The sequence below is a fragment of the Klenkia taihuensis genome (genome assembly GCF_900112525.1).
In the GTDB taxonomy this organism is placed as follows: domain Bacteria; phylum Actinomycetota; class Actinomycetes; order Mycobacteriales; family Geodermatophilaceae; genus Klenkia; species Klenkia taihuensis.
In genome coordinates this window covers 1-113,620 of record NZ_FOMD01000007.1, presented here as the reverse complement: position 1 = coordinate 113,620, position 113,620 = coordinate 1, and the positions used below count along the sequence as shown (strand labels likewise).

Below are 113,620 nucleotides of genomic sequence, written 5' to 3'. Positions count from 1 at the left end.
TCCGCTGGTGGGTGATGGGCGCGGCGCTGCTGCTCACCGTGGTCACCGGCGTGGACTACGTGGTGCGGGCCCTGCGGCTGCGGCGCACCAGCGCCCGGGCGATGCGGGCCGCGGCGGCGCGCCGGGCGGCCGGGCGGGCCGGGGGTGCCGTCGACCGGCGCACCGACACCGCCGCCTGAGCGCGGGAGTGAACGGGGCGTCCCGGTCGTTGTTCTGCCCAGAGCGGACGCGGTTCGTCCGCCCGGTGCGGACCGGGCGCCGCGCGTACCGTTGCCCCACGACCACCGATCGGGACAGGAGACGGCGATGACGCTGCTGCGCACCCAGCTCGGCACCACCCTGCGCGGCCACCGGCTGCAGCAGCGACGGACGTTGCGCGACGTGTCCGGCGCGGCCCGGGTCAGCCTGGGCTACCTGTCGGAGGTCGAGCGCGGCCAGAAGGAGGCCTCCTCGGAGCTGCTGGCCTCCATCTGCGACGCCCTCGACGTCGAGCTCGCCGACCTGCTCGCCGAGGTGAGCACCGAGCTGCGCGGTGGGCGCCCCGCGGTCACCCCGCTGGTCCCGGCCGCCCCGGTCGAGCAGGGCACCGAGCAGCCGTCGGCCGAGCCCGCCCTGGCGCTCGTGGGCGGGACCCGGCGCCGCGGGCCGGTCGCCCTCGCCGCCTGAGGTCCCGCCGGGTCCCTGGGGCGGGTGGTGCGACACGACCCCCGTCCCGGACCCGATGTCCTTGACCCTGGGTGAGCGCAGTGGGACACAGTGTGGGTGAACCCGCTCCCGCTGCCCGACCGGTACTCGCCCCGCACGATCGAGGACACCGGCACCGTGCTCACGGCGCCGTCCACCGGGGAGACCGGTACCCACGCCACCGTCGTCCTCGGTGAGCTGCCGCTGCTGCGCCCGCGGGCGGGCACCGGGCCGGCCCCGCACACCCGCGCCGGCGCCACGCTGGCCAAGACCCGTCGCGGTCTGCTGGCCGGCGCCGCCGTCGCGTTCGCCGAGCACGGCCTGCGCCGGGCGACGATGCAGCACGTCGCCGCCGCGGCCGGCGTCGCCAAGGCCACGCTCTACAACCACTTCCGGACCAAGGACGACGTCGTCGCCGCCCTGCTCGAGGCCGAGCTGCAGCGGCTGACCACGCTGGCCGCGGGCCTGCCGCGGGAGCGGGCGCTGCTGGCGCTGGCCGAGGAGGTCGGCGGGCACCCGGTGCTGCGCCGGCTCGCGGTCACCGAGCCCGAGGCACTGGCCCGGCTGCTGCAGGCCGCTGACGGGGGCGCGCTGGCCGGCCGGCTGGGCTCGGCGCTGTTCCTCGACGACGACACCGCCGCCGTCGTCCTGTCCTGGCTGGTCGGCCTCGTGCTGGCCCCCGGCACGGCGCAGCAGCGGGCCCGCCAGGCGGCCACCATGGCCCGGGTGGCCGGGGGCCCGGCCCGGTAGCGTTCGTCCGTGCGCTTCCTGTTCCGCCCCCCGGCCGACGAGGCCACGGCGCTGCTCACCCTGCCGTGGGAGCAGCCGCTGGAGGAGTGGGACCCCGACCTGTTGCTGCACGTCCCCCAGCGCGGCATCTCCCGGCACGTGGTGCGCTTCGTGGCGGCCGAGGGCAGCGTGTTCGCGCTCAAGGAGATCGCCGAGCCGCTGGCCCGCAAGGAGTACGCCCTCCTCGGCGAGTTCGCCGAGGAGGGCCTGCCCGCGGTGTCGGTGCTGGGCATCTGCGTCGACCGACCGGGCGGCCAGGAGGCACTGCTGGTCACCCGGTACCTCGAGTACTCGATGTCCTACCGGCACCTGTTCTCCAGCCCGCGCAGCCAGCACTCGACCAGCCAGCTGCTGGACACGATGGTGGTGCTGCTGGTCCGGCTGCACCTGGCGGGTGTGTTCTGGGGTGACTGCTCGCTGTCCAACACCCTGTTCCGGCCCGACGCCGACGGCCTGACCGCCTACCTGGTCGACGCGGAGACCGTGGAGCGGCGTCCCGTGCTGTCCGCCGGGATGCGCCGCCACGACGTCGACCTGGCCCGCGAGCGGGTGGGCGCGGAGCTCCTGGACCTGCAGTTCGGCGAGCTGCTCAGCCCCGACGTCGACCCGATCACGGTGGCCGACGCCCTGCCCGGCCGGTACGAGGCGCTGTGGGACGCCGTCACCCGCGAGGAGGTCTTCCGCCGTGACGAGCAGCGCTACCGGGTGGCCGAGCGGCTGGCCTGGATCAACGAGCTGGGCTTCGACGCCGGCGAGGTCGAGCTGGTGCACACCCCCGAGGGCGCCCGGCTGCGGGTGCAGACCCGGGTCGCCGAGCCCGGCCAGCACCGCCGCGAGCTGTTCCGGCTGACCGGGCTGGAGGTGCAGGAGAACCAGGCCCGCCGGCTGCTCAACGACCTGCGCAGCTACCGGGCGTGGCTGGAGCAGGAGGGCGGTCGCCCGGTGCCCGAGACCGTCGCCGGGCACCGGTGGATGGCCGAGGTGTACCTGCCGGTGGTGCAGGCCGTGCCCCGGCACCTGGCCGGCCGGCTGGCCCCCGCGCAGCTGTTCCACGAGGTGCTCGAGCACCGCTGGTTCCTGTCCGAGCAGGCCGGCCGGGACGTCGGGACGACCGCGGCCCTGGAGTCCTACCTGAGCTCCGAGCTGCCCCGGCTGCCCGCCGACATGACCACCCCGGCGGTGCTCGCCGGGGGCGCGGACGGTGCCCCCGACCGGTAGGTCACGAGTCGGACACGGCCCGGTTTGCGAACTCGGGTGGTCTGGACCACAGTCGCCTCACAGCTGGTGATCATGGATCACCGGGACGTCCGCGGCCCCCGGGTCGCCCGACCATCGGAGGCGGCGTGCCGAGCGCGACGAAGCACACGGGACGGTCCAGGGCACGGCTGGTCGGGATGGCGGCCAGCGCCGTCGTCGCGGCCTCGGGCCTGGCCGCCTGCGGCAGCGGGGACAGCGGTCCACCGGTGCTCAACTGGTACATCAACCCCGACTCCGGCGGGCAGGCCGAGATCGCGTCCCGCTGCACCGACGCCGCGGAGGGGCGGTACACGATCGCCACCTCGGTCCTGCCCCGCGAGGCCTCGGCGCAGCGCGAGCAGCTGGTCCGCCGGCTGGCGGCCAACGACTCCTCCATCGACATCATGAGCCTGGACCCGCCCTTCATCCCGGAGTTCGCCCAGGCCGGTTTCCTGGCCCCGGTGCCCGAGGACGTCGCCGGCCGGGTCACCGAGGACGTCGTGGAGAGCGCCGTCGAGGGCTCGACCTGGGACGGCGAACTGGTGACGGTGCCGTTCTGGGCCAACACCCAGCTGCTCTGGTACCGCCAGTCGGTGGCCGAGGCGGCGGGGCTGGACATGTCGCAGCCGGTGACCTGGGACCAGATCATCCAGGCGGCGCAGGACCAGGACGTCCTCATCGGCGTCCAGGGGATCCGCGCCGAGGCGCTGACGGTGTGGTTCAACGCCCTCATCGAGAGCGCCGGCGGGTCGATCATCGCCGAGAACTCCACCGACCCCGAGCAGATCCAGCTCGGGCTGACCAGCGAGGCCGGTGTCCGGGCCGCCGAGGTCATGCGCGCCATCTCCGACTCCGGCCAGGTCGGCCCGGCGCTGTCCACGGCCAACGAGGACTCCACCGCCACCGGCTTCGAGAGCGACCAGGGCGGCTTCATGGTCAACTACCCGTTCGTCTACCCCCGCGGGCTGGCGGCGGTCGAGGCCGGCACGCTGGACCAGGCGACCGTCGACGACTACGCCGCGACGGTCTACCCGCAGGTCGACGAGGGGACCGAGGCGGCCCCGCCCTACGGCGGCATCAACCTCGGTGTCGGCGCCTTCAGCGACCACCCCGACCTCGCCTACGAGGCCACCGAGTGCATCACCAGCACCGAGAACCAGGCCTACTACTTCACCAGCAACGGCAACCCGGCCTCGGACTCCACCGTCTACGAGGACCCCGAGGTGCTCGAGGCGTTCCCCCAGGCGCCGGTCATCCTGCAGTCGCTGGAGCAGGCTGCCCCCCGGCCGCAGACCCCGTACTACAGCGAGGTGTCCGGCGGTCTGCAGCGCGAGTACCACCCCACTGCCGACATCGACCCCGAGCAGACGCCGCAGGACGCGACCGAGCTCATCGAGGCAGTCCTGCGGAAGGAGCAGCTGCTGTGAGCACCACGACGCTCCCGCCGACCGGGAAGAGGACCGAGCCGGTCTCCTCGCCCGAGCGGCACACCAGCGACCGGGCCAGGGCCGAGCGCAAGCTCGGCTGGCTGCTGGCCGGCCCGGCGCTGGCGGTCATGCTGCTGGTGACCGCCTACCCGATCGCGCAGGCGTTCTACGACTCGCTGTTCGACTACCGGCTCACCGACCCGCAGAACCGCTCGTTCACCGGGCTGAACAACTACGTCGTCATCCTCACCGACCCGCTGTGGTGGACCGCGATCGGCGTGACGGCCCTGATCACCGTCATCACCGTCGCGGTGGAGCTGGTCCTGGGCTTCGCGCTCGCCCTGGTGATGAACAAGGCGCTGAGGTCGATCAGGCCGGTGCTGCGGGCGGCGATCCTGATCCCCTACGCCGTCATCACCGTGGTGTCGGCATTCGCGTGGCAGTTCGCCTTCGACATCAACACCGGGTTCGTCAACAGCTGGTTCGCCTGGCTGCCGGGCGTCGACCCGACGACCGACTGGTTCGGCAGCTTCGGCAGCTCGCTGCTGGTCATCTGCCTCGCCGAGATCTGGAAGACCACGCCGTTCATCTCCCTGCTGCTGCTGGCGGGTCTGGCGCAGGTGCCCGAGGTGCTGCAGGAGGCCGCGAAGGTCGACGGAGCCACCTGGTGGCAGCGGATGCGCCGGGTGACCCTGCCGAACATGAAGGCCGCGATCATGGTCGCCCTGCTGTTCCGCACGCTGGACGCGTTCCGGGTCTTCGACTCGATCTTCATCATGACCGCCGGCGCCAACAGCACCGAGTCGGTGTCCTTCCTGGCCTACCGGCAGACCATCTCCCGGTTGGAGATCGGGTTGGGCTCGGCGGTGTCGGTGCTGCTGTTCGTGGTGGTCGTGCTGATCGCCTTCAGCTTCATCAAGGGGTTCAAGGTCGACCTGGCCCAGGCTCGAGGGGAGCGCTGATGTCCACCAAGGAGAAGACCGGCTGGATCATCGGCGGGGTCCTCATCGTCCTGTACTGCCTGGCGCCCATCGCCTGGATCGTGTCCCTGTCGTTCAAGGCGCCCAGCGACCTCGCCAACGGGTCGTTCCTGCCCACGACGCCGACGGGGGAGAACTACGGCCTGATCCTCAACGGCAGCGCCAGCGGCCTGTTCCTCCCGGCGCTGCGGAACTCGTTCGCGATCTGCCTGATCGCGACCTTCATCAGCTGCGTGCTGTCGATGTTCGCCGCGTACGCGATCGCCCGGCTGGACTTCCCCGGCAAGAAGTTCATCCTCGGCACGGCGCTGGCGGTGGCCATCTTCCCGGTCATCTCGATCGTCACGCCGCTGTTCAACCTGTGGCGCAACATCGGCCTCTACGACACCTGGCCCGGGCTGATCATCCCGTACCTGTCGCTGACCCTGCCGCTGTCGATCTGGACGATGTCGGCCTTCTTCCGGGAGATCCCCTGGGAGATGGAGCAGGCCGCCCAGGTCGACGGCGCCACCACCTGGCAGGCGTTCCGCAAGGTGATCGTGCCGCTGGCCGCCCCCGGGGTGTTCACCACGGCGATCATCGCGTTCTTCATCGCCTGGAACGACTTCGTCTACGGCATCTCGCTGACCTCGACGGAGGCGTCCCGCCCCGTGCCGGCCGCCCTGGGCCTGTTCTCCGGGGCGTCGCAGTTCGAGGACCCGACCGGGGCCATCGCCGCGGCCGCCGTCATCGTCACCATCCCCGTCGTCGTCCTGGTGCTGATCTTCCAGCGCCGCATCGTCGCCGGGCTCACCAACGGGGCCGTCAAGGGCTGACCAGCCCCCAGCCCACTCCCGAGCGAGAAGGAGAGACCGATGGCCTCCATCGAGATGAAGAACATCGTCAAGAAGTACGGCGACGGCTTCCCCGCCGTGAACGACGTCAGCCTGGACATCGCCGACGGCGAGTTCATGATCCTGGTCGGGCCGTCGGGCTGCGGGAAGTCGACGCTGCTGCGGATGATCGTCGGGCTGGAGGACATCACCTCCGGCGACATGGTCATCGGCGGCACCCGGGTGAACGACAAGGCCCCGCGGGACCGCAACCTGTCGATGGTGTTCCAGAACTACGCGCTCTACCCGCACATGAGCGTGTACGAGAACATCGCCTTCCCGCTGCGGTTGTCCAAGACGCCCGACGACCAGGTCGACCGGCTGGTCAAGGAGGCCGCCGACGTCCTGGAGCTGCACGAGCACCTGGACCGCAAGCCGGCCAACCTCTCCGGTGGCCAGCGCCAGCGGGTGGCCATGGGCCGGGCCATCGTCCGGCAGGCCGAGGCGTTCCTGTTCGACGAGCCGCTGTCCAACCTCGACGCCAAGCTGCGCGGCCAGATGCGCACCGAGATCGCCCGGCTGCAGCGCCGGCTGGGCATCACCACCGTCTACGTCACCCACGACCAGACCGAGGCGATGACCCTGGGCGACCGGGTCTGCGTGCTGCGCAAGGGCTCGATCCAGCAGGTGGCCTCCCCGCGCGAGCTCTACGAGCAGCCGGTCAACCTGTTCGTGGCCGGGTTCATCGGCTCGCCGCCGATGAACTTCCTGCCGGCCACCGTGCAGGGCTCGACGCTGCAGACCCCCTTCGGGCCGATCGAGCTCGACGAGAGGCGGGCGGCCGCCGTCGCCGGGCGCGACCTGCTGCTGGTGGGCATCCGGCCGGAGTACTTCGAGGACGCCTCGCTGGTCGACGAGGCCAAGAAGCACGTGGGGACGACGTTCACCGCCAAGGTCGACGTCACCGAGTGGCTGGGCGACCAGCAGTACGCCTACATCCCCTACGAGGCCCCCGACCAGATCCGCACCCGACTGCGCGACCTGTCCAAGGAGCTCGACAGCGAGGAGCTGCGCACCCAGGCGATCGTGTCCATCGACTCCACCAGCCGGATCCGCGAGGGCCGGGAGGCCGAGTTCTGGCTGGACACCCGCAAGGTGCACGTCTTCGACCCGGAGACCGGGGAGAACCTGACCCGCGACGCCGAGGCCGGCGCCGAGCTCACCCGGATGGCCGTCGAGGACCGGGAGGAGCAGGTCGCGGAGGCCAGCGGTGGGCTGACCGGGGACCGCAGCAGCGGCGCCGCGTGAGCGGTCCGTCGCCCCTCGCCGCATGAGCGGCCCGTCGCCCCTCGCCGCGTGAGCGGCCCGGCGCCGTGGTGGCGGCGGGCGGTGGTCTACGAGGTGTACGTGCGCAGCTTCGCCTCCGCGGGGGCGGGGCGGGCGCACGGCCTCGGTGACGTCGCGGGCATCCGCTCCCGGCTGCCCTACCTGGCCGGCCTCGGCGTCGACGCGCTGTGGATCACCCCGTGGTACCCGTCGCCGATGGCCGACGGCGGGTACGACGTGGCCGACCACTGCGACGTCGACCCGCGGTTCGGCACCCTCGACGACGTCCGGGCGCTGGTGGCCGACGCGCACGAGCGGGGCCTGCGGGTGCTGGTCGACCTGGTGCCCAACCACACCTCGGTCGAGCACCCGTGGTTCACCGAGGACCCGTCGCTGTACGTGCTGCGTCCCGGCCGGGGCGAAGGGCCGCCCAACGACTGGATCTCGGCGTTCGGCGGCCCGGCCTGGACGCGGCTGCCCGGCTCGGACCTCTGGTACCTGCACACCTTCGCCCCCGAGCAGCCCGACCTGGACTGGTCGAACGACGAGGTGCGCCGCCGGTTCGACGACGTGCTGCGCTTCTGGCTGGACCTGGGCGTGGACGGCCTGCGGGTCGACGCGGTGCCCGCGATCGGCAAGGACCTGACCCTGCCCGACGCGGGCCACGAGCCGGGGGCGCTGTTCGCGTCCTCCTCGTGGGAGGGCAGCCCGCAGTGGGACGGCGACTGGGTGCAGGACGTGGTGGCCCGCTGGCGGTCGGTGGTCGACGAGTACTTCGGCGACCGGGTGCTGGTCAGCGAGTCGGTGGTGGCCGGGCCCGAGCGGGCAGCGCGGTACGTGGCCCCGGGCCGGATGCACACCACGTTCAACTTCGACCACCTGCACGCCCCGTGGGACCCGGCGGCGCTGCGGGCGGTGGTCGACGCGACCCTGGCGGCGCTCGCCCCCACCGGCGCACCGGCGACGTGGGTGCTGTCCAACCACGACGAGACCCGGCACGTGACCCGGTTCGGCCGCCGCTCCACCGGCGTCGGTGTGATGGGGTTCGACGCCGGGGAGCCCAGCGACCTGGACCTCGGGCTGCGCCGGGCGCGGGCCGCGGCCCTGCTCATGCTGGCGCTGCCGGGCAGCGCCTACCTGTACCAGGGCGAGGAGCTCGGGCTGCCCGAGGTCACCGACCTGCCCGAGGAGCTGCTGCAGGACCCCACCTGGGAGCGGTCCGGGCGCACCTCCCGCGGCCGGGACGGCTGCCGGGTGCCGCTGCCGTGGTCGGGGACGGCGCCGCCGTTCGGCTTCGGCGCGGACCACCCGTGGTTGCCCCAGCCGCCGTCCTGGGCGGCGCTGACCGCGGAGGCCCAGGACGGCGACCCGGGCTCGGTGCTGACGCTCTACCGTGCGGCGCTGCGGCTGCGCCGGGAGCTGCTGGCCGGCGAGGAGTTCGGCTGGGACGACGCACCGGCCGAGGTGCTGTCCTTCACCCGCGGCCCGGTGCTGCGCTGCGTGGTCAACCTGGGCGCCGAGCCGCTGCCGCTGGTGGGGGAGGTCCTGCTGGCCAGCGGCCCGGTGCCCGACGGCGAGCTGCCCACCGACACCGCCGCGTGGCTGACCGTGCCCTGATCAGCGCCGCGCCGCGTCCAGGTCGGCCCGGGTGGGCGGGTCGGCGCCGACCCGGGTGCAGCACAGCGCGGCGACCAGGGCGGCGTCGGCGACCACCCGCCGCAGCAGGTCCTCGTCCACGTGGTCCAGCGCGGCGCGGGTGGTGACCCCGGCGTCCAGCAGCCCGGTGAGGAAGCCGGCGGCCAGGGAGTCCCCGGCGCCGACGGTGTCGGCGACGGTGACCGTCGGCGGGGTGTGCCGCAGCAGCGGCCGGCCCGGCCGGGCCACGCGCAGCGGCTCGCCGCCGTCGGTCAGCAGCACCACGCCGGGCCCGCGGTCGGCCCACCGCTGCACGGCCTCGTCGAGGTCGGTGGTGGCCGGCTCGAGCCAGGCGAGGTCCTCGGCGCTGACCTTGACCACGTCGGCGACGGCCAGCAGCCGGTCCAGCCGGGCCCGGACGTCGGGGCCGGTGTTGCCGAACCCCTCGGCCAGCGACACCCGGATGTTGGGGTCGACGCTGACCAGCGCCGAGCCGTCGGCGTGCAGCCGCTCGGCCAGGCCAGCGATGGCCTCGCTGCCGGGAGCGGTCCAGGAGGAGATGGAGCCGACGTGCAGGGCGGTGGCCCCGGGCGGCCAGGCGGCGGCGACCTCGTCGTCGGTCCACTGCCAGTCGGCCGCACCCAGCACGTGGAACCCGTAGTCGGCCGAGCCGTCGGGGGCCAGGCCCACCACCGCCAGGCTGACCGGGTCGTCGGAGTCCACCGAGCGGGACACGTCGACCCCGGACAGCTCGGCGTGCCGGCGCAGGTTGCCCGCCAGCGGACCGGTGCCGAAGCGGGCGAGCAGGTGCACCGGGTGGCCCAGCCGCCCGGCGGCGACCGCGACGTTGAGCGCGTTGCCGCCCGGCCGGGCGACGAACTGCGGGGCGGTGCCCTCGGCTCCGGGGTCGGCCCCGGGCACGGGGATGAGGTCGACGACCAGCTCGCCGAGGACGGTCAGCATGCGTGGGAGACTAGGTGCTGCAGGTCTCACCCAGGTGCCGAGGTGGCCCCCTGATCACGTTGCCTGGGACGATGGACGGCGACGACGTGCGCACCGCCCCCGTGGACGTGCACCCGACCAGGAGGAAGCATGCCCAACCCGTTCGTGAAGCTCTGGAAGTACCTGACGGCGTCGGCGAACGCGCAGATCGACGAGCGCGCCGACCCCAAGATCCAGATCCAGCAGGCGATCGAGGGTGAGCAGCAGCGGCACCAGTCGCTGGCCAACCAGGCCGCCGCCGTGCTGGGCAACCAGCGCCAGCTGGAGATGCGGCTCAACCGCCAGCTCGGCGAGGTCGAGCAGCTGCAGTCCTCCGCGCAGCAGGCCCTCGCGCTGGCCGACCAGACCCGGGCGTCGGACCCGGCCAAGGCCGCCGAGTACGAGCAGGCCGCGCAGGCGTTCGCCACGCAGCTCGTCAGTGCCGAGCAGTCCATGGAGGACCTCAAGCGCAGCCACGACGAGGCGCTGCAGGCGGCCGAGCAGGCCAAGGGTGCCGTCGAGCAGAGCCGCATGCGGCTGCAGACGATCCTGGCCGAGCGCACCAAGCTGCTCTCGCAGCTGGAGCAGGCCAAGATGCAGGAGCAGGTCTCGGCCTCGCTCAAGCAGGTCAACGAGCTGTCCGCGCCGGGCAACACCCCGAGCCTGGGCGAGGTCCGGGACAAGATCGAGCGTCGCTACGCCAACGCCCTCGGCCAGGCCGAGCTGGCGCAGAACTCGGTCGAGGGCCGGATGATGGAGGTGCAGAAGGCCACCCTGGACGTGGCCGGTGCCTCGCGGCTGGCGCAGATCCGGGCCGGCATGTCCGGCGGGGCGGCCGGTGGCCAGCAGGCGGTGACCGGCGGGTCGCAGCCGGCCGGGGCGATCGAGCAGGGTGCGCCCCAGGTGCAGCCCGTGCAGCAGCACACCGAGCAGCCGGCTGAGCGGCCGCACCAGCAGTAACCGCGACGCCTCGACGACGCCCCCCGCGCACCCTGCGCGGGGGGCGTCGTCGTTCAGTACCGGGCCCGCCGCGCCGGGGTGCCGGGCAGGCCGGTGCGGGCGTGCGGGTCGACCGGCACCGGGGTGGCCTGGCAGGACGGGCACCACCAGGTCACCCGCTCCTGCAGGTCCGGTCCCTGGTCGCCGAGCTGGATCGGGGTGCGGCACCGGCGACAGGGCCGGCCCTTGCGCCCGGCCACCCAGTGGTCCTGGCCGCGGCGGGTGTCGCCGGTGGTGCTCTGCTCGGGCCGCTCGCGGTTGGCCAGCATCAGCGTGCGGGCCCGCTCCACCAGCGCCGGCAGGTCGGGCACGTCGGCCACCCGCGCCCACGGGTTGACCCCGCAGAGGAACAAGGACTCCACCTTGTAGAGGTTCCCGGGACCGGCCAGGTTGCGCTGGTCGAGGATGGCGACGCCGATCTGCTCGTCCGGCCGGGCCCGCAGCCGGCGGAGCGCCTCGTCCAGGTCCCAGCCCGGGCCGAGGACGTCGGGGCCGAGGTGGCCGACGAGCTGGTCCTCCTGCGCCGTGGGCACCATCGCCATGTCGTGCAGCCGGTAGCCGACGCACTCCCACTCCTCGGTGGCGAGCACCGCGCGGATGCTGTGGCCGGGGCCGCCCCGCCACCGGCTGCCGGGGCGGTAGATGTGCCAGCTGCCGTCCATCCGGTAGTGCGTGCGCAGGGTGCGGCCGTCGGCCAGCCGGATGAGCATGTGCTTGCCGCGGGGGACCACCTCGGCGACGACGGCGCCGGCCAGGTCGACCGCGGCCAGCTGGGGCACGCGCAGCTCGCCGCGGCGCAGGGTCGCGCCGTGCAGGGCAGTGTCCATCCGCTTCGCCGCCAGCCAGACGGTGTCGCCCTCGGGCATGCCTCCATCGTCCCTGGTGGTCGGGGCCGGTGCCCGCGGTGTGAGTCCGCCGACAGCCGGAAGACATCGGGGTCTCTCAGTGCTGAGGTATCTCCGTGAGCACGAGTTTCCGCGACAACACCGTCGCCCCCCAGCCGGTCACGGTGACCGCCGCCCGGGTGGTGCGCCCCGACCGCCGCGAGGCGTTCGAGCAGTGGGCCCGCGACGTGCAGGCGCTGGCCGCCACGTTCCCGGGGCACCTGGGCTCCTCGACGCTGCGCCCGGGTGCCGGCAGCGACGAGTACCACCTGGTCTACCGCTTCGCCGACGCCGACTCCCTGGCCGGCTGGGAGCGCTCGCCCGAGCGGGCCGAGCTGGTGGCGCGGCTGGGTGACCTGGTGGAGGACGAGCGCTTCGCCGTGGTGGAGGGCCTCGAGGGGTTCTTCGGCCGGCCGGCGTCCGCCCCGCCGGTGCCCACCTGGCGGGTCGTGCTGCTGACCGTGCTCGGCGTCTTCCTGCTCACCAGCAGCTTCCACGCACTGGTGCAGCCCCTGGTGGCCGCGTGGCCGTGGCCGGCGCAGCTGCTGCTGTCGGCTGTGGTGGTGGTCAGCGGGCTGAGGTTCGTGGTGATGCCGATCCTGACCCGGGTCTTCGCCCGCTGGCTGCGTCCGGGCTCACGCCGCTGACCCCTCGCCGCCGGGCCGCCCGCGGAGCATCCTGACCGCGTGCCGCCCCGCCGCCCACCCGTCCCGGACACCGAACCGGTCACGGTGACCGCGGCCCGGCTGGTCCGGCCCGACCAGGTCGCGGCCTTCGAGGCCTGGGCGGAAGGGATCATGGCGCTGGCCGCCACCTTCCCGGGCCACCTGGGCTCCACCCTGCTGCGGCCGGGCGCCGGCAGCTCGGAGTACCACCTGGTCTACCGGTTCCACGACCGCGAGGCCCTCGCCGCCTGGGAGCGGTCGCCGCAGCGGCACGACGCGCTGGGCCGGGCCGGCGGCATGGTCGACAGCTCCCGCTACAGCCGGGTGACCGGTCTGGAGAGCTTCTTCACCGCTCCCGACCGCGCCGACGGGCCCTCGCGTGCCAGGCTGACCGTGCTGACGGTGGCGGTGGTGTTCGTGCTGCAGCTGGCGGTGCAGGCGCTGGTCGCGCCGTGGGTGTCGCACTGGCCGCTGGTTCTGCGGGCGTTGTTCTACGCGGTCACCCTGGTGCTGGTCCTGGGGTACGTCTGCATGCCGGTGCTGACCCGCCGGCTCGCCCGCTGGCTGCGCCCCCGCCGCCGCTGATCGACATGTCGACGTGTCACCCCCGCAGCCGCAGCCCCCGGGGGGTGGCGCTGAACCCGGCGGCCTGCAGCGCCGCGGACAGCGGGGTGGACTCGTGCACCGAGGCGCCGTCGGCCTTCTGCACCGTCATCCGGCCCAGCGCGCCCGCGGCTGCGGCGTTGGACAGCGCGGTGGCCGCCTCCTTGAGCGCGACCTCGTCCTCGGTCCAGGACAGCAGCGTCTTGCCGCCCCGCTCGACGTAGAGCACCAGCTCGCCGTCGACCAGCACGACCAGCGCACCGGCCTTGCGACCGGCGCGGTGCCCGGTGGCGCCGCGCTTCTTCGTCGGGCCCGCCTCCTCGCCCAGGTCGACGGCCTCCTCGGCGGGCTCGGCGCCGGGCCGCTCGGGCCAGGGCAGCGCGGCGCCGTAGACGTTGGCCGGGTCGGTGGCGGCCAGCACCACGGCCGGGGTGGGTGTGCGGTCGGGGCTGGCGAAGCTGCGCAGGCGGTCGATCGAGCCGGGCGTGCCGAACTGGGCGGCGCCGAGGGTCTCCACGAAGTAGCCGCGGCGGGCCCGGCCGTTCTCCTCGTAGGCGCGCAGGATCGGGTACACCGCGGAGAACCCGCCGAGCACCTGCTCGGCCATCACCGCGCCGCGGGTGAGCACGCCGTGCCGCTCCAGCAGGGACTCGGTGCGGGCGTTGTTCCGCTTGGTGGAGTTGGTCTCCAGCTCCGGCAGCGCGGACCACCGGCCGGCCACCATGGGCGGCCCGGTGCGGCTGGGCATCGCCGGGCGCCCCACCCGGGTGCGGCCGTAGCGGGTGCGGTCGAGGCGGGCCCGGGGCGCCGGTGCCGCCTTCTTGTGCGCGCCGCCGCCGGCCAGCCGGGCGCGCAGCGGGGCCAGGGTGTCGTTGGTCAGCCGGCCGGACCAGACCAGGTCCCAGATGGTCTCGGCGAAGGCCTGGTCGTCGGTGGACCCCACGAGGTCGGACAGGCCGCGGAAGAACAGCGCGCGGCCACCGGCGAGCTCCTCCAGGACCTGCTGGGCCACCCCGCCCTCGTCCTGGGCCCCCAGCGGCGGGTCGGGCAGGAGCAGCGGGGCGAGGTCGGCCGGGACCAGGGTGATCCAGCCGTCGCCGCCGGCCAGCCCGCCGGCGCCGGCCCACAGCACCTCGCCGGCGCTGGTCAGCTCGTCGAGCATGCCCGGCTGGTAGCCCTGCACCCGGGAGGGCAGCACCAGCGTCTCCAGCGCGGACGCGGGCACCAGGGCCCCGGCCAGCTGCTCGACCACGGCCAGCACGCCGTCCACCCCGCGCATCCGGCTGCCGACCGACTGCCAGGACGGGGTGTACCGGGCCAGCGTCGTGGTGGGGACCGGCTCGACCTCCTGCCGCAGCTTGGCCAGCGACCGGCGGCGGATGGAGCGGAGCACGTCGGCGTCGCACCACTCCTGCCCGACGCCACCGGGCCGGAACTCGCCGGTGACGACCCGGCCGGCCGCGACCAGCCGTGCGACGGTGGTGGTCACCACCGCGACGCCCAGGCCGAGCCGGTCAGCGGCCTCGCTGGGCACGAAGGGGCCGTGCGTGCGGGCGTACCGGCCGACCAGGTCACCGAGCGGGTCGGCGACCGGCTCGGTGAAGACCTCGGGCACGCCGACGGGCAGCGCGGTGCCCAGCGCGTCGCGCAGCCGGCCGGCGTCCTCGATGGCCACGTAGCGGTCCTGGCCGGCGACGCGGACCTGCAGTGCCCGCCGGGAGGCGACCAGCTCGTCGAGCCACTCCTGCGGCACGCCGCGGGCGGCGGCCTCGGCGGGGGCCAGGTCGCCGACCACCCGCAGCAGGTCGGCGGCGCCGTCGACGTCGCGGGGGTGCCGGTCGGCGGGCAGCCGCTGCAGCTCGGCCTCGATCTCGCCCAGCGCGTCGCCGTCGAGCAGCTCGCGCAGCTCGGAGCGGCCCAGCAGCTCGGCCAGCAGACCGGTGTCCAGGGCGAGGGCCTGGGCGCGGCGCTCGGCCAGCGGGGCGTCGCCCTCGTAGATGAACTGGCCGACGTAGCCGAACAGCAGCGACTGCGCGAAGGGCGAGGCGGTCGGGGTCTGCACGTCGGCCACCCGCACCCGACGGGACCGGACGTCGCTCATGAGCTCGACCAGGCCGGGCACGTCGTAGACGTCCTGCAGCACCTCCCGGACCGCCTCGAGGGTGATCGGGAAGCCGGAGAACTCGCTGGCCACGCTGAGCAGCTGCGCGGCGCGCTGGCGCTGCTGCCACAGCGGGGTGCGCCGGCGCGGGTCGCGGCGGGGGAGCAGCAGGGCGCGGGCGGCGCACTCGCGGAACCGGCTGGCGAACAGCGCGGAGTTGCCGACCTCGGCGGTGACCTCCCGCTCGACGTCGTCGGGGTCGAGGATCGCCAGGTCGGCCTCGGGCGGTTCGCCGGTGGTGTCGGGCAGCCGCAGCACGATGCCGTCGTCGGCGTGCATGGAGGCGACGTCCACGCCGTACCGCTCGCGCAGCCGGGCGGCCAGCACCAGCGCCCAGGGCGCGTTGACCTGGGCGCCGAAGGGGGAGTGCACGACCAGCCGCCAGTCGCCCAGCTCGTCGCGGAACCGCTCGACCAGCAGCGTGCGGTCGTCGGGCAGGTGGCCGGTCGCGGCCTTCTGCTCGGCGAGGTAGGCCTGCAGGTTCGCCGCGCCCCACTCGTCGAGACCGGCCGCGCGGGCGCGCTCCAGCCCGGCCTCGGACGTGGCACCGCCGACCTCCCGGAGGAAGGCGCCCAGCGCCCGGCCCAGCTCCAGTGGGCGGCCAAGGGTGTCGCCGTGCCAGAACGGCATCTTCCCGGGTTGGCCGGGGGCGGGCGTGACCAGCACGCGGTCGTGGGTGATCTCCTCGATCCGCCACGAGGAGGAACCCAGCAGGAAGACGTCGCCGACGCGGGACTCGTAGACCATCTCCTCGTCGAGCTCGCCGACCCGGCGGCCGCCGGTCTCGCCGCCGCCGGAGACGATGAAGACCCCGAACAGGCCGCGGTCGGGGATGGTGCCGCCGCTGGTGACGGCCAGGCGTTGCGCGCCCTGCCGGGCGGTGAGGGTGTCGGTGACCCGGTCCCAGGTCAGCCGGGGCCGCAACTCGGCGAAGGCGTCGGAGGGGTAGCGGCCGGCGAGCATGTCCAGCACCGCGTGCAGCGCGGAGTCCGGCAGCGAGGCGAAGGCGGCCGAGCGGCGCAGCACGCCGGCGACCTCGTCGACGGTCGTGGGCTCCTCGGCGACGATGGCCACGATCTGCTGGGCCAGCACGTCGAGCGGGTTGCGCAGGTACCGGATGGACTCGATCTGGCCGGCCTTCATCCGCTCGGCCACCACCGCGGACTGCACCAGGTCGCCGCGGAACTTCGGGAACAGCACGCCGCGGCTGACCGCGCCCACCTGGTGCCCGGCCCGGCCCACCCGCTGCAGGCCGGCCGCGACGTTGGGCGGGGACTCCACCTGCACCACGAGGTCGACCGCGCCCATGTCGATGCCCAGCTCCAGCGACGACGTGGCCACCACCGCGGGCAGCTGCCCGGACTTCAGGGCCTCCTCGACCACCGCGCGCTGCTCGCGGGACACCGACCCGTGGTGGGCGCTGGCCACCGGCTTGGCGTCGGCCGGCAGGCCCCCGCCGCCGCCGGCCTGGGCCATGAGCTGCGCGGCGTCGGCACCGGCCGGCACGGTCTCCCCGGTGGCCCGCTCGTAGGCGAGCTCGTTGAGCCGGCTGGTCAGCCGCTCGGCCAGCCGGCGGGAGTTGGCGAAGACGATGGTGGAGCGGTGCGCCTCGATGAGGTCGAGCACGCGCTCCTCGACGGCCGGCCAGATCGAGGACCGGGGCTGCGAGCCCGACGCCGACCCCTCCAGCTCGCCGGTGGGCTGGCCCAGGGTGGACATGTCCTCGACCGGGACGACGACCGAGAGGTCCCACTTCTTCTGCGACGGCGGGGCGACCACCTGCACCGGCCGGCCGCCGGCCAGGAAGGTGGACACCTCGTCGATGGGCCGGACGGTGGCCGACAGCCCGACCCGCTGCGCCGGCCGGTCCAGCAGCATGTCGAGCCGGTCGAGGGAGACCGCCAGGTGTGCCCCCCGCTTGCTGCCGCAGACGGCGTGCACCTCGTCGACGATCACCGTCTCGACGCCGCGCAGCGCCTCCCGCGCCTGGCTGGTGAGCAGCAGGAACAGCGACTCCGGTGTGGTGATGAGGATGTCGGTGGGCCGGCGGGCGAAGGCCCGCCGCTCGTCGGCGGGGGTGTCGCCGGACCGGGTGGAGACGCTGATCTCCGGGCGGGGCAGGCCCAGCCGGGCAGCCGCCTGGCCGATGCCGGCCAGCGGCGCCCGCAGGTTGCGCTCGACGTCGACGGCCAGCGCCTTGAGCGGGGACACGTAGAGCACCCGGCAGCGCTTCTGCTCGTCCTCGGGCGGGGTGCTGGCCAGCCGGTCGAGCGACCACAGGAACGCGGCCAGAGTCTTGCCCGACCCGGTGGGGGCGACGACCAGGGCGTGCTCGCCGCTGCTGATCGCCGTCCAGGCGCCCTCCTGGGCAGGCGTCGGCGCGTCGAAGGCACCGGTGAACCAGGCCCGGGTGGGCTCGGTGAACCGGTCGATCGCGGACGGGGCTGCGGGCACGGGAGCAGTGTCCCCAGGGGGTACGACATTTACGCAGGGGCTAGGAACAGTCAGTGCTGTCTGCCACAGTCGGGAGCATGCGCTCCCACCTGTACGAGGCCGACCACGAGGACTTCCGCGCCAGCGTGCGCACGTTCGTGGAGAAGGAGATCGCACCCTTCCACGCCCAGTGGGAGAAGGACTCGATCGTGCCGCGGGAGCTGTGGACCGCTGGCGGCGAGCAGGGGTTCCTCGGCATCGACCAGGACGAGCAGTACGGCGGAGGGGGAGTGCGCGACTTCCGCTACCAGGCCGTGCTGGCCGAGGAGATGGCCCGGGTGGGCGCCTCCGGCGTCGGCTTCGGCCTGCACAACGACGTCGTCAGCCCCTACCTGCGCGACCTGGCGACCGAGGAGCAGAAGCAGCGCTGGGTGCCGGGCTTCTGCAGCGGCGAGACCATCACCGCCATCGCGATGACCGAGCCGGGCACCGGCAGCGACCTGCAGGGCATCACCACGACCGCCCGCCGCGACGGCGACGGGTGGGTGCTCAACGGCTCCAAGACCTTCATCACCAACGGCATCAACGCCGACCTGGTCATCGTGGTCGCCCGCACGAACCCCGACGCACCGGCGTCCAAGGGCACCAGCCTGCTCGTCGTCGAGCGCGGCATGGCCGGGTTCGAGCGCGGCCGCAACCTGGAGAAGGTGGGCCTGAAGGCGCAGGACACCGCCGAGCTGTTCTTCACCGACGTCCGGGTCCCGGGGGAGAACCTCCTCGGCACCGTCGACCGCGGCTTCCTGCACCTGATGGAGAACCTGCCGCAGGAGCGGCTGAGCATCGCGATCGGCGCGGTCGCCGCCGTCGAGACGGTGCTGGCGCAGACCGTGGAGTACGTGACCAGCCGGACGGCGTTCGGCCGGCCGGTCGGCAGCTTCCAGAACAGCCGGTTCGTCCTCGCCGAGCTGCAGACCGAGGCCACCGTCGCGCGGGTGTTCGTCGACGAGTGCATCCGGCAGCTGGACGCCGGCACGCTCACCGCCGTCGACGCCGCGCAGGCCAAGTGGTGGTGCTCGGACCTGCAGAACCGGGTCGCCGACAGGTGCCTGCAGCTGCACGGCGGCTACGGCTACATGGACGAGTACCCGGTCTCCAAGGCCTGGCGCGACGCCCGGGTGCAGAGCATCTACGGCGGCACGAACGAGATCATGAAGGAGATCATCGGGCGGTCGATGGGGTTGTGAGCGACCGGTCCGGGGGATGCACCCGGGCATGCAGCTGACCGACGCCGAGGCGATCGAGGAGTGGACCCGGGCGCAGGCCCGGGTCATCGAGCTGGTCGAGGGCATCCCGGCCGCCGAGGCCGCGCTGCCGGTGCCGGCGTGCCCGGACTGGTCGGTCCGCGACCTGCTCGCGCACGTGGTGGGCTACTCGACCGACGCCCTGGCCGACCGCGAGGACGACGACCACGGCGCGGCGTGGACGCAGGCGCAGGTCGACGCGCGCGCGGGCCGGGGCATCGCCCCGCTGGTCGCCGAGTGGCGGGGCAACACCGGGCCGCTGCGGGCCTGGATGGCCGAGCACGGGGTCCGGCCGCTGAACGACGTCGTCATCCACGAGCAGGACCTCCGCGGCGCGCTCGGCGTGCCCGGCGCGCACGACACCCCCGCCCTGGCCGCGCTGCGTGACCGGTTCGCCGGCCGGGTCGCCGACGCCGTGGCCGAGGCGGGCTTGCCGCCGCTGCGGCTGGAGGGCGGTTCGTGGAGCCACGGGCCGGCCGACGCCGCCGTCGTCGTCCGCGCGTCGGGGTTCGACCTGGCGCGGGCGGTGACGGCCCGCCGGTCGGCCGGCCAGCTGCGGTCCTGGACCGTGCAGGGGGACGTCGAGCCCTACCTGGACTGCTTCGCCACCCTCGGGCCGTTGCCGGAGCGGGCACTCACCGACGGCGCCACATGAGCAGCAGCGAGACCGCGAGCAGGCAGGCGATCGCGACCTGGCCGATGGTGTCCCAGGTCGCCGAGCCGGTGCTGGGGATCATGGCGCCACGGTAGCCGCGGGTACCGTCGCCGGGGTGCGACTGCAGGAGTTCTGGGGCCGGGTGCGCGAGGAGTTCGGCGACGTCCGCGGCGAGGCCATCGCGCGCGACCACGTCTTCTCCGCCTTCGAGGGCCGCACCGCGGTGGGGGCGCTGGACGCCGGCGTCCCGGTGCGGACGGTGTGGCTGGCGATCTGCGAGGAGTTCGACGTCCCGGCGCAGGTCCGCTGACCCGCGCCGGGACGGTCGATCAGCTGCTGCCGAGGACCAGTGCGACGTGCTCGGCGAGGGTGCGGGTCGGCCGGCCGGTGAGGGCGGAGATGCCGCCCTGGCCCGCGTCGAGCTCGCCCGCCGCGATGTTGCCGTCGAGCGCGGCCACGAAGCCCGCCGTGCCCTCGTCCAGCCCCGCCCCGCGCAGTGCGGCGACGTGCTCGTCGGTGGACAGGTCGCGGTGGGTGACCTCGCGGCCGGCCTGCCGGCCGACCTCGGCGGCCAGGTCGGCCAGCGTGAAGGGGTCGTCGCCGCCCAGCTCGTGCACGGCCGGCTGCGGGTCGTCGGCGGTGAGGACGGCGACGGCGGCCGCGGCGAAGTCGGCGCGGGAGGCCGGCCAGGCACGCCCCTGCCCGGCGCTGCCGACGACCTCCCCGGTGGCGGCGGCCTGGCCGATCTGGGCGTCGTAGTTCTCCCAGTACCAGTTGTTGCGCAGCACGACGGCGGGCAGCCCGCTCGCGCGGATGACCTCCTCGGTGGCGGCGTGCTCGGGGGCGAGCACGAGCGTGGTCGCGTCGGCCTTCGGGGCCGAGGTGTAGACGAGCAGGCCGACGCCGGCGGCCTTCGCGGCCTCGACGACGTTGGTGTGCTGTGCGACCCGCTGGCCCACCTCGCTGCCCGAGACCAGCAGCAGCCGGTCGGTGCCGGCCAGGGCCTCCTCCAGGGAGGCGCGGTCGGTGTAGTCGGCGACGGCGACGCGGACGCCGCGGTCGGCCAGGTCACCCGCGCGGGCCGCGTCGCGGACCAGGGCGGTGACCTCGCCGGCGGGGACGCCGGAGTCGAGCAGGCCGGTGATGACGAGCCGGCCGAGCTGGCCGGTGGCTCCGGTGACGGTGATCATGCTTCCTCCTGGGATGGCACTAACTTCTGGTTAGTGCTTTCGCAGAGAACGTACACTCGGGGTGTGCACGAGCGCAGCGGGACCCCCGCCGGGGGACGGGACGACGTCGAGTCCCTGGCCGCCGACGTCTTCAGCCGGGCCTGCACCTCGCGCGAGGCCCTCGAGCACGTGACGGGGAAGTGGTCGCTGCTGGCGCTGTCGGCGCTGCAGGAGGCGCCGCACCGGTTCGGCGAGCTGCGGCGCCGGGTGGACGGCGTCAGCGAGAAGATGCTGTCGCAGAGCCTGCAGACCCTGGAGCGCGACGGCTGGGTGCACCGCGAGGTCCGGTCGACCATCCCGCCGCACGTGGAGTACCGCCTCACCCCGGCCGGGGCCGAGCTCGCCCCGAAGCTGCTGGCCCTGATCGGCTTCGTCGAGGACCGGCTGCCCGAGGTGCACGCCGCCCGCGACCGGCACGACGCCGCCCGCTGAGGCCCGTACCGAACTTCTCCGGGCGTGTTGCTGGCTTCGAACACGTGTTCGTCCTAGTGTTGCTGTCCACAGGCCCGGTCGGCATCCACAGATCCGGTCGGCCCCCCATTTCTGTCGGACCCCCGTCCTACCGTCGGCCCCGACGCAGACAGCGACGCACAGCGACGACCACAGAAGGTGGACACCATGGCAACCCTGGACCGCGACAAGGCCCTCGACATGGCCCTGGCCCAGATCGACAAGCAGTTCGGCAAGGGCTCGGTCATGCGGCTGGGCGACTCGCCGGAGGTGGCCATGAAGGTCATCCCCACCGGCTCGATCGCCCTCGACATCGCCCTCGGCGTGGGCGGGCTGCCCCGCGGCCGCATCGTCGAGGTCTACGGCCCGGAGGCCTCGGGCAAGACGACGGTCGCGCTGCACGCCGTGGCCAACGCACAGGCCGCCGGCGGCATCGTGGCCTTCATCGACGCCGAGCACGCCCTCGACCCGGAGTACGCCCGGGCCATCGGCGTCGACACCGACGCCCTGCTCATCAGCCAGCCCGACACCGGTGAGCAGGCGCTCGAGATCGCCGACATGCTGATCCGTTCCGGTGCCCTCGACCTCATCGTCATCGACTCGGTGGCCGCCCTGGTGCCCCGCGCCGAGATCGAGGGCGAGATGGGCGACAGCCACGTGGGTCTGCAGGCCCGCCTGATGAGCCAGGCGCTGCGCAAGATCACCGGTGCGCTGAGCAACTCCAACACCACCGCCATCTTCATCAACCAGCTGCGCGAGAAGGTCGGCGTGGTCTACGGCTCGCCGGAGGTCACCACCGGTGGCCGGGCGCTGAAGTTCTACTCCTCGGTCCGCCTCGACGTGCGCCGCATCGAGACCCTCAAGCAGGGCACCGACGCGGTCGGCAGCCGGGTCCGCGTGAAGATCGTGAAGAACAAGGTGGCCGCGCCGTTCAAGCAGGCCGAGCTCGACCTCATCTGGGGCACCGGGTTCAGCCGCGAGGGCGGGCTCATCGACATCGGTGTCGAGCAGGGCTTCGTCCGCAAGTCCGGCGCCTGGTACACCTACGACGGCGACCAGCTCGGCCAGGGCAAGGAGAACGCCCGCGGCTTCCTCCGTGACAACCCCGACCTCGCCGACGAGATCGAGAAGAAGATCAAGGAGAAGCTGGGCATCGGCCCGCGGCTCGACGCCCCGGTCGACGCCGTGCCGGCTGACTTCTGAGCCCAGCACCGATGACCGACATCGGTCACCCGCACGCCCCGGACGGTGACCCGGGTCCCGGCCTGGCCGCGGACCCGGGCGCCGACCCGCTGACCGGTCCCTCGGTCCCGCCGACCGCGGCCCCGGAGGTCGTCGACTTCGACCAGCTCGGCGAGCTGACCCCGGTGGGCGGCTCCGAGGTCGTCGACGTCGCCGACCTCGGCCCGGTCCCCGAGCCCGTCCACCCGCTGGACGGTCCGGCGACACGGGGAGGCGGCGGACCCGTGCCCGACCGGGACGTCGCGGCCCGCGGTCCGGCCGCGACGGACGCCATGGGCACCGAGGTGCTGGTGCCGTCCGAGGTCGACGTCGCCTCCGTGGACGACCGGGGTGCCCCGGCAGCCGGGGCCACCGAGGTGGTGGACCCGCGGTCCCTGACGGACCGGGGTTCACCGCGATCGCCCCGCGCCGCCGGCCGACGCCGGGCGACGGACGAGGCGGTCGGCGTCGACCCGGCCGACGACGGGGTGCGGCGGCGCCGGTCGTCCTTCGGCGACGACGGGTCGCGGTCCTTCGGCGGTCGTCGGCAGGGCGGGGCGAAGAAGAAGGCCCGCCGGGAGTGGGGGATCCAGCTCGACGCCGAGGTGGACGAGCCCGGGCCGGCGCCAGCGGGCGGCCCGGCCACCGGTGACGACGAGGACGGCTCGACGCCCGGGATCCGCGGCCGGCGGGCCGGGCGGCAGGGGCGCGCGGGGTCGGGCGGTCGCCGACGCGGCGCCGACGGCGAGCCGCCGCGGCAGTACGAGGACCCCGAGCGCGCCGCGAAGGACATCTGCCTGACCGCCCTCACCGGGACCGCCCGCAGCCGCAAGCAGCTGGCCGACCTGCTCGCCGCCCGGGACATCCCCGACGACGTGGCGGCCTCCGTGCTCGACCGGTTCACCGAGGTCGGCCTCGTCGACGACGCCGCGTTCGCCGACGCCTGGGTGCGCAGCCGCCAGTCCGGCCGCGGGCTCAGCCGGCGGGCCCTGGCGCACGAGCTGCGGGCCAACGGCGTGGACGCCGAGGTGGCCTCGGTGGCGCTGGAGGCGGTCGACCCGCAGGACGAGTGGGACACAGCCCGCGCGCTCGTGGCCCGCAAGGTGCCCGGGATGCGCCGGCTGGACACCGCGACCGCCACCCGGCGGCTCACCGCGATGCTCGGCCGCAAGGGTTACGGCGGCGGCCTCGCGGCGTGGGTGGTGCGCGAGGCGCTGGAGGCCGACGGCAAGGCAGAGGACGCCGCTGCCGAGGCCGACGACGCCCCGCCCGAGCTGCCCGACCCCGAACCGGCCGTGCGGCGGGGCCTGTGGTCCGGCCGCCCGCTGGACGAGCCGGAGGAGACGCCGGCGACCGAGGTGGGCGAGGGCCTCACCGCCGAGGGCTGGGCCCGCACCCGCCGCCCGGGGTCCCGCCTGCGCTGACACCCGCGTCCGTTCAGCACGGTCGTGCAGCGGTCAGGTCGACAGCCAGGCGGCGACGTCGACGGCGGTGCCGGCGGGGGAGTCCTCGTCGGGCACCAGCCACAGCGGTGACTCCGGTCGGCCCTCGGTCAGCCACTGCTGGATGGCCACGTCGAAGCCCGAGGTGCTGGTGGCCAGGGCCGCCGGGCCGGCCAGCCCGCCGCGGCGGGCGGGGCCCAGGAACGTCACGTCGGACTCCGCGCCGTCCTCCCAGCGCAGCACCACCCGGCAGCGCGAGCGCCGGTGGCGGGCCGGCGGCACCGCCTCCCGCACCACCGCGGACGTGGCGCCCGCGGCCGCGGCGAAGTGGTTCGCCGAGGACCGCAGACGGGTCACGAACAACTGCTCGGGGTCGGTGCCCACGAGGTGCAGCGCAGGGGTGCCCGGGGCGTCGTCGGGCTGGGCGGCGAAGGCGGCGGCGGTGTCCATGGTCCCGTCAGTCTCACCTGTCACAACCGACCGTGCGCGCAGCGGCACGCCGTGTTACCCGCGCGTGATCAGAGACCGGAGTTGTTGCCGGTGTTGATCGGCGCCGTCGGCAGCGCGGGTGCCGTGGCGCCCGCCGCCTTGGCCGACGACCGGGTCCGCTTCTCCACGAGCTTGGCCACCTGGGAGATCAGCACGTTGATCAGGATGTAGACGAGACCGGCGCCGACGTAGATCTGCAGCGTGTAGATGTTGCCGAAGTTGAAGTTCAGGAACTCGACCAGGCTCCGCGCCTGCCGGAGCAGCTCGAAGTAGCCGATGATGAACCCCAACGACGTGTCCTTCAGCAGGACCACGATCTGGGCGATCAGGACCGGCAGCATCCGCCGGGTGGCCTGGGGGAGCAGCACCAGCGTCATGACCTGCGACTTGCGCATGCCCAGCGCGAAGGCTGCCTCGCGCTGACCCTTGTCCACCGACAGGATCCCGGCGCGGAAGATCTCGGCCAGGACGGCCATGTTGTAGAGGGTCAGACCGAGTCCCAGCGCCGCGAACGCGCTCAGGTCGGGGCCGAAGGCCGGCAGCACGAAGTAGAGCGCGAAGATCACCACCAGCAGCGGGATCGCCCGGAAGAACTCGATGACGGTCGTGACCGGGATGCGCACCCAGCGGTGGTCGGAGAGCCGGCCGACGGCGAGCAGGACGCCCAGGACGGTCGCGGCCACCATGGCCACCGCGGCGACCTGGAGCGTGCGCACCAGCGCCTCGCCCAGTGCCTGGGGGACCCCCGAGTTCGGGTCGAAGAGGATGGCCCAGCGCGCCGGGTCGAGCTGGCCGTTGCCGTTGAGGCGCACCAGGACGAAGGCCACCAGGGCCAGCACCAGCAGCACGCCGACAGCGGTGCCGATGCGGATACGTGCCCTGGCCTTCGGGCCGGGGAGGTCGAACAGGACCGGAGCGCTCATCGCAGGATCGCCACCCGTCGCTCGAGCCGGTTGACCGCGTAGGCCATCGGCACCGTGATGATCATGTAGCCGATGACGACCGCGAGCAGCACCACCAGCAGGTCGCCGGCGTTGGCGTTCACCAGTCGAGGGAGGGTGGAGGACAGCTCGCTGACGGAGAACCCGGCCGCGATGGACGTGTTCTTCGCCATCGCGATGAACACGCTGCCCAGGGGCGGCACGACGGTGCGGAACGCCTGCGGCAGCACGACCTCCCGCAGGGACTGGCCGAAGCCCAGGCCCAACGCGCGGGCCGCCTCGGCCTGCCCGGGGCTCACGGAGTTGATGCCCGAACGGACGGCCTCCGCGACGAAGGCTGCGGTGTACATGCCGACCGCGATGACCGCCCCGGTGAAGAAGGAGACGACGGTGTCGATCTGCGGCAACCCGAAGATGACGAAGAAGAACACCACCGTGAGCGGGGTGTTGCGGAAGGTCTCCACGTAGAAGGTGGCCAGTCCGCGCAGCGGCGGGATCGGGCTGACCCGCATGGTGGCCAGGACGACGCCCAGGACGAGGGCCAGCACACCCGACAGCACGGTCAGCAGCAAGGTCTGCAGGAACGCGTCCCGGAGGATGTCGAAGTTGTCGATGAAGAACTGCACGGCGCCTCCTTCCGGGAGCGGTCAGGGCCGCACCCGCCGGCCCGGGCGGTGTGCCGGGCCGGCGGGTGCGGGACGGAGCTGGATCAGTACCGGTCGACCGACGGCGGCTCGGGGGCGGGCTCGCCGGTGATCTGGCCGGCGGTGGCGTCCCAGGCCGCGGCCCAGGACCCGTCCTCGAAGGACTCCTCGAGCACGTCGTTGACGAAGTCGCGGAACTCGGTGTCACCGAGGGTCAGCCCGATGCCGTAGGGCTCCTGGGTGAACGGGTTGCCGACCAGCTCGAAGCCGTCCGGGTTGCCCGCGACCAGACCGGTGAGGATGACGTTGTCGGTGGTGACCGCGTCGACCTGGCCGTTGGTGAGCGCGTCAGCGCACTTGGAGTAGACGTCGAAGAGCGTCAGGGTGGCCTCGGGGTAGTTGTCCCGGATGTTCTGGGCCGGCGTGGAGCCCTCGACGGAGCAGACGTTCTTGCCCGCGAGGTCGTCGGGGCCCTCGATGCCCTCGGGGTTGCCGGCGGCGACCATGATGTCCTGCCCGGCCTCGTAGTACGGACCGGCGAAGTCGACGAGCTGCTTGCGGGCGTCGTTGATCGTGTAGGTCGCGATGACCAGGTCGACCTGGCCGTTCTGGATGAAGGACTCCCGGTTGGCCGAGACGGTCTCGACGAACTCGATCTGGTCCTCCTCGATGCCCAGCTGCGCCGCGATGATCTTGCCGATCTCGACGTCGAAGCCCTCGGGCACGCCGCTGGGGTTGAGCAGGCCGAACCCGGGCTGGTCGTACTTGGTGCCGATCGTGATGGTGCCTGCCTCGGCGAGCTCGGCCATGGTCGTGCCGGCCTCGAACTCGACGTCCTGGGCGACCTCGGGCGCGTTGTCCGACTCCTGCGCGGCCTGGTTGCCCGCCTCGCTGGAGCAGCCGGCGAGCACGACGCCGAACGCAGCGGCGGCCGCTGCGTACTTGGTGAGACGCATGGGTCCTCTTCCTGTCGGTGGTGCGGTGGGTCAGTGGTTGAGGATCTTGGAGAGGAAGTCCTTGGCCCGGTCGCTGGTCGGGGCCGTGAAGAACGTCTCGGGGTCGCTGGACTCGACGATGCGGCCGGCGTCCATGAAGACGACGCGGTTGGCGGCCCGGCGGGCGAAGCCCATCTCGTGGGTGACCACGACCATCGTCATGCCGTCGCGGGCCAGCGAGGTCATCACCTCGAGGACCTCGTTGATCATCTCGGGGTCCAGCGCGGAGGTGGGCTCGTCGAAGAGCATCACCTTCGGGTCCATGGCCAGCGCGCGGGCGATGGCCACGCGCTGCTGCTGACCACCGGACAGCTGGGCGGGCACCTTGTCGGCCTGGTGCCCCACGCCGACCCGGTCCAGCAGCTCGCGGGCGCGCTTCTCCGCCTCCGCCTTGCCCTTCCCGCGGACCTTCACCGGCCCCAGCGTGACGTTCTCGAGGATCGTCTTGTGCGCGAAGAGGTTGAAGCTCTGGAACACCATGCCGACGTCGCTGCGCAGCGCGGCCAGTGCCTTGCCCTCCTCGGGCAGGGGCGTGCCGTCGATGGTGATGCGGCCCTGGTCGATGGACTCCAGCCGGTTGATCGTCCGGCACAGGGTGGACTTGCCCGACCCGGACGGCCCGATGACGACGACGACCTCGCCGCGGGCGATGGTCAGGTCGACGTCCTGCAGGACGTGCAGATCGCCGAACCACTTGTTGACACCCGACAGCTCGACGAGTGGTTCTCCGGTCGCAGCGCTGGTCACGGTCGTCGACCCTAGGGCTGTCGTGGTTCCGGAAACGCCCGCAGCCATCACGAAGCTGTAACGAAGCTGTGCGGGGGCCCGGAGTTCCCGGTGCCGGCAACGGATCGGTCACGATCCTGCCCCGCAGCGCGCCGTACCCTCGCTGACGTCATGACGAGCACAGCGACGAGCCCAGCGCACCGCACCTACCGGGTCCGCACCTACGGCTGCCAGATGAACGTGCACGACTCCGAGCGCCTGGCCGGGCTGCTGGAGGACGCCGGGTACTCCGCGGCCCCCGAGGGCACCGACGCCGACGTCGTCGTCCTCAACACCTGCGCCGTCCGGGAGAACGCCGACAACAAGCTCTACGGCAACCTCGGCCACCTGCGCCCGGTCAAGGACGCGCACCCGGGCATGCAGATCGCGGTCGGCGGCTGCCTGGCCCAGAAGGACCGCGCCTCCATCGTCGCCCGCGCGCCGTGGGTGGACGTCGTGTTCGGCACGCACAACGTCGGCTCGCTGCCGGCCCTGCTCGAGCGCGCCCGCCACAACGCCGAGGCCCAGGTCGAGATCAAGGAGGCCCTCGAGGTCTTCCCCAGCTCCCTGCCGGCCCGCCGCGACAGCGCCTACTCCGGCTGGGTCTCCATCAGCGTGGGGTGCAACAACACCTGCACGTTCTGCATCGTGCCCTCGCTGCGCGGCAAGGAGGCCGACCGCCGTCCCGGCGACGTGCTCGCCGAGGTGCAGGCCTTGGTCGAGCAGGGCGTGCTCGAGGTGACCCTGCTGGGCCAGAACGTCAACGCCTACGGCGCCGACCTCGGCGAGCGCGGCGCGTTCGCCGACCTGCTGCGCGCCACGGGCGCGGTCCAGGGCCTGGAGCGGGTGCGTTTCACCAGCCCGCACCCCCGCGACTTCACCGACGACGTCATCGCCGCGATGGGCGAGACCCCGGCGGTCTGCCACCAGCTGCACATGCCGCTGCAGAGCGGGTCGGACGACGTCCTCCGCCGGATGCGCCGCTCCTACCGGCGGGACCGCTACCTCGGCATCATCGACCGCGTCCGGGCCGCGATGCCCGACGCCGCGATCACCACGGACATCATCGTCGGGTTCCCCGGGGAGACCGAGCAGGACTTCCAGGACACCCTGGACGTCGTCGCGCAGGCCCGGTTCGCCAGCGCCTTCACCTTCCAGTACTCCAAGCGCCCCGGGACGCCGGCCGCCGAGATGGACGGTCAGCTGCCCAAGGAGGTCGTGCAGGAGCGCTACCTGCGGCTGACCGCGCTGCAGGAGGAGATCAGCTGGGCGGAGAACCGCGCACTGGTCGGCCGCACCGTCGAGCTGCTGATGGCCGCGGGGGAGGGCAGCAAGGACGCCGACCGCGGCCGGATGTCCGGCCGGGCCCGCGACGGCCGGCTGGTGCACGTGGCCGCGGTCCCCGGTGTCCGGCCCGGGGACGTCGTCGAGACGGTCGTCACCGACGCGAAACCGCACTTCCTGGTCGCCGACGGGCCGCTGCTGTCGCACCGCCGCACCCGGGCGGGGGACGCGAGCGAGGCCGGGATCCGGCCCACCACGCGCGGCGTCGGACTGGGCATGCCGGGCGTCGGCGTCCCCGCACCCCTACCACTCGCGCCCGCCTGCGGCTGACCGCCGTCCACATCCGGGGCGGCTGTCCACAGATCCCTCGGCACGCCTGTCGCGGCGCCCGCCCGCCGCGCACGCTGCCGGCATGTCGCGCCCCCGCCGTCCCCGCCGCCCAGCTGCACCGCGTCCGGTTCGTCGGCGCGAGCCGACCTCCGTCCTCCGCGCTGGCCCGGCCGAGTTCGCCGCCTCGCTCCCCGAGCTGCTCGGCTTCCCGCCGGTCGAGTCGCTGGTCCTGGTGTTCCTGGGCGGCCTCGGCCGCCCCGACCGGCGGCTGAGCCTGCATCTGCGCCTGGACCTGCTGCCCGCCGCGCACGACCTCGAGGTGGCCCGCCAGGTCGTCGCCCACCTGCAGCTGCTCCGACCGGCCGGTGCCCTGCTGTTCGTGGTCACCGAGGACCCCGACGTCCCGGTGTCGGCGATCCGTCCCGACCACCGTCGGCCGGCACGCCCCCGTGCCGACGCGGCCGTGCGGCCCACCGTGCCCGACCTCCCTCGGCGCGCCCTGGTCCACGCCCTGGTCCAGGAGTTGGAGGTCGCCGGCACCGCGACCGTCGACGCCCTCCTCGTCCGGGGCGGCAGATGGTGGAGCTACCCCGACGTCGTGCCGGCCACCGGCGCCGGGCCCGGGGTGCCGCTGGACGTCGCCGGCTCCCGCCTGACCGGCGTCGCCGCGCTGCACGGGGACGTCGTGGACGCCGACCGCGACGCCGTGGTCGCCCGTGCCTGGCCCACGACACCGGTGTCGGCCGAGCTGGAGCTGGCCTGCGCCCGGGTCGACGCGGAGTGGGACGTGCGGCGGCGCCGCGGCGGCGACGTCGGCGAGCTGGTCGAGGAGGGGTGGGCAGCCGTCCGGGCAGCGGTCGACGCCTACGTCCCCGGGAGCCGGGCGACGCCCACCGTCGAGGAGATCGCCCGGGTGGGTGTGGCGCTGGCCCTGGTGCCGGTGCGGGACCGCGCGCTGACGCTGGCGTCGGGGGAGGACAAGCACCTGGTGGCCGCCGTCGAGGCGATGGGGGCCGACCTCAACGCCCGGCTGCCCGACGACCTGGCCGCGGTGCCCGCCCTACTGCTCGGGTACACCGCCTGGCAGCGCGGGGCCGGCGTGCTGGCCGTCGCCGCGGTCGAGCGCTCGCTGTGCTGCCGGCCCACGTCGATGGGCGAGCTCCTGCTGCAGGCGATGCGGGCCGGCACCGAGCCCGCCGTCCTGCGGGCCGCGATGACCGGCCCCGAGCACGCCGACGCCGCGTGACCCGGGGAGGTCACGCGGCGTCGGGGCGGTGCCGGGTCAGCCGTGGCTCAGCGGCGGGAGCCGGCCTTCTCCGCGGCGGCGAGGAACTCCTGCCGGCTGGCCAGGTTGGCCTCGGCGTCGCTGATCCGCTTGGGGTCGCCGGCCGCCTTGGCCTTGGCCAGCTGGTCGGCGGCCTTCTCCGCCGCGGCGCGCAGCGAGGTGAGCATCGGGTTCTCGGCCACCGTCCGCGGGCGCGAGGAGTCGGCCGCGCCGCGGACCTTCTCCTCCACGGCCTGCATCCGGTCCTCCAGGGAGCGCATGACCTCGCGCGGCACGTGCCCGATGGCGTCGTAGCGCTCCTGGATCTTGCGCAGCGCGTTCTGGGCGCCGCGCAGGTCGCGGCTCGGGTCGATCTTCTCCGCCTCGGCGAGCAGGGCCTCCTTCTTCTCCTGGTTCGCCCTCTGCTCGGAGTTGCGGGCCTTGTCCGACTCCGACCGGGCGTTGAAGAAGACGTCCTGGGCGGCGCGGAACTTCTTCCACAGGTCGTCGTCGGTGTCCCGGCCGGTGCGCGGGACGGCCTTCCAGCGGTCCATCAGGCTCCGCATGGCCGCCGACGTCGGGCCCCACTCGGTGGACGTCGACAGCTTCTCGGCCTCGGCGATGAGCTCCTGCTTGGCCGCGCGGGACTCCCCGCGCTGGACGTCGAGGGCGGCGAAGTGCGAGCCCCGCCGGCGGCCGAAGGCGTCGCGGGCCGCGGCGAACCGGGTCCACAGCGCCTCGTCGGTCTTCCGGTCGATGCCCTTGATCGTCTTCCACTCCTCGACGATCGCCTTGAGCCGGTCGCCGGCGGCCTTCCACTGCGTGGACTCCGCGCCGATCGTCTCGGCCTCGGCGATGAGGGCCTCCTTGCGGGCGACCTGCTCGGCGCGCGCCTTGGCCTTCTCCGCGCGCGAGACCGCCGCAGCGGCCTCGGAGGCGTCGATGATCGTGCCCAGCCGCGAGGCCAGGGCGGGCAGGTCACCGACGACGTCGGCCGTGGGCACCTGCTCGGCCAGCGCCTGCGCCTTGGCGCGGATCTCGGCGGGGTTGCCGGTGTGCGCCCGCAGTCGGGCCTCCAGCAGCCCGACCTCGGTGGCCAGGTCGTCGTACCGGCGGCCGTAGTGGGCCAGGCCCTCGGCGGGCTCGCCGGCCTGCCAGGAGCCGACCTTGCGCTCCCCGCCGTCGGCGGTGCGCACGTAGACGGTGCCCTCCTCGTCGACCCGGCCCCACTGGGTGGGGTCGGAGGCGGGGGCAGCCGGCGCGGCCGGGGCCGCGGGGGCGGGGGCCGCCGGGGTGCTGCCGGTGGACGCCTCGGCCGGGTCGGCCCCGGCGACGGTGTCGTCGGCCCGCACCGGGGTGTCGGCGGCCTCGGCGACGGCGGCCTCGTCCGGCACGGTCACGGTGCCGGTCTCGTCGGCGGCCTCGGTGGAGCCGACGGCGCCGTCGGTCCCGGAGGCGCCCACGGCGTCGGTGGTGTCCGCCGTCTCGGACACGTCGAGCACGTCACCGGCGGCCGGCACGTCGGCCGCCGCGACCACCTCCGCGGTGGCCGGCACCTCCTCGGTGCCTCCCTCGCCCTCCGCCGGAGCGGCAGGCGGCTCGGTCGCGTCGACCGGCGCCGGGTCCGCGGCGGGCTCCGCCGGGGCGGCCTCCGCGGTGGGGTCGGCCAGGGCGGCGTCCTCGGGCTGGGGGGAGGCGGGCGTACCGGCCTCGGGGGTGACGGCGTCCGAACCGGCGACCTCGGTGGTCTCCTCCGGCTGCGGGGTCACGTCTGCGGTGTTCTCCGTGCTCGACACGCAGGAGAGTCTTCCACGGTGCGATCGGCGACACTCCCCCCGTGAGCCCGGACCCCTCCTCGACGCTGGTCGCCGTCGCGTTCTGCCCCTCCCCGCCCCTGCTGCTGCCCCCGGTGGAGGGCGCGCCGGGGCCGGAGACCGACCAGCTGCGGGTGGCCTGCGGGGAGGCGGTGCAGACCGTGCTCGGCCTGCGACCCGACGTCGTGCTGGTGGTCGGCGACGGCCCCTCCGGGGTGCGCTACGGGGCCGGCGACGCCGCGGACCTCGCCCTGTTCGGGGCCGCCGGCACGGTGCCCTTCGCCGGGCGGGTCCGGCCGGGCGGGCACCCGCTCCCGCTGCCGCACGCCGTCGGCGCGTGGCTGCTGGACCAGGCCGGCCACGACGGCACCCGGCTCGGCGTCGCCCCGGACGACCTGGTCGACGCCCTGGCCGGCCTCCCCGGCCCGGTGGGCATCCTGGCCGTCGGCGACGGCTCGGCCCGCCGCACCCCGAAGGCGCCCGGGGCGCTCGACCCCGCCGCGGAACCCTTCGACGCCGCGGTGGCGGCCGCCCTGCGCGACGGCGACCCCGCGGCGCTGGCCGGGCTGGACGCCGCCGAGGGGGAGCGGCTGCTCGCCGCCGGCACCCCCACCTGGCGCGCCGTCGGTCAGGCGCTCACCGGCCGGGCCGTCACCGCGCGGCTGCTGCTGGACACCGCGCCGCACGGCGTGGGCTACCTGGTCGCCGACTGGCTGCTCGCCGAGGTCCCCGACGGGGTCCCCGGGTGGCTGCAGCGGTGAGCGCCCCGCCCGTCGTGGCGGTGGTCGGCCCGACCGCGACCGGCAAGACCGGCCTGGCCGTCGAGCTGGCGCACCGGCTGGGCGGCGAGGTGGTCAACGCCGACTCCATGCAGCTCTACCGCGGCATGGACATCGGCACCGCCAAGCCCACCCACGCCGAGCGCGGGGGAGTGCCGCACCACCTCATGGACCTCTGGCACGTCCGCGAGCCGGCCAGCGTCGCGGAGTACCGGCAGCGCGCCCGCGCCGAGGTCGACCGGCTGCGGGCGGCCGGCGTCGTCCCCCTGCTGGTGGGCGGGTCCGGCCTCTACGTGCGCGCCGTGCTCGACGAGCTGGAGTTCCCCGGCACCGACCCGGACCTGCGGGCGCGGCTGTCCGCCGAGCTCGCCGACCTCGGGCCGGCCGCCCTGCACGCCCGCCTGCGAGCGGTCGACCCGGCCGCCGCGGCGGCGATCCTGCCGAGCAACGGCCGCCGCGTGGTCCGTGCCCTGGAGGTCGTGCAGCTGACCGGCCGGCCCTTCGCCGCATCGCTCCCCGACCCCCGGCCGCACTACCCCGCGGTCGTGGTCGGCCTGGACCGCGACCCCGCCGAGCTCGACGAGCGGGTGGCGCTGCGGGTGGACCGGATGTGGGCCGACGGGTTCGTCGACGAGGTCGTCGGGCTGGCGGCCGACGGCCTGCGCGAGGGGCCCACCGCCTCCCGGGCGCTGGGCTACGCGCAGGTGCTGCGACAGCTCGACGGCGAGCTGACGGCGCAGGAGGCGCAGGAGGAGACGGTGCGCACCACCCGGCGGTTCGTCCGCCGCCAGCGGTCCTGGTTCCGCCGCGACACCGCGGTGACCTGGCTGGACGCCGCCGACCCCCGCCTGCTGGAGCGGGCGCTCTCTACGATCGGGACGTGATCGACGCGAGCGGGCCGCGGGTCCTCAAGGGGCACGGCACCGAGAACGACTTCGTGGTGCTGCCCGACCCCGACGGCACCGTCTGGCCGGAGGACCGGCTGGACGCCGCGCTGGTCCGCCGGCTGTGCGACCGGCGCGGGGGCCTGGGCGCCGACGGCGTGCTCCGCGTCGTCCCCAGTGCGCAGGTCCCCGACGCACCCGGGGTGCTGGGCGAGCACCTGGACGCCTGCACCTGGTTCATGGACCACCGCAACGCCGACGGCTCCTACGCCGAGATGTGCGGCAACGGCATCCGGCTCTACCTGCACGTCCTGCTCGCCGAGGGGCTGCTCAGCGCCGAGGAGGCCCGCGCCGGCGTGCTGGTGGGCACCCGCGGCGGGCCCCGCCGGGTGGGTGCCGGGGCCGACGGCTACTGGGTGGACATGGGCCCGGCCCGCCCGCTGGGCCGCGGCGAGGCCCAGGTGTCCGGCCGCAGCCACCCCGGCACCGGGGTGTCGATGGGCAACCCGCACCTGGTCTGCCTCACCGACCAGCCGCTGGAGTCCTTCGACCTCACCCGGGCCCCGGCGGTGGACCCGGCGCTGTTCCCCGACGGGGTGAACGTGGAGATCGTGAACGTGCTGTCCGCGGAGGAGGGGCCCGGCGGCACCACGGCGCACGTGCGGCTGCGGGTGTCCGAGCGCGGGGTGGGCGAGACCCGCTCCTGCGGCACCGGCGCCTGCGCCGCGGCCTGGGCGGCGCTGGACGCCGGCGGCCGCCACGCCGGCACGGTGACCGTCGACGTCCCCGGCGGGCGGCTGTCGGTCGAGGTGACCGAGCAGACCACGGTGCTCACCGGGCCGGCCGTCGTGGTCAGCGCCGGCTCCTTCACCCCGGAGTGGCTGGGCTGACCTCGGGTCGGGCGGTCTCGTCGAGCTCCCGCGGCAGGTCGCGCATGCCGATCAGCGGGCTGACGACCACGGGGACCGCGGCCAGCAGCTGACCGGCGACCGCGACCCACAGCGCCGGGACGACACCGATCGCCGTCCCCAGGACCCCGCCCAGCAGGCCGCCCAGCGGCATCGTCCCGAAGACGATGAACCGCACCGAGGCGTTCATCCGGCCCAGCAGCCGCGGCGGGCACAGCCGCTGCCGGAAGCTGACCTGCAGCACGTTGTAGACCACCACCGCCCAGCTGATGCCGATGCCGCCGGCCACCAGCAGGACGACCCGCGCCGCGCCGTCCACGACCGACGCCAGCGGGGTCAGGGCGGCGAAGGCCCCGAAGGCCACCGCCGACAGCGGGATCGCCCGGCCGTCGCCGATCAGCCGCCCCAGCGGGGCCGCGGTGAAGGCCCCGGCCAGACCGCCGGCCGCACCGGCCGACAGCACCAGGCCCAGGGTCGACTCCGAGAGCCCGAGCGTGCGCAGCACGTAGAGCGCCAGCAGGGTGCCGGTGATCGCGCCGAAGAGGTTGCCGGTGCCCGTGCACGCCACGATCCGGCGCAGCAGCCGGTGCCGGACCACGAAGCCCAGCCCCTCGGCGATCTCCTCCCGCAGCCGGCGGCGGGTGGAGCGTTCGGGGACGACGTCGACGTGCCGGATCCGGCTGACGAGGAACGCCGACAGCAGGTAGCCCGCCGCGGTGACCACCAGCAGCACCGGTGCCGCGAGCACCCGCAGCAGCACACCGGTCAGGCCCGGGCCGGCCACCTGGGCGACCGCCCGGCTGATCTCCAGCTTGCCGTTGCCGTCGGTGAGCTGGTCCCGGTCGACGATCGAGGGCAGGTAGCTCTGGTAGGCGACGTCGAAGAAGACCGTCGCGGTGCCGACGACGGCCGCCACGACGTAGAGCTGGCCCAGCGTCAGCGCGTCGAGCAGGTAGGCGACCGGGATGGTCGCCAGGGCCAGGGCCCGCACGGTGTCGGCGCGCACCAGCACCCGCTGCCGGCGCCAACGGTCCACCCAGGCGCCGGCCGGCAGCGCGATGAGCAGGAAGGCCGCGGTCTCCAGCGCGGTCAGCACGCCCATCTCCAGCGGGGTCGCGGACAGCACGGCCACCGCGACCACCGGCAGCGCGACCCCGACGACCTGGGTGCCCACGTGGCTGGCGGTCTCGGCGACCCACAGCTGCCGGAAGTCGTGGTGGCGCAGCAGGCTGGTCATGGCGGGCAGCCTGGCCGCAGCGATTGGGAGATGTCAATCAGTCGGTAGGGTGTGGGCGTGCCGCGCGAGGGGTGGGAGGGGCGCCGGCCGGCCACCGACGCCGAGGCGCGGGCGCTGGCCTCCGCCGTCCGGCTGCAGATCCTGCGGCTGTGCCTGGACCGGCCGCTGACCAACCGGGAGATCGCCACCCGGCTGGACCGCAACCCGGCGTCCGTGCTGCACCACGTGCGCACCCTGGTCGACACCGGCTTCCTCGTCGCCGAGCCCGCCCGGCGGGGCACCCGCGGCGCCCGGGAGGTGCCCTACCGCTCGACCGGGCGCTCCTGGGAGCTCGACTTCTCCGGCCGCCCGCAGCCGGCCCGCAACCCGGTCCTCGCCGCGTTCCTGGCCGAGGTGGCCGTGGCGGGGGAGCAGCGGCTGCAGAGCACCCGCCTCGCGCTGCGGCTGACCCCCGCCCACCGCGAGGAGTTCGAGGAGGAGCTGCACCAGCTGCTCGACCGCTGGGCGCAGCGCCCCCCGGACGAGGACGGCGAGCGGTGGTCGCTGTTCCTGGGGCTGCACCCGGAGGAATGACCGACGGCCCCCCGGCCGTTGCACAGGATGTATTCAGGTGCTCCCCCACGGGGGAGCGTGTCACGCTGGGAGACGATGACCACAGCACAGAACCGGGCCGTTCTCGAGGACGCCGAAGCACGCGCCGCCAAGGCCGCCGTGCCCACCGCCGTCCCGACCGATCCCCGCCCCGCCCCGCGCGGGCCGTGGGACACCCCGGACGACACCACCGGCAGCTTCGCCCTGGAGGAGCGCGGAGCGCTCCGCCGGGTCGCGGGGCTGTCGACCGAGCTCGCCGACGTCACCGAGGTCGAGTACCGCCAGCTGCGCCTGGAGCGCGTCGTGCTGGTCGGGGTCTGGACCGAGGGGACGGCGGCCGACGCCGACCGTTCTCTGGCCGAGCTGGCCGCCCTCGCCGAGACGGCGGGTTCGCAGGTGCTCGAGGCGGTCAGCCAGCGCCGCGACAAGCCCGACGCCGGGACCTACGTGGGCTCGGGCAAGGCCGCCGAGATCCGCGAGATCGTGGCCGCCACGGGCGCGGACACCGTGATCTGCGACGGCGAGCTGACCCCCGGCCAGCTCAACCAGCTGGAGAAGATCCTCAAGGTCAAGGTGGTCGACCGGACCGCGCTGATCCTGGACATCTTCGCCCAGCACGCCTCCTCCCGGGAGGGCAAGGCGCAGGTCGAGCTGGCCCAGATGCAGTACATGCTGCCGCGGCTGCGCGGCTGGGGTGAGTCGCTGTCCCGGCAGGCCGGTGGCCGCGTCGCCGGCGGTGGCGGCATCGGTACCCGCGGTCCCGGTGAGACCAAGATCGAGACTGACCGGCGGCGGATCCGGGCACGGGTGAGCAAGCTGCGCCGCGAGATCGCCGGCATGGCCACCGCGCGCGCGACCCAGCGCTCGGGACGCGACCGGAACAAGGTGCCCTCGGTGGCGATCGCCGGCTACACCAACGCCGGGAAGTCCAGCCTGCTCAACCGGCTCACCGACGCCGGCGTGCTGGTGCAGGACGCCCTGTTCGCCACCCTGGACCCCACGGTCCGGCGCGCGCAGACCCCCGACGGGGCCGACTACACCCTGACCGACACCGTCGGCTTCGTCCGGCACCTGCCGCACCAGCTGGTCGACGCCTTCCGCTCCACGCTGGAGGAGGTGGCCGCCGCCGACCTGCTGGTGCACGTCGTCGACGGGTCCGACCCCGACCCGCTGGGCCAGATCGACGCGGTGCACGTGGTGCTCCGGGAGATCGACGCGGCCGCCGTCCCCGAGCTGGTCGTGGTGAACAAGGTGGACGCCATGGCGCCCGACGACGTGCTGGCGCTGCGCCAGGCACTGCCGGGTGCGCAGTGGGTCTCGGCGGCGACGGGGGAGGGGATCGAGGAGCTGCGCGCGGTCATCGCCGCCCGGCTGCCGCACCCCGACGTCGACGTCGACGTCCTGGTGCCCTTCGACCGGGGCGACCTGGTCTCCCGGGTGCACGCCGACGGCGAGGTGCTCAGCGAGGAGTTCTGCGCCGACGGCACGCGGCTGCACGCCCGGGTCGACGGCGCCCTCGCCGCGGCGCTGGACCCGTTCGCCGCACCCCGGTCCTGAGTCACGGGGAGGTCACGGCCGGACCGGTACCGTGACCGGATGAGCACCCCGAGCGCCGCGGCGCCCGCCCGGCGCGGGCCCGCGGTGATCGGGACCGGCCGGCCGCCCTGGTGGGCGGTCGCGCTCGGGGTGGTGCTGACCGTGGTCGTCACGGTCAACCTGCTCTCCCGCGGTGCGCTGGAGCGGATGGACCTCAGCGTCTCCGAGGTGGTCAGCGACTGGGGCCTGCGGGACTCCGCGGCGTACTGGCCGGTCTGGGTGCTGACCCAGGCCGGCGGCCGGGTGACCATCCTGGTCGTGCTGGCGGGGCTGGTCGGCTGGATCGCCTGGCGCCGCCGCTCGCTGGTGCCGCTGGTGCGGGTGGTCGTGGCCCTGGCGCTGCTGACCGCGGTCGTCTACGCGTTCAAGTACGGCACCGGCCGCACCGCGCCGGCCTACCCCGGCTCGTTCTTCCACCGCGACGGCGCCTCCTACCCGTCGGGGCACGTGGCCAACGCCGTCCTCATGTGGGGCGTGGCCCGCTGGCAGGCGGTCGAGTTCGGGCTGCCCGCCCGCGCCCAACGGGCCTTCTGGGTGCTCTCGGTGGTCGGCCCGGTCGTGACGGGTGTGGCCATGGTGACGCTGGACTTCCACTGGGTCACCGATGCACTTGTGGGAGCTGCTGTGGGGGTGGTCCTGCTGGGCGTGGTGCACGCACTGGACGCAACGGTCCTGTCACGCTCGATCCGTGCTCGAGGACGGCGGACCGCTGCCTGAGGCCCGGACCCCCCGGTCCCGGGCCCTCACCCGGCTGCCCGTCGCCGCGGTGCTGTGCACCGCGGTGCTCGCCGGCCCGTTCCTGCCGGGGGCCTTCCTCTCCGGTGGCGTCCCGCAGCGCGGGGTGGACACCGCTTCCGCGCAGGAGGGCGCCGCCGCGCTCTACGGCGACCCGCAGCAGCCCTGCTCGGTGACCGACGCCCGGCTGCCCGAGATCTCCGGCATCGCCGTCGACGGCGGCACGACGCTGGCGATGAACGACGGCGGGGACGCCGTCACGGTCTACGAGCTGGACGCCGGCTGCGCGGTCACCGGTGTGCGGACGGCTCCCGTGGACCCCTACGACCCCGAGGACATGGCGCTGGCCGCCGACGGCACGGTCTGGCTGGCCGACACCGGGGACAACCGGCAGAGCCGCTCGACGGTCGCGCTGATCGCCCTGGCCCCCGACGGCAGCGCCCCGGTCTACCGGCTCGGCTACCCCGACGGCCCCCGCGACGCCGAGGCGCTGCTGCTGGCCCCCGACGGGACGCCCTACGTCGTCACCAAGGACGTGCTCGGGCACAGCGAGGTCTACCGGCCCGCGCAGGCGCTGGACGCCGGGGCGACGGTCCCGATGACCCGGGTGGCCGACCTGTCCTTCTCCCTCACCGGCACCGAGGGCGGACCGGTCGGCCGGGCCGGGCAGCTGATGGTCACCGGCGGTGCGGTCAGCCCGGACGGCGCGGCCCTGGCGCTGCGCACCTACACCGACGCCTACGTGTGGCCGCTGGCCGGCTCCGACGTGGCCGCCGCGCTGGCCGGCCCGCCGACGGTCGTGCCGCTGCCGGCCTCCCCGCAGGGCGAGGCCATCGCCTTCGCCGCGGACGCGCGCAGCCTCGTGGTCACCGGCGAGGGGCTGCCGGCGGCGCTCACCGTGCTGCCGGCCGTCGGCGCACTGACTCCGGCCGCGGCCACCGAACCCGCGGACGGCACCGTCACCCCGGGCGCGGCGGGCAGCTCGGCGCTGTCGCCGTGGAGCGCCGGCGCCATCGCGGCCATCGCCGCGGCGGTGCTGGTGGCCGGGATCAGCCGCATCCGCCGCCGCTGACCCCGGCCCGGTGGGTCAGACCCGCCGCAGGACGGTGACGACCCGGCCCAGCACCGTGGCGTCGTCACCGGGGATGGGCTCGAACGCCGGGTTGTGCGGCAGCAGCCAGACGTGCCCGTCGCGCCGCTTGTAGGTCTTCACGGTGGCCTCGCCGTCGATCATCGCGGCCACGATCTCGCCGTTCTCCGCGGTGGCCTGCTGGCGCACCACCACCCAGTCGCCGTCGCAGATCGCCGCGTCGACCATCGACTCACCGGTGACCTTGAGCATGAACAGCGTGCCCTCGCCGACCAGCTCGCGGGGGAGCGGGAAGACCTCCTCGACGGCCTGCTCGGCCAGCACCGGCCCGCCGGCGGCGATCCGCCCGACCAGCGGCACGTAGGTGGGGGCGGGCACCCGGGGCTCGTCGGTGCCGCTGGCTGCGCCGGATGCGGCCAGACCGGCGGCCGAGGGGTCGGCGTCGGGCAGCTCGCCCGGCATGCGGACGTCGAGGGCGCGCGGCCGGTTGGGGTCGCGGCGGAGCCACCCCTTCTTCTGCAGCACGGACAGCTGGTGGGCGACCGAGGACGCCGAGGACAGCCCGACCGCCTCGCCGATCTCGCGGACGCTCGGCGGGTAGCCGCGCCGCTCGACGGAGTCGCGGATGACCTCCAGGACGCGCCGCTGGCGCTGGGTGAGGCCGTCGCCGGCCTCGCCGCGCTCGGGGAACTCACGCACCGACGCACCCGAGGTGGACGCCGGCGTGGACGGGGCGGCCTTGGCCCGGCTGCGCCGCCCGCCGCTGCCGGTCGTCCCGCCGGGGGTGTCTCCCGCGCTGGCCACGTGTCCTCCTCGCAGGCCGCCGTGCGGCGGCCGTCCGGTCCGGGGTGGGACGGCGGGCGGTGCCGCTCGCCGTCCAGGTGATCGACACGGACAGTAACGCCCCGGCGCCGATTGTTCAAACACGTGTTCGAACCCCGCGCCGCGTCACCTCGATTTTGTCGGACCCGTGCGGTAGACATCGCACAGACGTTCGATCGAACAACCGTTCGATCCGGACGGGGCCCGCCGAGGGTCCGTCGACGGAGAAGGAGCGCTCACCATGGCCGGCACCGCGACCCCCCTGACCAGCACCACCCGCGCCGCCGCCGGCGCCCGCGCCGCGTCCCGCGCGCACCACCCCGCCGGCCGCCGGCTGGCCGCCGTGGCCCCGGAGACCCGGGAGGCCGTGGTGCTCCCGCTGCCCCCGCGTCCGGGTCGGCCCGTCGCCGGCGGCGCGGTGGTCGTCCCGCTGCGCCCGGAGGACCGGCCCCCGGTGCCCGCCTCCGTGCGCCCGGCACCCGCGCGCCCGGCGCCCGTGCGCTCGGCCCCCGTGCGGTTGCGGCCCGAGCAGCGGCCGCCGGTGCCCGTGCGGCTCACCCGCCGCGGCCGGGTCGTCCTCGGTGGCCTGGGCGTCGTCACCGCGGTCGCGGTGGCCGCCCTGGTCGGTCCCGCGCTGGGCGGGTCCCCGGCCGGCCCCGAGCTGGAGCTCGCGGGCCGGGCGACGGTGACCGTGCACAGTGGCGACACCTTGTGGTCCATCGCCCGCTCGGTGGCGCCGGGAACCGACCCCCGCGAGGTCGTGGACGCCCTGCAGGACGTCAACGGCATCGACGGTGCCGACCTGGTGCCCGGCCAGGTCCTGCTGCTCCCCTGAGGCGTCCCCGCGGGCGGTGTCGGTGCTGGTCCAGCGCGCGCCCGGGCCGTGTGGGGCGGGTGGTGCGCAGACGTGCCCAGCGCCCCCCGGCCCCGTCGTCGAATTCTGGGAAGACGACACGCCGGTTTCGGGTTGCGTACCAGTAGGGGTGCAGAGCTAGTCTCACCACAACATCTAGTAGTTACAGAGATGTCGTTCCGTCCACAGGCTGTTCCCCAGCTTTCCCCGAGGCCATCCACCGGATGTCCCCCACGGGGTCCACAGGGGGGCCGCCCCGGTCCCGGGAGGTGACGATCCGGTGCGCTGTCCGTTCTGCCACAACCCCGACAGCCGGGTCGTCGACTCGCGGGAGACCGACGAGGGCGCGACCACCCGTCGGCGGCGGTCCTGCCCCGGCTGCGGCCGGCGGTTCACCACCGTCGAGGAGGCCGTGCTGGCGGTCGTCAAGCGCAGCGGGGTGACCGAGCCGTTCAACCGGTCCAAGGTCATCGCCGGCGTCCGCCGGGCCTGCCAGGGCCGTCCGGTCGACGAGGACCAGCTCGCCGTGCTCGCCGCGCAGGTCGAGGACGCCGTGCGCTGCACCGGCTCGGCAGAGGTGCCCAGCCACGAGGTCGGCCTGGCCATCCTTCGCCCGCTGCGCGACCTGGACGAGGTCGCCTACCTGCGGTTCGCCAGCGTCTACCGCTCCTTCAGCTCCGCCGCGGACTTCGAGAAGGAGATCGCCGAGCTGCGCGCGAAGAAGGCGTCGGTCGCCGAGATCGCCGCAGCCGACCTGCCGCCGCCGGTCATCCCGCGCGCCGGGGGCAGCGTGCAGGCCGACGCGCCCGCCTCCGACGCGCCGCCCGGCGCCACCGACCCGACCGGCTGACCTCCAGCTGATCGCCCACCCCGCGGCCTTCCCCACCGCCGGGGCCCGCCCGGCACCGACGCCGCGGCCACCGCACCACCACCGCACGGCACAGCCAGCAGCACACCGGCGTCCCGACGACGCCACCCGCTCCGACCCACCGGCCGGCGCAGCCACACCGATCCCAGGGGGAGTCTTGACCGAGACCACCGACCGCATCTCGAACGGGCGCAAGCGCGCCGGCAAGTCCGCCGAGCGCAAGGGGCTCACCGTCCAGCGGGTGTTCACCACCGCCGGCGTCCACCCCTACGACGAGGTGACCTGGGAGCGCCGGGACGTCGTCATGACCAACTGGCGCGACGGCTCGATCAACTTCGAGCAGCGGGGCGTGGAGTTCCCGTCGGAGTGGTCGATCAACGCCACCAACATCGTCACCACCAAGTACTTCCGCGGCGCCGTGGGCACCCCGGCCCGCGAGACCAGCCTGCGCCAGCTCATCGACCGGGTGGTGCTCACCTACACCCAGGCCGGCCGCGAGCACGGCTACTTCACCACCGAGGGCGACGCCGAGCTGTTCGAGCACGAGCTCACCTGGATGCTGCTGCACCAGTACTTCAGCTTCAACTCGCCCGTGTGGTTCAACGTCGGCACCGCGTCGCCGCAGCAGGTCAGCGCCTGCTTCATCCTCGCCGTCGACGACACGATGGACTCGATCCTGAACTGGTACCGCGAGGAGGGCCTGATCTTCAAGGGCGGCTCCGGTGCCGGCCTGAACCTCTCCCGCATCCGCTCCTCCAAGGAGCTGCTGTCCTCCGGCGGCACCGCCTCGGGCCCGGTCTCCTTCATGCGCGGTGCCGACGCCTCCGCCGGGACCATCAAGTCCGGTGGCGCCACCCGCCGCGCGGCCAAGATGGTCGTCCTGGACATCGACCACCCCGACATCGAGGAGTTCGTCGAGACCAAGGCGCGCGAGGAGGACAAGATCCGCGCGCTGCGCGACGCCGGCTACGACATGGACCTCGGTGGCAAGGACATCACCAGCGTCCAGTACCAGAACGCCAACAACTCCGTCCGGGTGAACGACGAGTTCATGCGCGCGGTCGAGGAGGGCACCGGCTTCGGGCTGCGCTCGCGCACCGACGGCTCGGTCATCGAGACCGTCGACGCCAAGGAGCTGTTCCGCAAGGTCACCCAGGCCGCGTGGGAGTGCGCCGACCCCGGCATCCAGTACGACGACACGATCAACGACTGGCACACCAACCCCGAGACCGGCCGCATCAACGCGTCCAACCCCTGCTCGGAGTACATGAGCCTGGACAACAGCTCGTGCAACCTGGCCTCGCTGAACCTCATGAAGTTCCTCAAGGCCGACGGCACCTTCGACGCGACCCTGTTCACCCGCGCCGTCGAGCTGATCATCACCGCGATGGACATCTCGATCTGCTTCGCCGACTTCCCGACCGAGCCGATCGGCGACACCACCCGCGCCTACCGCCAGCTGGGCATCGGCTACGCCAACCTCGGCGCGCTGCTCATGGCCACCGGCCACGCCTACGACTCCCGCGGCGGGCAGACCCTGGCCGCCGCCATCACCTCGCTGATGACCGGCACCGCCTACCGCCGCTCGGCCGAGCTGGCCGGCGTCGTCGGCGCCTACGACGGCTACGCCCGGAACGCCTCGGCCCACGCCCGGGTGATGCGCAAGCACGCCGCCGCCAACGACGCCATCCGGCCGGTCGGCGCCGACGACGCCGACGTGCTCAAGGCCGCCACCGCGCAGTGGCAGGAGTGCCTGGCCGTCGGCGCGACCAACGGCTGGCGCAACGCCCAGGCCTCGGTGCTGGCCCCCACCGGCACCATCGGCTTCATGATGGACTGCGACACGACCGGCATCGAGCCGGACTTCTCGCTGGTCAAGTTCAAGAAGCTGGTCGGCGGCGGCTCCATGCAGATCGTCAACCAGACGGTCCCGCGGGCGCTGAAGAGCCTGGGCTACCAGGACGAGCAGGTCGAGGCGATCGTCGAGTACATCTCCGAGCACGGCCACGTGGTCGACGCCCCGAGCCTGCGCCCGGAGCACTACGAGGTCTTCGACTGCGCCATGGGCGAGCGGGCCATCTCCCCGATGGGCCACGTCCGCATGATGGCCGCGGTGCAGCCCTTCATCTCGGGTGCCATCTCCAAGACGGTCAACATGCCGGAGACGGCGACCGTCGAGGACGTGGAGAACATCTACTTCCAGGGTTGGAAGATGGGCATCAAGGCCCTCGCGATCTACCGCGACAACTGCAAGGTCGGCCAGCCGCTGTCCGACGGCGGCAAGAAGAAGGACAAGGTCGAGGAGGCCGCGCCGGCCCCCGTCGCGGCGACCCTGGCCCACCCGGTCCGCAAGCGGCTGCCCAAGAAGCGCACCAGCATGACCACCTCCTTCTCGGTGGCCGGTGCCGAGGGCTACATGACCGCCGGCATGTACGAGGACGGCAGCCTCGGCGAGGTCTTCCTCAAGCTCGGCAAGCAGGGCTCGACCCTGGCCGGTGTCATGGACGCCTTCTCGATCGGGATCTCGCTGGCGCTGCAGCACGGTGTGCCGCTGGAGACCTACATCTCCAAGTTCACCAACATGCGCTTCGAGCCGGCCGGCATGACCGACGACCCGGACATCCGGATCGCCCAGTCGGTGATGGACTACATCTTCCGTCGCCTGGCGCTGGACCACCTGCCGGTCGAGAAGCGGGCCAACCTCGGCATCTTCACCGCCGAGGAGCGCGCCGCGCAGGTCGCCGGGTCCTACGGCTCGGCCTCCACCGCGGTCGTCGAGGAGGACGTCGACCTCGAGGCGCTGCGCGGGTCGGCCCCCACCGAGGCGCCCGCCAAGGAGGAGGTCACCCCCGCCGGCCCGAAGTCGGTCAAGGAGGCCCACTCCTCGGCCGAGCTGCTGGAGCTGGTGACCGGCACCGCCACCGACGCGCCGCTGTGCATGACCTGCGGCACGAAGATGCGCCCCGCCGGCAGCTGCTACGTCTGCGAGGGCTGCGGCTCCACCAGCGGCTGCAGCTGACCTGACGACGCCGAGGCCCCGGTCCTCCCGCACGGGAGGGCCGGGGCGTCGGCGTACCCGCCACCTGGCGGGTCGGTCCCGCCGGGTGGCGCTGGGGCAGGGGACGGCGGCCGGTCAGGATGGTGACGGCGGTCACCGGTGACCGCCCTGGTCCGAGGAGGCCCCATGCCCACCACGTCGCTGCCCCGCCCGCCGTTCGACCCGCACGTCGCCGCCGCGCTCGACGCGGTCGGGGAGGCGCTGCCCTCCTCGCTGACCCCGGAGATGATCCCGCTCCTCCGCCGGCCCAACCCGCTGATGCCCCCGCCCAGCGACGACGAGCTGTCACAGGGCGGCGTCCTGGACGTCAGCACCCGCACCGTCCCCGGCCCGGACGGCGACCTCGAGGTCATCGTGCTGCGGCCCACCGCCGCCGAGGCTCCGCTGCCGGCCGTCCTGCACACCCACGGCGGCGGCATGATCCTGGGCGACGCCCGGTCCGGGCTGCTCGAGGTCGCCGGGTGGGCCGCCGAGCTCGGCCTGGTCGTGGTGAGCGTCGACTACCGCCTGGCGCCGGAGACCCCGCACCCCGGGCCGGTCGAGGACTGCTACGCCGCCCTCGTCTGGACCGCGCGCCACGCCGCCGAGCTCGGGGCCGAACCGGCGCGCATCGTGGTCGCCGGGGCCAGCGCCGGGGGAGGGCTGGCCGCCGCGCTCGCGTTGATGGCCCGCGACCGCGGCGAGGTGGCGCTGGCCGGCCAGGTGCTGATCTACCCGATGCTCGACGACCGCAGCGAGACCGTGTCGGCCCAGCAGATGGCCGGCGTCGGGGTCTGGGACCGCACGTCGAACCAGACCGGCTGGGGGGCTCTGCTCGGCGACGCGGTGGGCGGACCCGACGTGTCGCCCTACGCGGCCCCGGCCCGCGCCACCGACCTGTCCGGCCTGCCGCCGGCCTTCATCGACGTCGCGTCGGCGGAGACCTTCCGGGACGAGGACGTCGCCTACGCGTCGCGGATCTGGGCGGCCGGCGGGGTAGCCGAGCTGCACGTGTGGCCCGGCGGCTGCCACGGGTTCGACCTGTTCGTCCCCGACGCCCCCATCTCGCAGGCCGCCCGCGCGTCCCGGGTGGCCTGGCTGCGCCGGCTGCTGGCCGGTTGACCCGGGGACTGGTGGCGACGGCCGGCGCGGGTCCACGATGACGCCGTGAACGACCTGGCGATGCGGCTGGCCGCCCTCGACCCCGAGATGGCGGCCGCGCTGCGGGCGGTGGGCCACTTCGACGCGCTGCTGACCGCCCGTGCCGGTCTCGCCGACGTCGTCCGTGGGGCCGCCGAGCTGGTCGGGTGCCCCGTCCGGTTCGTCGACACCGGCCGGGGCCTCGTGGTCCGGGCGCGACCGGACGGTGCAGGCGGGGCCGCTCCCGATCCCGACCCGGCGTGGGCGCGGACGGGGGTCGAGGGCACCGGCGGCGAGCTGGTCCTGGAGCGGCCCGGTCCGGCCGGCACCCGCGACGCCGTCGTGCTGGAGCGGGGCGCGGCCGCGGTCGCCACCGTGCTGGACCGCACCCGTCGCGGGCGGCCCGGCGCCGACCCCGCCTCGGTGGAGGTCGTCCTCGACGCGGCCGCCGCACCCGCCGACCGGCTGGCCGCCGCCCGGCGGCTCGGCCTCACCGGTCCGGCGCGGGCGGTGGCGCTGGCCGACGGGCGCTGGGCGGTCACCGGGGCGGGGGAGCCCCTGCCGGGCGGGATCCGCTGCGGCACCGGCCCCGCCGTCCCGGTGCACGAGCTGCCTGGCTCGGCCGACCTGGCCGCGCTGGCGCTCCGGCTCACCGCCGAGGGCACCCCCGAGGACCCCGGTCCCCGGGTCGTGCACGCCGACGGCGTCGGCACCGTGCTGCTGCTCGTCCGTGCCGCCGACGACGCCCCGCCGCCGCCGGACGTGCGGGCACTGGACGCCGCGGCCGCCGCCGGGCCGTGGGTGCTCACGACCCTCGACGCCGTCGCCACCACCGCCAGCCAGCGCGACGCCGCCAAGGCGCTGCACCTGCACCACTCCACGCTGCAGGACCGGCTGCAGCACGCCGAGCAGCTGCTGGGCTGGGCGGTGCGCGACCCCGCCGGCCGGCTGCGCCTGCAGCTGGCCCTGCACCTGCGCCGGGCAGCCCGCTCCCGCAGGGTCTTCCGGTCGGGCACCGCGCAGCGCTAGCGTCCCGGGTGCGCCCCCGACGGGCCGAGCCGAGAGGAGTCCCCGACACCGCCCCGCACGGCCCGCGGGCGCACCAGCTCCCGTCGCGGTGTCGGCGTGCTCCTCCCGGTCTGCCAGACCGCACCGAGGAGACCTGCGTGACCGCCCGCTTCGACCACACGATCATCGCCGCCCGGGACGCCGCCGCGTCCGCGGAGTTCTACCGCCTCCTGCTCGAGGCCGACCCGGCGCCCAGCTGGGGCCCGTTCGTCAACCTGTCCCTGCAGGGCGGGGTGCTGCTGCAGTTCGCTGCGCTGCCCGAGGCCGCCTTCCCCGAGATCCAGAACCAGCACTACGGCTTCCTGGTCGCCGACGACCACCTCGACCGCGCGCTGCGGTGGATCCGGGGGAGCGGCCGCGACCACTGGGCCGACCCGCAGCGCACCCGGCCCGGCGAGACCGGCACCGAGCACGGCGGACGCGGCGTCTACCTGCTCGACCCCGTCGGCCACTACCTGGAGCTGACCACCGCGCACTACGTCTGAGCGGATAGGTCGGGCACGACCCGGTGGGGTGACTACAGTCCCACGACGTGGACGGAGGGCAGGAGGTACCGCTCGGCCTCGACGCGCTCACCCTGCTCGCCCTGCGCGCCACCGAGGTCAGCGTCACCATCTCCGACCCCGCCCGGCCGGGGAACCCGCTGGTCTGGGTCAACCCGGCGTTCACCGAGACCACCGGCTACGCGGCGCAGGACGCTGTCGGCCGCAACTGCAGCTTCCTGCAGGGCGAGGACACCGACCCCGACGCCGTGGCCGGGATCCGGCGGGCCATCCGCGAACAGCGCTCGGTCACCGTCACCCTCCTCAACCACCGCGCCGACGGCGAGGCGTTCTGGAACCGGCTGAGCATCGACCCCGTGCTCGACGGCGACCGCGTGGTGGCCTACGTCGGCGTGCAGTCCGACGTCACCGCCGAGGTGGTGGCCGGGGCCGAGCGCGACGCCGCCCGGGCCGCCGCCGAGGCCGCCCTCGCCCGGGAGACCGCGGCCCGCATCTCCCTGCAGTCCGCCCACCGCCGGCTGCAGCTGATGTCGGCGGCCACCACGACCCTGTCGGCGTCGCTGGACCCCGACGCGATCGTCGACCAGCTGGCCGACCTGTGCGTCCCGCCGCTGGCGGACTGGCTGTTCGTCGCCGAGACCGACGAGACCGGCACGGTCGTGCGGGTCACCACCCGCCACCACGCCCCCGAGGGCCACGAGGAGGCCCTCGAGCAGGTGCGGCGGGCCTACGTCGGCCGCCCGCTGCCCACGGTGGCGCCCGCCGCGCAGGCGATGGCGACCGGCCGGGTGGTGACCGCCCCCGGCCTCGACCCGGCGAAGCTGGCCCCCTACGGCCGCGGCCTGCCCGAGCAGGTGTTCGCCGAGCTCGGCACCGGCGCGCTGGCCGCCGTCCCCCTGGCCGCCCCCGACAGCACGTGGGGCGCGATGGTGCTCGTGCGCGCCACCCCGCAGCCCTTCCCGCCCGGCGACCTGGAGGTGGCCGAGGACCTGGGCCGGCGCGCCGGGCAGGCGCTGGCCAACGCCCGCCGCTACGTCCGCGAGGCCACCGTCGCCGAGAGCCTGCAGCGCGCGCTGCTGCCCGGCCTGCCCGACCTGCCCGGCGTCACCGCCGCCGCGGCCTACCGCAGCGCGGTCCTGGGTGCGGCAGTCGGCGGCGACCTCTACGACCTGATGGACCTGCCCGGTGGCCGGGTCGGGGCGGTGGTCGCCGACGTCGCCGGCCACGACATCGACGCGGCAGCCACCATGGGCACCCTGCGCGACCTCATCCGCTCCCGCAGCTGGGACGAGCCTCCGCCGGACCCGGCCGCCGTCCTCACCGCCGTGGACCGGCTGATGGACGTGCTGCACGTCCCCGGCCTGGCCACCGCCGCCGTCGTGCAGGCCCGCCGCCCGGCCGCGGACGGCGACCCGTGGACCGTGCGGCACACCAACGCCGGCCACCCGCCGGTGCTGGTCCGGCTGCCCGGCGGGGACGTCGAACCCCTGGGCGGTGCGCACGACCTGCTGCTGGGCGCCGCCCCCGACGCCCGCCGCCGCACCGAGGAGCGCGAGCTGCCCGCCGGGTCGCAGCTGCTGCTGTACACCGACGGCCTGGTCGAGCAGCCCGAGCACCCGGGCGACCGGGCCCGCGACCTCGACCTCGGCATCGCCCGGCTGGTCGCCCAGGTGCAGGCGTTGCCGGTCGGGGCGCCGCCGGCCGACGTGCTGGCCGCCGCGGTGGAGCTGGTGACCGGCCGGCTGGACGACACCGCCGTCCTCGTCGTCCAGCTGGGCTGAGAACCTGTCCCGGTGACCGACGACCTGTACCTGCCGTTCGCCGAGCGCACCCCCGACGGCCAGTACGCCGCGGTGCTGCGGGCCATCGTCACCGAGGGGGAGCGGACCCCGACCCGGCAGGGCGTCGAGGCGCTGACCCTCATGCAGCAGACCACCCGCTACCCGCTGCGCAACGGCTTCCCGCTGATCACCGAGCGCTCCGTCAAGGGCTTCTGGCCCAAGGCGGTCGGCGAGCTGTGCGCCTTCATCAACGGCGCCACCACGGTCGAGGAGTTCGCGGCGTTCGGCTGCGACTGGTGGGACGCCTGGGCGACGCCGGAGAAGACCCGCAAGCGCGGCCTGCCCGACGGCTCGCTGGGCCCGGGCTCCTACGGCGGCGCCTTCCACGACTTCCCCGCCCCGCCCGGCCGCGAGCCGATGGACCAGTTCACCCACCTCGTCGAGCAGATCACCGAGCTGCCCGAGCTGCGCACCCACTTCGTCTCGCCCTGGATCCCGCAGTACCAGGTGCGCGGGGAGGGCAAGACCCCCGGGACGACGATCGCGCCCTGCCACGGCTGGGTGCACGTGCGCGTGCTCAACGGGGCGCTGCACCTGCACATGTTCCAGCGCTCGGGCGACGTCCCGGTCGGGGTGCCGTCGAACATGGCGCAGTACGCCGCGCTGCTGCTCATGCTCGCCCAGCTCACCGGCACGCGGCCGGGCACCTTCCACCACACGATCAGCGACGCCCACGTCTACGTCGACCAGCTCGACGCCGTGCAGGAGATGATCACCCGCGAGCCGCGCCGGCTGCCGACGCTGACCCTCACCGAGGAGGGCCGGGCGGTCACCGACATCCACGACTTCCGGGCGACCCACTTCCAGCTGTCGGACTACGAGCCGCACCCGGCCATCCGCGGCATCCCGGTCGCGTCGTGACCGGCCCCGTGACGCTGTCCCTGGTCGTCGCGGTCGCCGACGACGGCGTCATCGGCGACCGCAACGGCCTGCCCTGGCATATCAGCGAGGACCTGCGCCGCTTCCGCGAGCTCACCACCGGCCACGTCGTCGTCGCCGGCCGGCTCACCCACGAGTCGGTGACGTCCCGCCTGGGCCGGCCGCTGCCCGGCCGGCACACCGTGGTCGTCAGCGGCAGCACCCCGCCGGGCGGGCCGCAGGTGTGGACGCCGGACGCGGCCACCGTCGTCCCCGACCTGGACACCGCGCTGGAGCTGGCCGGGCGGCTGGCCGTGGACGCACCGCACCCGGACGTCGTCGTCATGGGCGGCGCCCAGCTCTACCGGCAGGCGCTGCCGCAGGTGGGCACCGTGCACCTGACCCGGGTGCACCTGACCCCCGGCGGCGACACCCGGATGCCCGAGGGGTGGCTGGACGGGTTCACCGTCGTCGACAGCCGGGACCTGACCACCGGGTCGGGCACCGAGGTGACGTTCGAGACGCTCACCCGTGGCTGACCTCTACTGCCCGGCCAACGCCCGGACCCCCGAGCAGGTCGCCCGGATGGCCGACCTGGAGGCACGTGGCGTCTGCCTGTTCTGCGCCGACGCCGGCACCGAGGTCGGCGGCGGTGACCTGGTCACCGAGACCGCGCACTGGCGGGCGCTGCACAACGACTTCCCCTACCGCGGCGCGGCGCAGCACCTGCTGCTCGTGCCGCGCGCGCACGTCACCGACGTCCTGGACCTCGACGACGCCGCCCGCGCCGACCTCTGGACCGTGCTGCGCGCCGTCCGCGGCGAGGAGCGCGGCCCCTACGGGCTGGGCATGCGCAACGGCCCGTGCGAGGGCACCGGCGGCACCATCGCCCACGTGCACCTGCACGTGCTGGTGCCCGACGGGCAACAGCCGCTGCGGATGCGGTTCAGCTCGGCGCGCTGACCCCACCGGCGCCGAGGTCCACCCAGACCAGCTCGGTGCCCGCGGCGGCCAGGATGCGCTCGGCGTCCAGCAGCGAGTACGAGCCGCGGAAGAAGCAGCGGGCGAACCGGGCCTCGGCGACCAGGTAGGCGCAGGCCGGGCAGGGGAACGCCGACACGTAGAGGTCGGCGCCCGCGGTGTCGAACTCCCCGGCCGCGGCCCGGCCGACCAGCGAGGCCTCGGCGTGGATGGCCGTCGACAGGTCCGCGCGCAGGCCGCGGGAGAACTCGTTGCGGGGGTCGCCGTCGACGTAGGGCGCGTGCTCGGTCGGCTGGTGCCGGTTGTGGCCGACGCCGAGCACCTGCCCGTCGCGGGCGGCCAGCGCGCCGACCTGCCGCCACCAGTCCGAGGACCGGTCGCCGGCGGCGACGGCCTGCTGCATGAGCGCCACGTGCACCGGGTCGGTCGTCGTCCCCGCGGTGGCGCCGGCCGGGCGCTCCTCCAGCGCCCACTGCCGGTCCCAGCGCAGGAACGTGCGCGCGAAGAGCCAGGTGACGCCGGGGTGGTCGGCGGCCAGCTCCCGGGTGACCGATTCGTCGGCGGCCAGGACGACGTCCTCCAGCGCGGCGGGCAGGTCGGCCGGCTGCACGACACGGACCTCGACCTCGTGCTCGGCGGCCAGCACCCGGGCCACGACGTCGGCGGGCAGCCCGCGGATCTCCTTGCGCATCGCGGGGAACCGCTCGGCGAACCCGTCGCCGAGCAGCAGCACCTGGCTGACCTCGGGGTGCGCGGCGAGCAGCCGGCGGTGCCCGGCGTGGTAGACCGGCGCGTGCAGGAGCAGCTGGGTCATTCGTCGGTGGCGTTGGCCGCGTCGGCGAGGTGGATCAGCCGCAGGCGGGCCGAGGTGCTCACCGTCGACATCCGGTCGAGCACCACGACGCGGTCGCAGTACTCGGCCTCCAGCCGGGCCACCTCGTCGGCGGTGTAGGTCTCCGCGGTGGCCACCAGCACGCTGGGGCGCACCGCCTTGATCAGCGCCCACTGCTCGTGGTCGACGTGCTTGAGGGTCACGATGCCGACCCCGCGCTGGTGGGTCACCATGCGCAGCCGCTCCATCTCCGGCACCGCCGGGCGGGAGGGGCCCTTGCGGCGGCGGACCTTCTCGTCGCTGTCCACGCCGACGATGAGGAACCCGCCCATCGAGCGGGCCGCCTCCAGGTAGCGGCTGTGGCCCTCGTGGATCATGTCGAACGATCCGCTGGTGAGCACCACCCGCAGGCCCAGGGTCTTCAGCGCCGAGCTCATCGCGGCCAGCCGGTCGAGGTCGTCGACGAAGCGCTCCTCGAAGTGCGACGCGTCCTGGAACAGGTCGCTGTAGAGCCGGCCCGGCTCCGGGTTCCCGGTCACGCGGGGAGGCTACCGGTCGGCGAGGATGGTCCGATGAGCAGCGACCGCGCCCACGACCTCGTCCTGTTCGGTGCCAGCGGCTTCGTCGGCCGCCTCGTCGCGGCCTACCTGGCGCAGCACGCGCCCGACGGCACCCGGATCGCCCTGGCCGGGCGGACCCGCGCCAAGGTCGAGCTGGTCCGCGCCGACCTGCCCGAGCGGGGCCGCAGCTGGCCCGTGCTGGTCGCCGACTCCGCCGACCGCGCCGCGCTGGACGAGCTGGCCGCCAGCACCCGCGTCCTCGTCACCACCGTCGGCCCCTACGCCCGCTACGGCCTGCCGCTGGTCGAGGCCTGCGCCCGCGCCGGCACGCACTACGCCGACCTGACCGGCGAGGTGCTCTTCGTCCGCGACGCGATCGACGCCACCGACGAGGTGGCCCGCTCGACCGGGGCGAGGATCGTGCACGCCTGCGGCTACGACTCCATCCCCTCCGACCTCGCCGTCGCCGAGCTCGCCCGGCGGGCCGCCGCCGACGGCGCCGGTGCGCTGACCGACGTGCAGGCCGTCGCCACCGCCAAGGGCGGGTTCTCCGGCGGCACCATCGACTCCCTGCGCACCCAGCTCGCCGCGGTCAAGGAGCGCCCGGAGCTGCGCCGGGTCGCCGGGCACCCGTACGCGCTCAGCCCCGACCGCGCCGCCGAGCCCGCCACCCGCCAGCCCCGCGACGCCGGGCCGCCGTCCCGCACCGCCGACGGCCGCTGGTCCGCGCCCTTCGTGATGGCGCCGTTCAACACCCGGGTGGTCCGGCGCAGCAACGCGCTGCAGGACTGGGCCTACGGCCGCGGCTTCTCCTACGGCGAGGTCATGGCCACCGGCGGGGGCATCACCGGCGCGCTGACCGCCGCCGCGGTCACCGGCGGGCTGGCGGCCGCCGTCCCCGCGATGTCCTTCGGCCCGACGGCGGCGCTGCTGGACAAGGTGCTGCCCGCCCCCGGCGAGGGCCCGGACGCGCAGGCCCGGGCGGCCGGGTTCTTCCGGATGGCCACCACGGGGACGACGGAGTCCGGCCGGCGCTACCGGTCGGTGGCCGCGGGGAAGGGCGACCCGGGCTACGCGGCCACCGCGGTGATGCTGGGGGAGGCAGGGCTGTCGCTGGCGCTGGACGACCTGCCCGACCGGGCCGGCTCGCTGACCCCGGCGACTGCGTTCGGCGAGGTGCTGGTGGACAGGCTCCGCGCGGCCGGCCACACCTACGAGGTCACCGAGCTCTGAGCCCGCCCTGCTCCCCGTTGATCATCGTCATCCGCAGCCGGGACACGCCGGTGGTGCCCGCGTCCGGCCTGCACCTGACGATGATCACCGCGTGACGGTGATCCGGCGGGCCGAGGACGACGACCTCCCGCAGCTGCCGGCAATCGAGGCGGCGGCCGACGAGTTGTTCGTCCCCCTCGGCGTCGACGACCTGCCGCCGCCGGCCACCGCCGCCGAGCGGGCGCGGTCCTGGCGGGTGCTCGTCGCCGGGCGGCCGCCGGTCGGGTTCGCGGTCCTGGAGCAGCTGGACGGCGCGGTCCACCTCGAGCAGCTGTCGGTGCACCCGGGGCACGGCCGGCGGGGCGTCGGCGGAGCGCTCGTCGAGGCGGCGGTTGCCGAGGCCCGCGCGGCGGGCGCCGACCGGCTGACGCTGTGCACCTACGCCGACGTGCCGTGGAACGGTCCGTTCTACGCCCGGCACGGCTTCGTCGAGGACCCCGACCCTCCGCCTGCCCTGGCCGCGCTGCGGGCGCACGAGCAGGAGCTGGGCCTGGACCGGCACGGTCGCCGCACGGTCATGGTCCGCCGCCTCTGAGGGGGAGGTGCGCTGGTCCGGTTGCGGGGTTCCCGCCCTCCCCGGGGACGTCGAGGGGGCGAGAACCCCGCAGTCCGCGTCGTCCAGCCGTCAGGATCGGGTGGCCGACCGTCAGGACGGCGTCAAGGGCGGCCCGCCCGCACCGCCCGGACCGCAGGATCGGGACGTGACCACGACGACCGCCTCCGCCCTCCTGCTCGGCATCTGCCGGCCCACCTCGCCGGCCCGCTGGCAGGCGGGGTACAGCCACGTGCACGCCGTCGAGGCCCACCGAGGGGTCGACGAGCTGGACGGCGGCCCGGAGCTGGCGCTCTGCGGCGCGGTCGTCGCCGTCAGCAGCGCACGGTGGGACCCCGGCGCCGCCGGTGCCTGCCCCGCCTGCACGGGTTGAGCCCGCACAGGGCAAGGTCGAGCGCATGGCCTACGAGGCGGCGCAGAACCGCTACGACGATATGACCTACCGCCGCACCGGGCGCAGCGGCACCGACCTGCCCGCGATCAGCCTGGGGCTGTGGCACAACTTCGGCGACGACGTCCCCTTCGACCGGCAGCGGGACGTCCTGCGCCGCGCGTTCGACCTGGGCATCACCCACTTCGACCTGGCCAACAACTACGGCCCGCCCTACGGGTCGGCGGAGACCAACTTCGGCCGGCACCTGCGCGACGACTTCCGCCCCTACCGCGACGAGCTGGTCATCTCCAGCAAGGCCGGCTACGACATGTGGCCCGGCCCGTACGGCCAGGGCGGCGGCGGGCGGAAGTACGTGCTGGCCAGCCTCGACCAGTCGCTGCAGCGGATGGGCCTGGAGTACGTGGACGTCTTCTACAGCCACCGGCCCGACCCGACCACGCCGCTGGAGGAGACGATGGGTGCCCTGCACACCGCCGTCACCAGCGGGAAGGCGCTCTACGCCGGCATCTCCTCCTACGGCCCCGAGGACACCCGCCGGGCCGCTGCGATCCTGGCCGACCTGGGCACGCCGTTGTTCATCCACCAGCCCAGCTACTCGATGCTCAACCGCTGGATCGAGACCGAGGGCCTGCTTGACGTCCTCGCCGAGGTGGGCGCCGGCTGCATCGCCTTCTCCCCGCTGGCCCAGGGCATGCTCACCTCGAAGTACCTGGACGGGATCCCGGAGGGGTCGCGGGCCAGCCAGGACAAGTCGCTGTCGCCGGACCTGCTCACCGACGAGGCGCTGGGCCACGTCCGGGCGCTGAACGGCATCGCCGAGGGCCGCGGGCAGACCCTCGCCCAGCTCGCCCTGGCCTGGGCGCTGCGCGACCAGCGGCTCACCACCGTGCTGATCGGCGCCAGCAGCGTCCGGCAGCTGGAGGACAACGTCGGCGCGCTGGGCAACCTGGCCTTCACCGACGACGAGCTGGCGACCATCGACCGGCACGCCGTCGACTCCGGCATCGACCTCTGGGAGGCCCCCCGCACCGCGGCGGGGTGACCTACGAGACGGGTTGGACCCGGTGGGTGCGGGGCAGGTGCAGACCAGCCCCGCACCCGAGCCCGAGGAGAACCCCATGGCCCGCCCCCGGATCGTCGTCGTCGGAGGCGGTTTCGCCGGTTTCCACGCGCTGCGCACCCTGGAGAAGACCCTGCCGGCCGACGCGGCCGAGCTCGTCCTGGTCAACCCCAGCGACTACCTGCTCTACAGCCCGCTGCTGCCCGACGTCAGCGCCGGCGTCGTCGAGCCCCGGCACATCGCGATCAGCCTGCGCCAGCAGCTGCGCCGCACCCGCGTCGTGCTGGGCAGCGCCACCGAGGTCGACCACGGGGCGCAGACGGTCACGGTCCGGACGACGGACGACGGCGGCGCCACCGAGGAGGTCGTCACGCTCTCCTACGACCGGCTGGTGCTGGTGCCCGGGTCGATCACCCGCCAGTTCGACATCCCCGGCGTCGCCGAGCGCGCCCACGGGGTGAAGACGCTGGTCGAGGCCCAGTTCCTGCGCGACCACCTGCTCCGCCAGCTCGACCGCGCCGACGCCCTGCCGGCCGGGCCCGAGCACGACGCCGAGCGCCGGCAGCGGCTGACCGTCGTCGCGGTGGGCGCCGGGTACACCGGCACCGAGATCGTCGCGCAGCTGCAGTACTGGCTCTCGACCATCGCTAGCCGCTGGTCGCGGGTGCAGCCCTCGGACATCGCCTGGGTGCTGATCGACCTCGCCGAGTCCGTGCTGCCCGAGCTCGGCCCGGAGCTGGGGGAGAAGGCCCTGGGTGCGCTGAAGCGGCGCGGCATCGACGTCCGGCTCGGCGTGACGGTGAAGGAGGCGAGGGACGGCGAGACCGAGCTGACCGACGGGTCGGTCATCCCCAGCCGCACGCTCGTGTGGGGCGCCGGCGTCGCGGCCAGCCCGCTGGTCGAGACCCTGGACCTGCCGCTGCAGAAGGGCCGCCTGGTGGTCCGGCCCGACCTGTCGGTGCCCGGCGCCGAGGGCGTGTTCGCCGGTGGCGACGCCGCCGCGGTCCCCGACCTCACCCAGGAGGGCACCCCGCTCACCCCGCCGACGGCGCAGCACGCGCAGCGGCAGGGCACCGCGCTGGGCCGCAACGTCGCCGCGAGCCTGGGCCACGGCACCGCCAAGCCCTACCGGCACCACGACCTCGGCCTGGTCGCCGACCTCGGCGGACGCGACGCGATCGCCAAGCCGCTGGGCATCAAGCTGCACGGCCCGCTCGCCAAGCTGGTCGCCCGCGGCTACCACCTCTACGCGCTGCCCTCGATGGCCAACCGGGTCCGGGTGGGCACCGACTGGCTGCTCGCGGCGCTGCTGCCCGCGCAGTCGGTGGAGGTCACCCGCATCCGGCCCGACCAGGCGCTGGTCAGCACCGCCCAGCAGTCATCGGCCCACCTGCGCGGCTGAGGTCCCCAGCAGCAGCTCGCCGGCCCGGTCGGCGGGCAGGGCGCGGCCGAACCACCACCCCTGGGCGTGGTCGCACCGCTCGTCCTGCAGCCGGCCCAGCTGCGCCAGGTCCTCCACGCCCTCGGCGACGACGGTGAGGCCGAAGGTGTGCGCCGCGCGGATCATCAGCGCGACCAGCTGGTCGTGCCCGGGCTCGGCGGAGCCGACGAAGCTGCGGTCGATCTTGAGGGTGTCCACCGGCAGGTCGCGCAGCTGGCCGATGGAGGTGTAGCCGGTGCCGAAGTCGTCGATGGCGACCGAGGCCCCGAGCCGGCGCAGCGCCGCCAGGTGCTCGGCGGCGACCGGGTCGTCGACCAGGACGGTCTCGGTGACCTCCAGGACCAGCCGGTCGGCCGGCAGCCCGGTGCGCTCCAGGGCCGCGGCGACGTCGTCGACCACCCGGCGGTCGGTGAGGTTCCGCCCGGACAGGTTGACCGCCATCGTCACGTGGTCGGCCGCCCCGCCGGCCGCGGTGCGCCAGGCGGCCAGCTGCGCGGTGGCCTGGCCCAGCACCCACCGGTCCAGGTCGCAGACCAGCCGGCTGGTCTCGGCGACCGGGATGAACTCGTCGGGCGGGACGACGCCGTGGCCGGGGCGGTTCCACCGCACCAGCGCCTCGTACCCGGCCACCGCCGAGGTGCCGACGTCCATCACCGGCTGGTAGTGCACCTCGAACTCCCCGGAACCCAGCCCGGCCGCGATCGCCCGTTCCAGCTCGGCCCGCTCGGTCAGCTGGGCGCGCAGCGCGTCGTCGAAGACCTCGGCCCGGCCGCGGCCGTGCGCCTTGGCCCGGTAGGCGGCCGTGTCGGCCTCGGCGAACAGTGCGTCGGCGTCGATGCCGGCGTCCCGGCTCACCGCGACGCCGATGCTCGCCCCGACGGCCACCCGGTGGCCCTGCGCGGTGATCGGGCGGGCCACGGTCGCGATGAGGCGCTCGGCGAGCTCGACCAGGTCGGCCTCGACCTCCACCGGCTCCACCAGCACGACGAACTCGTCGCCGCCGAGCCGGCAGACGACGTCGCCGCCGCGCAGCTGGCCGCGCAGCCGGCGGGCCACCTCGCGCAGCACCTCGTCGCCGCAGGCGTGGCCGTAGCCGTCGTTGACGGCCTTGAACCCGTCGAGGTCGACGAACAGCAGCCCCACCATCTCCCCGGACCGGCGGGCCCGGTTGAGCGCCGCGGCGGTCAGGGCGCGCGCCTGCGCCCGGTTGGGCAGGTCGGTGAGCGGGTCGTGCGCGGCCTGGTGGGCCAGCGCGGACTGCAGCTCCTCCCGCTGGCGGACCGAGGCCACGATCTGCTGCACCGAGGCGTGCACCACCGCGCCCAGCGGGCCGGGCAACGGCTCCTCCAGCAGCACGTTGGTCAGGTCGCCCTCGGCCACCGCCTGCGCCTGGTCCTGGATGCGGCGCAGGCTCCCGACCGCCGTCCCCAGGGCGGCGCCGACCGTGCGCACCTCACGCGGGCCACGGGTGCCCACCTCGACCAGCGAGCCCCGGCTGACCTCCGACGCCTGCGCGGCCAGCCGGCCCAGCGACCGGCCGACGGTGCGGGCCAGGTGCACCGCGCCCAGCGCGCCGAGGGCGACCAGGACACCGGCCAGCAGCAGCGTGGACCTCGACCGGTCGGTCGCGGCGTCGGCGTCCTCCTCGGCCAGCAGCTGGGCGCGCTGGAACGCGGCACCGGTCAGCTCCGCGGTGTCGGTGTCGCGCACGCTGCGCTGCAGCGCCAGCGACACGACCTGCGCGACGGTGGGCACCGCGCCGGGCGGGGTCGCCGCCGGGTCCAGCGCGCCGTCCAGGCCGAGCACCGCGGGGCCGGCCGCGAACAGCCGCCAGCGGGCCGCGGTGGCCGGGTCGGCCAGGTCCTCCAGCTGCGCACGGGCGTCGGTGTAGGCCAGCCAGCCGGTCTCCCAGCCCAGCCGGGACCCGATCAGCGACCCGGCCTCCTGGTCGATCATCGAGCCCAGGAACAGCGGCATCTGCCGGCTGGCCGCCTGCGCGTAGCCGGCCAGCAGCTGCGCGTCGGCGATCGCCGCGCGGGTGGCGGCCGGGGTGCCGCCGGCGCCGGCGTCGGTGGCCGCGCGCCGCTCGGCGGCCATCAGCCGGTCCGACAGCGACACGTAGTCCAGGTACAGGCCGTGCAGGCCGGTCGTGCGCGTCTCCCCGACCCGGCGCAGGCCGGCCAGGTCCTCCCGGACGGTCCCGGCCAGCCCCGGACGGCGGGCCCCCAGCGCGGTGAGGGCGTCGTCGGTGGCCGCCCGGTAGGTGGCCTGGATGTCGACCACGAGGGGCCGCTGCGCGGTGACCTGGTCGACCGGCAGCCCGATCGCGGTGAGCGTGGCGGGGTCGTCGACCGCCCACAGCAGCAGCGCCCAGACGGCCTCGTTCTCCGTCGTCCGGCGGGCCTCGTCGAGCAGGGCGGTCACCTGGACGGCGTCCTCGGCGCGGGCGGCGCTGGCCGCCTCGGTGCGCCGGGTGTCGACGATGACGGAGGTGAGCACGACCACCCCGACCAGCGGGACACCGACCAGCGCGGTCAGGTACGCCCACAGCGGGGCGCCCCGCGGGGGACGACGGCGGAGAGGGGACGAGCGACGACCGGGCACCGGACCTCCGGGGCGACTGCGAGGTGGACCCGGGGGCTGGAGGTCTGCTGCCCCATCGGCACCCGCGACCGCCCCTGCAGCCGTGCGGTGGCTGTGCCACCCCTGCGGGTGAGCTGCGGGCCGCTTCCGCCGGGGGGCGCACCGTGGCACCCTGCGCCGGGACGGACGGGGGAGCGGTGGCACGAGCGGTGCGGACGGCGGTCGCGCTGGCCGCGGTGCTGATGACGACGGCTGGCTGCGGCCTGGGCGCGGCGCTCGGCGAGGGACCGCCGCGCACCTGACCGTCACGGTCGGGCAGGTGCAGACCGGTCTGGTGCCGCCCATGCCGGGCTGGTCGGAGCACTGCCGGGTCGACTTCCCCGCCTTGCAGTACGTCCCGATCACCCTGCAGGCCGGCCGGGACGAGCTCGCCGGCCACCTCACCGTCTCCACCACCGCCGACACCCCGGCGGGCCTCGCCCCCACCGGGGTCTTCTTCGACGGCTCGGCCGAGCCCTACTGCCAGGACGACCCGCCCTTCGGGCTCACCGACACGTTCTGGTCGCACGGCAACGGCGGCCGCGCCACCGCCTACGTCGTCCTGCAGGACGCCGTCACCCCGGCGACCCCGCAGGGCCGCGCCGAGGTGTTCAGCACCCTGGACGTCCGCATCGACCACCTGCGGCTGCACTCCGAGGGCGACCTGCCCTACACGCCGGGGACGCCGACGGTCGGCGCGCTGTGCGCGGACGACGCCGACGCGATCTGCGTGCCCCTGCCCTGACGGCGAGACTGGGCCGGTGACCGACCTCCGCTTCTGGTTCGACCCGGTCTGCCCCTTCGCCTGGCTCACCAGCCGGTGGGTCGAGGAGGTGGCCCGGCAGCGCGAGTACACCGTCGAGTGGCGGTTCATCTCGCTGCGGCTGCTCAACGCCCACGTCGACTACGCCAGCCACTTCCCGCCGGAGTACGAGGCCGGGCACACCGCCGGCCTGCGGCTGCTGCGGGTGGCGGCCGCGGTCCGCGACGAGCACGGCGACGACGGCGTGGGCCGCTTCTACACCGCGGTCGGCACGGGCATCCACGACGCCGAGCCCACGGGTGGCACCCCCGGCCACGACCGGCGTGGCACCCGGGACTTCCTCGCGCCCGTGCTGGCCGACCTCGGCTGGTCGGCCGACCTCGCCGACGCCCTGGACGACGAGGGACGCGACGCGCTGGTGCAGGCCGAGACCGACGAGGCGCTGGCGCTGGCCGGCAAGGACGTCGGCACCCCCATCCTCCAGTTCCTGCCCCCGGACGGGCTCGCCTTCTTCGGCCCCGTGATCAGCCGGCTGCCCGCCCCCGAGGACGCCGTCGCGCTGTGGGACCACGTCGTCGGGCTGGCCTCGTTCCCCGGGTTCACCGAGCTGAAGCGGTCGCTGCGGGAGCGGCCCCAGCTGCGCAGCTTCGGCGTCGCCCCGGGCGAGGTGGGGGAGACCGAGGACTGGCACGGGGGCAGCCGCCGGCAGAAGCGCTGACCGGCCTCAGCGCAGCTTGGCCACCTGCTCGTGCAGCACGGCCTTGACGCCGTCGGGCAGCACGGCGTTCACCCCGCCGACGACCTTGACGAGCGGTGAGGCGGCGTAGACCTTCCGCTTGCCGGCCAGCAGGGCCTCGACGCCCGCCCGGGCGACGTCGGCCGGGTCGTCCTTGGGTCCCTTGCCCATGAGGCTGCCCACCAGGCCGGCGCGGGCGAAGAAGTCGGTGTCCACCGGGCCGGGCATCAGCGAGGTGACGGTGACCCCGGTGCCCGACAGCTCCCGCTGCAGCGCCTCGGCCCAGCTCTGCACGAAGGACTTCGAGGCGTTGTAGACCGCCTGGTGCGGGCCCGGCATGGTCGCGGCGATCGAGGACAGCACCAGCACCCGGCCGCGGGCGCGCTCGACCATGCCGGGCAGCAGCAGCCGGGCCAGGTGCACCGTCGACCGGACGTCGAGGTCGACCACCGACAGCACGTCAGCGACGTCCTGCTCGACGAACGGCCCGCCGACGCCGACGCCGGCGTCCAGGACCAGCACGTCCACGGGACGGTCCCCGACGGCGGCGGCGAGCTCCTCGACCGCCGAGCCGTTGCGCAGGTCGCCCACCACCTGCTCGACGTCGACGCCGCGGCCACCGGTGCGCCGGGCGGCCGCGGCCAGCCCCACCTCGTCCTCGGCGGCCAGCACCAGGTCATGGCCCTCCCGGGCGAGCCGGTCGGCGATCTCCCGGCCGATGCCGCTGGAGGCACCGGTGACCAGGGCGAGGGGGCGCGGCGGTGTCGTCATGCCCCCGACCTACCCGCCGGTCTGGCCCCCTCGGGCCACTCGGCGGCCCGGGGTGGCCGGACCTTCTGGACGGTGGCCGGCCGGTATCCCACGCGCACACCGTCGGAGATGTCCGGCCACCCCGGGTGTCTACGGACGAAGCCGACGCAGATGGCCCTCAGCGCTCGACGGCGAGGTCCACCAGCCACCCGGAGCGGGTGCGGTAGGAGGTGTCGCCGGGCGCCGGGAGGGCGTGACCGCTGTCCCGGCCGTCGGCCACCTCGACGGCGGTGAGCTCCGCGCTCGCCGGGACGGGGACGAAGACGCCGCGTGCCCAGGGGCCAGGCGCCCAGGGACGGTCCGCCGGCGGGGTGTGCACCAGCTCGTACCGCTGCTCCACGACGCGGATCCGTTCGACCACACCGCCGACCACCGGCGGGTCCGCCACCACCCCGCCGCCGTGCCAGCTCGCGACCAGGTACCCGGTCATCTGGTGGGTGCCGATCGGCAGCGTTCGACCTCCGTCGGCGGCCCAGGCGGCCTGGACGGACCCGGACGTCAGCAGGCTGGCTGACCACCCGAGCGATGCGCTGGGCAGGTCGGTGATCAACCAGGTCTCCGTCAGCAGTGCTCCGGCCGCGTCCTCGACCCGGTCGGAGAACGTCAGTGACCACTCGACGCGGTCGCCGGGGTGGACGGGACCGCCACAGCAGCCGAGCTCCCACTCCTCCACCAGCACCTGCAGGACCCGGGTGGTCATCGCAGGTAGGAGGCGCCGTTCACGTCGAGGACGGCGCCGCTGCACCACAGCGCGTCGGGCCCGGTGAGGAAGGCGACAGCGGCCGCGACCTCCGGCGGCTCACCGACCCGGCCGAAGGGGCTCTGCGCCCGGATGCCGTCGCCCACGGGGCCGGCCAGCAGCGACGTCGCCATGTCGGTGGCCACGAACCCCGGCGCCACCGCGCTCACCCCGATGCCGTGCCCGCCGAGCGCCAGCGCCAGGGACTGGGTGAGGGAGTGCACCGCGGCCTTCGACGCGCCGTAGGCCATCGCCTGCGGCTCGCCCCGGTAGGCACCCCGCGAGCCGACGGTGACGATCCGGCCGCCGTCCGGGCCCTCGGGGCGGTCGAGCAGGTGCCGCACCACCTGCCAGCTGACGTTGGCGGTGCCCACGACGTTGACCGACAGGATCCGCTGCCAGGACTCCTGCCACCGCTCGTAGGTCGACTCCTCGATCACCAGCGGGTCGTGCGCGGCGGCGTTGTTGACCAGCACGTCCACCCCACCGAGGCCGACGACGGCGTCGGCCACCAGGGCCGCCACGGCCGCGGGGTCGGCCAGGTCGCCGGTGACCAGCACGTGGCCCTCACCGGGCAGCGCGGCGAGCACGTCGCGGGCGGCGTCGACGTTGCGCCCGGCGTGCACGGCGACGGCGTCGCCGCGGGCGGCCAGGGTCTGCGCGATCGCGGCGCCGATACCGCGGGAGGAGCCGGTGACCAGGGAACGGGTGCGGGTCGTCACCAGCGCACGGTAGCCGCGGCGCTCAGGACGGGTGCACGGTGAACAGGTCACCCGGCTGGCAGCCCAGCGCGTCGCAGACGGCGGTGAGCGTGGAGAACCGCACCGCCCGGGCCCGGTCGTTCTTCATCACCGACAGGTTGACCGTCGAGACCCCGGTGCGGTGGGACAGCTCGACCAGCGTCATGCCCCGGGCGGCGAGCAGGTGGTCCAGGTGGCAGGTGACCCGGTGCGGGCGGTCGTCGTCCTGCCCCGTCACACCAGGCCCTCGACCTCGTGGGCCTGCCGGGCGCCCCGGCGGAACACCTCGGCGACGGCCAGCAGGAGCAGCAGCCCGAACCAGGTGACGACGATCGAGCTGCTGTCGGTGGCCGGCTCCAGCCCCGCCGGGTTGCCGCCGAACGCGAGCACCTCGACAGAGCCGGCGCGGACCACCTGGGGGGTGACCCAGCTGCCGACCGCCCACAGCACGGCGATGGCGACGACCAGGCGGGCGTGCCCCGGGCGGAACGGGTCCCCGCTCCCGAGACCCCACACCACCCGGGCGAAGGCCAGGGCGGCCAGGCCGGCGCAGAGCCACGGCAGCATCTCGCCGGTCACGACGAGCAGCCGGGTCCCGGCGGGCAGGTCGTCGGCGACGAGCCGCGCGACCACGTCGTGCCCGGACAGCGTCAGCTCCTCGGGCAGCCGGAGCGCCGCGTCGAGGTCCAGCCGGGTGCGCGTGGTCAGCGTGACCTCGGTGAGCACCGAGGCGAAGGTCAGTGCGTCGGTCACCCGGACGACGACGGCGCCGACCGCCAGGGTGGCCAGGCCCGCGAGCACCACGCTGAGGGTGCGGGAGGAGCGTGGGCCCAGCAGGGGGCGGGTCGCCGTCGAGGTCATGCCGGCACCATAACGACAATCGATGGCAACGACAATCGTGATGCTGCGGTGGGGCCGGGATCGCCGGCCCCACCGGTTCAGCTGGCGTGCGCGGGGCGGTGCGGGTGCCCCTCCACGGCCACGACGATCGCCTCCTGCGTGCTGCGGGCGACGACCATCTCCACGGGCTCGGTGTCGCTGGCGTTCTGCTCCCAGTGCACGATGCCCGGCGGGATGAACACGAAGTCCCCGGCCCGGGCCTCGCGGACGTCGTCGAGCTCCTCGCCGACCCACCAACGGGTGACCCCGCTGATCACGAAGATGGCCGTCTCGGACTCGCCGTGGTGGTGCACGCCGGTCCTGCCACCGGGCTCCAGCACCGCGTAGCCCATCCACAGCTGCGACGACCCGGTCTTGTCCGCGCAGATCGCCGCGAACCGCTGCAGGCCCGGGGTCTGCGCGGTGCGGGTGTCGCGCTCCTCGGGCCCGATGACCCGGACGTCGAGGGCCATCAGGCGATCCGCTTCAGCCGGGTGATGGTCAGGCCGTCGGAGTCCAGCAGCTCGGGGATGCGCTCGGCCAGCTGCACCAGGTGCGGGGTGGCCAGGTGCGCGTCCAGGTGCTCGCCGGACTCCCAGTTCTCGTAGAAGAAGAACGTCCCGGGCTCCTCGACCGCCTCGTGCAGGTCGTAGTTGACGCAGCCGTCCTCGGCCGTGGTGGGCGCGATGAGGCCCTCGAGCGCCGTGCGCAGCTCGTCGACCTTGCCGGGCGCGGCCTTCATGTACGCGATCACGGTCAGCAGGTCGCGGCGGTCGTCGGTGGGGGTGGGCATCGTCGCTCCGATCCTCGGTGGGCTGGTCGGGTCCACCCCACCGGCCGGATGGACCACGCACAACCCACCCGGTGTCTCAGTTCTGCGACACCGCACCCCGCTCGGCGATCTGCTTGATCGCCGCGAGCGTCGCGGGGATGCCGCTGCGGGCGGCGTCGGTCCGCGTGTCGATCTCCCGCTGCGCGTCGGCGCCGTACTTGTCGGCCATGAACTGCTGGCCCGCGTCGGCGAACTCCCACGACTCGGTGAGCCGGGTGCCGCCGTCCACCGGCTCGAGGTCGTAGCGCCAGAACACCTTGCGGTCGTTGACGCTCCAGGAGAAGGCCCGCGGCCGCTGCGCCTCCTCGACCCGCGACCGGGTCTCCCAGGTCCGCTCGGCGGTCTCCTGCCGGCCGCCGAAGTGGTCGCCGACCGCACCGCTGGCGCCCGGCTCCCACCAGCACTCCCGGCACTGCGGGCTCCACTCGCCGGTGCGGGTGACGTCGGAGACCAGGTCGTACACCTCCTCGGGCGAGGCAGCGATCACGATCGAGTCCGAGAGGGTCAGGCTGGTCATGCCCCGAGTGTGGCGGCCCGGACCTCGGCCGGCGTGGCCACCCGGCGCCCGGCCGCCTCGATGCGCGCGACGGCGTCCCGCACCAGCTCGACGTTGGTCCGCCGGCAACCCAGCGGGGCGTCCTCCAGCCCCACCCGCACGTGCCCGCCGCGCTCGACCGCGACGTCGGCCAGGTCGCCCAGCTCGACGCCGAGCCCGGCCACCATCCACGGCGCACCGGGGTCGCACAGCTCCAGCAGCCGCAGGTGGGCCTCCAGCGCCCAGTCCGCGGGCGGGAAGCCGAACCCGAAGGTGTCGCTGAACATGAACCGGTGCACCGGCCGGGGTGCGTCGGGACGGCGGAGCAGGGCGCCGAGCCGGGTGAAGCCGGGCTCGTAGACCGCGAAGCTGGGCACCAGCCGGTGCCGGGCGCAGACCTCCAGCCCGGCCCGGACGTCGGCGGCCCCGTTGGCGTAGAGGAACCCGTCGCCGCCGGCCGCGAGCTCGTCGGCGCTGGCCACGACCACCGAACCCGGGTCGACGACGGCCCACTCGACCAGCCCCGCGGCGGCCAGCCGGTCGACCACCGCGTAGCGCTCCCGCCCGGCCGCGGCGTCGGCAGCCGGTACCGGTCCCATCGGGACGGTGGGGTAGCAGACGGCGTCCCGGGCGGCCCGGACGGCCTCGAGCACCGGGGCGTACAGCTCGTAGTCCTCGCGCGGCCGGCCGGCGTCGTCGAACGAGTGCAGGTGGACGACGGCGGCGCCGGCGTCGACGCAGGCGACCGCCTCGGCGACCAGAGCCTGCGTGGTCACCGGGGCGAGCGGTTGCCGCCCGGTGCCCCACGTGCCGTTGAGCGCGACCTCCAGCCAGACCGGGGCCGCGCCCACGGCTCAGGCGACGGTGCGCTGGGCGGGGTGCTCGGTCACCGGGTCGCCGGTGTCGACCGGGTCGGCGGCCGAGCCGTGCAGCCCGCCGGTCTGCGCGACCTCGAAGTCCGGGCCGAGCTTCTCCAGCGCCAGCCGGCCGTAGACCTGCTGCTGGGTGGCCACCCGCTGGGCGCGGCCCTTGCCGAGGAAGGACACGATCCAGCTGAACGTCGTCACCACGCGGCTCTTGAACCCGACGATGTAGACCAGGTGGACCAGCAGCCACATCACCCAGGCCAGGAAGCCGGTGACCTTGATCTTGCCGAGGTCGGCGACGGCCTTGTAGCGGCTGATGGTGGCCATCGAGCCCTTGTCGAAGTACTCGAACTTCTCCTTGTGCCGGCGCCCGGCCACGGTCGCGGCGATGCGGTCGGCGGCGAACCGGCCGCCCTGGATCGCGACCTGCGCGACGCCGGGCAGCTTGTCCAGGCTCATCATGTCGCCGACCACGAACACCTCGGGGTGCCCGGGCAGGGTGAGGTCGGGCTGCACCTCGACCCGGCCGGCGCGGTCGACGGTGACGTCGCACTGCTGGGCCAGCAGGGCGCCCAGCGGGCTGGCCTGCACGCCGGCGGCCCAGATCTTGGTGGCCGCGGTGATCCGGCGGGTGGTGTCGCCCTCCTTGACGTCCAGGCCGTTGGCGTCCAGGCCGGTGACCATCGCGCCGAGCTGGATCTCCACGCCGATGTCGCGCAGCTGCTTGGCGGCGTTCTCCTGCAGCTTGGGCGCGAACGGCGGCAGCACCACGGGTGCGGCGTCGAGCAGGATGACCCGGGCGGACTTCGGGTCGATGTTGCGGAAGTTGTTCTTCAGCGTGCGGCGGGCCAGCTCGGCGATCTGGCCGGCCATCTCCACCCCGGTCGGGCCGGCGCCGACGACGACGAAGGTCAGCAGCCGGTCGATCTCGGCCGGGTCGGTGGCGGCCTCGGCCATCTCGAAGGCACCGAGGATGCGCCCGCGCAGCTCGAGGGCGTCGTCGACGGTCTTCATGCCGGGCGCGAACTGGGAGAACTGGCTGTTGCCGAAGTAGGACTGCCCGGCGCCGGCGGCCACGATCAGGTGGTCGTAGGAGAAGGTCGACTCCCGGCCCAGCAGCCAGGACGTGACGGTGCGGTCGGCCAGGTCGATGTCGACGACCTCGCCCAGGATGACCGTGACGTTCTCCTGCTTCTTCAGGATGTCGCGGGTCGGCGGGGCGATCTCGCCCTCGCTGATGATCCCGGTGGCCACCTGGTAGAGCAGCGGCTGGAACAGGTGCTGGCCGGTCTTGGCGATGAGGGTGATGTCGACGTCGGCCTTGCGCAGCCGCTGGGCGGCGAACAGGCCGCCGAAGCCGGATCCGATGATGACCACCCGCGGACGGCGGCCGGCGGTCGGGTTCGTGGTCACAGCAGCAGCTCCGGATGTCGTCATGATGTCTTCATCGTCCCACGGACGCCGTCCTCCAGTCGGGCTGGCCACCGGCTGCGCGTCGGGTGCCGGTGCGACGTCGCCCACAGCCTCCACCCAGGGCGGCGGAGCGCGCCAGCCCTGGGTGGGGGAGGTCAGCCCTTGCGGGCGCGACGGGCGGCCGCGGCCTGGGTCAGCAGGCCCAGTCCGATGCCCAGCATCCACACGTCCTTGGACACCGGCAGGCCGTCCTGGGTGGGGGCGACGGACTTGCCGGGCTTGGTCAGGCCCGGGGTGCGCAGGTAGAGCCCGAGCAGCCCGCCGGCGAAGCCGGTGAGCGCGGCGCCGGCGACGGCGGTGGGCACGAACGGCGTCAGCAGGGCCACGCCGATGGCGATCTCCGCGGTGGACAGGTTCTTCGCGAACGCCGTGGGGGAGCTCTTCTGCAGGAACGGGTAGGCGCCGGAGGCGAACCCGTGCAGGCCGGCGGCGGTGGCCTCGTCGGCGTGCCGCTTGCCCAGCCCGGAGTTCAGGATGAACGCGCCGGTGGCCAGACGCGGCGCGATCTCGGCGGCGGTGATGGGCAGGCGCATGGGACCTCGATCGTCGTGCGGGTGGGGGGACCTGATCCTCCCCCAGACCGCTCCCGTCCGCCCGGGGGCCCGTGCGGGCCCCCCGGCGGCGGGTGGATCAGCGACCGGTGCTGCGCCGCGGGCGGGCGGGCTGCTGCCCGGCGCGGGCGGCGAGCTCGGCCCGGGTGCGGGCCGGCCCGGAGGACCGCCCGGCACCACCGGAGGACGACGTCCGGCCGCCGGCGCCGCCGGTCGCGCCGCGACCGCCGCCGCCACCGCTGCGGCGACGACCGCCGCCGGTGCCCTGGGGCTGCGGCGGGGCGACCGGGGCGGGCTCCACGTAGGGCGCCGGCGGGCCGGTCAGCGCGGCGATCTGCGGCGCGCCGGGGCGCACCGCGGTGACCTCGGGGGTGATGCCGGCCTGGCGGGCCAGCAGCCGGACCTCGCCGGCCTGGTCCGGGGTGGCGACGGTGACGACGGTGCCCCCGGCCCCGGCACGGGCGGTGCGGCCCGAGCGGTGCAGGTAGGCCTTGTGCTCGGCCGGCGGGTCGACGTGCACCACGATCGCGACGTCGTCGACGTGGATGCCGCGGGCGGCGATGTCGGTCGCGCACAGCACCCGGGTGGAGCCGGTGGTGAAGGCCTCGAGGTTGCGCTCGCGGGCGTTCTGGCTGAGGTTGCCGTGCAGGTCCACGGCGGGGACGCCGGCGGCGGTGAGCTGCTTGGCCAGCTTCTTGGCCTGGTGCTTGGTGCGGGTGAACAGCACCACCCGGTCCAGCCCGGAGGCCAGCTCCTTGACCACCTGCGGCTTGTCGGCGGCCTCCACCCGGAACACGTGGTGGGTCATCGTCGACACCGGCGCGACGGCGGGGTCGACCGAGTGCGTGGTGGGCCGGTCCAGGTAGCGCTGGACCAGGACGTCGACGCCGTTGTCCAGTGTCGCGGAGAACAGCAGCCGCTGGCCGACCTTCGGGGTGCGGTCCATCAGCCGCTTGACACCGGGCAGGAAGCCCAGGTCGGCCATGTGGTCGGCCTCGTCGAGGATGGTGATCTCCACCGCGGACAGGTCGCAGTGGCCCTGGCCGATGAGGTCCTCGAGCCGGCCGGGGCAGGCGATGAGCACGTCGACGCCGGCGGCCAGCGCCTGCACCTGCGGGTTCTGGCCCACCCCGCCGAAGACGACGGTGACCTTCAGCCCCACGGCGGTGGCCAGCGGGGTGACGACGGCGGCGACCTGGTTGGCCAGCTCGCGGGTCGGGACCAGCACCAGGCTGCGCGGCTTGCGGGGCTGCCGCGCGGCCGTCGAGGCGGCCAGCCTGGCGACCAGGGGGAGGGAGAACGCCAGCGTCTTGCCCGAGCCGGTGCGGCCCCGGCCCAGCACGTCGGTGCCGGCGAGGGTGTCGGGCAGCGTCGCGACCTGGATCGGGAACGGCGCGGTGATGCCCGAGGCGGTCAGCGCCTCGACCAGCGGGGCGGGGACGCCGAGCTCGGCGAACGTGGTGTCGGTGGGCAGCACGGTGGCCGGCGCCTGCTGCGGGACGACGGGGGCCGGCGCGGGCGCGGTCTCGGCGACCGGCGTGCCGGCCTGCTCCGGGCGGGGGCCGTTGCCCCGGCCGCGGCCACCGCGGCGACGGCGACGGCCCTCGCCGGACCCGCCCTCGTGCTGGCCGCTGTCCGGCCGGGCGGACCCGGGCCGGGACTCGGGGCGGGCGGTGGCCTGCGGGGTGCCCGCGGCGCGGAAGGCGGGGGCCTGCCGTTCGCCGCCGGGGCCGGCCGGGCTGGTGGCGCGGCGGCGCGGGCGCGCGCCGTGCGCCTCGGGGGTGGTGTCGGGGGAGTTCTGAGTCACGGGTGTCCTCACCGGGAAGGTGGCCACCGTCGATCGCCAGGGCGGGGCTCGTCCTCGAGCCGCACCGTCCGGTCGGACGTCGGGTCGCCGGCGCGCCAAGGTGGCGCTGCCTCTGCGCCGACGTCGGCTCCACCCGCTCCAGGACGAGCGGGGGGCGGCGCCGGTAGGACCCACTCTGCCACGCACCGGCCGCCGCCCGGCCGCCGCACCGGGGAGTCGGTGGTCACACCGGCGCGGCGGGGAGTGACCGGGGCCCCGTCGGGTAGGACGGTCCTCCGTGACCTCGACCGACCGCCGACCTGCGTCGACCCAGGACGACTACGAGCCCGACCCACGCCGCTGGCGGGCGCTGTCGGTCAACCTGGTGGCCGGGTTCATGACCCTGCTCGACGTGAGCATCGTGTCGGTCGCGCTGCCCTCGATGCGCGACGCGCTGGGCACCACCGCGGCGGGCGTGCAGTGGGTGGTGTCGGGCTACGCGCTCACTTTCGGCCTGGTGCTCGTCCCGGCCGGACGGCTCGGCGACGCCTTCGGCCGGCGGCGGATCTTCCTGGTCGCGCTGGCCGCCTTCGTGCTCACCAGCGCCCTGGCCGGCGCGGCGCCGACGATCGAGCTGCTGGTCGCCGCCCGGTTGCTGCAGGGGGTCGCCGCCGGGTTCCTCGCCCCGCAGAACTCCGCGCTGATCCAGCAGCTGTTCCGCGGCGCCGAGCGGGGCAGGGCGTTCGGCCTGTTCGGCGCCACCGTGGGCCTGTCCACCGCGACCGGACCGGTGGTCGGCGGGCTGCTCATCGGCCTGTTCGGGGAGGACCTGGGCTGGCGGACCATCTTCTTCGTCAACGTGCCCATCGGCGTCGTCGCCCTGGTGCTGGCCGCCCGGCTGCTGCCGAAGGGCCGGCCCTCGGGGACGAACACCGACATCGACGTCGTCGGGACCCTGCTGCTCGCGCTGGGCGCGGTGCTGGTGCTGCTGCCGCTGGTGCAGGCCGAGTCCGGCGGGCTGCGCCGGCTGTGGTGGCTGTTCCTGGTCGGCGCGGCGGTCATCGCGGCGTTCGTGCGCTGGGAGCGCCGGGTGGTGTCCCGCGGCCGGGAGCCGGTGTTCGACGTCCGCCTGCTCACGCAGACGCGGGGCTACGCCGCCGGCGTCGCCGTCGGCACCGTGTACTTCATCGGGTTCAGCGGCATCTGGCTGGTCTTCGCGCTGTACTTCCAGACCGGGCTGGGCTGGACCCCGCTGCACTCGGGCCTGTCGGTGGTGCCCTTCGCGATCGGCGCGGCCGGGTCGGCGGCGGTCGCCGGCCGGCTGGTCAGCCGGGTCGGCCGCCTGCTCACCGTGGTCGGCCTGTCGGTGGTCTCGGCCGGGCTGCTGCTGACCGCGTTCCTCGTCTACACCCTCGACCCGGGCACCCTGACCTGGGCGGTGCTGCCGGCGCTGTTCCTCGCGGGCCTGGGCGGCGGGTTCGTCATCAGCCCCAACATCACGCTGACCCTGCGCGACGTGCCGGTGCGGATGGCCGGGGCGGCCGGCGGCGGGCTGCAGACCACGCAGCGCTTCGGTGCGGCGCTGGGCTCCGCCGTCCTGCCCGGGCTCTTCTACGTCGTGCTGGGCGCGAGCGGCCAGGACTACTCGACCGCCGCCGGCGTCGCGCTGGGCGTCGCGGTGCTGGGTGCCCTCGGCGCGCTGGTGATCGCGATCCCGGACTGGCTGCGCGACCGCAGGGCCGACCGCGCCGAGCAGCGTCCCGCCGAGCACCACGGGCACGCCGCGCTGGACTGAGGCCTGCCGGGCGGGGATGCTCCCGCGGTGACCACCGCGACCCGACGCCGGGTGCACCCCGCCTGGTGGGTCGCCGCGGTGACCTTCCTGGCCCTCGTCGGAGCCGCGGCGTTCCGGGCCGTGCCCGGGGTGCTCATCGAGCCGCTGCAGGCCGAGTTCGGCTGGTCCACCTCGACCATCTCCGCCGCCGTCGGGCTGAACATGGCCCTCTACGGCCTCACCGCCCCGTTCGCCGCCGCCCTGATGGAGCGCTTCGGCATCCGCCGGGTGGTCGTGGCCGCGCTGCTGGTCGTCGCCGTCGGGTCGGGCCTGACCGTGTTCATGACCGCGCCGTGGCAGCTCGTCCTGTGCTGGGGCCTGCTCGTCGGCCTCGGCACCGGGTCCATGGCGATGTCGCTGGTGGCCACGGTGACCGGCCGGTGGTTCGTCGCCCGCCGCGGCCTGGTCTCCGGGGTGCTCACCGCCGGCGGGGCGGCCGGGCAGCTGGTCTTCCTGCCGGTGGTCGCCACGGTCTCGGCCGCCCACGGCTGGCGCCCGGCGGCGCTGGGCACGACGGCCGCCGCGCTCGCCGTCGTCCCGCTGGTGGCCTGGTGGCTGCGCGACCGGCCCAGCGACCTCGGTGCGGTGCCCTACGGCGGGACGGCGGACGACGAGCCGCCGCGCACCACCGGCAACGCCGCGCGCACCGCGCTGGCCGGGCTGGCGCTGGCCGCCCGCACCCGGGTGTTCTGGCTGCTGGCGGCCGGGTTCGCCATCTGCGGGGCGACCACCAACGGGCTGGTGCAGCCGCACTTCATCCCGGCCGCGCACGACCACGGCATGCCGGTGACCACCGCGGCGTCGCTGCTGGCGCTGGTCGGGCTGTTCGACATCGCCGGCACGATCGCCTCGGGGTGGCTCACCGACCGGGTCGACCCCCGGTTGCTGCTGCTGGCCTACTACTCGCTGCGCGGGCTGTCGCTGTTCCTGCTGCCGCCGCTGTTCGGGTCGGACCTGCAGGCCTCGATGATCGCGTTCATCGTCTTCTACGGCCTGGACTGGGTGGCCACCGTGCCGCCCACGCTGGCGCTGTGCCGGCAGCACTTCGGGGCCCGGGCGCCGGTGGTCTTCGGCTGGGTGTTCGCCAGCCACCAGCTGGGCTCGGCGGCCGCGGCGTACTCCGCCGGGGTGGTCCGCGACGTCACCGGCAGCTACGACGGCGCCTGGTACGGCGCCGCGCTGCTGTGCCTGGTGGCCGCCGGTCTCTCGGTCGCGATCCGGAGGGGCCGGCCGGCGGCCGCCCCCGCGGTGCAGGAGGCGGCCGCGACCGACGCGGTCGTGCAGGGGTGACTCAGCGCCGGCCGGCGCGGCGGGCCTCCCGGCGGGCGCCGCGGCGGCGGGAGTCGATGAACTGACCGCCCTGGCGCAGGGCCTTGGTCAGGGTGGTCCGGCCGGTGCGCCGCTCGAGGGAGTCACCGACCCGCTGGAGCAGCTTGGCCAGCAGCGGTGCGCCGACGCTCAGCAGCAGCCACATGCGCAGGCGACGGGTCAGGAACAGCCACACGGGGAGCCTCCACGGGGTCGGGGAGTGCCCACTCTGCCTGTGCCGGCCCCGTCCCGCCCGGTCACCAGGGCACGGGGCCGTCGTCGTCGGAGTAGGTGCCGGTGGGTCCGCCGTCGGGCAGCGTCGCCAGCCGGATCGCGCTCTGCGCCCCCTCGGCCGGGGTGCGGGTGCCGCGGTGGCCGTTGAGGTCGGTGGCCACGAACCCCGGGCACATCATGTTGACCAGGATCGGCGTGTCCTTCAGCTCCTTCGCGTACTGCAGGGTGACCGCGTTGAGGTAGGTCTTGGACGGCGAGTACGCCGCCGAGAGCGGGCCGGTGCTGCCGTCGTCCGCGGCCTGGCGGGTCAGCGACCCCACCCCGCTGGACACGTTGACGATCCGCGGGGACGGCGAGCGGCGCAGCAGCGGCAGCACCGCGTTGGTCAGCCGGATCACGCCCCAGACGTTGACCTCCACCGCGGCGCGGACGGCGTCCATGTCGACCCTGCTCGGCAGCTGCTCGCCGCCGCCGGTGACCCCGGCGTTGTTGACCAGCACGTCGAGCCCGCCGCGCTCCTCCAGCAGCGCGGCCGCCGCGGCGACGCTCGCGTCGTCGGTCACGTCCAGGGCGACCCCGAAGGCGTCCACGCCGTCGGCCCGCAGCCGGGCCACGGCCTCCTCCCGCCGCGCGTCGTCGCGGGCGCCCACGCCCACCGCCCAGCCCAGCCGGCCCAGCCCGGCCGCGATCTCGTACCCGATGCCCTTGTTCGCGCCCGTCACCAGCGCCGTCGTCGTCATGCCCGTCAGCGTCGTCCCTGGTGGCGGCCGAGGGCCAAGACCGATCGGGTGCCCGGCGATACCTCCGGGGTATCGACGCCGGCGTAGCGTCGGGCGGCGTGGAGACCCGGGAGCTGCGCTACTTCGTGGCGGTCGCTGAGGAGCTGCACTTCGGCCGCGCCGCGCAGCGGTTGGGCATGGCGCAGCCCCCGCTGTCGCGCGCGGTCGCCCAGCTCGAGCGGCGGCTGGGCACCCCGCTGCTCACCCGCTCCAGCCGGTCGGTCGCGCTCACCCCGGCGGGGGAGGTGCTGCTGGCCGAGGGCCGGGCGGCGCTGGCCGCGGTCGAGGCCGCCGAGCGCCGCACCCGCCGGGCCGGCGCCGCCGACCGACCGGTTCTGGTGCTGGCCGTCAAAGCGGGGGCGTCGGCCGAGCTGCTGGCCAAGCTGCTGGACGCCTATGCGGCCGAGCTCGGTGCGGTGCCGGTGGAGGTGCTGCTGTGCGCCGTCGGCGAGCAGGGCCCGGTGCTGCGCGACGGGCGGGCCGACGTTGCCCTGCTGCACCTGCCCTTCGACACCACCGCCGGCCTGGACGCCGAGGAGCTGGGCACCGAGGGGCAGGTCGCCGTCCTGCCCGCCGGGCACGCGTTGACCGGCCGGACCGCCGTGTCCCTGGCCGACCTCGACGACCTGCCCGGGCTGCCGGCCCCGCGGTGGACCGGGCCCGGCGGGCGCCCCGACGGCCCGGGGCCCGAGGTGCGCGACCACGCCCAGCTGCTGCAGCTGGTCCAGCTGGGCCGCACGTACACCGTGCTCCCGGAGTCGGTCCGCCCCCAGCTGCCGGAGGGCGTGGTGACCGTGCCGGTCCGCGACGCCGCCCGCGTCACCACGGTCATCGCCTGGCCGCCGCACAGCCGCTCCCGGCCGGTCGCCGACCTGGTGGGGACGGCGCTGCGACTCTAGGCCGGGACGGCGACCGCGCCCAGCTCGGCGCGGACGATGTCCGACGCGCGCTCGGCGATCATCATCGTCGGGGCGTTGGTGTTGCCGCGGACCAGCGTCGGCATCACCGAGGCGTCGACGACGCGCAGCCCCTCGACGCCGTGCACGCGCAGCTGCGGGTCGACCACCGCGAGGTCGTCGGTGCCCATCCGGCAGGAGGACACCGGGTGGTACAGCGACTCCAGGGTGTCGCGCACCGCCTGCCGCAGGCCCTCCCGGGTCGAGACCGTGCCGCCGGGCGACCACTCCTCGGCCAGCACCCCCGCCAGCGGGCCGACCGCGGCGATGTCCCGGGCCTTCTCGACACCGGTCACCAGCGCCTCGAGGTCGCGGTCGTCGGTGAGGTAGCCGGCGTCGATCGCCGGGGCCCAGGTGGGGTCGGCCGAGCGCAGCCGCACCGACCCGCGCGACTGCACCCGCACCAGCACCGTGCAGGCGGTGAAGGCGTCGACGTCGGGGTCGACCCGGGCCTGCTGCCAGTACTTCACCGGCAGGAAGTGGAACTGCAGGTCGGGCTCGGCGAGCGCGTCGTCGGAGCGGGTGAACAGGCCGGCCTCGGCCAGGTTGGAGGTCAGCGGCCCGCGCCGGGCGCCGAACCACTGCGCGTAGCCCGCGGGGGACTCCCCGCGGAACAGCGACCTCCCGCTGCGGACGTGCCAGATGGTGGGCACCAGCGGGTGGTCCTGCAGGCCCTCGCCGACGCCGGGCAGGTCGTGGGCGACGTCGACGCCGACCGAGCGCAGGTGGTCGGCCGGTCCGATGCCGGACAGCTGCAGGATCTGCGGGCTGCCGATCGCGCCCGCGGCCAGCACCACCTGGTCGGCGTGCACCTGCTCGAGCCGGCCGTCGGTGACGTACTCGATGCCGGTGGCCCGGTCGCCGTCCAGCAGCACCCGGGTGACGTGCGAGCCGGTGCGCACCGTGAGGTTGGGCCGGCCCTCGGCGGGGTGCAGGTAGGCGTCGGCGGCCGACCAGCGCCGGCCGCGGCGCTGGGTGACCTGGTAGAGCCCGGCGCCCTCCTGCCGGGCGCCGTTGAAGTCGTCGTTGCGCGGGTACCCCGCGGCGACCGCGGACTCCACGACCGCTCGGCTCCACGGGTGCGGGGAGCGCAGGTCCTCGACCCGCAGCGGGCCGCCGGTGCCGTGGAAGGCGTCGGCGCCGCGGGCGTTGTCCTCCATCCGCCGGAACAGCGGGAGGACGGAGTCGTAGGACCAGCCCGGGTCGCCGGTGAGCTGCGCCCACTCGTCGTAGTCGGCGGCGGCACCGCGGATGTAGATCATCGCGTTGTTGGAGCTGCAGCCGCCGAGCATCTTGCCGCGCGGCCAGAACACCCGCCGCTGGGCTGCGGCCGGCTGCGGCTCGGTGCTGTAGTTCCAGTCGCGGCGGGTGCGGAAGGTCTTGTAGAGCGCGGCGGGGATCTGCACCTCGAGCACCCGGTCGGAGCCGCCGGCCTCCAGCAGCAGCACCCGAAGCGACGGGTCCTCGGTCAGCCGGGCGGCCAGCGCGCAGCCGGCCGACCCGGCCCCGACGACGACGACGTCGAACCCGCTCACCGGTGGCGTCCGTGCACCAGGCCCATGACGCGGGCGAGGGCGTCGGCGGCCCCCTCCGGCCGGGTGAAGCTCATCAGCGGCACCGGCAGGGCGAACCGCTGCCGGGTGATCGCCTTGGCCCGGGTGAACTCGCGCAGCCCGTCCTCGCCGTGGATGCGGCCGAACCCGCTGTCGCCGACGCCGCCGAAGGGCAGCGACGGCACGCTGGCGAAGGTGATCACCGAGTTGATGCTGGTCATGCCGCTGCGCATCCGGCGGGCGAGGTCCATGCCGCGCTTGGCCGACCCGGTGAACACCGACCCGCCCAGGCCCAGCGTCGTCCCGTTGGCGAGCTCGAGGGCCTGCTCGGCGTCGGCGACCTTCGTGACGGTGATGGTCGGGCCGAAGGTCTCCTCCTGCACCGCGGCCGAGGTCTCGGGGACGTCGAGCAGCACGGTGGGGGCGACGTAGCCGTCGGTGATCGTGCCGCCGGTGGCGGCGCGGCCACCGGTGGCGGCGGCGTCGTCGAGGTGCCGGCGGACGACGTCGGTCTGCGACGGCATGGTCATCGGGCCGTAGGCGGCGGCCTCGTCGGAGCCCGGGCGCAGGCCCGCGACCTTGGCGGTGACGGCGGCGACGAAGGCGTCGTGCACCGCGGCGGTGGCGTAGACGCGCTCGATGCCGATGCAGGTCTGCCCGGCGTTGCTCATCGCGCCCCACACGGCGGCGTCGGCGGCGGCGGCCACGTCGGCGTCGTCGTCGACGATCATCGCGTCCTTGCCGCCGCACTCCATGAGCACCGGGGTGAGGGTCTCGGCGCAGGTGGCCATGACCTTCTTGCCGGTCGCCGCCGAGCCGGTGAAGGCGACCTTGCCGACGCCGGCGCGGCAGAGCGCGGCGCCGGTCTCGCCCAGCCCGGTGACGACCTGCAGGGCGTCGGGGACGTCGGGGACGGCGGCAGCCCAGGCCTCGGCGAGCCAGAGGCCGATGGCCGGGGTGAACTCGCTGGGCTTGAAGACGACGGCGTTGCCCGCGGCCAGCGCGTAGGCGATGGAGCCCATCGGGGTGAACACGGGGTAGTTCCACGGCCCGATGACGCCGACCACGCCGAGCGGCTGGTACTCCAGCACCGCCTGGTGGTTGGCCGCGAGCAGGCCCGGGTTGACGCTGCGCGGGCCGAGGGTCTTCCTCGCGTGCGCGCCGGCCCAGGCCAGGTGGTCGACGGCGAGGGTGATCTCCAGCAGCGCGTCGGCGTGCGGCTTGCCGTTCTCCCGGTGCACCAGGTCGGCCAGCTCGTGCATCCGCCGGGCCAGGTAGCCGCGGTAGGCGGCCAGCCGGGTGCGCCGGCCGGCGAAGCCGAGGGCGGCCCAGGTGGTGGCGGCGTCCCGGGCGCGGGCCACGGCGGCGGCCACGTCGTCGGGGGAGTGCACCGGCAGCTCGGCGACGAGCGCGCCGTTGGCCGGGTCGGTGGAGCGGAAGGTGTCCGCGGGGGCGGCGGTGCCCCGGTCCTCGACGAGAGACATGCGGGCAGCCTACCCGCGGGTAACCAGTGCATGTAACCGGAGTTCGCACACACTTCCCGTCGCGTCGACCATCGTCATCCGCAGGCCGGACCCGCCGTCGGACGGCGTGTCGCGGCTGCGGATGACGATGATCGACCGCGGGCGGGGGTGGACGGGGTCAGAACCAGCGGGGGGCGGCCTGCGCGCCGGGGGCGTGGCCGTGCTTGCTGGTGGGCCTGCCCCCTCCGCGGTGGGGCACGCCGGCGTGCGGGGTGCCCTCCAGGCGCAGCCAGGTGGCGTGCAGCGAGAGCCACTGGCCGGGGGTGAGCTCGGTGGCCCGCGCGGTGGGCGGCAGGCCCTCCGCGCGCAGCCAGCGCACGCCCTCGACGCCGGGCAGCTGGCCGCGCAGCACGGCGCCGAGGGCCTTGCCGGGCGCGGCGGCGACGCCGTGCGCGAGCCGGTCGAAGCCCTCCTGCTGGTCGGCGGGGAGGGTGTCGCGCGCCGTGGCGGCGGCGGAGCCGGGTGCGGGGGGATGGGTCATGGGGACCTCCGGACGAGGGGTGGTCCGGGCAGGGGTGTGCTGCTGCCCGGTCGGTCGGTCGGGCGAGGGGTTCGGCGGTCTCAGCCGAACAGCAGCAGGGAACCCATGACGGCGACGCTAGAGCGGTCGCCGTCGTCCGTCACCCGGTTTTCCGGGCCTCCCGGGCCGCCCTGCGGGCCTTGCCGGCCTCCCAGCGCTCGCGGTCCTTGGCCCGCTTGCCGGCGTTGGCCTGGTACCTGTCCTTGCGGCGCCGGGCGCGGGCCATCTCCCGCTCCTCGAAGGTGGTGCCCTCGCCCCAGTGGCTGGCCAGGTGGCCCACCACGACCAGCACGCCGCCGAACAGCAGCACCGCGCTGCCCAGGATCGGGTCCAGGAAGAACGCCCCGACGGTGGCCAGCACCCAGACCACGGCCCCGATCTGCACGCGCTTGCTCATGGCCCGAGTATCCGCGCGGACCCTGTGCGCCGGGCGGGCCCCGGCGCGGTGGGCCAGGATCGGGGGATGAGCGCCCCCACCCCGGACGGCCCGCCGTTCCGCGCCGACCACGTCGGCAGCCTGCTCCGCCCGCCCTACCTGCTGGAGGCCCGCGGCCGGTTCGCCGCCGGCGAGCTCGACGCCGCGGGCCTGCGGGCGGTGGAGGACGAGGCGGTCGACGAGGTGGTCCGCCTGCAGGCCGACGTCGGGCTGTGCACCGCCACCGACGGGGAGTTCCGCCGGGCCTCGTGGCACATGGACTTCATCCACTCGATCGGCGGCATCGAGAAGGTGGAGGAGAACATCACCGTCCACTTCCGCAACGCCGACGGCACGCTGGACTTCACCCCGGCCGGGCTGCGGGTCACCGGGCCGCTGTCGATCGACGAGCCGGTGTTCGCCGACGACTTCGCCTACCTGCAGGGCGCGGTGCAGCCGGGCCAGACGGCGAAGCTGACCATCCCCTCGCCGTCGATGGTCCACTACCGCGGCGGCGCGGCGGCCGTGGACCCGGCGGCCTACCCCGACGAGGACGCCTTCTGGGACGCGCTGTCGGCGGCCTACCGGCAGCAGGTGCAGGGCATCGCCGCGCAGGGCTGCCGCTACCTGCAGCTCGACGACACGTCGCTGGCCTACCTCAACGACCCGGCCCAGCGCGCGCAGCTCTCGGCGCAGGGCCGCGACGCCGAGCACCAGCACGAGCGCTACATCTCCCAGATCAACGCCGCGCTGGCCGGCCGGCCCGAGGGGCTGGCGGTCACCACCCACCTGTGCCGGGGCAACTTCCGCTCCTCCTGGGCGGCCGAGGGCAGCTACGACTTCGTCGCCGAGGCGCTGTTCGGCGGGCTGGAGGTCGACGGGTTCTTCCTGGAGTTCGACGACGAGCGCTCCGGGGGGTTCGAGCCGCTGCGGTTCGTGCCCCCGGGCAAGCGCGTCGTCCTGGGCCTGGTCACCACCAAGCGGCCCGAGCTGGAGAGCGCCGACGACCTCAAGCGGCGCATCGACGAGGCCGCCCGGTACGTGCCGCTGGAGCAGCTGGCCCTGTCGCCGCAGTGCGGGTTCTCCTCCACCGTCGAGGGCAACGCGCTGACCCGCGAGGACCAGGTCGCCAAGCTCGAGCTCGTGGTGCAGGTCGCCGCCGACGTCTGGGGCTGATTTCCGGCGGGTCTGGACCCGGAACGTGATCGTGCTCTAGATTCGGGACGGCGGTCGAGAGTGCGGACGCCGGCCCCACCCCGTCTCCGAGACGAGCGCCCATGTCGGCAGCCCTGTCCTCTGCGCCCCTGCGCATCGTCGTCGCCGACCCGGTGGACGGCGTCGTCCGGGTCACCGTGACCGGCGAGGTCGACACGGTCAGCGCCGGCCAGTTGCGCGCCGCGCTGACCGGCGTGGCGGCCGACCCGGCGGTGCGCGGCCTGGTCGTCGACCTGACCGGGGTGCCCTTCGTCGCGGTCGCGGGGCTGCACCCGTTGCTCGAGGCCTCGGCCGCGGCCGAGGCCGGTCGGCGGACCATGCGCGTGCTGGCCGGCCCCGCCGGCGGGGTGCAGGGCCTGCTGGAGCGCGCGGGCGTCCTGGTCTGACCCGGCAGGATGCCGGCATGGCGACGCTGCCCCCGGACCTGACCGCGCTGGCCGAGGAGCTCGGCCCCCTGCTCACCCCACCCGCCCGCGAGGTCGGGCTCGAGGCGGCCCGCGGGCGGTTCGACCGGTTGCTCGCCCGCGGCCTGGCCGGCGCCCCCGACGTCCCCGTCTCCCGGGTCGACCTCGGGGGAGGGCTCGCCGCGGACCGGTACGACCCGCCCGGTGCGGGCGGGGCGACCGTGGTGTTCCTGCACGGCGGTGGCTGGACGGTCGGGACGGCGGCCGGGTACGGCGGGCTGGCCGCCCGGCTGGCCTCGGGGCTGTCCGCCGTCGTCCTCGCCGTGGAGTTCCGCCGGGCGCCCGAGCACCCGTTCCCGGCCGCGGTGGACGACGCCGTGGCCGCGGTCCGGTGGGCGCTGGCGCACGCCGCGGACCCGGGGCGGGTGGTGGTCGCCGGCGACAGCGGCGGTGGCAACCTGGCCGCCGTCGCCTGCCAGCAGCTGCGCGCCGCGGGGGGACCGCAGCCGGCCGCCCAGCTGCTGCTCTACCCCTCGGTCGCCGCCGGGGCGGACTGGCCCTCGGTCGACGCGCACGGCGCCAGCCCCTTCCTGGCGCTGGCCGACATGGGCTTCTACACCCGCAGCTACGTGCCCCGCGGGGTGCCGCTGACCGACCCGCGGATCAGCCCGCTGGAGGCCGCCGACCTCGCCGGTCTGCCCCCGGCCCTGGTGGCCACCGCGGAGCTGGACGCGCTGCGCGACTCCGGCCGCGCCTACGCGGCCGCGCTGGCCGGGGCGGGGGTGCCGGTGACCGCGCTCGACCTGGCCGGGGTGCCGCACGGCTTCGCCCACCTGGTCGCGCTGCACGAGGGCTGCGCGGCCGCCCTCGAGCAGGTGCTCGCCGCCGCTCGGGACCTGCCGGTGTTCGGCTGAGCTGAACGCGCAGCCTTGCCCGATCACGGGCGCATAACGAAACACCCCTCCGGATGCCGGAACGCGCCGCGTCCCTTCCGCGCCTCACAGCTGGCACCTAGTGTCGCCCATCACGTGGAGCCGGTGAGCTGGCTCACAGATGTTGATCGGTGCAACCTCCAGCGACGAAGGGCGGCACGTGCTCGCAGTCAGCAACCTCGAGGTCGTCTACGACGACGTCGTGCTGGTGCTCCGGGGGGTGAGCCTCGAGGTCCCGGACGGGAAGATCGTGGGCCTCCTGGGCGCCAACGGCGCCGGCAAGACGACCCTGCTCCGGGCGCTGTCCGGCCTCCTGGACATCCACCACGGCGCGGTCACCCGGGGCCAGATCACCCTCGACGGCGAGCGCATCGACCACCTGGACCCCCAGCAGGTCGTCGCCCGCGGCATCAGCCAGGTGCTCGAGGGCCGCCGGGTGTTCGGCGAGTTCTCCGTCGAGGAGAACCTCCGCGTCGGCGCCCACACCCGGCCCAAGGACCGGGCGGCGAACCTGGAGCGGGTCTACGACCTGTTCCCCCGGCTGCTGGAGCGGCGCACCCAGGCCGCGGGCTACCTGTCCGGCGGCGAGCAGCAGATGCTGGCCATGGGCCGGGCGATGATGAGCTCCCCGCGCTACCTGCTGCTCGACGAGCCCAGCCTGGGCCTGGCCCCGCAGCTGGTCGGCAGCATCCGCGACCTGATCAGCCAGATCAACGAGCAGGGGACGACGGTCCTGCTGGTGGAGCAGAACGCCTCGATGGCGCTGTCCATCTCCGACCACGGCTACGTGCTGGAGACCGGTCGGGTCGTCATGGACAAGCCCGCGCAGGAGCTCCTCGACGACTCCGACATCCAGGAGTTCTACCTGGGCCTGGGCGCCGAGGGCGAGCGCAGCTTCCGCGACGTCAAGCACTACAAGCGCCGGAAGAGGTGGCTGTCGTGACCCACGCGTCCCCGTCCCCCGTGCTGGAGGTCGACGGCGTCACCCTGCGGTTCAAGGGTGTCACCGCGATCAACGGCGCGACCTTCACCGTCGGCGAGCGCGAGCTGTTCGCCATCATCGGCCCCAACGGCGCCGGCAAGACCTCGGTGTTCAACGTGCTGTCGGGGGTCTACCGGCCGCAGGAGGGCTCCGTCCGCTTCCTCGGCGAGGAGATCCTCGGCCAGCGGCCGAACCGCATCGCGGCCAAGGGCATGGCCCGCACCTTCCAGAACATCGAGCTGTTCGAGAACCTCACCGTCGTCGACAACCTCATGCTCGGCCGGGCCCACCGGGTGCGGTACGGGATGTTCGCCGCGATGGCGTGGCTGGGCCCCGCCCGGAGGTCCGAGCTGGCCGACCGTGCCGCGGTCGAGGAGATCGTCGACTTCCTGGAGCTGGAGTCCTACCGGCGCTTCCCGGTCGGCCTGCTGCCCTACGGCGTGCAGAAGCGCGTCGAGCTGGGCCGCGCGCTGGCCATGGAGCCCAAGCTGCTGCTGCTGGACGAGCCGGTCGCCGGGATGAACCTCGAGGAGACCGAGGACATGGCCCGGTTCATCGTCGACATCCGCGACGAGCTGGGCGTCTCGATCCTCATGGTCGAGCACGACATGGGCCTGGTCATGGACCTCGCCGACCGGATCATGGCCGTCGACTTCGGCGTCCCGATCACCACCGGCACCCCGGCCGAGGTCCAGCGCGACCCGAACGTGATCAAGGCCTACCTGGGCGAGGACCACGACACCGGTGGCCGCCGCAAGAAGCGCACCGCGGACGAGGGGACGCCGGCATGACCACCACGCTCGAGCCGAGCACGCAGGGCACCGGGACCACCACGGTGGTCACCCGGGTCCGGGACCGCGCCTGCGAGACCCCCACCGGGGTGGCGATGCGGTCCAAGGAGAAGGGCCTGTGGCGGGAGACCAGCTGGTCGCAGTACTGGGACGACGTCCTGGACGTCGCGCACGCCTACCTCGACCTGGGCGTGCAGCGCGGTGACCGGGTGGCCATCCAGTCGGAGAACCGCCGCGAGTGGCTGGTCGCCGACCTCGCCGCCGTCGCCGTCGGCGCGGTGACCGTCGGGCTCTACCCGACCAACCCGCCGGCCGAGGTGGTGCACGTGCTGCGTGACTCCGGCGCCCGGGTGCTCGTCGCCGAGGACCAGGAGCAGCTGGACAAGGCGCTGGAGGTCTCCGCCGAGCTGCCGGCCCTGGAGCACCTCCTCTACATCGAGCCCCGCGGCATCCGCGGCCGCTACACCGACGCCCGCCTGACCTCCTGGGCGGACCTCCTCGACCGCGGCCGCGCGCACCGCGCCGCCCACCCGGGTGCGGTCGAGCAGGCCATGGCGCAGACGCAGCCCGGCGACCTGATGACCCTGATCTACACGTCGGGGACGACGGGGGCGCCCAAGGGCGCCATGCTCACCGTCGGCAACGTCGAGGCCACCATCGCCGCGCTCACCGGCCCGGCCGGTCTGCTGGACCCGCCCGCGGGCCCCAAGGACCTGTCGCTGTCCTACCTGCCGCTGTGCCACGTGGCCGAGCGCATCTTCACCACCTGGAACAACGCCGCCACCGGCATCCAGGTCAACTTCGCCGAGTCCATCGACACGGTCCCGGAGAACCTGCGCGAGATCCAGCCGACCTTCTTCTTCGCGGTCCCGCGGATCTGGGAGAAGCTGCTGGCCACCGTGCAGGTCAAGCAGTCGGCGGCCAGCACCCTCAAGCGCAACGCCGGAAACCTCGGCCTGGCGCTGTCGGCCAAGGTCGCCACCGCGATGGAGGCCAACGGCGGCAAGCACACCGCCGGCAGCCGGCTGCTGCACGGCATCGCCTGGGTGCTGGTGGTCCGGGCGCTGCGCGACCGCCTCGGGCTGCGCCGGGTGCGCTGGGCCGGCTGCGGCGCCGCGCCCGTCTCGGTCGACGTCCTGCGCTTCTTCATGGGCATCGGCGTGCCGGTGCACGAGGTCTACGGGATGACCGAGAACACCGCCTCGGCCACCGCGAACCGGCCCGGCCGGATCCGGCTGGGCACCGTGGGGGAGCCGCACGACTCGGTCGAGCTGCGCATCGACGAGGGCACCGGCGAGGTGCTCACCCGCGGCCCGGCGACCTTCGCCGGCTACTGGAACCGGCCCGACGCCACGGCCGAGGCCATCGACGCCGACGGCTGGCTGCACACCGGTGACGTCGGGGTGCTGGAGGACGGCCGGCTGCGGATCACCGACCGGATGAAGGACATCATGATCACCGCCGGCGGCAAGAACGTCGCCCCGTCGGAGATCGAGAACGCCGTCAAGGTCTCGCCGCTGATCAAGGAGTGCGTGGTCATCGGCGACCGGCGTCCCTACCTGACCGCGCTCATCGGCATCGAGCCCGACACGGTCGGCGACTGGGCGCAGAAGCAGCGGATCGCCTTCACCACCTACCGCGACCTCACCGAGCGCGCCGAGGTGAAGGAGCTGGTCCAGGGCATCGTCGACGGCGTCAACGCCGGCCTGAACCCGGTCGAGCAGATCAAGACGTTCCGGCTGCTGCCCAAGCTCCTCGACCACGAGGACGGCGAGCTCACCGCGACCCAGAAGGTCCGCCGGTCCGCGCTGGCCGAGCGCTACACCCCCCTCGTCGAGTCGATGTACAGCAAGGGAGCCCGCTCGTGAGGGACGTCCTGCTGACCGTGGTGCGGGGGCTGGGCTTCGGCTCGGTCTACGCGCTGCTGGCCGTCAGCTTCGTGATCATCTACAAGTCGTCCAAGGTGGTCAGCTTCGCCCAGCCGGCGCTCATGCTGGCCGGCGCGGTGCTGGTCAGCTACCTGGCCGGCCCGGTCGGGTTCTACCTCGCCGTCCCGCTGGCCGCGATCGCCATCGCGATGCTGGGCTGGGGCCTGGAGCGGACCACCATCCGGCCGATGATCGGCCGGCCGGTGTTCGTCGTCGCGATCATCACCCTGGGCCTGGACATCGCCATCCGGGTCGTGGTGAACGTCTTCATCGGGCCCGACGTGCGCAACGTCGGCGACCCGTGGGGGCTGAGCACCGTCGACGTGCTCGGCCTGCCGGTGCAGGAACGCTACATCGCCATGGCCGTCGTCCTGCTGGTCGTGGGGGCGGGGCTGTTCGCCTTCTTCCGGTACAGCCGGTACGGGCTGGCCATGCGGGCCTCCTCGCTGGACCAGGAGACCGCGCTGGTGCAGGGCGTCCCGGTCGGGTCGATGACCGCGCTGGCCTGGGCGATGGCCGCGGGCATCGCCGCGGTGGCCGGGGCCTTCGTGGGTGCCGGTGGCGGGGTGGACCAGTCCACCTGGGTCATCGCGCTCAAGGCCCTGCCGGCGATCATCATCGGCGGCCTGGACTCCATCGGCGGGGCCGTCGTCGGCGGCCTGCTGGTCGGCCTGGTGGAGAGCTTCTTCGCCACCTACCAGGGCGAGTACCTGCCCTTCCTCGGCCAGAACTTCTCGCTGGTCTCCCCGTACGTGCTGCTGCTGGTCGTCCTGCTCGTGCGCCCCTACGGCCTGTTCGGCACCCGAGAGGTGGAACGCGTGTGACCGCCGTCCGAGAACCGTCGAAGTCCCAGACCCCGGCGCCCGCGGAGGCCAAGGGTCGCCGGCCGCTGGGCCGGCCGATGCTCTACACCCAGTACGGCCAGGACATGGCGCTGCTCAACACCGGCGCCAAGAAGGTCGCGGTCGGCGTCCTGCTGGTGGTGGCGCTGCTGATGCCGTTCCTGCTCGAGGACGACCTGCTGCGGCTGCTGGCCACCGGCTGCGTGCTGGCCATCGGGGCGATCGGGCTCAACCTGGTCACCGGCTACGCCGGGCAGGTGAGCCTCGGGCACGCGTTCTTCATCGGGATCGGCGCCTACACCGCCGCGGTCGTCTCCGGTGACCCCGAGGACGACCGGCTGTACGGCCTGGGCATCACGTTCCTGCCGGTGTGGCTGCTGGCCGGCGGCCTGGCCGCCGCGCTGGTCGGGTTCGTCGTCGCGCCGCTGGCCAGCCGGCTGCGCGGGCTCTACCTGGCGATCGTGACCCTGGGCCTGGTCTTCCTGGGCACCCACATCTGGAACGAGTGGGACGCCGTCACCGGTGGCGTCGGGGTGGGCCGCCCGGCCGCCGACCCGGTGCTGTTCGGGGTCGACCTGTCCCGGCGCACCGAGTCCTTCAGCGCCGACCAGCAGCTGTACCTGCTGATGTTCGTGCTGCTGTGCGTGTTCGCGCTGCTGGGCCGCAACATCGCCCGCTCGGCGATGGGCCGCAGCTTCGCCGCCGTCCGCGACCGGGACATCGCCGCCGAGGTGACCGGCGTCGACGTCCGCAGGGTCAAGCGCCGGGCGTTCGTGATCAGCGGGTTCTACGCCGGCTGCGCCGGGGCGCTGCTGTTCTCCATCACCGGCTACCTCGACCCCTCCAGCTTCGGGCTGCTGCTGTCGGTGCAGTTCGTCGCGATGGTGCTCATCGGCGGGGTGTCGACGATCTCCGGCTCGATCATGGGTGCCTTCTTCATCGCCCTGCTGCCGCGGCTGACCCGCGAGCTGCCGGAGTACCTGCCGTTCCTCTCGTCCTCGGCGACGCAGACGCCCAACGTCTTCCAGGTGGAGACGCTGCTCTACGGGCTGCTCATCGTCGCGTTCCTGCTGCTGGAACCACGGGGCCTGTTCGGCCTGTGGATCCGGATCCGCAACTACTGGAAGGCCTGGCCCTTCTCGTACTGATCCACCCCCGATCTCCCGCCCGGCGACGACGCCGGGTGGGTCGCCCGACCGGCGATCGCCGGCATGGAGGGAGCACCACTGATGAGCAGCACACGGACGCGACGGCGGGTCGCGGCGGCCGGCCTGGCCGGTCTCGCGGTCTTCGCCGCGGGCTGCCGCGGCGGCGGGGAGGACCCGGCCGACGGCGGCAGCGGCGACGGCGGCATCGCCACCGACGTCGGTGTCACCAGCGATGCGTGCCCGGAGGCGGTGAACCCGGACAACGGGTGCATCTACCTCGGCACCCTGTCCGACCTCACCGTCGGCCCGTTCGCCCCCGCCGGTCCGGTCATCGTGGCCGGCCAGGAGGCGTTCTGGCAGCGGGTCAACGAGGCCGGCGGCATCGGCGGCTACGACATCAACGTGACCGAGTACGTGCGGGACAACCAGTACAACCCGCAGGTCACCAACCAGGTCTACCAGGAGATCAAGCCCGACATCCTGGCCCTGGCCCAGACCCTCGGCTCGCCGCCCACCGCGGCCATCGTCGAGGACCTGGAGGCCGAGAACATCGTCGCGGCCCCGGCCGGGTGGACCTCGCTCTACCTGTTCCAGGACGCCATCCTGGAGTCCGGCCCGACCTACTGCGCCGAGGCCATGAACGGCGTCGACTACGCGGTGGAGACCAACGGCGCCGAGTCGGTCATGGCGGTGCACTACGCCGGTGACTACGGCGGCGACGCCGCGGCCGGCGCCAAGGTGGCCGCCGACGCCAACGGCATCGAGTTCGCCAACGTCGAGACCACCGCGGGCACCGACAACCAGGCCTCGGCCGTCGCCGCGATCGTCGAGCAGCAGCCCGACGTCGTCATCGTGTCCACCGGTCCGGCCGACATGGCCACCATCGTGGGCCAGTCGGTGGCCGCCGGCTTCACCGGCAAGTTCCTCGGCTCCTCGCCGACCTGGAACGTCGCCCTGCTGGCCAGCCCGGCCGCGCCGGCGCTGCAGGCGTCCTACCAGCTGCTCGGCCCGTGGGCGCCGTTCGACGCCGACACCCCGGGCCACGAGGCCATGCGCGAGGCCGCCGAGGCCGCGGGCGCGACCCCGAACGAGTTCTTCACCTCGGGCTGGGTGTGGTCCTACCCGCTGAAGGCGGCGCTCGAGGCGGCGGCGGAGAACGGAGACCTGACCCGTCAGGGGCTGTACGAGGCGGCGTCGGGCCTGAGCTCGGTGGACTACGAGGGCATGCTGCCCGACGGGTCCGGCGACTACGCCGACGGCGCGGACTCCGCCGCCGTGCGGGTGACCCAGCTGTCCGCCCCGGACCCGAACGCCTCCACCGGCATCACGGTCTCCGAGGCCGACCTGGCGGGCCCGACCGCCGAGGGCTACGAGTTCAGCGGTCCCTGCTACGAGGACGTCGAGCTCTGACGTCCTGAGCACCCCGGCGGCGGCCGGTCACCCCCCGGGGTGGCCGGCCGTCGTCGTGCGCGGGGTCAGCCCAGGTGCAGGCGCGGCCAGTCGGCCAGGTCGCGCAGCAGCCGGCGGTCGTGGCTGGCCACCACCACCGCGGCTCCCGTGCCGCGCAGCGCAGCGGTGAGCTCGTCGACGAGCGCGGCCGACAGGTGGTTGGTCGGCTCGTCGAGCAGCAGCAGGTCCGGCCGGGAGCCGAGGACGACGGCGAGGTGCAGCCGCCGCCGCTGCCCCTGCGACAGCCGGCCGACCGGGGTGGCCAGCGCCTCGGCGTCCAGCAGGCCGGCGGCCGGGGCGCCGTCGAGCGCCTGGTGGGCGGTCCGGTCGGCAGGCAGCTGGTCGGACTCCTGCGCGAGGAGCGCCACGCCCCCGTGCCGGTGCACCCGTCCGGCCGTGGGGTCCAGCAGGCCGGCGAGGACGGCGAGCAGCGTGGACTTGCCCGCTCCGTTGCCGCCGGTGACCACGAGCCGGTGACCCGCGGCCATGGCCAGGTCGACGGGGCCGGGCACGCGGCCGGCGACGGCCACCCCGTCGGCGGTGAGCAGCGGAGAGCCGGGCCGGGGTGCGAGGTCGGGGAACCGCAGCGGTACCGGGGGCCGGGGTGCGGTGACCCGGTGCGCTGCGAGCGCCTGCTGGTCGCGGCGCAGCGCCTGGACGGCGCCGGGGGCGTGCGACTGCCGCTGGTGCTTGCCGGTGCCCTTGTCCGGGCGCCAGCCGGTGGACAGCCGGCCGCGGGCCCGGTCGACCGCGGCGGCCAGCCGCTGGTGCTCGGCCACCTGGCCGGCGTGCGCCTGCGCCCACGCCTCGCGGTCGCGGTGCCGGCCCTCCTGCCAGTCGGCGTACCGACCGGTGTGCAGGGTGGCGGTGCCGTCCCGGCTGGGGTCCAGGTCGAGGAAGGACGTCGCGGTGTCGGCCAGCAGCGCCCGGTCGTGGCTGACCAGCGCCCAGCCGCCGGGGGCGTCGCGCAGCGCGACGGTGAGGAAGTCCAGGCCGGCGGCGTCCAGGTGGTTCGTGGGTTCGTCGAGGAGCAGCAGGTCGTGCCGCGCGCCGAGCAGGCAGGCCAGCCGGACCCGGTAGCGCTGGCCCACCGACAGGGTGGCCAGCCCGCGGCCGCGGTCGGTGCACGCGCCGAGGGCGTCGAGGGCGACGTCGATCCGCCGTCCGGCGTCCCAGGCGTCCAGCCGGGTGGCCCGGTCGAGGGCGTCGGCGTAGCGGTCCGCGGCGCCGTCCGCCCCGTCGGCGAGGTCGGCGGTGGCGCGGTCCAGGTCGTGCAGTGCCCGGGCGGGGGCCGCCGCGGCCGCGGTGGTGAGGTCGCCGACGGTCGCGCCGGGTGCGACCGGCATGTCCTGCCGGGCGAGGCCGAGGGTGCCGGTGCGGTGCACGGTGCCCTCGTCGGGTGCCAGCAGGCCGGCGAGGACGTGCAGCAGGGTGGTCTTGCCGCGGCCGTTCTCGCCGACGACGGCGAGCCGGGAGCGGGTGGTCAGGGTGAGGGAGAGATCCCGCAGGACGGGGCGCCCGCCGCGGGTGGTCGAGACGTGCTCGGCGCGCAGCTGGGCGGCCGGGGTGGGGGTGGGGGACACGGGGCTGCTCCGGAGGTCGTCCTGGAGCCGGGCAGCGCTGGGGGCCGCCCGGCGGTGGCCGGGACGGCGGGCGGAGGTCCTGCGGGAGGTCCGGGTGCGCCGCCGTCAGCGGCGCGACCACGGCCTCGCGGAGCAGCGGTGCACGTCGCCCATCGTCGGGTGACGACCGGGGACGGGCAACCGGGTTGTCGGGTCAGCGCACGGGTGCGTGGTTGAAGCCGGGCAGGATCATGTGGCCGGCGTCGACGGGGATGGTCACGCCGGTGACCGCCGCGGCGAGCTCGCTGTTGAGGTACAGCGCGGTGTTGGCGATGACCTCCGGCGGCATGAACGTCGTCCCCTTGAGGGCGTGGAAGCCGTAGCCGCCGTTGAGCATGTCCTCCTCGGTGCCGCCCTCGTGACCGGCGAACATGTCCCAGGCGCCCTGGTGGTCGGTCATCGGGGTCTTGATCGCGCCCGGGTTGATCGAGTTGCAGCGGATGCCGTGCGGGGCGAGCTCGAGGGCGATGTTCTTCATCAGCCCGATGACGCCGTGCTTGGCGGCCACGTAGTGCGCGTAGTCCACCCCCGGCTCGAGGCCGTTCACCGAGGAGGTGATGACGATGGAGCCGGTACCGCGCTCGATCATGTGCGGGGCGACCGCCTTGGCCGACTTCCAGACGCCGGTGAGGTTGACCCCGATCATGTCCTCCCAGGACTCGTCGGTGAGTTCCCAGAACGGGCCCTGGGTCCAGATGCCGGCGTTGGCGATGAGGATGTCGAGCTGGCCGAACTCGGCGATCCCGCGAGCGACGGCGTCGTCCATCTGCTGCTGGGAGCGGACGTCGGCGACCACGCTGATCGCCCGCCGGTCCAGGGCCTCGACCTGGCGGACGGTCTCGGCGAGGTCGTCCTCCTTCGCCATCGCGTAGGGCACGGTGCCGATCTGGTCGGCAATGTCGACCAGGACGATGTCGGCGCCCTCGCGGGCGGAGACGACGGCGTGCGCGCGGCCCTGGCCGCGGGCGCCACCGGTGATGAGTGCAACCTTGCCGTCGAGCAGTCCCACGGTGTTCTCCTCAGGTGTGGGGGCTCAGAGCTGTCCGCCGGCGTCCACCACGTGGGTGGTGCCGGTGACGTAGCGGCCGTCGTCGGAGACGAGGTAGAGGACGGCGTTGGAGATGTCCACGGCCTCGATCGCCGGGACGGGCAGCTTGTTCAGCGTCAGCGCCGCCTCCTCGAAGTCCTCGCGGGTGGGGTGCTCGAGGTCGGGGCGGAAGAGCCGGTAGGTCGGCTCGTTGAGGATCATCTCGGTGGCCACGGTCGTCGGGTGGATGGTGTTCACCCGGATGCGGTGCGGCGCGAGCTCCTTGGCCATGATCTTGGAGAGCATCACCAGGCCGGCCTTGGCCGCGGAGTAGTGGGCGGTGTTCGGGTTGGCGTAGATCGCGGCCAGCGAGCTGGTGATGACGACCGAGCCGCCGCGCCCGCCGCCGATGATGTGCGGCACCGACGCCCGCAGGGTCTTCCAGACCCCGGTCAGGTTGACGTCGATCATCGTCTGCCAGGTCTCCTCGTTCATCTCCAGCGTCGGGGCCGGGACAGAGATGCCGGCGTTGGCCAGCACGACGTCGAGCCGGCCGAGCTGGGCGACGCCGTCCTCGACGGCGCGGGTCAGGCCGGCCAGGTCGCGGACGTCGACCTCGCTGGCCACGATCCGGCGGTCCAGCGCCTCGACTTGGCGGACGGTCTCGGCCAGGTCCTCCGACGTCGCCCCCGGGTAAGGGACCGTCTCGACCGGGGCGCAGACGTCGACGGCGATGATGTCGGCGCCCTCCTGGGCCAGCCGCAGCGCGTGGCTGCGGCCCTGCCCCCGGGCTGCGCCCGTCACGAACACGACCGTGCCGTCCATCCGACCCATGACTGATCCTCCCGTGCTGGTGTGACCTGCGCCTCACGTTATGGCACTGGGTGCCACAAGGGCAAGGTCGGGGAATGGGGCACCATCCCGGCATGACCACGGGGGAGCGCGGGGGGCGGCCGGCGGTGACGTCGGCGCAGGAGCTGTCGGAGGTGGCACTGCGGTTGTTCGTCGAGCGCGGCTACGACGAGACCAGCGTGGACGACGTCGCGGCGGCTGCCGGGATCGGCCGGCGGACCTTCTTCCGCTACTTCCCGACCAAGGCCGACGCGCTCTTCGCCGCCTCTCCCGGGGACGTGCGCCGGCTCGCCGACTCGTTGGCGGCGGCGGACGCCGACGAGCCGGTCCGGGCCGCCGTCCGGCGTGCAGTGCTGACTGCGCTGGCCGTGCCGCCGGGGGAGGAGGGGTGGGTCCGGCGCCGGGCACTGCTGGTGCTGACCGTGCCCGCGCTGCGGGCGCACGGCCACACCACCTTCGACGCGTGGCGGGCCGCGGTCGCCGGCTTCACCGCGCGCCGCCTGGGCCTGCCTCTGGACGACGTGGTGCCCGTGGCGGTCGGGCACGCCGCGCTGGCCGCCTCGCTCACCGCGCACGAGCACTGGCTGTCGACGGCCGGGGGGACCCTGGCGGAGTCCCTCGCCGCCGCGCTGGACCTGCTGCTCCCCGACGTCTGACACTCCGCGCTCAGGCGGTGGGGAGCTCGTCCGCGTGCCGGAAGCCCGACCGGGCGAGCGCGAGGGTCGACGCCGCGATGACCGCCGCGGCGACGATCAGCGCGGTCCGCGGGGACGTGGCCAGCGCCAGCGCGCCGCCGGCCGGGGCGCCGACGACGATGGCGGCCCGGTTGAACGAGCGCATCGTGGCGTTCGTCCGGCCCTGGAGGTGGTCGGGGGTGACGGCCTGCCGGTGCGACATCTCGAACGGGCCCTCGACGCCCATCCCGACCCCGAACAGCAGTTGCGCAACGACGACCCCCACCAGCTCCGGGCCGGGCAGCAGGGGCAGCACGACCAGCAGCAGGACGCCGGTGGCCTCGACGATCCGCCCGCCGACGACGGTGCCCGCCCCGCCCGTCCGCCGTCCCACCCGGTGTGCGACCGAGGTGCCGACCAGGGTGCCGACCCCGGCCGCCGCGGTGGCGACCCCGAGGCCGAACGCACCGACGTCGAGCACCGTGAGCAGGTAGGTGACGGCGACGGTGCCGATCGCGGCGTTCGCGACGAACCAGGTGTGCGTGGTGAGCGCGAGCGGGCGCAGCGTCGGGTGCCGGTAGACCCACCGCACGCCCTCGCGGAGCTCCGTCAGCACCGCCCGCCTCGGTGCCCTGGGCGGTCCAGGGTCGCGCAGCGGGGTGGCGAGCACGAGGACCCCGGAGGCCAGGTGGCCGACCGCACCGACGAGCAGCGCCAGCGGCGCCCCCGCCGCGGCCAGCGCGCCGCCGAGCAACGGGCCTGCCCCCTGGGCCGCGGCGTCGCCCTGCTGCAGCCGGGTGTTCGCCCGGCCCAGCCCGGCCGCGCCGACGAGGCGGGGGAGGAAGGACTGCTGCGCGGCGTCCCCGACCACCGCGGCCAGGCCGAAGGCGGCGACCAGCGCGGTCAGCGTCGCCAGCGTGAGGACGTCGAGCGCGGCGAGCAGGGGGACGGCGGCGAGCACCGCGGCGCGGGCGAGGTCGGCCCCGGCCAGCAGCGGACGGCGGCGGACCCGGTCGGCGAGCACCCCGGCGAACAGGCCGACCAGCAGGTAGGGCGCCCACCGTGCGGCGTTCACCCAGCCGAGGTCCAGCGCCGTGCCGTCGAGGTCGACCTCGACCAGGACGCCGATGGCCACGCTGGTGACGTAGGCGCCGAACCCGGTGACGGTCGACGCGGCCCAGAACCTCCCGAACCCGGGCGCGGTGGCGGGCCGGTCGGTCACGCCCCGACCCTGCCCGACGGTCGTTCCCGGTGCCAGGCTCGCCGCACGTCGTCCCCGGTCGACCGGTGGTCGCGACTGTTCCGGGCCGGGGTGGACGCGGTCGCGGACGCCTGGGCAGGTTCGCTGTCGGAGCTGTGGGCCCGGGAGCTGCACGCGGCGGTGTTCCTGGCGTGGTCCAGCGTCGGGGTTGCCGTTCTGCTGGCGGTGTCCGTCGTGGTGTCCGGGGCTTCCTGGTGGGCGTCGATCGCGGTCGGAGGTGTTGCTGCCTCGTTCGCGCTGGCCCACCGGCGGGCGCGGCGCCGCGGCGGACCGGACCTGCAGTGATCTGCCGATCACCCTCCTGACCTGGCCGTTCGTCGCCTGCCGGGGTAGAATTCGAACACGTGATCGAACATACGGGAGGTGGCGTAGTGACCGTTCTCGAGCTGGACGAGGTCGAGGACCTGCACCGCCTGCCCGCCGGGGATGTGCTGGCGCTGTTGGGCGGGCTGGTGGTGGAGCGCAACCGGCTGGACGCGCAGATCGCCGGGCTGGTCCGGCACGCGGAGCTGACCCAGGCTGCTGAGCACGACGGGCTGGCCTCGATGCGCTCCTGGCTGATCGGGCACCTGCGGCTGTCGGCGGCGGAGGCGTCGCGGATCGTGCGGGCGGCGCGGCTGCTAGCGCATGTGCCGCACCTGGCCGCAGCCTTCGCCGAGGGGTCGGTCACCGCAGCCCAGGTGGATGTGGTGGCCGGGGCGATGGGGGAGTCCGACCGGGCCCGCGCCCAGGAGCAGGACGTCGACGTCGATGCCTTCGACCGGGCGTTCACCGCGGTCGCGGTGTCGTCCTCCCACCAGTCGTTGGTCGTGGCGGTGCGGGCCTTCGCCGACGTGCTGGACCCCGACGGTCCCGAGCCCGACCCCACCGAGGGTCGGCGGCTGACGATGTCGGCGCACGCCGACGGCAGCGTCACCGGGCGCTTCGACCTGGACGCGGTGGGTGGGGAGAAGCTGCGCACCGCGATCGAGGCGGTCGTGCAGGCCGACCGGCCCGCCGGTGATCTGCGCACCCGCGCCCAGCAGCAGGCCGACGCCCTCGTCCAGCTCGCCGACGTCCAGCTGGCCGCCGGTGACCTGCCGGTGCTGCGGACGGTGAAGCCGCACGTGGTGGTCACCATCGCCGCCGAGGACCTCGTCGGGGAAGGCACCGGCCCGGGGACGGCGGCCACCGGCTTCGGCACCGTCATCTCCGCCGCCCGGGCCCGTTGGCTGGCCTGCGACGGGGAGGTGTCCCGCATCGTGATGGGGCCAGACGGCACCCCGCTGGACGTCGGGCGGGCGCACCGGGTGGTCACCCCCGCGCTGCGGCGGGCGGTGGTGGCCCGGGACAGAGAGTGCGTGTTCGCCGGCTGCGACGCCCCGCACCACTGGGCCGAGGTCCACCACCTGGTGCACTGGGCCCACGGTGGCGCGACGTCGCTGGCCAACTCGGCGCTGTTGTGCGAACGCCACCACACCAAGGTCCACCACGGCGCCCGCATCTGGCGCGACCCCGGCGGCCGATGGCACACCTTCCGACCCGACGACACCGAGATCCTCACCGGCCCCCGCATCGGGTGAGTCGCCCGGGTGCGGCGTGCGCTGTGGCGGCGTCGACTGGGTGCGGTGGCCGGTGCTGGGTCCGGCCACCGCGGGTGGTGGGCGCCGTCAGGTGGCGGGGTCGCGGTCGGGGTAGCGGGCGCGGGCCAGGGCGTAGACGCCGAACGCCGCGAACCCGGCGGCGACGGCGGTGAGCAGCCACTGGCCGGCGGGCACGGCGCCGATGGCGTTGAGGGCGCCGTCCAGGCCGGTCGCCGTGGACACGTCGCGGGTGGCCGCGGCGAACACCACCAGGCCGCCGGCGACGGCGAAGGCCACCGCCTTGGCCAGGTAGCCCACCCGGCCCACCGCGGCGATCGTCGGCTCGTACTTGTCCGGCGCGGCGTCCAGGTCGATGTCCTTCATGAACCCCGCCGTCCAGCCGCGCCAGGCCAGGTACACCCCGACCCCGACCACCCCCAGGCCGCCCAGCACCAGCAGTGCCGCGCCGCCGGGGATCTCCAGCAGGTCGTCGGTCAGGTCCTGCGTGCTGTCGGTGGCGTCGTAGCGGGCCCCGACCGCGAACACCAGCGCCACCACCGCCAGTGCTCCGTAGACCACCGCCTTGGCCACGCACTTCGCGCACACGAACGCCGCGTGCAACCGGCGGTCGGGGACCAGCAGCCCGGTCCACCAGCGCAGCACCTCACCGGCCTGCCACACCGCGAGCGACAGCAGGCCCAGCCCGATCACCCACAGCAGCACCAGTCCACCGGGGGACTCCGACACCGTCCGCAGCGCGCCGGCCTGGTCGGCGTCGGCGGCGTCCGGGTCGACCCGCCAGGCGACGGTGAACGCCAGCCACCCGATGAGCAGGTGCACCGCGCCGTAGGCGACCAGCCCGACCTGCGCCAACCGTTCCAGCCACGGGTGGTCGGTGACCTCCCGGGCGTGGTCGGCCACCGCGTGCGCGCGGTCCAGCCACCGGTCGGGGATGCGGGCGACCACCCGGTCCAGGGCCCGGCTCAGCGCGGGGGGCAGCTCCGCCACGCGTCAGGTGCGCTGCGGGTAGCGCGCGCGGAAGAAGCAGAAGACGCCGAACGCGGCGATGCCCAGGGCGACCAGGGTCAGCAGCCACTGGCCGAAGGGGGCCTGCAGGATCGTGTGCATGGCGCCGTCCAGGCCGGTGGCCTTCGAGGGGTCGAAGGTGATCGCCGCGTAGGCGAGCAGCCCGCCGACGACGACGAACGCCGCGCCCTTCGCGACGTACCCCACCTGCCCCAGCCGCTCGACCACCCGCACCTGCTGCGGCGACGCCGAGGAGGTGTCGATCTCCTCCAGGAACTTCTTCCTGAGGCCCTTCACCACCTGGTAGACGCCGACACCGATCACGACCAGGCCCGCGACGCCGACGAGGAACCGCCCGCCGGGCAGGCCGAACGTGCCCGACGTGGTCTGCTGCTGCTCGGCCGAGCTGGACGACCCCCCGCCGGTGGCGAACCGCAGCGCGGAGAAGGCGAGGAAGGCGTAGACGACCACCTTGCCGACGCACTTGACGACGCCGGTGACCGCCTTCTTCTTCGCGTCGCCGGACCCGGAGAGCCCGCCGGTGTACCGCAGCACCTCGGCGGCCTGCCACAGCGCCAGCGCGATGAGCCCCACGCCGAGCACCCACAGCAGCGGCCTGCCGAACGGCTCGGACGCCACCGTCTGCAGCGCACCGGACTGGTCGGCGGACCCGTTGCCACCGCCCCACGCCAACTGCAGCGCGAGCCACGCGATGAGCAGGTGCACCACGCCGTAGGCGACCAGCCCGACGCGGGCCAGGTGCTCCAGCGCGTCGGACCGGGCGACCCGGCCGGCGGTCTGCTGTGCGCTCATGGGGGGACCTCCGTGCGGCTGCTGGGTGTGGACTGCGGCCCCGTTCCGGGCAGCGTGGCACAGCCGAACCGGTTCCGCCGGTCGGATGGGGGACACTTGTCCCCGTGACGAGCGCTGCCACCTCCACCCCTGTCCCGGCCCCCGAGCAGGCCCGGCGGTCCTGGCCGTGGACGGCCCTGCAGGGTGCCGTGCTGGTGGTGCTCGCGGTGGTCGGCGTGGTCGTCGCCGACACCGGCGTGCGCGTCATGCTGGCCGGCGTCGGCGTCCTGGCCGTGCTGCGCGGCGTGGGCACGCTGCGCGCCGCCCGGGCGGGTTCGGTCGAGCGGTCGGTGGCCGCCCTCGGCGCCGGCGCGGTCTGGCTCGGTGCGGTCGCCGTCGGGCTGGCCCTGTTCCCGGCCGTCGTCGCGGCCTGGACCTGCGTGGTGGCCCTCGCCGGCGTCCTGGCTGCGCTGGTCGTCCGGGCCCGGCGGCGGGCTGCCGCGGCCGCCGCCGTCGCCGTCGCGGTGGCCGCGCTGGCCGCGGGCGCGGTGCTCGGGGGACCGGGCTACCTGGCGGCCCTCGCCGTCCTCGCCGTGGCGGTGGCGGTCCTCGTCGCCGGCATCGCGACCCTCGTCGGCGCGGTGGCGCTGCGGAAGCTGGCGAACGAGCCGGCGCCGGCGGTCCCGGCCGCCTGCGCCGGGTGCGCCTGCTCCGGCGGCGGGTGCGGGGTCCTGCCGCGCGCCTGAGGGTCGTCCTCGACACGCAACCGCGAGTTCATCAGGACGTCATGACGTCTGGGTAGCGTTGCGCTCGTCACATCCCGACGAGCTCCGGAGACCACCATGCGCACCCTCGAGCGCGGCGCCTGGACCTGCGCCAACTGCCCGACCACGAACGAGTCCCACCGCAAGCGCTGCACCGACTGCGGCACCACCCGGCACTGACACCGCAAGGGGTGGGCCCGCACCGCGGCGGACCCACCCCTCATCACCGGCGCAGCAGCGCCACCGCGGCCAGCACCAGCTGCGCTGCCACCAACCCGAGCGCGACGTGCCCCGCACCGGCCCCGTGGTGCATCCCGTGCCCGGCCACCACCGGCGCGTGCAGCGCCAGCATGCCGAGGTCGACCAGCGCGGTCAGGCCCCACACCGACGCCGTCGGCGCCCGCCACAGGTGCATCGCGCACGGCACGCAGACCAGCGCCATCCCCGCCATCGCCACCGCGGACACGTCCCCGGACGCGGCCAGCACCAGGTGCACCGCGGCCGACGCCAGCGCGAGGACGGCGGCCGCCCGGCCGAGGACCGGGGCACGCAGCCGGGCGGGCAGGACCGTGGTCATCCCTTGCCCCGGCAGTGCGACGACGTCGACGCCGGCACCCCGAGCGCGGGGTTGGCGTCGAAGAACCCGACCGGCTTGAGCACGAAGCCGGCGTAGTCGGTCGGCATGACCGGCCAGTCCTCCGGCCGCGGGAAGTGGGTCAGCCCGAAGGTGTGCCACAGGACGACGTCGGTGTCGGTCAGCTCGGCGTCGTCGCGGGTGAACGCGGGCAGGCCGCCGGCGCCGGGGTGCTGGTTCACGAAGTCACCCGCCGGGTAGCGCTCGGCCGGGTCGTACTCGGTCACCCACAGCGACTTCGTCGCGAACGTCGCCCGCTGGTGGATCGAGCTGGAGTCGTCGGCCAGCAGCACCGGCGCGTTCTCGGGGTGCAGTGCGTAGCCCACCGGTTGGCCCAGCCGGTTGGTCTTGCCCGGGTTGACCACGTGCCAGGTCCGGCCCTTGGTGGCGTCGGTGGTGCGGCCGCCCTCGGACTCCCGGGTGATCGGGGTCAGCGAGCGGGTGAAGGCGTTGCCGTAGGGGTTGGTGTCGCTGACCGGCACCCGGACGGCGTCCACCTCGTGCACGGTGTTGCCCGACCCGTCGGCGGCGTCCACGGCCATGTCCAGCCGCGCGGAGAACAGGTGCTGGTGGAACGGCGCGCCGAGACCCGGGGCGATCTCGGTGGCGTAGGGGTGCTCGTCGCCGCGGTAGGCCGAGGTGAACACCACGCCGGTCGCCTTGGACTCCAGCTGGATCGTGCCGTCGGTGTAGAGGTACCAGTAGAAGCCGTAGTCGTAGTTGCCGATCGTGGTGAAGAAGCTGATCACCAGCCGCCGGGAGCGCCGGGTCTCGGCCATCCCGGTGAACATGTCGGTGTGCTTCCAGGCGACGCCGTAGTCCTCCTCGTGCAGGCAGATCGCGTTGCGCATCACCCGCGGGTGGCCGGTCTCGTCGGCGATCGTGGCGTCGAAGTAGTGGATCTCGCCCAGGCAGTCGCAGCCCAGCTCCAGGGCGTTGGTGTACCGGGCGAAGAGGTACTCGCCGGTGTCGAAGTAGTTCTGCCAGAACCGCACCGGTGAGGGGTCGGCGTAGGGCACGACCATCTCGGCGATCGAGGCCCGGTGGACCACCGACCGGCCGTCGACCGCCAGCTGGTTCAGCACCAACCCCTCGCGCATGTCGAACCCGACCCGGAACTCCCAGCCGGCCCAGCGGACGACGTCGTCCTCGACGGTGAACGAGCGGCCCTCGGGCTGGGTGATCTCGATCGGCTTGAGGTCTCGCGGGGTGCCCTGCAGCGACACCCGCTCGGCGGGCACGGGCAGGTCGAAGTGGTCGTGCACCGCCGTCGTCACGCCGCGGGTGATGTCCACGTAGGCGACGACGCCGTCCACCGGGTGCGCCCAGGGCAGGTCGTCGGGGTCGGCCTGGTGGAAGCCGAGGACGCGGACGACGCGGTGGCCGAACTCGTCGTCGAAGTAGGACCCGGCCGAGAGCGGCACCGCGCGGACGTCGGCCACGCCCAGTCCGCGCTTGGTCATCGCGGCCTGCCAGGCCTCGTCGACGGCCAGGATCGGCTCGATGGCCTCGAACTCGGCGTCGGTGATGGGCACCTGCCCGTCGGCGACGCCGTCGATCTCGGTGTCGCGCAGCACCGTGCCCTGGGAGACGGAGACGAGGACGTCGCGGCCGGCGCCGGTGGCGCGGTCCAGCAGCAGCACCCGCAGCCGGCGCTCCACCGGCGTGCCCGCGGTGAACTCCTGGACGTCGCGCTTGTGCGGCTCCTCGAGGCCCACGTAGACGAACACGGTGCTGGGCTGCACGAGGCCGGCGTCGGTGACCAAATGGCGGGCGGCGTCGACCTCCTCGGCGGTCATCCGGGACAGCGGGTGGGTGGCGGTGCGGTTCTCGGTGGTGGTCATGGCGGGTCTCCTCAGATCTGCGGGGCGGCGTCGGAGCGGGTGGCGCGGACGAGGTCGCGGGCGGCGGACGGGCGGGCGGCGGCGAGCACGAACCCGCCGCCGAGGGCGAGCAGGAGCAGCACGCCGGCGCCGATGCCCAGCGCGGTCGAGCCGCCCATGAGCAGCGGCAGGTTCTCCACGAGCAGGACCAGCACCCCGGCCAGGCCGAGCACGCCCAGGCCGGGGGCGACGACGGTCTGCCAGGGCCGGCGGTCGACTCCGGTGCGGCGGAAGAACACCAGGACGGCGACGCAGGCCAGCAGCATCAGCCCGACGATGCCGACGCTGGCGATGCCGGCCAGCCAGGTGAAGACCTCCAGCACCGGGTCCAGCCCGGCGATCGCGCTGGTGGCCATCAGCAGGACGCCGATCGCGGTGGTCACCAGGGAGGCGACGTGCGGGGAGGCGTGCCGGGCGTGGCTGCGGCCGCACGCGGCGGGGACGACGCCGGTGTTGCCGAGGGAGAAGAAGTAGCGGCTCAGCACGTTGTGGAAGCTGAGCACCGCGGCGAACAGGCTGGTCACCAGCAGTACCTGGATGACGTCGGCGGCCGCCGTCCCCAGGTAGCGCTGCGCGGTGGTGGCGACCATGTTGCCGGGGTCGGCGGCGGCCTCGGCGACGACCGCGCTGTCGCCCCAGGCGCTGACCACGGCCCAGGCCGACAGCGTGTAGAAGACGCCGATGATGGCCAGCGCGGCGTAGGTGGCGCGGGGGATGGTGCGGTCGGGGTCGCGGGCCTCGTCGCGGAAGATCGCGGTGGCCTCGAACCCGATGAACCCGGCGACGGCGAACATCAGCCCGAGGCCGGGGGCGCCCGACAGCACCTCGGAGGGGTTCAGGAACGCCGTCGACAGGCCCTCGTCGGAGCCGCCCTTCCCGACCACGACGGCGTCGAGCACCAGCACGATGCCGACCTCGGCGACCAGCAGGACGCCGAGCACCTTGCTGGACAGCTCGATGTGCCGGAAGCCGAGGACGGCGGTGATCGCCAGGACCAGGAAGGTCCACAGCCACCAGGGCAGCGCCGGGCCGCCGTAGCCCTCGACCAGCCCGCCGAGGGCGAAGCCGATGTAGCCCAGGACGGCGCCCTGCACCGTCACGTAGCTGACCAGGGCGACCAGCGCGCTGCCCAGGCCCCAGCCGCGGCCCAGGCCCACGCCGATGTAGGAGTAGAAGGCGCCGGCGTTCGGCACGTGCCGGGTCATCGCGGTGAACCCGACGGCGAAGAAGGCGAGCACCACGGCCGACACCAGGTAGGTGGCCGGGTAGCCGGGGCCGTTGCCGGCGGCGATGCCGATGGGCACGGTGCCGGCGACGACGGTCAGCGGCGCGGCTGCCGCCACGACCATGAACACGATGGCACCGACGCCGAGCCGGCCGGTCAGACGGTGGCCCGCGGGGGCGGGTGCTGCAGGTTCCGAGACGGTGGCCACGGGGGCTCCTGGGGGTGGACGGCGGGTGGTGGTCGCCGACTGTGGACCCTCCCGGCGTGACCCCGGTTACACGTCCGTCATCTTCGCGCAACATCCCCGTGACACCGAACGGGACGCCGGGGGCCGCGATTCTCATTCGGGGACAGCGTCCGGGACACCTGCCGGGGCCGGTCCGTGGCTACGCTGCCCGACCACCGACCCGGGGGAGGACCGTGACCATCGAGGAGCTGCCGGCGCGCTCACCGGTGGCCGGGCTGCGCCGGCGGGGCCTGTCGATGGTCGAGGTGCTGGCCCAGTCGGTGAGCGCACTGGCGCCCTCGGCCGCGGTCGTCGCCGTCCCGCCGTTCGTGATGGTGCAGGCCGGGGCGGCCACCCTGCCGGTGCTGGTCGTGGGCAGCGCGCTGGTCGCGCTGGTCGGCTGGTGCCTGACCGCCTTCGCCCGCCGGATGGCCGCCGTCGGCGGGGTCTACAGCTTCACCGCCAAGGGCCTCGGGCCCGGCGGTGCGCTGCTGGCCGGCTGGGCGCTGGTGGTCGGCTACGCCGGCATCGCGGTGTCGGCGCTGGTCGGGACGGTGGCCTACGCCATCTCCTTCACCGTCCCGTTCACCGGTGCCCGGCCCCCGGGCTGGGTCGCGGCGCTGCTCGCGGTCGCGGTGGGCCTGGTCGCGACGCTGACCACGGTGCGCGGCATCCGGCTGTCCGCCCGGGTCGCGCTGGCGCTGGAGGTGGTGTCCCTCGGCGTGGTCGTCGTCGTCCTCGGCGTGCTGCTGGCCGCGCACGACGGCAGCACCGGCACCGGCGCCGCGGTGGTCGACGGCCCGGTGACCGCCGGCGGCGTGGCCACCGGCCTGGTCCTCGCGGTGGCGGCGTTCATGGGGTTCGAGAGCGCCGCGACGCTGGGTGTGGAGGCCCGCCGGCCGCTGGTCGCCGTCCCCCGGGCGGTGTTCTGGACGCCGGTGGTGACCGGCGTGCTGTTCGTCGCGGCGGGGCTGGCGCAGGTGGTGCTGCTGCGCGCCGCGCCCGTCGAGGTGCTCACCGGCGACGTGCCGGTCGCGCAGCTCGCCGACGCCGACGGCCTGGGCGTGCTGCCCCGGCTGCTGGACGTCGGCATCGCGCTGTCCTTCTTCGCCTGCGTCACCGGGTCGGTCAACGCGCTGGCCCGGGTGCTGTTCTCGATGTCCCGGGAGGGCGTGCTGCCGGCCGCGCTGGGCCGCACCCACCCGCGGTTCGCCACGCCGTCGGTGGCGCTGGCCTTCGTCCTGCCGGTGGTGGTCGCCGTCCCCGCGGTGGCGCTGGCTGGCGGCGCGCGGGCCCGCGACGTGCTCGCCGGGTCGCTGACGCTGTCCGCGCTGGGCTACGTGCTGGCCTACGTGCTCGCGGCCGCGGCCATGCCGCTGTTCCTGCGCCGCATCGGCGAGCTGACCCGCCCGGCGCTGGTCGGCGGCGCGGTCGCGGCGGCGCTGTCGGCCGCGGTGCTGGTGGTCGCGGTCGCCGGGGCGTCGTGGTCGGGCAGCGGCGCGGTGGTCGTGGTGTTCGTGCTCGCCTGGCTGCCCGGGCCGGTGCTGTGGCTGGTGCTGCGCCGCCGGGCCCCCGACGTGCTCGCCCGGGTCGGGGTGTACGACCAGGCGACGGCTTCCTCGGTGCTGCCGGGGCAGGGTGTGCGCCGGTGACCGGCGTCGACCGCGGGGTCACCGGCCGGCAGCCGCAGGCGGTGCGCTCGGCGCTGGCCGTCCTGGAGGAGGTCGCCCGCGCCGGGGCCGGGGTGAATGCCAAGGAGGTCGCCGAGGCCCTCGGCCTGCCGCCGGCCACCACCTACCGGCTGCTCAACCTGCTGGTCGCCGAGGAGTACCTGGTCCGGCTGCCCGACCTGCACGGCTTCGCCCTGGGCGCCAAGGTGGCCGGCCTGGTCGGCACCGCGCCGCCCGCCCGGGTGCCCACCGCGGCCCGGCAGGTGCTGGCGGAGCTGCGGGGCGGCGTGCGGGCCGGGGTGCACCTGGTGCTGGTGTCGGGGGCCGCGGTGCGCTGCGCCGATGTCGACCCCGACCTGCCGCTGGCCGCCCCCGCGCTGGTGGAGACCCACCTGCACGCCTCCGCGGTCGGCCACCTGGTGCTCGCCGAGGCCGGCGACTGGCGGGACGTCGTGCACCACCCCGACCGGCTGCCCGCCCTGACGCCGGCCACGCCGACCCGGTCGGTCGAGCTCGAGGCGTGCCTGGCGCGGGTGCACGCGGTGGGGTGGGCGGGGCAGGTCGGCCAGCTGCACGAGGGCGTGGGGTGCCTGGCCGTCCCGGTGCGCGCCCCCGACGGGCAGCTGGTCGGCGCCGTCGCGGTCAGCTCCGGGCGGGGCGAGGTGCCGGTTGCCAGCCTGGACGCCGCCCGCGACTGCGCCGCCCGGCTGGGCCCGCTGCTGGGCTGATCAGCCCAGGGTCCACAGCACGGCGTCGCCGTCGCAGGTGCCGGCGACCAGCACCCCGCCGTCGCCGGTCGCGCCCACCGCCAGGGCGTCGCCGTCGCCGTCGCACAGCGCCACGGGCTCGTCGCCGACGACCACGGTGGGGGAGCCCTGGTCGCGGAGTGCCACCACCGGGGTGCCGTCGACCACGGCGGCGCCGGACACCCGGGTGCCCAGGTCGGCGGCCACCTCGTCGCCGTCGACCCGCACGCTGCCGTCCTCGTCGGCGGTGACCGGGGTGCCGTCGGCGGTGAGGGCGAGCAGCTCGCCGTCGGTGTCCTGCGGGTCGCCGTCGGGCTGCAGGTCGGCGTCGAGGGTGACCAGCCGGCCGGTGGTGGTGCCGTCGGACCCGCGCACGCCCACCCCGGCGACCACGCCGTCCGAGGTCGCGGCCAGGCCGAGCAGGTCCACCGAGGCGACGTCCTCGCCGAGGTCGAGGTCGACGTCCTCGCGGACCTCGCCGGTCGACGGGTCGACGGCGAGCACCCGGGCGCCGGTGCGGTCGGTGTCCTCGACCAGCAGCATCACCTCGTCGTCGCCGGCGGCGGCGAGCACCGGGATGCCGCGGGGCGCGGTCGTCTGCGGGTCGAGCTCGAGCGGGCCGGCGGTGCTGCCCTCCACCGGCACCAGTGCGAGCACGGGGTCGGTGGCCACCGGGTCGGCGGTCAGCGCCACCGCGACCGGGTCGCCGTCCACGAGCACCACGTCGGTCGGCACCGCGTCGCGGACCGCGGTCGCGGAGTCGGCGGTGACGACGGTCGAGGTGGGGGAGCCGATGAGCAGTACGGCGCGGTCCTCGCCGTCCGTGGCCAGCCGGGCCGCGGTCACGCCGGACTCCGCGGTGCCGAGGTCGGTCCGGTCGCGGACCTCGAGCCCGGCGGCCGGGGACGTCGTGGTCGCGCTGGTGGTCGCCGTCGTGGAGGTCGCGGACGGCGCCGGGTCGTCGGCGAAGGAGGTGCAGCCGGCGGCGAGCAGCGCGGCGGCGGGCAGGGTGATCAGTCGTCGGCGCACGCCCCATGATCGCCAGGGTGGGCGCTCAGCGCAGGACGGCGGCCTGCGGTCCCTCGCCGTAGCCGCAGTCGCCGAGCACGACGAGGGTGGCGCCGTCGGGCGAGGCGGCCAGCGAGCTGCGGGCGTCCCGGCACACGTCGGTGCTGCCGAGGAAGCGGCCGGCCCTGGTGCCCAGCGTGCTCACCGACCCCGCCAGCCCGTCCACCCGGCCGAGCAGGTGCACCCGCCCGCCGTCGGGGTCGACGGCGACGTCGACGACCTCGGCCCGCAGCGCGGTCACCCGGCGCGGCTGGGCGTCCCCGGGCCGGACCTCGAGCAGGGCGGTGTCGGTGCCGGGCAGCCGCTGCCCGACCACCACCCACGCGGTGCCGGCGTCGTCGACGTCCAGGGCGGAGGAGGAGTTCGGCTGGGCGCTGGTGGACGCCGGGACCCGGCCGGTCTCGGCGAGGCCGGCGTCCAGGGAGACCAGCGTGGCGGTGCCGTCGGCGATCCCGTCGCCGCGGGTGGCCAGCAGCCACAGGCTGCCGTCGGGGGCGACCGAGAGCGCGACCGGCCCGACCGCGCCCTGGCCGGGCAGGTCGACGCGGCCGCTCCCGGTCTGCTGCCCGGTCGCGGCGTCGGCGCGGACCAGGTCGACACCGGCGCCGTTGGGCGTCACCAGCAGGACGTCGGTGCCGTCGGCCACCACGAGCGCCGGTCCGCCGGGCAGCCGGACGGGCGCCGACGGAGCACCGGCCGGATCGACCCGCACGGCCAGCGGTCCGGCGTCGTCCGAGCCGGTGACCAGCGCCGAGCCGTCGGCCTGCCCGGCCACCCGGGCCGTACCCGGCAGCAGCGGCGGCAGGGTGACCGGGGCCGCGCCGTCCCGGACCAGCAGGGACGGCGCGCCGGGGAGCAGCACGGTCACCGCGCCGTCGTCGGCCACCGCCGCCGCCGACCCGCCCTCGTAGCCGGGGTAGGGCGTGGCGGTCGGCAGCGGGACGGTGGCCTGCACGGTGAGCACCTCGGGGCGTTCGCGGCGCTCCGGGGTGGCCGAGCCCGCGACGGTGCAGCCGGTCAGCAGCACCGCCACGGCGAGCAGCTCAGTAGGACGTCGACCCACCGGCGCCCTCGGACTCCGGGACCTCCTCGCCGGCCGCGACCGGACCGGGCGGGGTGCCGTCGCCGAAGGGGGAGCCGCCGAGCTCCTCGCGGTGGTGCGGGGTGAGCCAGACCGAGGTGTCCGGGCCGACCGGGACGACCTGCGTCGGGTTGATGTCCTTGTGCACGACATAGTAGTGCCGCTTGATCTGCGGGAAGTCGGTGGTGTCGCCGAACCCGGGGGTCTGGAACAGGTCGCGGGCGTAGCCCCACAGCACCGGCATCTCGGTCAGCTTGGTGCGGTTGCACTTGAAGTGGCCGTGGTAGACCGCGTCGAAGCGGGCCAGGGTGGTGAACAGCCGGACGTCGGCCTCGGTGATGGTGTCGCCCATCAGGTACCGCCGTGACCCCAGCCGCTCGCTCACCCAGTCCAGCGCGGTGAACAGCCGGTCGTAGGCCTTCGCGTAGGAGTCCTGGTCACCGGCGAACCCGCAGCGGTACACCCCGTTGTTGATCTCGGTGTAGACCCGCTTCATCACCTCGTCCATCTCGTCCCGCAGGTGCTCCGGGTAGAGGTCGGGCGCGCCGTCGCGGTGGAACGCCGTCCACTCGGTGGAGAAGTCCAGCGTCATCTGCGCGAAGTCGTTGGTGACCACGGCCTTGGTGGGCAGGTCGACCATCGCCGGCACGGTGATGCCGCGGGGGTAGTCGGGGTCGCGGGCGAAGAACGCCTCCTGCAGCCGCTCGTAGCCCAGCACCGGGTCGCGGCCGCCGGGGTCGAGGTCGAAGGTCCAGGACCGCTGGTCGTGGGTGGGCCCGCAGATGCCCATCGAGAACGCCTGCTCCAGGCCGAGCAGTCGGCGCACGATCGTGGCCCGGTTGGCCCACGGGCAGGCCCGGGCGACCACGAGCCGGTAGCGGTCGGCCTCGACGGGCCAGCCCTGGGAGCCGTCGGCGAGGATGCGGTCCTCGATGTAGTTGGTGTCGCGCTCGAAGGACTTGCCGGGCTCCACGTAGCCCTTGTCGTTGCTCACAGTGGCAAGCCTCGCTCAGTCGGCGTCGGGTCGCTGGGCGAGGTGCTCCTCGCTGACCTTCCACAGGCGGCGGGCGTTGTCCGGGTCGAGCGCGTAGGGCTCCACCCCGGAACGGCTCTGCTCGTCGGCGCCGCGGGTGCGGGCCTCGTTGCAGTCCTCCAGGTAGTGCCCGCCGGTGGCGAACTCCGGCGCGACGGCGGCGACCAGGGTGGTGGCCGCGCCCTGCTCGGGGGTCTTGAAGGTGACGGTCCCCTCGCGCTGCGCCCGCTCCCACCCGTCGATGACGTCCTGGGAGACGTGCCGCTGCAGGTTGGTCATGATCCCGCCGGGCATGAGGGCGTTGGCCACGATGCCGTCGCCGGCCCAGCGGCGGGTGGCCTCGACGGCGAGCAGCACGTTGGCGGTCTTGGACTGGCCGTAGGCCTGCCACGGGTCGTACTCGCGCCGGGCGAAGTGGATGTCCTCGAAGTGCACGGGGCTGGCCAGGTGGCCGGTGGAGGACACCGACACGACGCGGGCGCCCCCGGCGGCGGCCAGCGCGCCGTGCAGGCCGGTGGTGAGGGCGAAGTGGCCGAGGTGGTTGGTGGCGAACTGGGTCTCCCAGCCGCGGTCGGTGAGGGTCAGCTGCGGGAGCGCCATGACACCGGCGTTGTTGACCAGCAGGTGCAGCGGGCCGTCCCAGTCGGCGACGAAGGCCGCGACGGAGTCCAGGTCGAGCAGGTCCAGCCGCGCCACCCGGACCGAGGTGTTGCCGGTGGTGCCGACGACGTCCTGCGCGGCGGCGTTGCCCTGCTGGGGGTCGCGGACGGCGATGGTGACCTCGGCCCCGGCCGACGCCAGCGCCCGCACGGTCTCCACCCCGATGCCCGACCCGCCGCCGGTGACGACGGCGCGGGTGCCGGAGAGGTCGTGCCCGGCGACGACGTCGGCGGCGGTGGAGGTGGCGTCGAACGCGGTGGTGATCAGCGGCATGGGTTCAACTCTGCGCCAGCTCCCGGCCGAGGGCGACCGCATGGGCCAGCCGCAGCGAGCCGGCCAGCCACACCAGCACGTCGTGCAGCCGCAGCGGGCTCAGCCCGGTGGCGGCGGACAGCTCGGCGAACGCGGCCGCGTTGGCCCGCAGCTCCCGGTGCGCGACGGCGTGCAGGTCGCTGTCGCCCTCCTCGACGTGCGGCAGCAGCTGCAGCCGGGTGACCCGGTCGACGTGCGGCACCAGGCCGGGGTGCCGGTGGTGCAGGGCGGCCGTCAGGTGCGGGAAGTCCGGCTCGCGCTGCACCGCGCGCAGTGCCGCGCCGACGGTGCCCGGTTCGCCGAGGACGGACAGCTCGTCGTCGGGCAGCTCGCCGAAGGTGCGGCCGGCGGCCCGGTCCACGGCTGCGTCGACCACCGGCCGCAGCCGGACCAGCCCGTCGGCGACCCGCGCCCAGCCGGCCGGGTCGAGCCGGCCGTGCAGGCCCTCGGCGGCCAGCAGGTCGGCGTCGTCGGACCCGGTGGCCACCTCGTCGAACCGGGCCCAGCCGAACGCCGGGACCTGCACCCAGCGGCCGGTGCGGGTGCCCGGCGGCCGGAACCACAGCGGCCGCCGGCCGTGCCGGTAGCCCCGGACGGCGGCCGCGGCGACGTCGGCCGGGATCGGGTCCGGGCCGGCGCTGGGCAGGTCGAACGGCGTCAGACGGCCACCTCGTGCACGTCGAAGTGCACCATCGTCGCCCCGCCGGTGGCGAAGGTGCCGACGTCGGCGCCCGCGGCGCGGCCCTCCTCGGAGGACATGCCGGCACCCATCGCCTCCTCGGACTCGAAGTCCAGCTCGGCGACCAGGTAGGCCGGGCACGGCGAGCCGTCCATGGTGGCGGCGTGCCCGGTGGAGAACCGGACCAGGCCGGGGATGGCGCTGGCCAGACCGGCGTGCACGTCGCGGTAGTGCGCGTCGAAGGCGGCCGGGTCGGTGGGCTGGCCGTAGGTCACGAGCAGGCGGTGGGTCAACGGGCACCTCCGGAGCAGGCCCGGGCTCCGTCGCCCGGGGCTCCCCGCATCAGACCACGGCTCACGAGCGGCGGCGCAGCAGCGCCGAGGCCCCCGCGAGCAGGCCCGCACCGGCGGCCGCGGCCACCGCGCCGTGGTACCGGCCGGCCCAGATCTGGGCGTCCCAGGTCCACTGCTGGTCGGAGAACCGACCCTCGGCACCGAAGTCGCGGTCGGCGTCGGCGGGGTCGTGCAGGTTGACCGGGTCCGAGGGGGTGGCGTCGGTGTCGGTGAGCTGGCCGTCGATGCCGTTGCGGGCCAGGTACCAGTCCATGAACTGCGGCCAGACCTCGTTGCCCAGCACCGTGTAGACCGTCGGGGTGCCGATCCACCAGGCCCGCCGGCGGGGGTGCTCGGCGGCGTGCACCATCACCCGGCCCATCAGCTCGGGGGCGTAGATCGGCGCGACGGGCTGCGGGCGCTTGGGCATCTTGTTGAGCACCCAGCTGAACTGCGGCGTGTTCACCCCGGGCAGGTCGACGCGGGTGATGTGCACGCCGCTGCCCTCGGCCTTGAGCTCGGTGAGCAGCGACTCGGTGAACCCCTTCACCGCGTGCTTGGCGCCGCAGTAGGCGCTCTGCAGCGGGATGCCGCGGCGGCCCAGCGCGGAGCCGGTCTGCACGATGACCCCGCGGTCGCGCGGGCGCATCCGGCGCAGTGCGGCCATCGTGCCGTGCACGAACCCCAGGTAGGTCACGTCGGTGACCCGGGCGTACTCCTGCGCGGTCAGCTCGTGGAACGGGGCGAAGACCGCGGTGAAGGCCACGTTGACCCACACGTCGATCTCGCCGAGCTCGGCCTCGACCCGGTCGGCGGCGGCCTCCACGGCGTCGGCGTCGGCGACGTCGACGCTGATGACCAGCGGGGTGCCGCCGGCCGCGCGGACCTCCTCAGCGGCCGCGGCCAGGCCGGCCTCGCCGCGGGCGAGCAGGGCGACCCGGTCACCGCGGCGGCCGAACTCCACCGCGGTGGCCCGGCCGATCCCCCCGCTGGCTCCGGTGACGACGACGGTGCGGGGGGTGCGGGAGGTGGGCACGAGCGACTCCTGGGGCGGCCGGGGCTGGACCCCGGCCGCCTACCCCCGGCTGCGGGGGGTTCACGCCCCCCGCAGCCGACTCACAGCGGATCGGGGTCGTTGGCCCCGGCGCGGGTGCCGGTCTCGTCCAGCAGCTCCCGCGCGTAGGTGCCGTGCTTGCCGCCGGCGTGGGCCTCGGCCTCCAGGCGTTCGCGCAGGTGGGGGTAGTGCAGCTCGAAGGCCGGGCGCTCGGAGCGGATGCGGGGGATCTCGATGAAGTTGTGCCGCGGCGGGGGTGAGCTGGTGGCCCACTCCAGGGAGTTGCCGTGGCCCCAGGGGTCATCGCGCAGCGCCAGCTGCCCGTACTTCCAGGACTTCACCACGTTGTAGAGGAACGGGATGGTGGAGGCCCCCAGCACGAACGACCCGATCGTGGAGATCGTGTTCAGCGTGGTGAACGTGTCGGTGGGCAGGTAGTCGGCGTAGCGGCGCGGCATGCCCTCGTTGCCCAGCCAGTGCTGCACCAGGAACGTGGCGTGGAACCCGACGAAGGTCAGCCAGAAGTGCACCTTGCCCAGCCGCTCGTCCATCATCCGGCCGCACATCTTGGGGAACCAGAAGTAGATGCCGGCGTAGGCGGCGAACACCACCGTCCCGAAGACCACGTAGTGGAAGTGCGCCACCACGAAGTAGGAGTCCGACAGGTGCCAGTCCAGCGGCGGGGAGGCCAGCAGCACCCCGGTCAACCCACCGAGCAGGAAGGTGATGAGGAACCCCATCGCGAACAGCATCGGGGTCTCGAACGTCAACTGGCCCCGCCACATCGTGCCGATCCAGTTGAAGAACTTGATGCCCGTGGGCACCGCGATCAGGTAGGTGAGGAACGCGAAGAAGGGCAGCAGCACCGCGCCGGTGGCGTACATGTGGTGCGCCCACACCGTCAGCGACAGCGCCCCGATCCCGATGATCGCGAACACCATGCCCTTGTA

The 113,620-nt window shown here is 74.7% G+C and carries 113 protein-coding genes (1 of these 113 cut by a window edge); 62 read left to right on the top strand and 51 right to left on the bottom strand.

The window, feature by feature from the left end:
* The 9 genes from pgsA to BM158_RS21105 all read left to right on the top strand — a co-directional run.
* Positions 1 to 179, top strand: partial view of a CDP-diacylglycerol--glycerol-3-phosphate 3-phosphatidyltransferase gene (gene pgsA, locus BM158_RS21145; protein ID WP_091564339.1) — the end only. The gene continues 496 nt to the left of window position 1, outside the view; 179 of the gene's 675 nt are visible here — the last part of the coding sequence; the start codon falls outside the window, past its left edge; its stop codon occupies positions 177 to 179.
* Positions 180 to 306: 127 nt separating this feature from the next.
* The gene (locus BM158_RS21140) at positions 307 to 666 is read left to right on the top strand and encodes a helix-turn-helix domain-containing protein (protein WP_091564336.1); all 360 of its coding nucleotides are present in this window, start codon (positions 307 to 309) and stop codon (positions 664 to 666) included.
* Positions 667 to 762: 96 nt separating this feature from the next.
* Positions 763 to 1,434 carry a TetR/AcrR family transcriptional regulator gene (locus BM158_RS21135; RefSeq protein WP_229827907.1) on the top strand — a complete coding sequence of 224 codons (672 nt, stop codon included), beginning with the start codon at positions 763 to 765 and terminating at the stop codon, positions 1,432 to 1,434.
* 9 nt (positions 1,435 to 1,443) lie between these two features.
* A complete protein-coding gene (locus BM158_RS21130) occupies positions 1,444 to 2,691 on the top strand; it encodes a DUF4032 domain-containing protein (RefSeq protein ID WP_091564333.1) in 1,248 nt (415 codons plus the stop codon).
* Positions 2,692 to 2,867: 176 nt separating this feature from the next.
* A complete protein-coding gene (locus tag BM158_RS21125) occupies positions 2,868 to 4,136 on the top strand; it encodes an extracellular solute-binding protein (RefSeq protein WP_091564330.1) in 1,269 nt (422 codons plus the stop codon).
* Complete coding sequence (locus BM158_RS21120) at positions 4,133 to 5,098, top strand: carbohydrate ABC transporter permease (protein WP_091564328.1); 966 nt, start codon at positions 4,133 to 4,135, stop codon at positions 5,096 to 5,098. The genes BM158_RS21125 and BM158_RS21120 overlap by 4 nt, the downstream gene beginning before the upstream one ends.
* Positions 5,098 to 5,931 carry a carbohydrate ABC transporter permease gene (locus tag BM158_RS21115; protein WP_091564326.1) on the top strand — a complete coding sequence of 278 codons (834 nt, stop codon included), beginning with the start codon at positions 5,098 to 5,100 and terminating at the stop codon, positions 5,929 to 5,931. The genes BM158_RS21120 and BM158_RS21115 overlap by 1 nt, the downstream gene beginning before the upstream one ends.
* Positions 5,932 to 5,970: 39 nt before the next feature.
* Positions 5,971 to 7,236, top strand: a complete 1,266-nt coding sequence (locus BM158_RS21110; RefSeq protein ID WP_091564323.1) for an ABC transporter ATP-binding protein — start codon at positions 5,971 to 5,973, stop codon at positions 7,234 to 7,236.
* Between the two features lie 48 nt (positions 7,237 to 7,284).
* Entirely contained in the window at positions 7,285 to 8,871 is a 1,587-nt protein-coding gene (locus BM158_RS21105; protein WP_091564320.1) for a glycoside hydrolase family 13 protein, read from the top strand.
* Here BM158_RS21105 and BM158_RS21100 read toward each other — a convergent pair whose 3' ends face one another.
* Positions 8,872 to 9,852 carry a carbohydrate kinase family protein gene (locus BM158_RS21100; RefSeq protein WP_091564318.1) on the bottom strand — a complete coding sequence of 327 codons (981 nt, stop codon included), beginning with the start codon at positions 9,850 to 9,852 and terminating at the stop codon, positions 8,872 to 8,874.
* Positions 9,853 to 9,981: 129 nt separating this feature from the next.
* On the opposite strand from BM158_RS21100, the gene BM158_RS21095 reads away from it, so the two are divergent.
* Entirely contained in the window at positions 9,982 to 10,830 is an 849-nt protein-coding gene (locus BM158_RS21095) for a PspA/IM30 family protein (RefSeq protein ID WP_091564315.1), read from the top strand.
* 53 nt (positions 10,831 to 10,883) lie between these two features.
* On the opposite strand, the gene BM158_RS21090 is transcribed toward BM158_RS21095, so the two are convergent.
* Complete coding sequence (locus tag BM158_RS21090) at positions 10,884 to 11,735, bottom strand: DNA-formamidopyrimidine glycosylase family protein (protein WP_091564313.1); 852 nt, start codon at positions 11,733 to 11,735, stop codon at positions 10,884 to 10,886.
* Between the two features lie 95 nt (positions 11,736 to 11,830).
* Here BM158_RS21090 and BM158_RS21085 point away from each other — a divergent pair, with 95 nt between their 5' ends.
* Both BM158_RS21085 and BM158_RS21080 read left to right on the top strand, forming a co-directional pair.
* On the top strand, positions 11,831 to 12,400 hold the full coding sequence (locus BM158_RS21085) for an antibiotic biosynthesis monooxygenase (RefSeq protein ID WP_091564310.1): 570 nt from the start codon (positions 11,831 to 11,833) through the stop codon (positions 12,398 to 12,400).
* 39 nt (positions 12,401 to 12,439) lie between these two features.
* Positions 12,440 to 13,003 (top strand): antibiotic biosynthesis monooxygenase, encoded by a 564-nt coding sequence (locus BM158_RS21080; protein ID WP_091564307.1) that lies wholly within the window; start codon positions 12,440 to 12,442, stop codon positions 13,001 to 13,003.
* Between the two features lie 16 nt (positions 13,004 to 13,019).
* Here the strand turns inward: BM158_RS21080 and BM158_RS21075 are convergent, their stop codons facing one another.
* On the bottom strand, positions 13,020 to 17,636 hold the full coding sequence (locus BM158_RS21075) for an ATP-dependent helicase (protein ID WP_091564305.1): 4,617 nt from the start codon (positions 17,634 to 17,636) through the stop codon (positions 13,020 to 13,022).
* A 77-nt stretch (positions 17,637 to 17,713) separates the two neighbouring features.
* Between BM158_RS21075 and BM158_RS21070 the strand changes: the two genes are divergently transcribed.
* Both BM158_RS21070 and BM158_RS21065 read left to right on the top strand, forming a co-directional pair.
* The gene (locus BM158_RS21070; protein WP_091564303.1) at positions 17,714 to 18,859 is read left to right on the top strand and encodes an acyl-CoA dehydrogenase family protein; all 1,146 of its coding nucleotides are present in this window, start codon (positions 17,714 to 17,716) and stop codon (positions 18,857 to 18,859) included.
* Between the two features lie 28 nt (positions 18,860 to 18,887).
* Positions 18,888 to 19,571 (top strand): maleylpyruvate isomerase family mycothiol-dependent enzyme, encoded by a 684-nt coding sequence (locus BM158_RS21065; protein WP_091564400.1) that lies wholly within the window; start codon positions 18,888 to 18,890, stop codon positions 19,569 to 19,571.
* Here BM158_RS21065 and BM158_RS21605 read toward each other — a convergent pair.
* On the bottom strand, positions 19,552 to 19,653 hold the full coding sequence (locus BM158_RS21605; protein ID WP_131802099.1) for an LPXTG cell wall anchor domain-containing protein: 102 nt from the start codon (positions 19,651 to 19,653) through the stop codon (positions 19,552 to 19,554). The two genes, BM158_RS21065 and BM158_RS21605, sit on opposite strands and share 20 nt — an antisense overlap.
* Positions 19,654 to 19,686: 33 nt before the next feature.
* Between BM158_RS21605 and BM158_RS21060 the strand changes: the two genes are divergently transcribed.
* Complete coding sequence (locus BM158_RS21060; protein ID WP_091564300.1) at positions 19,687 to 19,881, top strand: DUF3046 domain-containing protein; 195 nt, start codon at positions 19,687 to 19,689, stop codon at positions 19,879 to 19,881.
* Between the two features lie 19 nt (positions 19,882 to 19,900).
* Here the strand turns inward: BM158_RS21060 and BM158_RS21055 are convergent, their stop codons facing one another.
* On the bottom strand, positions 19,901 to 20,761 hold the full coding sequence (locus tag BM158_RS21055; protein WP_091564297.1) for an NAD(P)H-binding protein: 861 nt from the start codon (positions 20,759 to 20,761) through the stop codon (positions 19,901 to 19,903).
* Positions 20,762 to 20,824: 63 nt separating this feature from the next.
* Between BM158_RS21055 and BM158_RS21050 the strand changes: the two genes are divergently transcribed.
* The 3 genes from BM158_RS21050 to BM158_RS21040 all read left to right on the top strand — a co-directional run bounded on the left by BM158_RS21050 (position 20,825) and on the right by BM158_RS21040 (position 23,895).
* The gene (locus BM158_RS21050; RefSeq protein WP_091564295.1) at positions 20,825 to 21,232 is read left to right on the top strand and encodes a winged helix-turn-helix transcriptional regulator; all 408 of its coding nucleotides are present in this window, start codon (positions 20,825 to 20,827) and stop codon (positions 21,230 to 21,232) included.
* Between the two features lie 186 nt (positions 21,233 to 21,418).
* Positions 21,419 to 22,453, top strand: a complete 1,035-nt coding sequence (recA, locus tag BM158_RS21045; RefSeq protein ID WP_091069006.1) for a recombinase RecA — start codon at positions 21,419 to 21,421, stop codon at positions 22,451 to 22,453.
* Positions 22,454 to 22,464: 11 nt separating this feature from the next.
* A complete protein-coding gene (locus BM158_RS21040) occupies positions 22,465 to 23,895 on the top strand; it encodes a regulatory protein RecX (RefSeq protein ID WP_229827908.1) in 1,431 nt (476 codons plus the stop codon).
* A gap of 33 nt (positions 23,896 to 23,928) precedes the next feature.
* Here BM158_RS21040 and BM158_RS21035 read toward each other — a convergent pair whose 3' ends face one another.
* The 5 genes from BM158_RS21035 to BM158_RS21015 form a co-directional block, all read right to left on the bottom strand.
* Positions 23,929 to 24,363 carry a hypothetical protein gene (locus BM158_RS21035; protein WP_091564293.1) on the bottom strand — a complete coding sequence of 145 codons (435 nt, stop codon included), beginning with the start codon at positions 24,361 to 24,363 and terminating at the stop codon, positions 23,929 to 23,931.
* Positions 24,364 to 24,431: 68 nt separating this feature from the next.
* The gene (locus tag BM158_RS21030; RefSeq protein ID WP_091564291.1) at positions 24,432 to 25,325 is read right to left on the bottom strand and encodes an amino acid ABC transporter permease; all 894 of its coding nucleotides are present in this window, start codon (positions 25,323 to 25,325) and stop codon (positions 24,432 to 24,434) included.
* Positions 25,322 to 25,969 (bottom strand): amino acid ABC transporter permease, encoded by a 648-nt coding sequence (locus BM158_RS21025; RefSeq protein WP_091564289.1) that lies wholly within the window; start codon positions 25,967 to 25,969, stop codon positions 25,322 to 25,324. The genes BM158_RS21030 and BM158_RS21025 overlap by 4 nt, the downstream gene beginning before the upstream one ends.
* Before the next feature lie 83 nt (positions 25,970 to 26,052).
* Positions 26,053 to 26,943 (bottom strand): glutamate ABC transporter substrate-binding protein, encoded by an 891-nt coding sequence (locus BM158_RS21020; protein ID WP_091564287.1) that lies wholly within the window; start codon positions 26,941 to 26,943, stop codon positions 26,053 to 26,055.
* Between the two features lie 30 nt (positions 26,944 to 26,973).
* Positions 26,974 to 27,729, bottom strand: coding sequence for an amino acid ABC transporter ATP-binding protein (locus tag BM158_RS21015; protein ID WP_229827909.1), 756 nt, complete (start codon positions 27,727 to 27,729; stop codon positions 26,974 to 26,976).
* Between the two features lie 150 nt (positions 27,730 to 27,879).
* On the opposite strand from BM158_RS21015, the gene miaB reads away from it, so the two are divergent.
* Positions 27,880 to 29,361, top strand: a complete 1,482-nt coding sequence (gene miaB / locus BM158_RS21010; RefSeq protein WP_091564284.1) for a tRNA (N6-isopentenyl adenosine(37)-C2)-methylthiotransferase MiaB — start codon at positions 27,880 to 27,882, stop codon at positions 29,359 to 29,361.
* Between the two features lie 82 nt (positions 29,362 to 29,443).
* Positions 29,444 to 30,607 carry a DUF4192 domain-containing protein gene (locus BM158_RS21005; protein WP_091564282.1) on the top strand — a complete coding sequence of 388 codons (1,164 nt, stop codon included), beginning with the start codon at positions 29,444 to 29,446 and terminating at the stop codon, positions 30,605 to 30,607.
* Between the two features lie 47 nt (positions 30,608 to 30,654).
* Here the strand turns inward: BM158_RS21005 and BM158_RS21000 are convergent, their stop codons facing one another.
* Positions 30,655 to 32,394, bottom strand: coding sequence for a DUF349 domain-containing protein (locus BM158_RS21000; RefSeq protein WP_242657499.1), 1,740 nt, complete (start codon positions 32,392 to 32,394; stop codon positions 30,655 to 30,657).
* Between the two features lie 68 nt (positions 32,395 to 32,462).
* On the opposite strand from BM158_RS21000, the gene BM158_RS20995 reads away from it, so the two are divergent.
* From BM158_RS20995 to dapF, 3 genes are read left to right on the top strand one after another with little or no spacing between them, the layout of a single operon-like run.
* Positions 32,463 to 33,200, top strand: a complete 738-nt coding sequence (locus tag BM158_RS20995) for a class III extradiol ring-cleavage dioxygenase family protein (RefSeq protein ID WP_091564278.1) — start codon at positions 32,463 to 32,465, stop codon at positions 33,198 to 33,200.
* Positions 33,197 to 34,102, top strand: a complete 906-nt coding sequence (gene miaA, locus BM158_RS20990) for a tRNA (adenosine(37)-N6)-dimethylallyltransferase MiaA (protein WP_091564275.1) — start codon at positions 33,197 to 33,199, stop codon at positions 34,100 to 34,102. Before BM158_RS20995 ends, miaA begins: the two co-directional genes overlap by 4 nt.
* On the top strand, positions 34,099 to 34,992 hold the full coding sequence (gene dapF / locus BM158_RS20985) for a diaminopimelate epimerase (RefSeq protein WP_091564272.1): 894 nt from the start codon (positions 34,099 to 34,101) through the stop codon (positions 34,990 to 34,992). The genes miaA and dapF overlap by 4 nt, the downstream gene beginning before the upstream one ends.
* Here dapF and BM158_RS20980 read toward each other — a convergent pair.
* Positions 34,970 to 36,247: an MFS transporter gene (locus BM158_RS20980; protein ID WP_091564270.1), complete on the bottom strand. Its 1,278-nt coding sequence runs from the start codon at positions 36,245 to 36,247 to the stop codon at positions 34,970 to 34,972. The two genes, dapF and BM158_RS20980, sit on opposite strands and share 23 nt — an antisense overlap.
* A gap of 57 nt (positions 36,248 to 36,304) precedes the next feature.
* Here BM158_RS20980 and BM158_RS20975 point away from each other — a divergent pair, with 57 nt between their 5' ends.
* The 4 genes from BM158_RS20975 to BM158_RS20960 all read left to right on the top strand — a co-directional run bounded on the left by BM158_RS20975 (position 36,305) and on the right by BM158_RS20960 (position 40,241).
* A complete protein-coding gene (locus tag BM158_RS20975) occupies positions 36,305 to 36,820 on the top strand; it encodes an ArsR/SmtB family transcription factor (RefSeq protein ID WP_165629048.1) in 516 nt (171 codons plus the stop codon).
* Positions 36,821 to 36,895: 75 nt separating this feature from the next.
* Entirely contained in the window at positions 36,896 to 38,395 is a 1,500-nt protein-coding gene (gene hflX / locus BM158_RS20970) for a GTPase HflX (RefSeq protein ID WP_091564265.1), read from the top strand.
* Positions 38,396 to 38,434: 39 nt separating this feature from the next.
* The gene (locus BM158_RS20965; RefSeq protein WP_091564262.1) at positions 38,435 to 39,151 is read left to right on the top strand and encodes a phosphatase PAP2 family protein; all 717 of its coding nucleotides are present in this window, start codon (positions 38,435 to 38,437) and stop codon (positions 39,149 to 39,151) included.
* Positions 39,123 to 40,241: an NHL repeat-containing protein gene (locus BM158_RS20960; protein ID WP_229827910.1), complete on the top strand. Its 1,119-nt coding sequence runs from the start codon at positions 39,123 to 39,125 to the stop codon at positions 40,239 to 40,241. Before BM158_RS20965 ends, BM158_RS20960 begins: the two co-directional genes overlap by 29 nt.
* A gap of 15 nt (positions 40,242 to 40,256) precedes the next feature.
* Here BM158_RS20960 and lexA read toward each other — a convergent pair whose 3' ends face one another.
* Positions 40,257 to 41,063: a transcriptional repressor LexA gene (gene lexA, locus BM158_RS20955; protein ID WP_091564260.1), complete on the bottom strand. Its 807-nt coding sequence runs from the start codon at positions 41,061 to 41,063 to the stop codon at positions 40,257 to 40,259.
* Between the two features lie 259 nt (positions 41,064 to 41,322).
* Between lexA and BM158_RS22150 the strand changes: the two genes are divergently transcribed.
* From BM158_RS22150 to BM158_RS20905, 10 genes are all read left to right on the top strand, one after another.
* Positions 41,323 to 41,916, top strand: a complete 594-nt coding sequence (locus BM158_RS22150) for a LysM peptidoglycan-binding domain-containing protein (RefSeq protein ID WP_191328776.1) — start codon at positions 41,323 to 41,325, stop codon at positions 41,914 to 41,916.
* Between the two features lie 298 nt (positions 41,917 to 42,214).
* A complete protein-coding gene (gene nrdR, locus BM158_RS20945; RefSeq protein ID WP_091564258.1) occupies positions 42,215 to 42,784 on the top strand; it encodes a transcriptional regulator NrdR in 570 nt (189 codons plus the stop codon).
* Between the two features lie 175 nt (positions 42,785 to 42,959).
* The gene (locus tag BM158_RS20940) at positions 42,960 to 45,821 is read left to right on the top strand and encodes a vitamin B12-dependent ribonucleotide reductase (protein WP_091564256.1); all 2,862 of its coding nucleotides are present in this window, start codon (positions 42,960 to 42,962) and stop codon (positions 45,819 to 45,821) included.
* Positions 45,822 to 45,986: 165 nt separating this feature from the next.
* Positions 45,987 to 46,961, top strand: coding sequence for an alpha/beta hydrolase (locus tag BM158_RS20935; RefSeq protein WP_091564253.1), 975 nt, complete (start codon positions 45,987 to 45,989; stop codon positions 46,959 to 46,961).
* A 45-nt stretch (positions 46,962 to 47,006) separates the two neighbouring features.
* Positions 47,007 to 48,008, top strand: a complete 1,002-nt coding sequence (locus BM158_RS20930) for a PucR family transcriptional regulator (RefSeq protein WP_091564250.1) — start codon at positions 47,007 to 47,009, stop codon at positions 48,006 to 48,008.
* A gap of 137 nt (positions 48,009 to 48,145) precedes the next feature.
* A complete protein-coding gene (locus BM158_RS20925) occupies positions 48,146 to 48,532 on the top strand; it encodes a VOC family protein (RefSeq protein ID WP_091564248.1) in 387 nt (128 codons plus the stop codon).
* A 47-nt stretch (positions 48,533 to 48,579) separates the two neighbouring features.
* Positions 48,580 to 50,331 (top strand): PP2C family protein-serine/threonine phosphatase, encoded by a 1,752-nt coding sequence (locus BM158_RS20920; protein ID WP_091564245.1) that lies wholly within the window; start codon positions 48,580 to 48,582, stop codon positions 50,329 to 50,331.
* A gap of 12 nt (positions 50,332 to 50,343) precedes the next feature.
* Entirely contained in the window at positions 50,344 to 51,252 is a 909-nt protein-coding gene (thyA, locus tag BM158_RS20915) for a thymidylate synthase (RefSeq protein ID WP_207506864.1), read from the top strand.
* Positions 51,249 to 51,788: a dihydrofolate reductase gene (locus tag BM158_RS20910; RefSeq protein WP_091564243.1), complete on the top strand. Its 540-nt coding sequence runs from the start codon at positions 51,249 to 51,251 to the stop codon at positions 51,786 to 51,788. The genes thyA and BM158_RS20910 overlap by 4 nt, the downstream gene beginning before the upstream one ends.
* Complete coding sequence (locus BM158_RS20905) at positions 51,781 to 52,212, top strand: HIT family protein (protein ID WP_207506862.1); 432 nt, start codon at positions 51,781 to 51,783, stop codon at positions 52,210 to 52,212. The genes BM158_RS20910 and BM158_RS20905 overlap by 8 nt, the downstream gene beginning before the upstream one ends.
* Here the strand turns inward: BM158_RS20905 and BM158_RS20900 are convergent.
* Complete coding sequence (locus BM158_RS20900; protein WP_091564241.1) at positions 52,196 to 53,044, bottom strand: deoxycytidylate deaminase; 849 nt, start codon at positions 53,042 to 53,044, stop codon at positions 52,196 to 52,198. The genes BM158_RS20905 and BM158_RS20900 overlap by 17 nt on opposite strands.
* Positions 53,041 to 53,601, bottom strand: coding sequence for an adenylyltransferase/cytidyltransferase family protein (locus BM158_RS20895; protein ID WP_091564238.1), 561 nt, complete (start codon positions 53,599 to 53,601; stop codon positions 53,041 to 53,043). Before BM158_RS20895 ends, BM158_RS20900 begins: the two co-directional genes overlap by 4 nt.
* A 33-nt stretch (positions 53,602 to 53,634) precedes the next feature.
* On the opposite strand from BM158_RS20895, the gene BM158_RS20890 reads away from it, so the two are divergent.
* The 5 genes from BM158_RS20890 to BM158_RS20870 all read left to right on the top strand — a co-directional run bounded on the left by BM158_RS20890 (position 53,635) and on the right by BM158_RS20870 (position 58,303).
* The gene (locus BM158_RS20890; protein ID WP_091564235.1) at positions 53,635 to 54,855 is read left to right on the top strand and encodes a saccharopine dehydrogenase family protein; all 1,221 of its coding nucleotides are present in this window, start codon (positions 53,635 to 53,637) and stop codon (positions 54,853 to 54,855) included.
* A gap of 91 nt (positions 54,856 to 54,946) precedes the next feature.
* Positions 54,947 to 55,429: a GNAT family N-acetyltransferase gene (locus BM158_RS20885; RefSeq protein WP_207506860.1), complete on the top strand. Its 483-nt coding sequence runs from the start codon at positions 54,947 to 54,949 to the stop codon at positions 55,427 to 55,429.
* 166 nt (positions 55,430 to 55,595) lie between these two features.
* Positions 55,596 to 55,820, top strand: a complete 225-nt coding sequence (locus BM158_RS20880) for a hypothetical protein (protein ID WP_131802098.1) — start codon at positions 55,596 to 55,598, stop codon at positions 55,818 to 55,820.
* A 25-nt stretch (positions 55,821 to 55,845) separates the two neighbouring features.
* Positions 55,846 to 56,883 carry an L-glyceraldehyde 3-phosphate reductase gene (gene mgrA / locus BM158_RS20875; RefSeq protein ID WP_091564230.1) on the top strand — a complete coding sequence of 346 codons (1,038 nt, stop codon included), beginning with the start codon at positions 55,846 to 55,848 and terminating at the stop codon, positions 56,881 to 56,883.
* A 76-nt stretch (positions 56,884 to 56,959) separates the two neighbouring features.
* Positions 56,960 to 58,303: an NAD(P)/FAD-dependent oxidoreductase gene (locus BM158_RS20870; RefSeq protein ID WP_091564380.1), complete on the top strand. Its 1,344-nt coding sequence runs from the start codon at positions 56,960 to 56,962 to the stop codon at positions 58,301 to 58,303.
* Here the strand turns inward: BM158_RS20870 and BM158_RS20865 are convergent.
* Positions 58,280 to 60,946: a putative bifunctional diguanylate cyclase/phosphodiesterase gene (locus tag BM158_RS20865; RefSeq protein WP_131802097.1), complete on the bottom strand. Its 2,667-nt coding sequence runs from the start codon at positions 60,944 to 60,946 to the stop codon at positions 58,280 to 58,282. The genes BM158_RS20870 and BM158_RS20865 overlap by 24 nt on opposite strands.
* Before the next feature lie 298 nt (positions 60,947 to 61,244).
* On the opposite strand from BM158_RS20865, the gene BM158_RS20860 reads away from it, so the two are divergent.
* Positions 61,245 to 61,709 carry a hypothetical protein gene (locus BM158_RS20860; RefSeq protein ID WP_109504878.1) on the top strand — a complete coding sequence of 155 codons (465 nt, stop codon included), beginning with the start codon at positions 61,245 to 61,247 and terminating at the stop codon, positions 61,707 to 61,709.
* 16 nt (positions 61,710 to 61,725) lie between these two features.
* Complete coding sequence (locus tag BM158_RS20855) at positions 61,726 to 62,445, top strand: mycothiol-dependent nitroreductase Rv2466c family protein (protein ID WP_091564224.1); 720 nt, start codon at positions 61,726 to 61,728, stop codon at positions 62,443 to 62,445.
* A gap of 6 nt (positions 62,446 to 62,451) precedes the next feature.
* Here BM158_RS20855 and BM158_RS20850 read toward each other — a convergent pair whose 3' ends face one another.
* The 12 genes from BM158_RS20850 to BM158_RS20795 form a co-directional block, all read right to left on the bottom strand.
* Positions 62,452 to 63,234: an SDR family NAD(P)-dependent oxidoreductase gene (locus tag BM158_RS20850; protein ID WP_091564222.1), complete on the bottom strand. Its 783-nt coding sequence runs from the start codon at positions 63,232 to 63,234 to the stop codon at positions 62,452 to 62,454.
* A gap of 157 nt (positions 63,235 to 63,391) precedes the next feature.
* On the bottom strand, positions 63,392 to 63,973 hold the full coding sequence (locus tag BM158_RS20845; RefSeq protein ID WP_091564220.1) for a DUF6578 domain-containing protein: 582 nt from the start codon (positions 63,971 to 63,973) through the stop codon (positions 63,392 to 63,394).
* The gene (locus tag BM158_RS20840) at positions 63,970 to 64,734 is read right to left on the bottom strand and encodes an SDR family NAD(P)-dependent oxidoreductase (protein ID WP_207506858.1); all 765 of its coding nucleotides are present in this window, start codon (positions 64,732 to 64,734) and stop codon (positions 63,970 to 63,972) included. Before BM158_RS20840 ends, BM158_RS20845 begins: the two co-directional genes overlap by 4 nt.
* A gap of 22 nt (positions 64,735 to 64,756) precedes the next feature.
* On the bottom strand, positions 64,757 to 64,990 hold the full coding sequence (locus BM158_RS20835; RefSeq protein WP_091564218.1) for a helix-turn-helix domain-containing protein: 234 nt from the start codon (positions 64,988 to 64,990) through the stop codon (positions 64,757 to 64,759).
* Positions 64,987 to 65,613: a hypothetical protein gene (locus BM158_RS20830; protein WP_091564217.1), complete on the bottom strand. Its 627-nt coding sequence runs from the start codon at positions 65,611 to 65,613 to the stop codon at positions 64,987 to 64,989. Before BM158_RS20830 ends, BM158_RS20835 begins: the two co-directional genes overlap by 4 nt.
* A gap of 77 nt (positions 65,614 to 65,690) precedes the next feature.
* Entirely contained in the window at positions 65,691 to 66,104 is a 414-nt protein-coding gene (locus BM158_RS20825; protein WP_091564215.1) for a cupin domain-containing protein, read from the bottom strand.
* Positions 66,104 to 66,424, bottom strand: coding sequence for a putative quinol monooxygenase (locus BM158_RS20820; RefSeq protein ID WP_091564212.1), 321 nt, complete (start codon positions 66,422 to 66,424; stop codon positions 66,104 to 66,106). The genes BM158_RS20825 and BM158_RS20820 overlap by 1 nt, the downstream gene beginning before the upstream one ends.
* A 76-nt stretch (positions 66,425 to 66,500) precedes the next feature.
* A complete protein-coding gene (locus tag BM158_RS20815; RefSeq protein WP_091564210.1) occupies positions 66,501 to 66,980 on the bottom strand; it encodes an SRPBCC family protein in 480 nt (159 codons plus the stop codon).
* Entirely contained in the window at positions 66,977 to 67,849 is an 873-nt protein-coding gene (locus tag BM158_RS20810) for a beta-keto acid cleavage family enzyme (protein ID WP_091564208.1), read from the bottom strand. Before BM158_RS20810 ends, BM158_RS20815 begins: the two co-directional genes overlap by 4 nt.
* 3 nt (positions 67,850 to 67,852) lie before the next feature.
* Positions 67,853 to 69,277: an NAD(P)/FAD-dependent oxidoreductase gene (locus tag BM158_RS20805; protein WP_229827911.1), complete on the bottom strand. Its 1,425-nt coding sequence runs from the start codon at positions 69,275 to 69,277 to the stop codon at positions 67,853 to 67,855.
* A 155-nt stretch (positions 69,278 to 69,432) separates the two neighbouring features.
* A complete protein-coding gene (locus tag BM158_RS20800; protein WP_091564203.1) occupies positions 69,433 to 69,870 on the bottom strand; it encodes a hypothetical protein in 438 nt (145 codons plus the stop codon).
* A gap of 97 nt (positions 69,871 to 69,967) precedes the next feature.
* A complete protein-coding gene (locus BM158_RS20795; protein ID WP_229827912.1) occupies positions 69,968 to 71,695 on the bottom strand; it encodes a DEAD/DEAH box helicase in 1,728 nt (575 codons plus the stop codon).
* 277 nt (positions 71,696 to 71,972) lie between these two features.
* Here BM158_RS20795 and BM158_RS20790 point away from each other — a divergent pair, with 277 nt between their 5' ends.
* Positions 71,973 to 73,469 (top strand): MFS transporter, encoded by a 1,497-nt coding sequence (locus BM158_RS20790; RefSeq protein ID WP_091564201.1) that lies wholly within the window; start codon positions 71,973 to 71,975, stop codon positions 73,467 to 73,469.
* Positions 73,470 to 73,496: 27 nt separating this feature from the next.
* Entirely contained in the window at positions 73,497 to 74,798 is a 1,302-nt protein-coding gene (locus tag BM158_RS20785; protein WP_091564198.1) for an MFS transporter, read from the top strand.
* 1 nt (position 74,799) lies between these two features.
* Here BM158_RS20785 and BM158_RS20780 read toward each other — a convergent pair whose 3' ends face one another.
* Entirely contained in the window at positions 74,800 to 75,012 is a 213-nt protein-coding gene (locus BM158_RS20780) for a hypothetical protein (RefSeq protein ID WP_091564195.1), read from the bottom strand.
* 61 nt (positions 75,013 to 75,073) lie between these two features.
* Positions 75,074 to 75,790 (bottom strand): SDR family oxidoreductase, encoded by a 717-nt coding sequence (locus BM158_RS20775; RefSeq protein ID WP_091564193.1) that lies wholly within the window; start codon positions 75,788 to 75,790, stop codon positions 75,074 to 75,076.
* Between the two features lie 98 nt (positions 75,791 to 75,888).
* On the opposite strand from BM158_RS20775, the gene BM158_RS20770 reads away from it, so the two are divergent.
* The gene (locus tag BM158_RS20770) at positions 75,889 to 76,728 is read left to right on the top strand and encodes a LysR family transcriptional regulator (RefSeq protein WP_091564191.1); all 840 of its coding nucleotides are present in this window, start codon (positions 75,889 to 75,891) and stop codon (positions 76,726 to 76,728) included.
* Here the strand turns inward: BM158_RS20770 and BM158_RS20765 are convergent.
* The 4 genes from BM158_RS20765 to BM158_RS20750 form a co-directional block, all read right to left on the bottom strand.
* Positions 76,725 to 78,320: a GMC family oxidoreductase gene (locus tag BM158_RS20765; protein WP_091564189.1), complete on the bottom strand. Its 1,596-nt coding sequence runs from the start codon at positions 78,318 to 78,320 to the stop codon at positions 76,725 to 76,727. The two genes, BM158_RS20770 and BM158_RS20765, sit on opposite strands and share 4 nt — an antisense overlap.
* On the bottom strand, positions 78,317 to 79,822 hold the full coding sequence (locus BM158_RS20760) for an aldehyde dehydrogenase family protein (protein ID WP_091564187.1): 1,506 nt from the start codon (positions 79,820 to 79,822) through the stop codon (positions 78,317 to 78,319). The genes BM158_RS20765 and BM158_RS20760 overlap by 4 nt, the downstream gene beginning before the upstream one ends.
* 157 nt (positions 79,823 to 79,979) lie before the next feature.
* Complete coding sequence (locus BM158_RS20755) at positions 79,980 to 80,342, bottom strand: hypothetical protein (RefSeq protein ID WP_091564184.1); 363 nt, start codon at positions 80,340 to 80,342, stop codon at positions 79,980 to 79,982.
* A gap of 139 nt (positions 80,343 to 80,481) precedes the next feature.
* Positions 80,482 to 80,778: a hypothetical protein gene (locus tag BM158_RS20750; protein WP_091564182.1), complete on the bottom strand. Its 297-nt coding sequence runs from the start codon at positions 80,776 to 80,778 to the stop codon at positions 80,482 to 80,484.
* A 66-nt stretch (positions 80,779 to 80,844) separates the two neighbouring features.
* Between BM158_RS20750 and BM158_RS20745 the strand changes: the two genes are divergently transcribed.
* From BM158_RS20745 to BM158_RS20705, 9 genes are all read left to right on the top strand, one after another.
* On the top strand, positions 80,845 to 81,972 hold the full coding sequence (locus BM158_RS20745; protein ID WP_091564180.1) for a 5-methyltetrahydropteroyltriglutamate--homocysteine S-methyltransferase: 1,128 nt from the start codon (positions 80,845 to 80,847) through the stop codon (positions 81,970 to 81,972).
* Positions 81,973 to 82,073: 101 nt separating this feature from the next.
* A complete protein-coding gene (locus BM158_RS20740; protein WP_091564177.1) occupies positions 82,074 to 82,397 on the top strand; it encodes an STAS domain-containing protein in 324 nt (107 codons plus the stop codon).
* Positions 82,398 to 82,414: 17 nt separating this feature from the next.
* On the top strand, positions 82,415 to 83,329 hold the full coding sequence (locus tag BM158_RS20735; protein ID WP_091564175.1) for an alpha/beta hydrolase: 915 nt from the start codon (positions 82,415 to 82,417) through the stop codon (positions 83,327 to 83,329).
* A 178-nt stretch (positions 83,330 to 83,507) separates the two neighbouring features.
* Positions 83,508 to 84,290: an ABC transporter ATP-binding protein gene (locus tag BM158_RS20730; protein WP_091564173.1), complete on the top strand. Its 783-nt coding sequence runs from the start codon at positions 83,508 to 83,510 to the stop codon at positions 84,288 to 84,290.
* Entirely contained in the window at positions 84,287 to 85,120 is an 834-nt protein-coding gene (locus BM158_RS20725) for an ABC transporter ATP-binding protein (RefSeq protein ID WP_229827913.1), read from the top strand. Before BM158_RS20730 ends, BM158_RS20725 begins: the two co-directional genes overlap by 4 nt.
* Positions 85,117 to 86,988 carry an AMP-dependent synthetase/ligase gene (locus BM158_RS20720; protein ID WP_091564167.1) on the top strand — a complete coding sequence of 624 codons (1,872 nt, stop codon included), beginning with the start codon at positions 85,117 to 85,119 and terminating at the stop codon, positions 86,986 to 86,988. The genes BM158_RS20725 and BM158_RS20720 overlap by 4 nt, the downstream gene beginning before the upstream one ends.
* A complete protein-coding gene (locus BM158_RS20715; RefSeq protein ID WP_091564164.1) occupies positions 86,985 to 87,872 on the top strand; it encodes a branched-chain amino acid ABC transporter permease in 888 nt (295 codons plus the stop codon). Before BM158_RS20720 ends, BM158_RS20715 begins: the two co-directional genes overlap by 4 nt.
* Positions 87,869 to 89,038: a branched-chain amino acid ABC transporter permease gene (locus BM158_RS20710; protein ID WP_207506855.1), complete on the top strand. Its 1,170-nt coding sequence runs from the start codon at positions 87,869 to 87,871 to the stop codon at positions 89,036 to 89,038. The genes BM158_RS20715 and BM158_RS20710 overlap by 4 nt, the downstream gene beginning before the upstream one ends.
* Before the next feature lie 81 nt (positions 89,039 to 89,119).
* Positions 89,120 to 90,448: an ABC transporter substrate-binding protein gene (locus BM158_RS20705; RefSeq protein WP_109504877.1), complete on the top strand. Its 1,329-nt coding sequence runs from the start codon at positions 89,120 to 89,122 to the stop codon at positions 90,446 to 90,448.
* A gap of 65 nt (positions 90,449 to 90,513) precedes the next feature.
* On the opposite strand, the gene BM158_RS20700 is transcribed toward BM158_RS20705, so the two are convergent.
* From BM158_RS20700 to BM158_RS20690, 3 genes are all read right to left on the bottom strand, one after another.
* Positions 90,514 to 92,070 (bottom strand): ABC-F family ATP-binding cassette domain-containing protein, encoded by a 1,557-nt coding sequence (locus BM158_RS20700; protein ID WP_091564159.1) that lies wholly within the window; start codon positions 92,068 to 92,070, stop codon positions 90,514 to 90,516.
* A gap of 193 nt (positions 92,071 to 92,263) precedes the next feature.
* Positions 92,264 to 93,118, bottom strand: a complete 855-nt coding sequence (locus BM158_RS20695) for a mycofactocin-coupled SDR family oxidoreductase (RefSeq protein WP_091564157.1) — start codon at positions 93,116 to 93,118, stop codon at positions 92,264 to 92,266.
* A gap of 24 nt (positions 93,119 to 93,142) precedes the next feature.
* Complete coding sequence (locus BM158_RS20690; protein ID WP_278247597.1) at positions 93,143 to 93,961, bottom strand: mycofactocin-coupled SDR family oxidoreductase; 819 nt, start codon at positions 93,959 to 93,961, stop codon at positions 93,143 to 93,145.
* A gap of 101 nt (positions 93,962 to 94,062) precedes the next feature.
* Between BM158_RS20690 and BM158_RS20685 the strand changes: the two genes are divergently transcribed.
* Complete coding sequence (locus BM158_RS20685) at positions 94,063 to 94,644, top strand: acyl-CoA-like ligand-binding transcription factor (protein ID WP_091564150.1); 582 nt, start codon at positions 94,063 to 94,065, stop codon at positions 94,642 to 94,644.
* Positions 94,645 to 94,654: 10 nt separating this feature from the next.
* Here the strand turns inward: BM158_RS20685 and BM158_RS20680 are convergent, their stop codons facing one another.
* On the bottom strand, positions 94,655 to 95,884 hold the full coding sequence (locus BM158_RS20680; protein ID WP_165629047.1) for an MFS transporter: 1,230 nt from the start codon (positions 95,882 to 95,884) through the stop codon (positions 94,655 to 94,657).
* Positions 95,885 to 95,974: 90 nt separating this feature from the next.
* Here BM158_RS20680 and BM158_RS21945 point away from each other — a divergent pair, with 90 nt between their 5' ends.
* Positions 95,975 to 96,208, top strand: coding sequence for a hypothetical protein (locus tag BM158_RS21945; protein WP_165629046.1), 234 nt, complete (start codon positions 95,975 to 95,977; stop codon positions 96,206 to 96,208).
* Positions 96,209 to 96,294: 86 nt separating this feature from the next.
* Positions 96,295 to 97,485 carry an HNH endonuclease signature motif containing protein gene (locus tag BM158_RS20675; RefSeq protein WP_091564145.1) on the top strand — a complete coding sequence of 397 codons (1,191 nt, stop codon included), beginning with the start codon at positions 96,295 to 96,297 and terminating at the stop codon, positions 97,483 to 97,485.
* Between the two features lie 87 nt (positions 97,486 to 97,572).
* On the opposite strand, the gene BM158_RS20670 is transcribed toward BM158_RS20675, so the two are convergent.
* Together BM158_RS20670 and BM158_RS20665 are read right to left on the bottom strand one after the other, a co-directional pair.
* Positions 97,573 to 98,493 (bottom strand): DUF1206 domain-containing protein, encoded by a 921-nt coding sequence (locus tag BM158_RS20670; protein ID WP_229827915.1) that lies wholly within the window; start codon positions 98,491 to 98,493, stop codon positions 97,573 to 97,575.
* A 3-nt stretch (positions 98,494 to 98,496) separates the two neighbouring features.
* Positions 98,497 to 99,324, bottom strand: a complete 828-nt coding sequence (locus tag BM158_RS20665; RefSeq protein ID WP_091564142.1) for a DUF1206 domain-containing protein — start codon at positions 99,322 to 99,324, stop codon at positions 98,497 to 98,499.
* Between the two features lie 104 nt (positions 99,325 to 99,428).
* Between BM158_RS20665 and BM158_RS20660 the strand changes: the two genes are divergently transcribed.
* Positions 99,429 to 100,049 (top strand): hypothetical protein, encoded by a 621-nt coding sequence (locus tag BM158_RS20660; RefSeq protein WP_091564139.1) that lies wholly within the window; start codon positions 99,429 to 99,431, stop codon positions 100,047 to 100,049.
* Positions 100,050 to 100,290: 241 nt separating this feature from the next.
* Here BM158_RS20660 and BM158_RS20655 read toward each other — a convergent pair whose 3' ends face one another.
* From BM158_RS20655 to BM158_RS20645, 3 genes are read right to left on the bottom strand one after another with little or no spacing between them, the layout of a single operon-like run.
* Positions 100,291 to 100,644 carry a hypothetical protein gene (locus tag BM158_RS20655; RefSeq protein ID WP_091564136.1) on the bottom strand — a complete coding sequence of 118 codons (354 nt, stop codon included), beginning with the start codon at positions 100,642 to 100,644 and terminating at the stop codon, positions 100,291 to 100,293.
* The gene (locus BM158_RS20650; RefSeq protein WP_091564133.1) at positions 100,641 to 102,545 is read right to left on the bottom strand and encodes a primary-amine oxidase; all 1,905 of its coding nucleotides are present in this window, start codon (positions 102,543 to 102,545) and stop codon (positions 100,641 to 100,643) included. The genes BM158_RS20655 and BM158_RS20650 overlap by 4 nt, the downstream gene beginning before the upstream one ends.
* A gap of 11 nt (positions 102,546 to 102,556) precedes the next feature.
* Positions 102,557 to 104,017 carry an APC family permease gene (locus tag BM158_RS20645; protein ID WP_229827916.1) on the bottom strand — a complete coding sequence of 487 codons (1,461 nt, stop codon included), beginning with the start codon at positions 104,015 to 104,017 and terminating at the stop codon, positions 102,557 to 102,559.
* Positions 104,018 to 104,229: 212 nt separating this feature from the next.
* Here BM158_RS20645 and BM158_RS20640 point away from each other — a divergent pair, with 212 nt between their 5' ends.
* Together BM158_RS20640 and BM158_RS20635 are read left to right on the top strand one after the other, a co-directional pair.
* Entirely contained in the window at positions 104,230 to 105,687 is a 1,458-nt protein-coding gene (locus tag BM158_RS20640) for an APC family permease (RefSeq protein WP_091564131.1), read from the top strand.
* A complete protein-coding gene (locus BM158_RS20635; RefSeq protein ID WP_091564129.1) occupies positions 105,684 to 106,433 on the top strand; it encodes an IclR family transcriptional regulator in 750 nt (249 codons plus the stop codon). The genes BM158_RS20640 and BM158_RS20635 overlap by 4 nt, the downstream gene beginning before the upstream one ends.
* On the opposite strand, the gene BM158_RS21940 is transcribed toward BM158_RS20635, so the two are convergent.
* The 8 genes from BM158_RS21940 to BM158_RS20595 form a co-directional block, all read right to left on the bottom strand.
* Positions 106,434 to 107,480 carry a hypothetical protein gene (locus BM158_RS21940; protein WP_091564127.1) on the bottom strand — a complete coding sequence of 349 codons (1,047 nt, stop codon included), beginning with the start codon at positions 107,478 to 107,480 and terminating at the stop codon, positions 106,434 to 106,436. It abuts the gene before it with no gap.
* 25 nt (positions 107,481 to 107,505) lie between these two features.
* Positions 107,506 to 108,552: an NHL repeat-containing protein gene (locus BM158_RS20625; RefSeq protein ID WP_091564125.1), complete on the bottom strand. Its 1,047-nt coding sequence runs from the start codon at positions 108,550 to 108,552 to the stop codon at positions 107,506 to 107,508.
* 10 nt (positions 108,553 to 108,562) lie between these two features.
* A complete protein-coding gene (locus tag BM158_RS20620) occupies positions 108,563 to 109,594 on the bottom strand; it encodes a glutathione S-transferase family protein (RefSeq protein WP_091564123.1) in 1,032 nt (343 codons plus the stop codon).
* Between the two features lie 15 nt (positions 109,595 to 109,609).
* Complete coding sequence (locus tag BM158_RS20615; RefSeq protein ID WP_091564121.1) at positions 109,610 to 110,566, bottom strand: SDR family NAD(P)-dependent oxidoreductase; 957 nt, start codon at positions 110,564 to 110,566, stop codon at positions 109,610 to 109,612.
* Between the two features lie 4 nt (positions 110,567 to 110,570).
* Complete coding sequence (locus BM158_RS20610; RefSeq protein ID WP_229827917.1) at positions 110,571 to 111,131, bottom strand: DUF6308 family protein; 561 nt, start codon at positions 111,129 to 111,131, stop codon at positions 110,571 to 110,573.
* Between the two features lie 131 nt (positions 111,132 to 111,262).
* Positions 111,263 to 111,577 (bottom strand): EthD family reductase, encoded by a 315-nt coding sequence (locus tag BM158_RS20605; protein ID WP_091564119.1) that lies wholly within the window; start codon positions 111,575 to 111,577, stop codon positions 111,263 to 111,265.
* A gap of 61 nt (positions 111,578 to 111,638) precedes the next feature.
* On the bottom strand, positions 111,639 to 112,652 hold the full coding sequence (locus tag BM158_RS20600; RefSeq protein ID WP_091564116.1) for an SDR family oxidoreductase: 1,014 nt from the start codon (positions 112,650 to 112,652) through the stop codon (positions 111,639 to 111,641).
* A gap of 80 nt (positions 112,653 to 112,732) precedes the next feature.
* A partial coding sequence (locus BM158_RS20595) for a cytochrome c oxidase subunit I (RefSeq protein ID WP_207506852.1) occupies positions 112,733 to 113,620 on the bottom strand: 888 nt, incomplete at its 5' end.

Coding starts and splice junctions, on each gene's coding strand:
- BM158_RS20690 (WP_278247597.1), bottom strand. CDS start 93,961: ATGGACGGCACGGTCGTGTTCGTGACGGGCGCAGCCCGGGGGCAGGGC.
- BM158_RS20800 (WP_091564203.1), bottom strand. CDS start 69,870: ATGCGCCTGCCCATCACCGCCGCCGAGATCGCGCCGCGTCTGGCCACC.
- hflX (WP_091564265.1), top strand. CDS start 36,896: ATGACCACAGCACAGAACCGGGCCGTTCTCGAGGACGCCGAAGCACGC.
- mgrA (WP_091564230.1), top strand. CDS start 55,846: ATGGCCTACGAGGCGGCGCAGAACCGCTACGACGATATGACCTACCGC.
- recA (WP_091069006.1), top strand. CDS start 21,419: ATGGCAACCCTGGACCGCGACAAGGCCCTCGACATGGCCCTGGCCCAG.
- BM158_RS21070 (WP_091564303.1), top strand. CDS start 17,714: ATGCGCTCCCACCTGTACGAGGCCGACCACGAGGACTTCCGCGCCAGC.
- BM158_RS20815 (WP_091564210.1), bottom strand. CDS start 66,980: ATGACCAGCCTGACCCTCTCGGACTCGATCGTGATCGCTGCCTCGCCC.
- BM158_RS20980 (WP_091564270.1), bottom strand. CDS start 36,247: ATGACCAGCCTGCTGCGCCACCACGACTTCCGGCAGCTGTGGGTCGCC.
- BM158_RS20740 (WP_091564177.1), top strand. CDS start 82,074: ATGTCGGCAGCCCTGTCCTCTGCGCCCCTGCGCATCGTCGTCGCCGAC.
- BM158_RS20665 (WP_091564142.1), bottom strand. CDS start 99,324: ATGAGCGCACAGCAGACCGCCGGCCGGGTCGCCCGGTCCGACGCGCTG.
- BM158_RS20900 (WP_091564241.1), bottom strand. CDS start 53,044: ATGACCCAGCTGCTCCTGCACGCGCCGGTCTACCACGCCGGGCACCGC.
- BM158_RS20820 (WP_091564212.1), bottom strand. CDS start 66,424: ATGCCCACCCCCACCGACGACCGCCGCGACCTGCTGACCGTGATCGCG.
- BM158_RS21065 (WP_091564400.1), top strand. CDS start 18,888: ATGCAGCTGACCGACGCCGAGGCGATCGAGGAGTGGACCCGGGCGCAG.
- BM158_RS20825 (WP_091564215.1), bottom strand. CDS start 66,104: ATGGCCCTCGACGTCCGGGTCATCGGGCCCGAGGAGCGCGACACCCGC.
- miaB (WP_091564284.1), top strand. CDS start 27,880: ATGACGAGCACAGCGACGAGCCCAGCGCACCGCACCTACCGGGTCCGC.
- BM158_RS21095 (WP_091564315.1), top strand. CDS start 9,982: ATGCCCAACCCGTTCGTGAAGCTCTGGAAGTACCTGACGGCGTCGGCG.
- BM158_RS20870 (WP_091564380.1), top strand. CDS start 56,960: ATGGCCCGCCCCCGGATCGTCGTCGTCGGAGGCGGTTTCGCCGGTTTC.
- BM158_RS20650 (WP_091564133.1), bottom strand. CDS start 102,545: ATGACCACCACCGAGAACCGCACCGCCACCCACCCGCTGTCCCGGATG.
- BM158_RS21020 (WP_091564287.1), bottom strand. CDS start 26,943: ATGCGTCTCACCAAGTACGCAGCGGCCGCCGCTGCGTTCGGCGTCGTG.
- BM158_RS20965 (WP_091564262.1), top strand. CDS start 38,435: ATGAGCACCCCGAGCGCCGCGGCGCCCGCCCGGCGCGGGCCCGCGGTG.
- BM158_RS20685 (WP_091564150.1), top strand. CDS start 94,063: ATGACCACGGGGGAGCGCGGGGGGCGGCCGGCGGTGACGTCGGCGCAG.
- BM158_RS20890 (WP_091564235.1), top strand. CDS start 53,635: ATGAGCAGCGACCGCGCCCACGACCTCGTCCTGTTCGGTGCCAGCGGC.
- BM158_RS22150 (WP_191328776.1), top strand. CDS start 41,323: ATGGCCGGCACCGCGACCCCCCTGACCAGCACCACCCGCGCCGCCGCC.
- BM158_RS20850 (WP_091564222.1), bottom strand. CDS start 63,234: ATGACGACACCGCCGCGCCCCCTCGCCCTGGTCACCGGTGCCTCCAGC.
- BM158_RS21100 (WP_091564318.1), bottom strand. CDS start 9,852: ATGCTGACCGTCCTCGGCGAGCTGGTCGTCGACCTCATCCCCGTGCCC.
- BM158_RS21090 (WP_091564313.1), bottom strand. CDS start 11,735: ATGCCCGAGGGCGACACCGTCTGGCTGGCGGCGAAGCGGATGGACACT.
- BM158_RS21055 (WP_091564297.1), bottom strand. CDS start 20,761: ATGATCACCGTCACCGGAGCCACCGGCCAGCTCGGCCGGCTCGTCATC.
- BM158_RS21125 (WP_091564330.1), top strand. CDS start 2,868: ATGGCGGCCAGCGCCGTCGTCGCGGCCTCGGGCCTGGCCGCCTGCGGC.
- BM158_RS20655 (WP_091564136.1), bottom strand. CDS start 100,644: ATGACCACGGTCCTGCCCGCCCGGCTGCGTGCCCCGGTCCTCGGCCGG.
- BM158_RS20750 (WP_091564182.1), bottom strand. CDS start 80,778: ATGAGCAAGCGCGTGCAGATCGGGGCCGTGGTCTGGGTGCTGGCCACC.
- BM158_RS21030 (WP_091564291.1), bottom strand. CDS start 25,325: ATGAGCGCTCCGGTCCTGTTCGACCTCCCCGGCCCGAAGGCCAGGGCA.
- BM158_RS20735 (WP_091564175.1), top strand. CDS start 82,415: ATGGCGACGCTGCCCCCGGACCTGACCGCGCTGGCCGAGGAGCTCGGC.
- BM158_RS21005 (WP_091564282.1), top strand. CDS start 29,444: ATGTCGCGCCCCCGCCGTCCCCGCCGCCCAGCTGCACCGCGTCCGGTT.
- BM158_RS20705 (WP_109504877.1), top strand. CDS start 89,120: ATGAGCAGCACACGGACGCGACGGCGGGTCGCGGCGGCCGGCCTGGCC.
- BM158_RS20935 (WP_091564253.1), top strand. CDS start 45,987: ATGCCCACCACGTCGCTGCCCCGCCCGCCGTTCGACCCGCACGTCGCC.
- BM158_RS21035 (WP_091564293.1), bottom strand. CDS start 24,363: ATGGACACCGCCGCCGCCTTCGCCGCCCAGCCCGACGACGCCCCGGGC.
- BM158_RS20760 (WP_091564187.1), bottom strand. CDS start 79,822: ATGTCTCTCGTCGAGGACCGGGGCACCGCCGCCCCCGCGGACACCTTC.
- BM158_RS20720 (WP_091564167.1), top strand. CDS start 85,117: ATGACCACCACGCTCGAGCCGAGCACGCAGGGCACCGGGACCACCACG.
- BM158_RS20755 (WP_091564184.1), bottom strand. CDS start 80,342: ATGACCCATCCCCCCGCACCCGGCTCCGCCGCCGCCACGGCGCGCGAC.
- BM158_RS20745 (WP_091564180.1), top strand. CDS start 80,845: ATGAGCGCCCCCACCCCGGACGGCCCGCCGTTCCGCGCCGACCACGTC.
- BM158_RS20775 (WP_091564193.1), bottom strand. CDS start 75,790: ATGACGACGACGGCGCTGGTGACGGGCGCGAACAAGGGCATCGGGTAC.
- BM158_RS20845 (WP_091564220.1), bottom strand. CDS start 63,973: ATGACCACCCGGGTCCTGCAGGTGCTGGTGGAGGAGTGGGAGCTCGGC.
- BM158_RS20615 (WP_091564121.1), bottom strand. CDS start 110,566: ATGCCGCTGATCACCACCGCGTTCGACGCCACCTCCACCGCCGCCGAC.
- BM158_RS21040 (WP_229827908.1), top strand. CDS start 22,465: ATGACCGACATCGGTCACCCGCACGCCCCGGACGGTGACCCGGGTCCC.
- BM158_RS21110 (WP_091564323.1), top strand. CDS start 5,971: ATGGCCTCCATCGAGATGAAGAACATCGTCAAGAAGTACGGCGACGGC.
- BM158_RS21115 (WP_091564326.1), top strand. CDS start 5,098: ATGTCCACCAAGGAGAAGACCGGCTGGATCATCGGCGGGGTCCTCATC.
- BM158_RS20830 (WP_091564217.1), bottom strand. CDS start 65,613: ATGACCTCGACGGCGACCCGCCCCCTGCTGGGCCCACGCTCCTCCCGC.
- BM158_RS21605 (WP_131802099.1), bottom strand. CDS start 19,653: ATGATCCCCAGCACCGGCTCGGCGACCTGGGACACCATCGGCCAGGTC.
- BM158_RS21140 (WP_091564336.1), top strand. CDS start 307: ATGACGCTGCTGCGCACCCAGCTCGGCACCACCCTGCGCGGCCACCGG.